Source organism: Neobacillus sp. NPDC093182 (assembly GCF_044754045.1).
In genome coordinates this window covers 57463-172805 of sequence record NZ_JBIVOI010000013.1, presented here as the reverse complement: position 1 = coordinate 172805, position 115343 = coordinate 57463, and the positions used below count along the sequence as shown (strand labels likewise).

Here is a 115343-nt window from a genome sequence, read left to right as displayed (position 1 = left end):
AATCCTCAATCCTTTGAATCCAGTCCTCCCCTTTTCCAAAACGAGTTTCTGTATTTTTCACTGTAAATGTAACCACCGGCAAAACTTCTGCACCAGCTTGAACTAATTTTTCAATTTCTGGGAATACAGCGTCATACGTACAATGAGATCCCGTTAACCCAAAGCCTATTTTTTTCCCTTTTAAACTCATTTTATTTTCCCCTTTCGCTCGCTTAAATCATCTTGAAGCAATTGGGCCAGAACATTCGCTAGTATTTGACCAGCTGTTTTTGGCGCGACAATTCCAGGTAATCCTGGTGCAAGAAGTGCTTTTATACCTCTTTTTTCTGCATATCTAAAATCAGTTCCACCAGGTTTTGAGGCTAGATCAATAATCAGAGTATGAGCAGGCATTTTGGAAATAACAGAAGCACTTACAATTAGTAACGGTATTGTATTGATTAAAATATCTGTATCTTTAACCTCTTTTTCTAATTCATTTAAATGAAAAGGCGTTAAAGCCATCTCCGTAATTCTGGCTAGGTGTTCACTTTTCCTTGCTCCTACCTTCACTTTAGCTCCTAGGGCTTGGAAGGTTCTAGCTACACTCATCCCGACTCTTCCTAGACCTAACACCGTAATATTTGAACCATGAATCGTGAAATCGGTATGCTGGATGGCCATCATAATGGTTCCTTCTACTGTCGGAATAGAATTGTATATAGCCACATCATCCCTCTCAAAAAGCTGCACAAGTTGACGCTTTGCTTCTTTGGTTATCCCGTTTAAATAAGCATTACTAATTCCGGAGTAAATGGTACAATGATCAGGTGTTTTCATAAGCATTTCGGCTGTCAAAATTACCTTTTCATTCGAAAAGATCGTTTCGACGTGGCCTTCTAAATTTGTACCGGGTACCGGTAAGATTAAGGCATCCATATTTGAAAAATCGACTTCATCCAACTTTTCCTTCACAGCGCCTGTGAACGCATGGTCAAGCTGCTCGAAACCAATTAATGATAATCTGGCATCTAACTCGGTTAACTTCCGGATAATTTCCAGCTGTCTTGCATCTCCACCGATCACGGCTATCTGCATCCCTGTCAGCATGAAATCATTCACCTTCTTTTCAAAAAATCCAAGCAGGAAGTCTTTTTACTCTTATCACTTCAACATCTTATGTAAGAGTGAATGAATCTGTGAGTTCTCCATTAACAGATAAATAAAAAAGCCCAAGCAAAATTTACTTTGCTTGGGCTTTGAGGCCGTTTCTCATATTTTCTGCTATTCTTCTTGAACATCAATAATGATCATATCGGAGCCTATCTTTTTTATATGCTTCCATGGGACTCTAATTTCTCCGCCTTGTTTTCTAAATCCAAACCATTTTAATGATGATGGAATCAACAATGCTTGGATTTGTCCAGTGTTTTCATTGATTTCAAGGTCTGTTTGGCCAAGAACTCCCAAACGCTCTGCCTTTTTGACATCCACAATTTCCTTTCCGCTTAATTCACTTAACCTCATATCAATGAACTCCTTTCTAAACACTCTTTACTATATGTTTATCGATGGAAGTCCAAATTTAGAATAAGAAAAACGGAAGTGGCTTGTACAGGGGCTGGAGCTAGACACTAAAAAGAAGGCTGTGTTAAATTTGACTGTCGCTTTCCGCTCCACTAAGGAAATCTTCGTTCAATAATCACCGCAGTGACAGGCTGTCTTTGCCTGTCACGAGGCACTATCCCCGCCTGATTGTTACGATAATTTGGGGAGCCTTGGGTTATCGGCACTATCCCCGACTGATTGTTACGATAATTGGGGGAGCCTTGGGTTATCGGCACTATCCCAGTCGGATTGTTACGATAATTGGGGGAGCCCTGGGTTATCGGCACTATCCCGGTCTGATTGTTACGATAATTGGGGAAGCCTTGGGTTATCGGCACTATCCCGGTCTGATTGTTACGATAATTTGGGGAGCCTTGGGTTATCGGCACTATCCCCGACTGATTGTTACGATAATTGGAGGAGCCTTGGGTTATCGGCATTATCCCCGCCTGATTGTTACGATAATTGGGGGAGCTTTGGGTTATCGGCACTAGCCCGACTGATTGTTACGATAATTGGGGGAGCCTTGGGTTATCGGCACTATCCCCGCATGATTGTTACGATAATTGGGGGAGCCCTGGTTTATCGGCACTATCCCGGTCTGATTGTTACGATAATTGGGGGAGCCTTGGGTTATCGGCACTATCCCCGACTGATTGTTACCATAATTTGGGGAGCCCTGGGTTATCGGCACTATCCCCGCATGATTGTTACGATAATTTGGGGAGCCCCGGTTTATCGGCACTATCCCGGTCTGATTGTTACGATAATTTGGGGAGCCCTGGTTTATCGGCACTATCCCCGCATGATTGTTACGATAATTTGGGGAGCCCTGGGTTATCGGCACTATCCCGGTCTGATTGTTACGATAATTGGGGGAGCCTTGGGTTATCGGCACTATCCCCGACTGATTGTTACGATAATTGGGGGAGCCTTGGGTTATCGGCACTATCCCCGACTGATTGTTACGATAATTTGGGGAGCCCTGGGTTATCGGCACTATCCGTGGTCGGGTGATTGTTACGATAATTGGGGGAGCCTTGGGTTATCGGCACTATCCCGGTCTGATTGTTACCGTAATTTTGGGACCTTGGATTTTCGAGGAGTCTTCGTGCCTTCCGCTCCAAGCAACAGGGTGTAAAATCAACAATTTCCTTTAACACAGCCAAAAAGAAAAACAGTTCTGGTGGGAACTGTTTTTTCTTTTACCGTAAACCTTTCGGTAATTCGCCGTCTGGACTGATCAAGGAAACGGAGTAGTTGTTTGTAAAAACAGATGTCGCCATTCCATCAACACTTTGCTTTGTTACTTGGTCAATTTGCTCAATAATTTCATCCAGTGAACGATGGCGCTTCAATAATAGCTCATTTTTGCCGTTTCGGCTCATCCTGCTATTTGTACTTTCTAAGCTTAACATTAAACTTCCTTTTAATTGCTCTTTACTATTAATTAATTCTTTTTCAGTAATACCATCTTGTTTTAATTTATCCAGCGTTTCTTGAATGGTTTCAAATAATACATCAAGCTGCTTTGCACCAGTTCCGCCATAGACGGTTACAACTCCGTTATCCTGGTAAGCCGAATGGTAAGAGAATACAGAATATGCTAACCCTCGCTGTTCACGAACTTCTTGGAACAATCTGCTGCTCATACTGCCGCCTAGAATATTGTTTAAAATAATTAAGCTGTAAACATCTTCATGACCTATCTTTAAACCTTCGAAACCAATACAAAGATGGGCTTGTTCTGTTTCTTTCTTGCGTGACAATCGATTGGAATGGAACGTAGGAATGTTTTCAGTGATGGCACTTTTCCCGCCTTCATATGACCCAAAATACTTTTCCACTTCCTTAATAAAACTCTCAGAAACATTTCCAGCTATGGAAATTACAACATTTTCTGGTGTGTAATGATTGTGAATATATTCTTTAAGTGTATCACCCGTGAACGTTTTTAGCGTTTCTTCTGTACCTAATATAGGGTATCCAAGAGGGTGGTCGCCATAAATAGCCCTGCTAAGTAAATCATGGACAATGTCATCTGGAGTATCATCATACATTTTAATTTCTTCAAGAACGACATTTCTTTCTTTATTTAATTCTTCTTCAACAAAGGTTGAATTGAAGAACATATCAGCTAACACATCTAAAGCGAATTGGGCATGAGTATCTAGAACTTTTGCGTAGTAACAAGTGTACTCCTTTGAGGTGAAGGCATTTACCTGCCCTCCAATGCTATCAAAGGACTCAGCTATTTCTTTCGCAGATCTTGTTGTAGTTCCTTTAAAAAACATATGCTCTAAAAAGTGCGAGATTCCATTTGTTTGGGGATTTTCATTTCTTGAGCCAGTGCCAATCCATACTCCAATTGCTACAGATCTCACTGTTGGAATATTTTCTAATACAATTCTTACTCCATTTTTGCAAGAATATTTGTTAATCATCAAAATCCTCCTATCGATAGAAAAGCGGAAACTGTGCTATTTTCCTTTATTATCTGGATTCTTCGGTTAATTTATTTCATAATTCTTTCTTCACTCATTAAATCGCTTACAGTGCTAATTTTTAAATCCTTTTCTTCAATGAGTGTGATTAAGCGATCTAATGATTTTGCCGTAGATTCTGTTGGATGCATGAGGACCATTGAGCCATTATCAATTTTAGAAATAACACGATTGATTAGTTGATCAGGTGATGGTTTTTGCCAATCTATCGTATCTACTGTCCACATGACCGTCTTCATCTTGAATTCGGCTGCTATTTTAACGGTTTCTTCCCGGTAACTGCCGCTGGGAGGTGCAAACCAACTGATTTTATGACCTGTAGCAGCTTCAATTACTTCATTTGTTTTCACCAATTGCTCTCTGGTCTGAGCAGCAGTAATTCTTCTCATGTCAGGATGTGTATAGGAATGATTTCCAACTTCATGACCTGCACTTACAATCATTTTTGCCAAGTCAGGATTATTTTTTACCCATCTTCCCTCGAGGAAAAAGCTTGCTTTGACTTGGTGTTTCTTAAGTGCTGCAAGCATTTCAGGCAAGTATTCATTTCCCCAAGCTACATTTATAAGGAAGCTGACCATTGGTTTGTCGGGATGCCCGCGATAAATGGGAGATGGGGACAAATCCTCTAGATGGACCGATGGTTTCGTTTGTTTATATACTAATTTTTTTTCATCAAAAGTGCCGCTTTTCTTCATATTCTTATATGAAGCTTCAATATCGACAGTTAACCCATTATAGCCTGGGATTGCTTTCCACACTTCATCAATTTTAGCATTGGAAGGCGGTATTTCATATGTAGAAGCATTTTTTACAATACTTTGATATAGCGGATTTTCTTGTTTTCCTACGGTAACCACGTTTCCTTTAAGTGACGCTACATATGTATTTACAAGAGGATTGTTAACAGAAAACCACGCTATAATTAATATGCAAGCGATCAAACTTAACTTCTTCATTTACCTTCCCCCTTCATACAGAATATATGAATCTGAGGGACAAGGTAGAACTAAAAGCGGAAGCGCCTTGATCAGGGGCGACCGGCATAAGACGAGCCGGCATGAAGGTTGCTTTTTAACCTTCTTGACGGATTGGCTTATGACCCGAGCCCCTAGGCGCTGGAGCTAGATAGAACTTAAAGCAGAAGCGCCTAGGGGCTATAACATTTAGCATGGAAAAAGTCAGGGTTCCCCCTGACCTTCTATTTAAACCTAGTGAAGCAGTCTTATTGTTTTTCCGCTGCTTTCTCAGCCTTCTCACGTTGTTCCTTTAATATCGCCTTACGTGATAAGTTTACACGTCCTTGTTTATCGATTTCAGTAACTTTAACTAAAATTTCATCACCGATTGCAATTACGTCTTCGACCTTCCCAACTCTTTCCTCAGCCAATTCAGAAATATGGACAAGTCCGTCTTTACCGGCAAAGATTTCAACAAAAGCACCGAACTTTTCAATTCGTTTAACCTTACCAAGGTACATTTGACCAACTTCAACCTCGCGTACGATGTCTTCAATAATTTTCTTTGCCTTTTGATTCATTGCTTGGTCAGTTGAGGCAATAAATACTGTTCCATCTTGTTCGATATCAATCTTAACACCAGTTTCTTCAATGATTTTATTGATTTGCTTACCACTTGGTCCAATAACGTCACGAATTTTATCTGGATTAATTTTCATTGTTAAGATTTTTGGTGCAAATTTTGAAAGCTCACTTCGCGGCTCAGAAATCGTTGCCAGCATAGAATCAAGAATATGCATTCTTCCCTTTTTAGCCTGCTGAAGTGCTTCTTCAAGGATTTCACGAGAAAGTCCTTTAATTTTAATATCCATTTGCAGTGCAGTTACACCCTTAGAGGTTCCTGCAACCTTGAAATCCATATCACCTAAGTGGTCTTCCATACCTTGAATATCAGATAAAACCGTATAGTGCTCACCAGATTTTACTAGTCCCATCGCAATCCCAGCAACCGGGGCTTTAATAGGAACACCAGCATCCATCATCGCAAGTGTACTTGCACAGATACTCGCTTGAGAAGTAGACCCATTTGATTCAAGAACTTCAGAAACAAGGCGAATCGTATATGGAAAATCCTTTTCAGAAGGTACAATTGGTTCTAAAGCCCGTTCACCAAGTGCACCATGTCCGATTTCACGACGGCCAGGTCCACGGATTGGTCCAGTTTCCCCAACACTAAATTGAGGGAAATTGTAATGATGCATAAAACGCTTTTCTTCTTCAATTCCTAAACCATCTAGAATTTGCACATCACCCATTGCTCCTAATGTACAAATACTTAATGCTTGAGTTTGTCCACGAGTAAACAATCCTGATCCATGTGTTCTTGGTAAAATACCTATCTGTGAAGATAGTGGACGTATTTCATCAATTTTCCGGCCATCTGGACGAATCTTTTCAACCGTTATTAAACGACGAACTTCACCTTTTACAATTTTATCTAAGATTTGTTTTACTTGTTTCATGTCATCGTCTGTTGCCTCGTTCTCCTCGAACTTAGCGATAACACGATTCTTTACTTCTTTAATCGCATCCTCACGGGCATGCTTTTCTTGAACCTGAATAGCTGTGACCATATCTGCTTCGCACATGTCTCTTACTTCAGCTTCTAAATCTTTATCAAGTTCATAAAGAATAATTTCTCTTTTTGCCTTGCCAGCTTCAGCCATTATCTTTTCTTGGAATTCAATAAGGCGTTTAATCTCTTCATGTCCAAACATGATGGCTTCAAGCATTACTTCCTCTGAAACTTCATCAGCACCAGCTTCAACCATGTTAATCGCATCTTTAGTCCCTGCAACAGTTAAATGAATGTCGCTCTTTTCAGCTTGTTCAACTGTTGGATTAATCACAAACTCTCCACCGACTCTGCCAACAATAACACCAGCAATTGGTCCCTCAAATGGAATGTCTGATGTACATAGAGCTAATGATGACCCAAACATTGCTGCCATTTCTGATGAGCAATCTTGATCCACACTCATAACAATGCTGATTACTTGCACATCATTACGGAAACCTTCTGCAAAAAGTGGACGAATAGGACGATCAATTAATCGGCTGGCTAAAATTGCCTTCTCACTAGGACGACCTTCACGTTTAATAAATCCGCCAGGTATTTTACCTACCGCATATAATCGCTCTTCATAGTTACATGTTAACGGAAAAAAGTCTAAGTTTTTAGGTTCTTTTGAAGCTGTAGCAGTACTTAGAACTGCAGTATCTCCATAACGGACCATTACGGCTCCATTTGCCTGTTTGGCGAGCTGGCCGATTTCGACGGTTAATTTACGTCCAGCCCAATCCATGGAATATTCATGTTTCGTTTGTTCCATATTGTTACCCCTCTCTATCCAAATCACTTTAGAGGATAATGCGAAATAATATCGCTCTAATCGTCTAATATAAAAAAAGCGTTTATAGCTTATGTTATCAATACAAATATACTTATAGTATGCTCAAAATTTTGCGTCTTAAAATATGTATATAATATATTTATCTTGCACTATGGGATATCTTTTTTTAACCTAACAAAAAAGCGGGAAAAATCCCGCTTCTTTTGATTATCGACGAAGTCCTAGCTTATTGATTAGTTCACGGTAACGTTGAACATCTTTATTACGCAGGTACGTTAAAAGATTACGACGCTTACCAACCATTTTCAACAGACCGCGACGTGAGTGGTGGTCCTTCTTATGAGTACGTAAGTGCTCATTCAAATTGTTGATTGATTCAGTAAGGACAGCGATTTGAACCTCTGCAGATCCAGTATCGGCTTCATGAGTTTTGTACTCATTGATAAGTTCGTTTTTACGTTCTTGAGTGATTGCCATCCTATTCACCTCCTAAATATACTATCCCCTGTTACTGAGCAAGCGTCGGTGACTCGACTTGCCAAGCAAAGGTTATTTTTAATACGTTAATAAGAATACAACGTTTTACGACAAATTGCAAGTTCTATCGATAGAAAAGCTATTTATTAAAGTATTTTATCGCATTCTGTTTGTCTTTTTCAATTTGGGCTACTAGTTCTTCGATTCCGGAGAATTTTTGTTCTTTTCTTAGGTATTGGTGCCATTCGATGTTTACTTCCTCACCATATATATCTTTTTGGAAGTTAAAGATATGGACTTCGACTGAGACCTTTAAAGCGTCATTATTGAATGTCGGTTTGTAGCCGACATTGCATACACCCTCATACCAGTCTTCACCGATTTTGATTTTTACCGCATACACACCCAGCGGGGGTAAAATATATTCATCCTTTGTATCCACATTTGCAGTTGGAAATCCAATTGTCCTGCCTCTTTTATCTCCATGGACGACTGTGCCGGCTGTTATATAGAATCTTCCGAGTAATTCTGGCAGTTCGGTGGTTCTTCCGTTTCTTATATATTGACGGATTCGCGTTGAACTTACTTTTTCATCCCCACTGGTGAATTTATCAACGATGGTAAACGTGAATTTCTCTCTTGAATGAAAGGGTAAAATTTCCATAGTTCCTTTCCCCAAACGGCCATATGAGAAATCAAATCCGGCAACCACATGTTTGACATTTAGGTCAATAACATACTGATCGATAAATTCTTGGGGAAGAAGGTTTGCAAATGCTGCCGTGAAATGAACGATAAAAAGATAATCGATGCCTAGTTCCTCAATTAGATTAATTTTATCGGCTAAGGGTGTGATATATTGAACATGCTTTTCATTCTTGCCTAAAACGACCGATGGATGAGGATCAAAGGTCATTACTGCGGACCGGAGTCCTTTTTGATTGGCTTGTTTTTTAGCTTCAAGAATAACCTTTTGGTGACCAAGATGAACTCCGTCAAAATAACCAAGTGCCATCGATAATGGAGGTATTTCAGATTTATCTATATTTAATGGAAACCCTAGCTTTATTACTTCCAATGAAACTCACCTTTTCTTGACCGTAACCTTTTTAACCTTGATCATTACGCAAAACTTTAACCGGTTTTAAAAGCCCTGGTTTGTTCGGGTGTACCGAGTAAATGGCAAGAGCTTTTCCTTCTTCCGTTTCAGCGCTAATAGGTCCGTTACTATTTTTTAAATGTTCTGGTATGGGTAAAAGTGCGCCATTTTTCACTTTCTCTGCTACTTTATCATTAATTATGTATTTCGGCAAATGAGAAAGTGCCATTTCTAAAGGCCGTAAACATGATGAAATAGTCCCCATCTCCATCAACTTTTCTATTTGCTCAAACGTCAGACAATCATCTATCGTAAATGCAGCTGATTGGATCCTGATTAAATTTGACATATGTGCTGGGTAACCGAGACTTTCGCCAATCATAACCGCTAAAGTCCTGATATAGGTACCTTTACTACAGCTAACTCTAAAACGAAAGGATATGGTTTCTCCTGAAAACTCTTCACGATCATCAAGCAGCTCTATCGAATAAATATTGACCTTTCTAGTTGGCCGTTCTACTTCAATCCCTTTACGGGCATACTCATATAAACGAGTGCCCCCTACCTTTACAGCAGAATACATCGGAGGAGTTTGTTCTATTTCACCTGTTAACGATTCAAGGACCTGCAGAATTTCTTTCCTGCTGATGGTACCTTCGATTTTCTTTTCCTCCACTTTTTCTCCAGAAGCATCCTCTGTTGTTGTGGAAAAGCCAATCGTTACTTCGCCCTCATAACTTTTTCCTGCATCCGTTATGTATTCTGCAACTTTAGTTGCCCTACCTATACAAATAGGAAGAACTCCGGTTACGTCAGGATCTAGTGTACCTGTATGACCTACTTTTTTCGTTTTTAATATTTTCCTCAGTCTAAACACACAATCATGCGACGTTAGCCCTGCGGGTTTATATAAAGGTAAAATTCCCTCCATCGCGGGTCACTCCGTTTCTATTTTGTTTCGAAAAAAAAGGATAGACTATTGTCTATCCATTTATTCTTCTTCATTTTTTTCCATGCTTCTTTCTTCATGGTGCAATTGATGAATGAGAGAATTAATACGATTTCCGTAATCCATCGATTCATCCCATTCAAAAAGGATCTCAGGTGTTTTGCGTAAGCGGATACGATGTCCAATTTCAGTTCGGATAAATCCTTTCGCCTTTGCAAGACCTTTAAGAGTGTTTTCCTTTTGCTCTTCATCGCCCAAAACAGAAATATATACTTTTGCTTGTTGTAGATCTCCTGTTACTTGAACATCTGTAACCGTCACGAAGCCGATCCGGGGATCTTTAATTTTACGGCCGATGATGTCACTTAGTTCTTTCTTCATTTGTTCTCCAACACGATTTGCTCTGTGGCTCATCACTTCACCTCTTAACTTAAAGCCATTCTATATCGGTGATTGTTCTTTCTATTTCAGGAAAAGAATCAATTAATTTAAGTGCATTTTGCAGTTCCCGTTCAGTCATTACCTTGTTGGATGTTACCGCAGCGATGGCTATTTTAGTCCGCTGCCACACATCCTGATAACCAACTTCTGAAACCGATACATTAAATTTTTGTTTTAACCTGGTAAGAATTCGCTGCAAAACCGCACGTTTTTCTTTTAATGAATGTGCATCGTATATGATACATTCACAAACAGCTATACCTACAATCATTTACGCTCTATTTCTTCCATTACGTATGCTTCAATAATATCTCCTTCTTTAACATCATTGAAGTTTTTAATGGTAATACCACATTCATAACCTTGTGAAACCTCTTTTGCATCATCTTTAAATCGTTTTAATGCATCGATATTTCCTTCAAAGATGACAACACCATTACGAATTAAACGAATTCCGCTATCACGAGTAATTTTCCCGTCTGTTACATAAGAACCAGCAATCGTTCCAACCTTAGATACTTTAAAGGTTTGGCGAATTTCTGCCTGACCAATGACTTTTTCTTTAAATTCAGGGTCGAGCATACCTTTCATAGCTGCTTCAATTTCTTCAATTACTTTATAAATAATACTGTGTAGACGAACATCTACCTTTTCTTGTTCAGCTGCGCGCTTCGCATTGACATCAGGGCGAACGTTAAAGCCAATCACTATCGCATTAGAAGCTGAGGCAAGTGTAATATCCGATTCATTGATGGCACCTGCACCACTATGAATAATTCTGATATTTACACCTTCAACGTCAATTTTTTGCAGGGATGCTGCAACGGCTTCAGCCGAACCTTGAACATCAGCTTTGAGGATGATATTTAAATCCTTCATCTCGCCTTGCTTTAACTGTTCAAATAAATTATCTAGGCTGACAATCGATTTTTCGCCACGTTGAGCTGCAAGTGCTTGTTGCGCACGTGCTTCACCAACTTGACGAGCTGTTTTCTCATCGTCAAATACGACAAAACGGTCACCAGCTTGTGGAACATCACTTAAACCTGTGATTTCAACAGGTGTAGACGGTCCTGCTTCTTTCACACGGCGTCCTAGGTCATTTACCATTGCACGAACACGACCATATGTGTTTCCTACAACAATAGGATCACCGATCTTCAGTGTACCGTTCTGAACGAGCAACGTAGCAACTGACCCGCGGCCTTTATCTAATTGTGCTTCAATTACTGTTCCAACTGCTTTACGATTAGGGTTTGCTTTCCATTCTTCCACTTCACTAACAAGAAGAATCATTTCCAACAGATTATCGATTCCTTCTCCTGTTTTCGCGGAAAGTGGAACAAAGATTGTATCTCCGCCCCAAGCTTCAGAAACTAATCCATGCTCGGTAAGTTCCTGCATAACACGATCGGCGTTAGCAGCCTCTTTATCCATTTTATTAACAGCAACGATAATTGGAACTTCTGCAGCCTTTGCATGGTTAATGGCTTCAACGGTTTGCGGCATAACACCGTCATCAGCAGCTACTACAAGGATTGTGATATCTGTGATCTTCGCACCACGAGCACGCATCGTTGTAAAAGCAGCGTGTCCCGGTGTATCAAGGAATGTTATCTTCTTTCCATTTTCAACAACTTGGTAAGCACCAATATGCTGGGTAATTCCACCTGCTTCACCTTCAGTTACCTTTGTGTTACGAATGGAATCAAGCAAAGTTGTTTTACCATGGTCAACGTGACCCATAATCGTTACAACGGATGGTCTTTCCACTAGGTCTTCTGGTGTGTCTTCAGTGAAATAAACTTCAAGATCTGTTGTATCAATCTTAACTTCTTCTTCGACCTCAACCCCGTATTCACTGGCAATTAATTCAATCGCATCTTTATCTAAAACCTGATTAATTGTTGCCATAACTCCTAGTAAAAAGAGCTTCTTGATGATTTCGGAAGGTTCACGGTAGATTTTTTTAGCAAGTTCGCCAACAGTCAGAGATTCACTAAAAGTAATTTTAGCTGGAAGCTCTTTTACTTTCTTTACCTGAGGCTGTGCTTGCTGAACCGGTGTATGGTTCTTTTTCCGGTTGTTATTATTATTGCGATTTTGATTATTATTATTAAAAGGTTTTTTATTACCTTTTCCAGCACTGAAAACTTTATTTTCCTTAGATTGGAATTGTTGATTATGCTTTTTACTTTCGACCGTTTTTGGTGGTGATACCACTTTTACCTTGCTAGGAGTTGTGGTCTTTGAGTCGTCATCCTCAAAAGCTTTTGGGCTTGTTTTAATTTGCACTTGTGGTTTAACTCCCTGCTGCTGTGGTCTTTGATTCTGGCGATTTTGCTGTTGCGGTCTAGCTTGCTTTTGTTGAGGTTTACTCTCGTTTTTATTAAAGGTTGCGTCTAGCTTTACAACTGCTGCGTCCTCAATTGTTGCCATATGATTGGAAACCTCTATATTCATTTCTTTTAATTTGGTAATTACATCTTTACTTGAAATATTGTGTTTTTTTGCATACTCATAAACACGTATTTTACTCATATTTTCACCCCCGCTAAAATTAATCGAGCAACGTCATCAATTTCTTTGCAAATCCATCATCCAGTACAGCTACAACAACGCGGGCTTCTTTGCCAATCGCTTGGCCCAGAAGGTGGCGATCTTCCACTAGTTTATATGGAACTTCGTATGACTTACATTTATCTGTAATTTTCTTCGTCGTATTTGCAGATGCATCTGCCGATAAAAGTACGAGCTTTGCTTTTCCGCTTCGTATCTCCTTAACAGAAAGCTCCTCACCCGATATGATTTTCCGTGCTCGATTTGCTAAGCCAAGTAACGACATCCATTGATTTGTATTCATATGGACTGACTGTTATCCTTTTCTATCAATTCCAAAAGTTCCTCGTATAAGGTTTCACTTATCGAAACTTCTAAATGATTAGATAGGATGTTTTTTTTCTTGGCTAGTAGGACCGCTTCCTTGTCCTTTGAAAGATATGCACCTCTACCCGACTTTTTCCCTGTTAAGTCGATAGATACATCTCCTTCTTTTGAGCGAACGATGCGAACGAGTTCTTTTTTCGGCTTCATTTCACCGGTTGCGACACACTTCCGCATAGGAACTTTTTTACGATTGTTCACGATCATTCACCTCACTTCTTATTCCTTTTCTTCTTCATTGGTAAAGTCTACATCTACTTGATCATCAAAAAGTCGAATCATTTCTTCACGTGGGTAGATTCCTAGTTCACGTGCTTCTGTTTCTGATTTGATATCTATTTTCCAGCCTGTTAACTTTGCAGCCAGACGGGCATTTTGTCCACGCTTTCCAATTGCCAGTGAAAGCTGATAATCTGGTACCACTACTGTGGTTGCCTTTTCAGATTCATTCACCATGACATCTAATACTTTAGATGGGCTTAAAGAATTTGCAACAAAGACGACAGGATCGTCGGACCATTTAACAATATCGATTTTTTCACCCTTTAATTCATTGACAACGGCTTGAACCCTTGTACCTTTTGGACCTACGCAAGAACCAACGGGGTCCACTTCATTGTTATCCGAATGAACAGAAATTTTTGAACGGTCGCCTGCTTCACGAGCAACAGATTTTATCTCAACTGTACCATCATATATTTCTGGCACTTCAATCTCGAACAATCTTTTAAGCAATCCAGGATGGGTACGAGATACGAAAATTTGTGGACCTTTCGTTGTTTTCTCAACCTTCGTTATAAAAACTTTGATCCGGTCATGCGGCTTATACCGCTCATTTGGCATTTGTTCATTAACAGGAAGCAAAGCTTCGATTTTTCCAAGACTCACGTAAATAAACTTTGAATCAAGTCGTTGAACAATTCCAGTCATGATATCTTCTTCACGATCAATAAACTCGGAATAAATGATCCCTCTTTCAGCTTCCCTAACTCTTTGTGTAACAACTTGTTTGGCTGTTTGAGCTGCAATCCTTCCGAAGTCCTTTGGTGTTACTTCCATTTCAACTACATCTTCAACCGTATAATTAGGGTTAATGTTTCTGGCATCTGCTAATGATATTTCAAGACGAGGGTCAAAAACTTCATCCACTACTTCTTTTCTGGCAAAAACACGCATTGAGCCTGTTCCCAGATTCAAGTCAATTCGAACATTTTGGGCTTGATTGAAATTGCGTCGATATGCCGAGATCAGTGCGGCTTCAATCGCATCGATTAATACATCTCTAGAAATGCCCTTTTCTCTTTCTAGTATTGTAAGAGCATCTAATAATTCGCTGCTCATTTGATCATATCCCCCTATCTTTCATATATATCTTTTATTAAGAAAAAATAACTGCCAGCCTTGCACTAGCCACTTTCTCAAAAGGAATCTCGATGACTTTTTTACGGGTTTTGATTTTGATTTCAACTTTTACTGTCTGCCCATCATAATCAAGTAACTTTCCTTCGAATCCTTTTTCACCGTCGATGGGCTCGTATGTTTTAATAAACACATTTTTACCGATTGCTTTTTCGAAGTCCTTCGCCTTTTTCAGCGGTCTTTCTGCACCAGGAGAGGAAACCTCAAGAAAATAATTTTGGGTTATCGGGTCAAGCTCATCGAGTTTTTCACTAAGCCGTTCACTGACAATGCCACAGTCCTCAATATCAACACCGTTTTCTTTATCAATATATACGCGGAGAAACCAGTTTTTCCCTTCTTTGACAAACTCAATTTCCACCAATTCTAATTCTAATTCTTGCAAAATTGGCTGCGTTAGCTCTTCTACTACTTCCGTTACTTTGCTCATGTTTAACCTCCTTTACCGACATTTTCACCCATATTATACGTATTTCACGGAAAGTTTTATCAATAACTCTGTAAAATTATCCAATACAAAAACGAAAGAGCGGGTTTCCCCACTCTTTAACACGAGAGTATTTCTTAGTATTTCCAATAAAACTATACCATAACCAAATTTTATATGCAAACCGAAACGCATGATACAAGGGTTTTGGGGAAAGCGGAAGCGCCTTGTCCAGGGGCGACAGGCATAAGACGAGCGCTGACAGAAGGCGTGCTTCTTGCCTTCCGAAGCGATTGGCTTATGACCCGAGCCCCTAGGCTGCTTGCGCTAGACATACTATTTAGAATAGGGAAAGCTGATTTTGATCTGGTAATGCGCCTAAGCAGCCTTGCTTATCTAAATATTCTAGAATAGTTTTTGACACTTTACCACGCTGCTGTAAGTCCTCTTTAGAAAGAAACTCTCCATCTTGTCTCGCCTTGACAATATTATAAGCGGCATTAGTACCAAGCCCTGGTATTGAATTAAATGGAGGAATTAACGAGTTTCCTTCAATGATAAACTCAGACGCGTCGGATTTATATAGATCATAGTTTTGGAAAGTAAAGCCTCTTTCTGTCATTTCAAGTGCAAGTTCGAGTACTGTCAGCAAGTTTTTTTCCTTGTTTGACGCTTCAAGTCCCTTTGCATTAATTTCTTCGATTTTCGCACGGATCGATTCAGAACCGCGTGACATTGCTTCAATATCAAAGTCTTCTGCACGAACGGTAAAATAGGCTGCATAGTATAAGAGCGGAAGATGGACCTTGAAATAGGCAATTCTAACTGCCATTAAAACATAAGCAGCTGCGTGCGCCTTAGGGAACATATATTTAATCTTTTTACAAGAATCAATATACCATTCCGGTACCTCATTACGACGCATTTCTGCTTCCATTTCTTCCGTGAGCCCTTTCCCCTTACGGACCGACTCCATGATTTTAAAGGCAAACGATGGTTCTAATCCCTGATAAATAAGATAGACCATGATATCATCACGACAGCCAATAACTTCACTAAGATTACAGATGTTGTTATGAATTAATTCTTGTGCATTTCCCAGCCATACATCTGTTCCATGTGACAGACCGGAAATTTGGACAAGTTCCGAAAAAGTTGTTGGTTTTGTATCTTCTAGCATTTGACGGACAAAACGTGTACCGAATTCAGGAATCCCAAGGGTACCGGTTTTACACATAATTTGCTGTTCCGTTACACCTAAAGATTCAGTTCCACTAAAAATTTTCATTACTTCTGGATCATCAGTTGGAATCGTTTTTGGGTCCATACCACTAAGGTCTTGCAGCATTCTTATTACGGTTGGATCGTCGTGTCCAAGTATATCAAGCTTTAAGACGTTATCGTGAATGGAATGGAAATCAAAATGAGTTGTCTTCCATTCTGAATTTCGATCATCCGCAGGAAACTGGATTGGTGTAAAGTCATAGACATCCATGTAATCAGGAATAACGATAATACCGCCTGGATGCTGACCAGTTGTCCTTTTTACACCTGTACAGCCGGAAGCAAGTCTTTCTACTTCGGCCCCGCGTAATTGTAAGTTATTATCCTGCTGATACGCCTTTACATAACCGAAAGCTGTTTTATCTGCTACCGTACCAATTGTACCCGCACGAAATACATTGTCCTCTCCAAAAAGAACCTTCGTGTAGTTATGAGCGCGAGGCTGATACTCTCCAGAGAAGTTCAAATCGATATCGGGAACCTTGTCTCCTTTAAAGCCTAGGAAGGTTTCAAACGGAATGTCATGTCCGTCTTTACGGTATTTACCGCCACATTGCGGGCAATCCTTATCCGGTAAATCAAAGCCTGAACCAACAGAACCATCATTGAAGAATTCTGAATGCTTACAGTTTGGACATACGTAATGAGGCGGCAATGGATTCACTTCGGTAATTTCCGTCATCGTTGCTACTAAAGATGAACCTACCGATCCACGTGACCCAACAAGATATCCATCATCCAAGGATTTTTTCACTAGCTTATGAGAAATCAAGTAGATTACGGCGAAACCATGGCCAATAATACTCTTCAATTCTTTTTCAAGGCGTGCTTCCACGATTTCTGGAAGCGGCTCTCCGTAAATCTTCTTTGCCATCGAATAACTCATTTCGCGCATTTCTTCATCTGCGCCTTCAATTCGCGGTGTGTATAAGTCGTCTTTAATTGGCTTAATAGCATCAATCATATCCGCTATTTTGTTTGTGTTAGTTATAACAATCTCTTTAGCCTTTTCTCCCCCAAGGAAAGAAAACGCAGCAAGCATTTCATTGGTTGTCCTGAAATGGACATCAGGCAGTTTGTGACGATTTAGCGGGTTTGCTCCACCTTGTGAGTTCACCAATATCTTACGGTAAATTTTATCATTCTCATTTAAATAATGTACATTACCAGTTGCAACGACCGGAATGCCTAATTTATCGCCAAGCTTTACAATATTACCAATGATATCTTCAAGTGCCTTTTCATCACGAACAAGTTCCATTTCAATCAATGGAGCATTGACTTCCTTCGGCATAACCTCAAGGTAGTCATAGAATTGTGCGGCCGCTTCCACTTCATCAGGAGATTTTTGCATCATACCTTCAAAAACTTCCCCTTTATTACAGCCGGAACCAACAAGAATTCCTTCTCTGTATTTTTGAAGTACGGACCGTGGCAGTCTCGGAACTCTATAAAAATATTCAATATGCGAAATCGATACGAGTTTAAATAAGTTCTTTAAACCCACTTCTGTTTGCGCAAGCAGCGTACAATGATAAGGACGTGCCCGTTGATAGGCATTTCCTTTCCCCATGTTATCGTTAAATTGGTCATGGTACTCAATTCCTTTTTCTGACGCATCCTTCAGCATTTTTAAAAGTAAATATCCAGTTGCTTCAGCGTCATAAATCGCTCTATGGTGCTGTGTTAATTCGATATCAAATTTTTTGGCTAAGGTATTTAAACGATGATTTTTCATTTCTGGATAAAGGAATCTACCTAGCTCTAGAGTATCAATAACAGGATTTTTTGCCTTTTCAAGGCCTATATTTTTATACCCAACATTAAGGAAACCCATATCGAAAGAAGCATTATGAGCAACAAGGACTCCGTCTTCTGCCCACTCATGAAATCTTTGGATTACTTCTCCGACTTCGGGAGCATTTTGCACCATATCATCGGTAATTCCCGTTAAGTTAATGGTCGTTGCCGATAATCGATGGTGTGGATTCGCGAATGACTCAAAGCGGTCAATAATTTCGCCATTGCGAATTTTTACTGCAGCTAATTCAATTATCGTATCGTAAACAGCTGACAGCCCAGTTGTTTCAACGTCAAAAACAATAAATGTATCTTCTGCTAATAAACGATGGGCGTCATTATAGGCAATCGGCACACCATCATCCACCAGATTTACTTCTACACCATAAAGGATTTTAATATCGTTTTTCTTTCCTGCACCATAAGCCTCCGGGAAGGATTGGGCAACAGCATGATCCGTAACAGCAATTGCCTTATGACCCCACTTCTTAGCTTGAGCAATAAGCACCCCTACAGGAGTCACTGCATCCATTGAGCTCATAGGAGTATGAAGATGGAGCTCTACACGTTTTTGATCTTCAGGTGCTGTATCTTTACGGCCCTCTGGCTTGATTTCGTTTATGTCATTTCCAATCATGACTAAATCACGTACAAAGGTGTCATTTTGTATGCTGCCTCGTACTCTAACCCACATACCTTTTTTGACGAGCTGGTAAAGAGCTGCGTCTTCTTTATCCCGCGAAAACATTTTAACCATAAGCGAGCTTGTGTAATCGGTAATCTTAAAGGTTAGCAGCGTACGGCCGCTTCGCAATTCTCTTGTCTCCGCATCAAATATATACCCTTCGACTGTAACTCTTCTTTCTTCATCGACAATATCAATCATGTTTCGCAGGTCTGAATCATCTTTGATTGTAAGACCAATTGAAAGCGGCCCCTCAGAAACTGACCCTCCTGCATCCTTCTCTGCTTCTTTCTTTTGTAAATCAGCTAAGGCCATGAGTCCGCGTTCTTGATCCTCTTTCTGTTTTGCTAATAAAAATTGTTGATATTCGTCATTTTTTTCTTCACTCTTGATGTCGGTTTCAAGTGTTAAACTCGGAAATCCGTATGATTGATATGAAGTGGTAATCATTGAACCATATTTCTTTTTTAAGGCCATGCCTTCTGTGTCATTGCGTACTGAAATCGTTAACTTATTACCACTAACGACCGGTACTTGTTCATTTAATAATTTTAGCATCGGCGGCGAGATACCATCGATTTGTTGAATACTATGATTCCAATACTCTAGAAGTAATTCTGGCTGAAAGCTTTGATCTTCTACTTTTAAATCATAGGTAATATTTGCTATATTTGAGAATTTTCTTTCTAGTTGAGTCGTAAAACGAAGATACAAACTATAAGGAAGAATTTTTTCTAGTAAAAATTGAAAATGCCATTTTCTTGCCTTTTTTTCAACAATAAATCTCTCAATTTGTGCATTTTGAAATTGTGCTACAACAGCGTCCTCGATTAATTCTAGTTGCTGGAGCAAGAGTAAGAATCGCTCTTTTTTGCCAGAGGCATTTTCGCTCATCATTCCCTCTCCCATCTATATATTGTCTAGCTTCAGCGCCTAGCCCCTCGAGGTCATAAGCCAATCACTTCGGGAAGGCAAAGAACGCCTTCCGTCAGTGCTTGTCTTATGCTTGTCGGGGCTGAACAAGGCGCTTTCGCTTTTCGTTAAATCTCTCTATTTATTCTTTTATCAAAATGTAATTATATCATATGATACAAAATCATTCGGCTTATTTCGACAGAAAAATAAAACCAAATTAGTAAATAAAAAAAAGGTTCACTAGGGAACCTTTTTTCAATCTTATAAGAAAAATCTCTGGATATCATTCCATGTTACAACGAGCATCAGGAGCATTAGAAGTGCAAATCCAATAAAGTGGACCATGCCTTCCTTGTGGCGGTCAATCGGCTTTCCTCTTACCGCTTCTACAGCAAAAAACATTAGCCTTCCGCCGTCAAGTGCAGGAATAGGCAAGAGGTTCATAATCCCCAGGTTAATGCTCAAAATAGCCGCCCACTTCATGACGTAATAAATACCTGATTGAACAACTGTATCCGTTGAGGCATATATTCCAACCGGTCCTGAAAGCATGTCGATGGAGAACTGACCTGTAACTAACTGACCCAACATGACAAAAATCTGCTTTGTCCAAAAGTATGTCTCAGTAAAACCAGACGTAATCGCTTTTAATGGTGATTTCTCAATAGGGCTATATACACCAATGAGACCAATTGTTTCACCCTCAACGGTTTGCTCCTTTGGAGTAACGGTGATTTCCTGATCTTTTCCATCACGAGTAATTGAAAAATCAAGTTCCTCATTTGGATTTTCCCTGATAATTTCAACAACATCAGACCAGCTTGAAATTTCAGCGCCGTTAATACTGTTGACAATGTCTCCTTGCAGGAGACCTGCAGCATTTGCAGCACCATCAGACGTGATTTCCCCTAATTTTGGTTCGTTTGTTGGAACACCTTGTAAGAACGCAATGATTATAAACAAAAAGAAAGCGAGGACAAAATTCATCATTGGGCCAGCAAAAATTGCCATTGTTCTTTGTGGCAGCGTTTTGGATGCAAATTGACGATCATATGGAGCTAATTGTGTTTCTATCCCATTTTCAATCGTAACTGCAGTCGGACTTACAGGGAAAGTTTGCAAACTTTCTTCTTCATCCTCTGGATAGCCCTTAATGAATAGCTTGTGTTCAATATCTGCATATTCCACTTCAACAATTCGGCAATCAGGATACTTTTCTTTATTGTTTAATATGATTTTAGTAACGGTATTATCTTTGTCAAATAAAAGCCCGATTCTGTATCCTGGTTTTATTTCGACAACTTCTGGATCTTCACCTGCCATGCGGACAAAACCACCTATTGGCAGTAACCTAATGGTATATGTTGTTTCCCCTTTTTTATGTGAGAAAACCTTAGGACCAAATCCAATTGCAAATTCGCGGCATAAAATACCTGCTCGTTTTGCAAAGATCAAATGCCCTAATTCATGGAAGAAGACTAGAGCTCCAAAGATAACAATAAAGGCAATAACTGTACTCAAACTAAAAAACCACCTTTTTTATAGAAGTGAATATACATATTGTCTTGTTTCTTTGTCCACCTCATGAATAATGGATAAGTCAGGATTTAAGATTACATCATGCTTGCTTAAAGCCTTCTCGATCATGTCCTCAATTTGTAAGAAAGTAATCTTTTCATCTAAAAAAGCAGCTACTGCCACTTCATTTGCTGCATTCAAAACGGTTGGAAGTGTTCCTCCCACTTTTCCTGCCTCATAAGCGAATTGCATACAGCGAAAACGATTTACATCCATTTCTTTAAAATGCAATGTACCTATTTGCGCTAAATTTAATCGTTGGGATGCAGTCAGCGGTAAACGGTCAGGGTATGAAAGCGCATATTGAATAGGGACCCGCATGTCTGGTGTTCCTAACTGTGCGATTATGCTGCTATCATGAAATTCTACCATCGAATGAATAATGCTTTCTTTGTGAAGGAGGATATCAATTTTTTCATATGGCATATTGTACAGCCAATGTGCTTCAATCACTTCAAGCCCTTTATTCATCATTGTAGCTGAATCTATCGTTATTTTTGCTCCCATTGACCAATTTGGGTGATTTAAAGCTTCTTTTACCGTGACACCTTCCAGTTCGTTTCGTGTACGATCTCGGAAACTGCCACCAGATGCAGTCAAAATCAATCTTTCTATGGTCTTTTCCTTTTCACCCTGCAGGCATTGAAAAATAGCCGAATGTTCACTATCTACTGGAAGTAGTGCTACTCCATTTCTTTCGGCAGCCTCCATGACAAGATGTCCAGCAGTTACCAATGTCTCTTTATTAGCAATTGCAATTGTTTTTCCACTTTCAATCGCTTGTAAGGTTGGATTTAAGCCAACACTTCCGATCACGGCATTTACAAGGATATCAGCCGAAGGAAAGACAGCCACTTCTACCAGACCCTCATCACCAAAGGTAAATTTAGTTTTGGGAAATTCTGATTTTAATGTATTACAATCATGGTACTCTTGTACAGAAACAAGCTCTGGTTGAAATTCAGTAATCATTTTTCTTGCTAATTCTAGATTTTTTCCGACAGAGATTGCCACTAATTTAAATTCTGATGGGTGTTCACGCAGAATATCTAAAGTTTGGGTCCCAATTGAGCCAGTAGCACCCAAAATACTAATTTTTTTCAACTATGATTCAACTCCTGAATTCTACCATAAGTGGAAAAAGTGTAATAATGGCAGAACGAATAAAAGACTATCAAAACGGTCAAGGATTCCACCATGTCCTGGCAGTATATTTCCCGAATCCTTTACGCCAAAGTGACGTTTAAACGCAGATTGGACTAAATCCCCAATTTGTCCAAAGATTGAAAGGACTGCGGTTATAGCTAATAAGGCAACTAGGTTTGCGTTGATATCCGTTAATAGGGAAAATAGGACAGCGACAATTAATGCACAAACAACTCCACCAACAGAACCTTCTACCGTTTTGTTCGGACTAATTTCAGGCCAAAGCTTGTTTTTGCCTGTAGCTTTCCCTACGAAATAGGCACCTGAATCCGTTGCCCAAATCATAAATAAAGAGTAAAAAATATAAACTAGACCAGCATCGCGCGTTTCAATAAAGAAATAAAAACCAATTCCTACATAAATGGCTGACAATATTGAAAATCCAACATCTTCAAAGGTAAATCGATTTTTTGTTATCACCGTATATGCCAATAACAAAAGGATAAAAGCAATACCTAGTTCTGTTTTTGTATAATAAAAAGTATTTAATATATCACCATACTGCTCTGGATAAAGAATAACCCAGAGAAATAAAAGTGTTAACAGTCCATGAACAGAAAAAATACTAAGGTTTTTCATTCTTAATAATTCATACAAACCTACTGTAGCGAGGAAGTACGTTAATAATACAAAAGGAAGTCCACCGTAAAAAACAATAGGCAGAAATAAAGCCGCTGCTACGACTCCTGTAATAATTCTTTGCTTCATCTAAGATTTCAACACCTTTATAGGACTTGAGAGAGATTCTTAAATACCGCCAAACCGTCGTTGACGATTCTGAAATGCTTCAATTGCTTCGATTAGATGTTTCTCTCTAAAATCTGGCCATAAAACATCCGTAAACCAAAACTCCGTATAGGCTAATTGCCAAAGCATAAAATTACTTAGCCGAATTTCTCCACTAGTCCGGATCAGTAAATCCGGGTCTTTGTGGCCTGAAGTCATCAGATAGGAGGAGAAAACCTCTTCGTTTAAATCGCTCTCTTTTAGTATTCCACTTTTATAATCATTTAAGACTTTTTTGGTCGCATCAATAATTTCGGATCTGCTTCCATAATTAAGCGCGAAGTTTAATACCAGACCATCATTGTCTTTTGTATCTTCTATTGCTTTTTCAATTGCATGTAATGTATGTACCGGAAGCTGGTCTTTATAGCCCATCATCGCTACTTGAACATTTTCTTCAATTAATTCAGGCAGGAAGGTTCCTAAAAATTCCTCCGGAAGCTTCATTAAATAGTCGACTTCATTTTTTGGCCGCTTCCAATTTTCTGTTGAAAAAGCATATAACGTCAGCGTTTTTATTCCAAGGGTGTTTGCTAACTTCGTTATTTTACGCACGACCTTCATACCTTCATGATGGCCGGCAATTCGCGGCAATGCTCTCTTCTTTGCCCAACGCCCATTGCCATCCATAATAATCGCTACATGTTCCGGTACCGGCAAATTTTTAACCTTTTCTATATTTTCTCGGAGTGTGGAAGAGTTATTATTTTGATTCTTCCAAAGCCTAATTTTATTAAACATAACATTGCTCCTCCAAATTAAGATAATCATTTCCTCCGATAATAGATCATGCCCACAGAGCCTGTGTTGATATATATGAAGAATGCTGATTTTCGCATGCTTTTATCATACCAAAAAAGTAAAAATATATCTTCCTCTAATTAATTTATGTATTAGGACAAGAAATAAGAATGACGTTTACTTTCCAATCTAAAATATTTTAAAGTGAAAATAGTGAAAAAACCCCCTGAAAAGAGGGTTCTTCAAAATAATTAAACTTCCAAGATTTCTTTTTCTTTGTCTTTTGTTATTTGATCAATCTTATTGATATGCTCATCTGTTAGTTTTTGAATATCATCAGAATAACCGCGAAGTGCATCTTCGGTTATTTCTCCGTTTTTCTCCAGCTTTTTCAAATCATCGTTACCGTCACGGCGGATATTACGGATAGCTACTTTAGCCTCTTCTGATTCTTTCTTAACCAATTTCACAAGCTCTTTGCGGCGCTCTTCTGTTAATTGAGGAATAGCAAGGCGAATCACCTGACCATCATTTGACGGGTTCAAACCTAAGTCGGATTTAAGAATGGCTTTTTCAATATCACCTAAAATAGACTTATCATAAGGTTGAATGACAAGAAGTCTAGCTTCTGGTGTTGAGATTCCAGCCATTTGATTCACTGGCGTTGGTGCTCCATAATAGTCAATTGTAATTCTATCTAATAAAGAAGCACTCGCTCTCCCTGCACGAATACTTGCAAGCTCACGAGTGTAAGCTTGTATTGCTTTTGACATTCTATCTTTTATTGTTGAAATCACTTGTTTTGGCATTATTTTTTCCCCCTAACAATCGTTCCAATTTTTTCACCCATAACAGCACGTTTAATATTACCCTGTTCCATAATAGAGAAAACAATAAGTGGAATATCATTATCCATACATAATGAAGAAGCCGTTGAATCCATAACAGCCAATCCTTCTTTAATTACATCTAAGAAAGAGAGGTCATCATATTTTGTTGCATTCGGGTCAATACGCGGATCAGCAGAATATACTCCATCTACATTATTCTTTGCCATTAATATCACTTCTGCATCGATTTCAGCAGCTCGGAGTGCAGCAGTTGTATCGGTTGAGAAATAAGGATTTCCCGTACCAGCAGCAAAAATAACTACGCGCTTTTTTTCTAAATGTCTCATTGCACGACGTCTAATATATGGTTCTGCTACTTGACGCATTTCAATGGAGGTTTGAACGCGAGATTCAATCCCCAGGTGTTCTAAACTATCTTGAAGTGCTAATGAGTTCATGACCGTAGCAAGCATACCCATGTAATCAGCAGTTGCCCTGTCCATTCCCATCTCACTGCCTATTTTACCACGCCAAATATTACCGCCGCCAACAACAACGGCCACCTCAACACCAAGTTCAGCTATTTCCTTTACTTGACCAGCGATTGATTTAATAACGGATGGTTTAATACCGAAGCTTGATTCTCCAGCAAGTGCTTCCCCGCTTAGTTTTAGAACGACACGTTTGTACTTAGGACCGCTCATATGAACCTCCTTATTATGTATATTAATTATTAAAAAAAACTTTAAAAATAGGGAACACAATGTGTTCCCTATTCAAAACATATTTTGCGTACCATGCTTTCAAAACATTACTTTTTATTAATTTGGTTCATAACTTCTTCAGCGAAGTTGTCTTCACGCTTTTCGATACCTTCGCCTACTTCGTAACGAACGAATTCACGAACAGTTGCGCCTTTTGATTCAACAAACTGGCGAACTTTTTGGTCTGGGTTTTTAACGAAAGTTTGGTCAAGAAGACATACATCTTCGAAATACTTTCCAAGACGGCCTTCAACCATTTTTGCTACGATATTTTCTGGCTTTCCTTCGTTAAGTGCTTGTGTAGTTAACACTTGACGCTCACGTTCAACTTCTTCTTGAGAAACTTGGTCACGAGAAACATATAAAGGTCTTAGAGCAGCAATGTGCATTGAAACATCTTTCGCTGCATCCGCATCAGTAGTACCTTCAAGAACTGTTAATACACTAATACGTCCACCCATGTGAAGGTAAGCACCAAAAGAATCATTGTCAGTTTTTGATACTACTGTAAAGCGGCGAAGTGATAATTTTTCACCAATTTTAGCAATAGCTGCATTGATATAGTCTGCAACAGTCACACCATTGATAGTTTGAGCAGAAGCTTCTTCAACTGTTGCTGGCTTGTTAGCAAGCAAGTGAGCAGCTAATTCTTTTACAAGGGTTTGGAATGCTTCGTTCTTTGCAACGAAATCTGTTTCAGAGTTTACTTCTAAAATAACAGCATTGTTTCCTTCAGCAACAACATATGTTAAACCTTCTGCAGCAATGCGGTCGCCTTTTTTCGCAGCTGAAGCAATCCCTTTTTCACGTAAGAAGTCGATTGCTTTTTCCATATCACCATTTGTTTCTGTTAATGCTTTTTTACAATCCATCATGCCTGCGCCTGTTTTTTCGCGTAGTTCTTTTACCATTTGAGCAGTAACTGCCATTTTAAATTCCTCCTTAAACTATGTACTATAATACTATCTTAGCCATTCCAACTTAAGATAAACATTTCTTAAAAAAAGGTGATAAAGGGTCTCCCTCTTATCACCTTTGAATAAGTCGATATCTTACGCTTCTTGTGCTACTTCTTCACCTTGTTTAGCTTCAAGAATCGCATCCGCCATTTTACCAGTTAATAGTTTAACAGCGCGGATTGCATCATCGTTAGCTGGAATTACAACATCGATTTCATCCGGATCACAGTTAGTATCAACAATACCTACGATAGGAATGTTTAACTTTTTAGCTTCTGCTACTGCGATACGCTCTTTACGAGGATCGATAATGAAAAGTGCATCTGGAAGCTGTTTCATATCTTTAATTCCGCCTAAGAATTTTTCAAGGCGTTCTTGTTCTTTCTTTAATTGAACTACTTCTTTTTTAGGTAATACTTCGAAAGTACCGTCTTCTGACATTCTTTCAATATCTTTTAAGCGACCAATACGCTTTTGGATTGTTTCAAAGTTTGTTAAAGTACCACCCAACCAACGTTGGTTAACAAAGTACATACCTGAACGAGCTGCTTCTTCTTTAACAGAATCTTGAGCTTGTTTCTTAGTACCAACAAAAAGGATCGTTCCGCCGTTAGCAGCAAGATCTTTCACCCAGTTATAAGCTTCTTCAACTTTCTTAACTGTTTTTTGTAGGTCGATGATGTAGATACCGTTACGCTCTGTGAAGATATATTTCTTCATCTTAGGGTTCCAACGGCGAGTTTGGTGTCCGAAGTGTACACCAGCTTCAAGCAATTGCTTCATTGAAATTACTGACATGTTATTTTCCTCCTATGGTTTCGTTTTCCTCCGCTAGTCTCATTTTTAAACAGCAACTGTAACATTTACAGCACCGGCTGTTTAAATCAACAAGCGTGTGTAATAACACCGTTAAATAATATAGCATATGTCCAAATAACAATCAAGTTTTACTTTCAAAAAGGCTGTGATAAATTTGCCTGTTGATTTCCGCTCCACTAAGGAAAGCTTCTTCGAATAATCTCCGCAGGGACAGGCGGTCTCTGCCTGTCACGAGGCACTTCGCTTTCCGCGGGCGGTCCGGGGAGCCTCCCGCAGGAGTCTTCATGCCTTCCGCTCCAATCAACAAGGTGCATAATCAACAATTAGCTTTAACACAGCCTACAAAAAAATCCCCAGTTGGACTGGGGACTGCTGACATTGTCTAGCTCCAGCGCCTAGCCCCTCGAGGTCAGAAGCCAATCGCTTCGGAAGGCAAAAACCGCCTTCTGTCAGCGCTCGTCTTCTGCTTGTCGGGGCTGGGAAAAAATGAACTGCTTTTTTCCTTGAACCAGGCGCTTCCGCTTTTCGTCTTAGTTAGATCTTAGTTTATCAAGTTCTACTAGGAATTTGTCGTTTAGAACTTTGATATACGTTCCTTTCATACCTAAAGAACGAGATTCGATTACTCCAGCACTTTCAAGCTTTCTTAAAGCGTTAACGATAACGGAACGTGTAATACCAACACGATCTGCAATTTTTGAAGCTACTAGTAAGCCTTCATGGCCATTTAACTCTTCAAAAATATGTTCGATAGCTTCAAGTTCACTATATGATAATGAACTGATCGCCATTTGAACAACTGCCTTGCTTCTCGCTTCTTCTTCAATTTCTTCAGACTTTTCACGCAAAATTTCCATACCGACAACCGTTGCACCGTACTCAGCAAGAATAAGGTCATCATCATGGAACTTTTCTTGCAATCTTGCAAGAATTAATGTTCCAAGACGTTCACCGCCGCCAATAATTGGGACAATTGTTGTTAACCCCTCACGGAATAGATCTCTATTCTCAACTGGGAATGCGGTGTATTGGCTTTCCACATCAAGGTTTGAAGATGTCTCTTGAATATTAAAAAGACCATTTATATATTCTTCAGGAAATTGACGATCCTCTAACATCTTTTTCATACGGTCATTTTCGATTTGCTGATTAATAGCAAAGCCTAGTAGCTTACCACGGCGGCTGACAACGAAAATATTTGCTTCAATTACTTCACTTAGGGTCTCTGACATTTCCTTAAAGTTAACTGGTTTTCCTGCTGCTTTTTGTAATAATACATTAATTTTTCTCGTTTTTGTAAGTAAATCCATCTGTTTCTTCCTCCTAATTAACTGGAACCATTATTAAGTTTTATTGTTATATCATTACAAGATAAATTGGCTTAAATCTTTGTTTTTCGATATCGCTCCAAGTTTATCATCTACATATTGTGGAGTAATCGTAATCTTCTCCATTAAAATATCAGGTGCCTCAAACGACAAGTCTTCTAGTAGTTTTTCTAAAATGGTATGAAGTCTTCTAGCCCCAATATTATCTGTATTTTGATTCACTTCAAAAGCAACTTCAGCTATTCTACGAATAGCATCGTCAGAAAATTCAATTTGTATACCTTCTGTTTCTAATAATGCTTGATATTGTTTAATTAAAGCATTATCAGGTTCAATTAAAATCCTAAAGAAATCATCAACGGTTAACTTCGTTAATTCAACTCGAATCGGTAACCGCCCCTGTAATTCCGGGATTAAATCTGATGGTTTTGACATATGAAAAGCACCAGCAGCAATAAATAAAATATAATCGGTTCTAATTGATCCATATTTCGTAACAATTGTTGAACCTTCAACGATTGGTAAAATATCTCGCTGTACACCTTCACGAGACACATCTGCAGAAGAACCGCCTGAATTTCTGCTCGCTATTTTATCGATTTCATCGATAAAGATGATACCTGTTTGTTCAGCACGGTAAACTGCTTCCGTAGTGACCTCATCCATATCAATCAATCTTGCAGCTTCTTCATTCGTTAATACTTTCCTCGCCTCACGGACTGTTAATTTTCTTTTCTTCCGTTTTTTCGGCATAAAGCTGCTTAGTGCGTCTTGCATATTCATACCCATTTGTTCCATCCCAGATCCTTGAAGCATATCAAACATGGATGGTGTTTGTTCTTCAACTTCTACTGTCACGATTTCTTCTTCTAATTGACCAAGTGCTAGTTTTTCCCTAACAATTTTACGTTTTTCCGTTACTGAGTAATCCTCTTGATGGGTATCCTGCTCAGGAGTGGTATTGCCGCCGCCAAATAACATTTCAAGCGGGTTTTTATAATTTTGCGCTTTTTTTGCTGATGGTACTAGTAAGTCAACCAGCCTGGCATTTGCATTTTCCTCAGCACGTTCCTTCACAGCTAACATTCTGTCCTCTTTAACCAAACGGACAGATGTTTCAACAAGATCCCGGACCATAGATTCAACATCTCGTCCAACATAGCCGACTTCTGTAAATTTCGTAGCTTCTACTTTAACGAATGGCGCACCAACCAGCTTTGCAATTCTGCGGGCAATTTCTGTTTTACCAACACCCGTTGGACCTATCATTAAAATATTTTTAGGAATAATTTCTTCGCGGAGTTGTTCATTTAACAACCCACGTCTATATCGATTTCTCAGCGCAACCGCGACTGCTTTTTTTGCGTCCTTCTGACCTATTATATATTGATCAAGTCTCTCAACAATTTGACGCGGTGTTAGGTTATCTGTTTTAGCCATTGTAGGTTCCCTCCCGTTAGAGCTCTTCCACGATAATGTTGTGGTTTGTATATACACAAATTTCAGCCGCTATTTCTAAAGAAGCCTTTGCAATTTCTTTTGCAGTAAGATGGTCACCTGCATATTTCTTTAGAGAACGTCCAGCTGCAAGCGCATAATTCCCACCTGAACCGATTGCTAGAATTCCATCATCAGGCTCAATTACTTCTCCTGTTCCTGATACAAGGAGTAAATCTTCTTTATTCATGACGATTAACATTGCTTCTAGCTTTCTAAGTACCTTATCACTTCTCCACTGTTTAGCAAGTTCAACAGCAGCTCGTTGGAGGTTGCCATTATATTCTTCTAATTTGCCTTCAAACATTTCAAAAAGAGTGAAAGCATCAGCTACAGAACCGGCAAAACCAGCTAATACTCTTCCATTAAATATCTTTCTCACCTTTTTTGCTGTGTGCTTCATCACTACTGCATTACCAAAGGTGACTTGACCATCACCCGACATAGAACATTGACCGTTATGATGGATTGCAAATATCGTCGTGGCATGAAATTCGTTCATCATTTCTCCTCCTCTTGCATTTTAAACTAGCAAATCTATGTAACAAGAGATTGTCTTAAGCAGACAAGTGCATTACACTAGAATAGTATGAAAACTTTATTCATTTATTCCCTTTTATGTATGGGCATATACGTTTCAATTGATTCCATTCAATCCTCACTTGTTCACCCATGAACAAAAGGAAATTACGCTGAGCATATTGGGGTTGTCCAATTGTATATTGTGATTAAGTTTGCTCCAATTGTAAATGGCTGCTACCTAACGTTAATAAAACAGTCACATTTATTAATATGTCAACCTCACAAAGGCTACTAAAGCGTAACACACTTCTTAATCCCTTGCAATAAATTTTACAAAACTTTCACAAAGTTCTGAATTGTTTCTAACGCTCTGTTTGCATGCTGCATATTTCGTTCCTGTTTTCCCTTGATTTTTTCAGGTAAATCTGGAAATAGTCCAAAATTAGCATTCATCGGCTGGAAATTCTTTGCATTAGCTGTAGTAATATATCGTGCCATGCTTCCAATTGCTGTTTCTACAGGAAACTCTACAGGTTCATTTCCCAAAGCTAATCTAGCCGCATTTATTCCAGCAGCTAGTCCACTTGCAGCCGATTCTACATATCCTTCTACACCTGTCATCTGCCCTGCAAAAAACAGATTTTCACGTTCCCTAAATTGATAGGAAGCTTTAAGTACCTTTGGTGAATTGATAAAAGTATTACGGTGCATAACCCCGTAACGAACAATTTCTGCATTTTCAAGCCCTGGAATTAACTGAATTACCTCTTTTTGCGGACCCCATTTTAAATGAGTTTGGAAACCTACAATATTATAAAGGGTTCCTGCGGCATCGTCTTGACGTAATTGTACAACAGCATAAGGTCTTTTCCCTGTTTTTGGATCTTCTAAACCAACTGGCTTTAGCGGCCCAAATAACATGGTTTTCTTTCCTCTTTGTGCCATAACTTCGATTGGCATACAGCCTTCAAAAAAGATTTCCTTTTCAAATTCTTTTAAAGGAACTGTTTCTGCTGCAACCAGCGCTTCATAAAAGGTGTTGAACTCTTCTTCCGTCATTGGACAGTTTAGATAGGCAGCTTCACCTTTATCATATCGTGATTTTAAATAAACCTTATCCATATTAATGCTGTCTTTTTCAAGGATTGGTGCTGCGGCATCATAAAAATAAAGGTAATCCTCACCGGTTAATGATTTTAGTTGTGCTGATAATTCCGGACTCGTTAATGGACCTGTTGCTATTATCGTTATTCCCTCAGGAATTTCTGTTACTTCTTCATTGATTACCGTAACATTTTCATGATTTCTTACCATTTCTGTTACTTTAGCTGCAAACTCATGACGATCTACTGCCAAGGCACCTCCTGCAGGGACAGAGCATGCATCCGCAGCAGCAATGATAACGGAATCAAGCAATCTCATTTCTTCCTTTAAAACACCGACTGCATTTGTTAAGGTATTTGCCCTTAAGGAATTACTGCAAACCAGCTCCGCGAACTTATCGGTATGGTGAGCAGGTGTTTGTTTAACTGGTCTCATTTCATAAAGGCGGACTTTAACACCACGTTTAGCAATCTGCCACGCGGCTTCACTTCCAGCCAAACCAGCACCAATTACATTTATTGTTACATCGTTCATGTGTTTACCTCCTGATTTTCAAAGCTTGAGCACCATGAATCAAGCTTTACTTCTTTACTATGATTACTTTTCCCTCTTTTTAGTCCATCTTGCATTGTACTATACGAATCAAAAACAAAAAAGTTTTATGTTTCGAATAAAAAGCGGAAGCGCCTTGACCAGGGGCGACAGGCATAAGACGAGCCGGCATGAAGGTTGCGCTCTTTAACCTTCTTGACTGATCGGCTTATGACCCCGAGCCCCTATGCGCTGGAGCTAGATTAGAAAAGATGAAAAGAGTGAGCCTATGCTCACCCTTAACTTTGTGGTTCTTCCTTGTAATCACACTTTGTACATTGAACTTGAACACCTTTTTTCAATTTCTTTTCTACAAGTGGACCTTCACATTTAGGACAAGGTCTTGGTAATGGTTTATCCCAAGAGATAAAATCACATTCTGGAAACCGATCACAGCCGTAAAAAATCCTTTTTTTCTTGCTTTTACGCTCAATGATATTACCTTGTTTACAGTTTGGACAGGTAACTCCGATTTCTTTAACGATGGCTTTCGTATTTCGGCAATCAGGGAAATTACTGCACGCCATAAATTTACCGTATCTGCCCATTTTAAACACCATTGGATTTGAGCATAACTCACAATCCTCACCAGCCGGTTCATCTTTAATCTCGACAGACTGCATTTCCTTTTCGGCTATTTCCAAATGTTTTTCAAATTGCTGATAAAAACCATCAATGATTTCAACCCATCGTACTTTACCATCCTCAACATTGTCTAAATCCTGCTCCATTTTGGCGGTAAAGTCAACATTGATAATATCCGGGAAGAATTCTAGAATTAATTCATCTACAATTTCACCTAACTCAGTAGGTACAAATCTTTTATTATCAAGTGCGACATACCCTCGCTTTTGGATTGTATCTAAGGTTGGTGCATAGGTAGATGGACGTCCAATACCTAGTTCCTCAAGGGTTTTAACCAATCTAGCCTCTGTGTACCTAGGCGGCGGCTGCGTAAAATGTTGTTTTGGTTCAATATCCTTCTTAAAAACAACATCGCCTTCTTGTAAGTTTGGTAGCATTTTGTCCCGTTCCTCAACTTGATCATCTGAGCCTTCCACATATAGCTTCATAAATCCTGGAAACTTGATTTTTGAACCATTAGCACGGAAAAGGACATTACCATTTTGTAAGTCGACACTCATGGTATCCATTACAGCCTGAGCCATTTGACTGGCTAAAAATCGCTCCCAAATTAACTTATACAAACGAAATTGGTCTCTAGATAAAAATTGCTTTAAACTGTTTGGATCTCGCAGGGTGCTTGTCGGGCGAATGGCTTCGTGAGCATCTTGTGCATTCGATTGTTTTTTCTCTTTTCTTTGTTCTTCTTTTAAGTATTCCTCGCCATATTCATTGCGAATATAATCTGCGGCCTCTTTTTGGGCACTTTCAGATATCCTGGTTGAGTCTGTTCTCATATAGGTGATAAGACCAACTGTTCCAGCTGAGCCAAGTTCAATTCCCTCGTATAACTGCTGTGCCAGCATCATTGTTTTCTTAGCACGAAAATTAAGTTTCCTTGCCGCTTCCTGCTGGAGCGAAGAGGTGATAAATGGAGGTGAAGGATTTCGTTTACGCTCTTTTTTAGTTACCGAAACCACTTTGAATTTATCGCCTTCCATTTGTTTTAAAATTTCTTCTACATCCTGTTCTGATTTCAGTTCTGTCTTTTCCTTGTTAGCAAGGGAGAAATAAAGAGCACTAAAATGATCTTTCCCCTTAACCAACTCTCCTTCAATCGTCCAATACTCTTCAGGAATAAATGCTTTTATTTCCTTCTCTCGTTCGATGATTAAGCGGACTGCAGTAGATTGAACTCGTCCTGCACTTAACCCTTTTTTGACTTTTTTCCAAAGAAGCGGGCTTATGTTATAACCAACAAGACGATCTAAAATCCTTCTTGCTTGCTGGGCATCCACTAAATCCATATTGATCGGGCGTGGGTGCTTGAAAGACTCTTTAATTGCTTCCTTTGTTATCTCATTGAATACAACGCGGCAGTCCGAATTAATATCTACATCCAAGCTATGTGCCAAGTGCCATGCAATAGCTTCTCCTTCACGATCCGGGTCAGCCGCGAGAAAAACTTTCTTTGCTTTTTTAGCTGCTGTCTTTAATTCCTTTAATACCGGGCCTTTACCGCGAATCGTAATGTATTTGGGTTCATAACTGTTTTCAACATTTACACCCATTTGACTTCTAGGCAAATCACGTACGTGCCCCATGGATGCTTTTACTTTATATTTATTTCCTAAATAGCGTTCAATTGTTTTCGCTTTTGCAGGTGACTCTACAATTACAAGAAACTCTGACATGCAAATAATCCTCCTCAAGGGGATATAAGAAATGTGAAAGCAATCTGAAAATGACCAGACCTGCTTACAATTTGAGAAGTTTTCCTAAATTCCAAATTTCTCAATTCGGACCTGTGAAAATACTTTACAAAAATGACTTATCCCTAAATTTATCCTTTTATATAATTATTCCTAAGAAAAGTGGATAGTGTATCTTCATGAATACCTCTTATTTTTAATCAAATAACTATTGATGTCAATGATATCGAAACCGTTTACAACTAGTTAATGATAATAATACGCCAAAATATTCCTATTTACACATTCTTTTTTTCGAATATCTGTTGGAAAATGTATAACATATTAGAAATAATTTCAAGCTTTTTTAGCATCATTCTCCAAGAATAGGGAAAAAACCTGCAAAAAACAAATAATTCATAAAATATAGTTTTAGACAATAAATGTTATATCCGAAGTTCTTCTAAAATATCCTTGCTGCTCATTACTAGCTTTGCACCTTGCTTGATAAGGTCATTTGTACCTAGTGAATTTTGATTAAATATACTTCCTGGCAGTGAAAAAACCTCACGTCCTTCATTTACGGCATAGTTAGCTGTAATGAGAGATCCGCTTTTTCGTTTTGCTTCTATTATAAATGTCCCATTTGATAACCCACTGATGATTCGATTGCGTGCTGGAAAATGCCACCGCAGTGGTTTCGTATCTGGCGGATACTCGGAAATGACCAGCTGTGAATTCATCATTTCATTTGCTAATCCAGCATTCTCCTTTGGATAGATATGATACAACCCTCCTGCAATAACTGCAATGGTTTTGCCTCCATATTTCATTGCATACTCATGTGCAAGTGTATCTATACCACTCGCTAATCCACTGACAATGACCACTCCCTTTTCCACTAATGGAGGGAACATTAAACAGATAGCATTCTTGCCATACGGAGTTGCTTGCCGCGAACCCACCACCGCCAGCTTGGGCTGTATCTCAAGCAAAGAAAGATCGCCTTTTACAAATAATACCCATGGCGGCTGATATATTTCTTTTAACAAACTGGGATAATTTTGATCAAAAATCGTTATAACCTTAATGCCGTTCTTTTCATATTGCTCAATTTGTTGGGAAATATTTTCAAATTTAATGGATGTAAAGGAAGGTATGTTTTTTGTGATGGTGTTGGTTGAAGAAGGGAATAAATTATATTGGCAGAATCGTGATTCATTATGTATATTCGATTGAAGGGTTGGGTCTTTTTTCATAATTTGCAAAACTGTATTCCAGGACATTCCTGAATGGTGGAGCAAAGCTATAAGTCGTTCTCTGAAATCATCCATCTATAATCCTCCATTATTAAAAGATTAAGCTGTTTTAAATTTGTCTGTTGATTTGCGCTACAGGCACTTCGCGCACCTTAGGGCGGTCCGGGGAGCCTCCTCGGCGCTGAAGCGCCTGTGGGGTCTCCCCTGCCCCGTCCTCCCGCAGGAGTCTTCGTGCCTTCCGCGCAAATCAACAGAGTGCAAACAATCTGCCTCTAACTTTAACACACAGTAAAAGAATAAATAAGAAATAGTCCCTCTGCAAAAAGGGACTATTTCTACTATTTTAGTGTGTTTTACACTTATCGTATATGCCTTGTTCTTTTAAAACTTCAATTAACGTTTCACCCATAACAGATGGTGTGTCCGCCACTTTAATTCCGCATTCGTTCATAACACGGATTTTTTCATCAGCGGTTCCTTTACCACCTGAAATAATCGCACCAGCATGGCCCATGCGCTTTCCTGGAGGAGCAGTACGCCCGCCGATAAATCCAACAACTGGTTTAGTCATATTTGCTTTAACCCATTCTGCTGCTTCTTCTTCAGCAGTACCGCCGATTTCACCTATCATGATAACAGCGTATGTTTCTGGATCTTCATTAAATGCTTTTAAAACATCGATGAAGTTTGTACCATTCACAGGGTCTCCGCCAATTCCAACAGCAGTAGTTTGACCAATTCCTGCTTGTGTTAACTGGTGAACAGCTTCATAAGTTAGTGTTCCAGAACGAGAAACAACCCCAACATGACCTTTTGTATGAATGTAACCAGGCATAATCCCAATTTTACATTCATCAGCTGTAATAACACCTGGGCAGTTTGGACCAACTAAGCGGGTCTTCTTGCCTTCCATATAACGCTTTACTTTCACCATATCCAATACTGGAATATGTTCAGTAATACAAATAGCAAGTTCTAACTCCGCGTCAACCGCTTCGATAATGGCGTCAGCTGCAAATGGAGCTGGAACATAAATAACAGATGCAGTAGCCCCTGTAGCAGCAACAGCTTCACTCACTGTATTAAATACCGGTACACCTTCAACTTCCATGCCGCCTTTACCAGGAGTGGTTCCAGCAACAATTTGTGTTCCGTATTCTAACATTTGTTTTGTATGAAAAAGGGCGGTTGAACCTGTAATCCCTTGAACAATTACCTTCGTATCTTTATTAATAAAAACGCTCACGTTAATTCCCCTTTCTTTCGATCCTATTTCACAAGTGAAACGATTTTTTGTGCTCCGTCAGCCATTGATTCTGCAGGAGTGATGGCTAAACCAGACTCAGCAAGAATTTTCTTACCTAAATCAACGTTTGTTCCCTCAAGTCTAACAACAAGAGGTACGCTTAGTTGAACCTGCTTAGCAGCCTCGACTACACCCTCAGCAATGACATCACATTTCATGATTCCGCCAAAGATATTTACAAAAATACCTTTTACGTTTGGATCAGAAAGGATAATTTTGAATGCTTCTGTAACCTTCTCAGCTGTAGCGCCGCCCCCAACATCAAGGAAGTTCGCTGGGTCTCCGCCATAATGCTTAACAATATCCATTGTTGCCATAGCAAGTCCGGCACCATTTACCATACAGCCGATATTTCCATCTAAAGAAATATAGCTTAAATCATATTTAGAAGCTTCGATTTCCTTTGGATCTTCTTCCTCAAGATCACGGTAAGCAAGCACGTCTTTTTGACGATATAAAGCATTTGAATCAAAGTTTAACTTTGCATCCAACGCCATTACTTTTCCATCACCTGTTACAACCAATGGGTTGATTTCAGCAATCGAGCAATCCTTTTCGATGTAAGCACTGTATAAGCCCATCATAAATTTAACAGCTTGGTTAACAAGCTCTTTTGGAATGTTGATATTGAATGCGATTCGGCGGGCTTGATAAGGCATTAAGCCAAGAACCGGATCAATTTCCTCTTTGAAGATTTTCTCCGGAGTTTTTTCAGCCACCTCTTCAATTTCTGTTCCGCCTTCTTCAGAAGCCATAAGTACAACTCTTGAAGTAGCACGATCTAACACAAGGCCAACGTAGTATTCTTTTTTGATGTCGCAGCCTTCTTCAATTAATAGACGCTTAACTTCTTTACCTTCAGGACCTGTTTGGTGTGTAACCAATGTTTTCCCTAGGATTTCACTAGCGTATGTACGTACTTCATCAAGGTTTTTAGCAACTTTAACCCCGCCGGCTTTACCCCGGCCGCCAGCATGGATTTGCGCCTTTACTACACACACTTGTGTGCCTAATTCTTTTGCAGCTTCAACAGCTTCTTCAACTGTGAATGCCACTTTACCATTAGGAACACTTACCCCGTATTTTCTGAGGATTTCTTTCCCCTGATACTCATGGATATTCATTTCCCATCCTCCTATCAAACTCTTCAAAAAATTGACTCCGTTTTCATTTTATAGAATGACTGAAACCTTGTCCACAGTTATGCACAAAAAAATTATATTCCTCATAATATTATGAATTGTTAAACCTTGTAATTAAAGCGCTTTCATAAATAATCAACCCAAATAATGACAACTAAATATTTTCTAACAATAACAAAACAAGCCAGTTCTGCTTGTTTTGTTATTCATTCAACAGCCATTCTTTTACTGGTGCAAAGCTCTTTCGATGGTATGGTGTAATGCCATGCATTTGTATAGCCTGTATATGTTCCCTTGTGCCATACCCCATATTTTGCTGAAAACCATATTCAGGGTATTGCGCTGCTAATTCAGTCATCAGCCGGTCTCTTGCAACTTTTGCTACGATGGAAGCTGCAGCGATAGAGACACTCTTTGCATCTCCCTTAATGATAGACTCTACTACAAAAGGTGTTTCCAGCTTCATCGCATCAATCAGCAAAACGTCTGGATTGGGGTCTAAAGAAGCAATTGCAGCCATCATCGCCTTTTTGGTGGCTTCATAGATATTAATGCTATCAATTTCTCCAGCATCAATTTCCGCTACACTAACTGCTAATGCTTCTCTTTTGATGATTTCATCATATTCCATGCGCTTTTTTTCTGAAATCTTTTTTGAATCATCAATACCCGGCAAGAAAAAATCATCAGGCAAAATTACTGCTGCGGCCACTACCGGTCCAGCAAGCGGCCCCCTGCCAACTTCATCTACACCAGCTATATATTTATAGCCTTGCGCCCGCCATTTGTTTTCGTAAAGGTTCATTTCATTAAACTTTTCTTGCAGCTGTTTTTCCTGTTCCATTCTCTTTTGCCATCTATGTATTAATAGTTGAACCCCTTTACGTTCATCCTTCTGAATTCTTTTAAAAAAAGGGTCACTCTCAGCCGATATGTTATTCAGCTGTTGTTCTATTTCTGCTATTGTTACTAGTTTCATTTTCTTCACCCGATGTAAATCATACCTTTCCCTGCGATTATTTACAATGACCAAAAATAAACAAAAAAACCCTCCATGTGCGAGAGTTTCTTTGATGTTTACTTATTTTCAGTTTTTTCGGCTATATCTCTTGGTCTTTCAAATGTCAGTGGTCCAAATTTCTCAGACCTAATTTCCCTTATCACTAGTTCGGATACCTTATCATAATCCACGATTCCGCCTGCTCCGAGACAGCCTCTAAGCTCTCCAATTTGGTCAAACATTTCGACCACATTTTCGGGGACAGAATCCAGCTTATAACGTTCCTTAAGTCTCTCTGGATAATTCTCTTCCAAAAACTTAAGTGAAAAAACAACAAGGTCCTGCAAATTTAGCAGAGTGTCTTTTATAGCACCCGTCACAGCCAGCTTCTTACCAACCTGTTGGTCTTCAAACTTCGGCCATAGAATTCCCGGAGTATCTAATAACTCTAGCTCTTTGCCAACTTTAATCCACTGCTGAGCTTTTGTTACTCCTGGCATATTCCCTGTCTTTGCGATATTTTTCTTTGCGAGCCGATTAATTAATGTTGATTTTCCGGCATTAGGAATTCCAACAATCATAGCACGGATAGCTCTTGGGTTCACTACACCCTTTGCTCTTAAACGATCAAACTTTTCCTTTAAGATTTCATGGGATGCCTTTACAATATCCTTCATACCCTCTCCAGCTTGAGAATTAATGGCTATTGCTTTTATTCCTCTTGCTGCAAAATAGGCAATCCATTGTTTCGTAATTGCTTTATCTGCCAGATCCGCTTTATTTAAGAGGACTAGTCTGGGTTTATGCTGAATAATTTCATCAATCATCGGATTGCGGGATGAATAAGGTATTCTTGCATCCACTAATTCATAGATAATATCTACTAGTTTTAGTTTTTCCGTGACCTCTCTTCGAGCTTTTGCCATATGGCCTGGAAACCATTGGATTGTCAAAGCAGTCACCTCCTACGTCTATTTCACGATGTGTGCATCTTTTAATGGCCAGTATACAATACTTGTCTTCCCAATTATTTTGTCCAATGGGATGGTTCCAATATGCCTGCTGTCTTTGCTAAAACGACGATTGTCACCCATTACGAACAATTCACCTTCTGGCACTGTTTGGGTGCCTACAGGTGTTTCTTCCAGTGTAAAAGGATCCGTTAGCGGTCCTTCTACCTTTTTCTTGTATTCATCCAAATATGGTTCTTCATATGCCTTACCATTTACGTATAAGGTATCATCCTTATATTCGATACGATCTCCTGGAAGTCCAATTACTCTTTTAATGTAATCTTTCTGTTCAGGCGCGTGGAAGACGATAATATCAAAACGTTTTGGCTCACCTATATTATAGCTTAGCTTATTAACTATCATACGGTCTTGGTGCTGCAGAGTGGGCATCATCGACAGCCCGTCTACTACAATTGGTGCAAAAAGAAAGTAACGAATGACAGCTGCCAGTGCAACAGCAATTAATAATGCCTTCGTCCATTCCCAAAGTTCATTTTTCTTTTTTATCATGTCTTTTTCCCCGCCAATCACAAAAAAAATGTCTGCTATTATCTTATTTTACAAAAAAATTGTATATTAAACACGTTGGGGCCACACTTTTAATCAAACTTTAATATAAATATTCTTACACGGATACAATATGATATGTACGAAAAAAGAGCTTGCAAAGCAAGCTCTTTCTTTTATTATCGAATTTCTTTAATACGAGCTTTTTTACCACGCAGCTTACGTAAGTAGTATAGCTTAGCACGGCGAACTTTACCGCGGCGCAATACTTCAAGCTTCGCAATTTTAGGTGTGTGTACAGGGAAAGTACGCTCAACGCCTACTCCGTAAGAAACCTTACGAACTGTGAAAGTTTCGCTAATTCCACCACCACGACGCTTAATCACTACACCTTCGAATAACTGAATACGCTCGCGAGTACCCTCGACAACTTTAACGTGTACACGTACAGTATCACCAGGACGGAACGCAGGCAGATCAGAACGAAGTTGTTCTTTTGTGATTTCTTCAATCAATTTTTGCATCGTTTTCAACTCCTTCCAACAGACGCTCATGCACATCTACTATCCTTTTCCATTGCAGCGGAACATCTTTATAAGACTCTACTGAATAAGCTATTCAGCTCAAGTCACAAGAAGTATCATAACATAAAAGACAACTCTATGCAATAACTACTCGTATTCTTTTTTTATTTCATTTAGCCATTTTTCCTGGTCTTTGGTTAGTTCTATTTTTTCTAATAAGTCAGGTCTTCTAAGGAATGTTCGTCGTAAAGCTTCTTTGTTCCGCCACTCTTCGATTAATTTATGATTACCTTGCAGGAGGACCTCTGGAACCTTCATTCCGCGAAAATCAGATGGCCTTGTATAGTGAGGGTGCTCTAGGAGCCCCGTACTAAATGAATCTTTCATATGTGATTCTTGATTTCCTAAGACCTCTGGTAATAAACGAACAACACTATCTATCACTACCATCGCTCCAAGCTCTCCGCCGGTTAATACATAATCACCAATTGATATTTCGTCTGTTACAACATGTTCCCTAATTCTTTCATCATAGCCCTCATAATGGCCGCATACGAAAATAAGATGTTCTTCTTTCGCTAATTCTTCTGCTGTTTTTTGGTCATAACGTTTTCCTTGAGGACAAAGTAGTATCACTCTAGTTTTATTACTTTCGGCCTGTTCCTTTAATGCTGAAACCGCATCGAATAACGGCTGCGGCTTTAAGACCATTCCCGCTCCTCCCCCATAGGGATAGTCGTCAACAGTCTGATGCTTATTATCAGCATAGTCCCGGAAATTGACAACATTGTATTGTACAGCAGATTTTTCAGCCGCCTTATGTAAAATGGAATGCCCCAATACACCTGTAAACATTTCAGGAAATAACGTTAGTACGTCTATCTTCATCATGACAGCAGACCTTCCATTGGTTCGATTAAGATAACCTTTTCTTTAACATCCACTTTTTTCACAACATCTTCAATATAAGGGATCAATATTTCCTTGCCGGCAGGAGATTTAATTACCCATACATCATTTGCGCCGGGGGATAGAATCTCGGTTACTTTACCGATTTCCTCACCGCTGGTTGTAGCCACGAGGCACCCAATAATCTCATGGTAATAATATTCATCTTTATCAAGATTACCCAGCTGTGTTTCTGGAACCTTAAGGATTCCATCCCTAAACTTTTCAACCTCGTTGATATTTTCAAACCCTTCAAATGTAAGAAGATTAAAATTTTTGTGGGTACGATGGGTTTTGACTGTTAATTCAATCGGCTTATTTGATCCTGGCATAAATAAATACAATGTATTCCCCACTTTGTATCGCTGCTCCGGGAAATCCGTTTTAGAAATAACCCTGACCTCACCTCTAATTCCGTGTGTATTGACGATTTTGCCAACATTAAACCATTTTTCCATTCTACTTGTCACCTCTATCTTATTTCCTCAATAATACCGTTTTTTATTATGATTGTACGCTGCCCTGTTACTTCATCCCAATTGTCGCCAATATTTACTTCAACTAGGGCTTGCACTTCTTTTTCTTTTAATTCACTGCCTAATGGTAGCATATGTAGTTGTTCGATTTGAAACTCATAAAGCTTTTCTTTATCATGGCGTTTTTTCAGTTCTTTTTCAAAATGAGTTTTAAGCGTGCTTGCTTGATATTTTTTCGTCTTTTCTAATTTTTTCAACTCAAATTGAAGTTGCTCATATTCTTTTTGCATCTGCAGCTTGCCTGCAAAATATTTTTCAAGCAGCTTTTGTTTGCTTTGTTCCGTTAAGATTTGCTTTACGATAACAGTTTGAATAAGTTGCATAATTGCTTCCTCCTTCAGCTTCTGTTTTCATTTGTCCAGCTTCAGCGCCTAGGGGCTCGGGTCATAAGCCCCTGGGCAAGGCGCTTCCGCTTTTCATGATAGCAAAAAAGGGAGGAATTTTATTCCTCCCTTTCTCTAGATGCAAAAAGCTATTCACCAATTTCTAGAAAAATTTTCTTTTGTTGTGAAGATCCTGCTGCATATACAACAGTCCTAATGGCCTTTGCAACACGCCCTTGCTTGCCAATTACCTTTCCCATGTCCGTCTTATTGACAGTAAGGTAATAAGTGATTCGCTGATCCTCTTCGTTGACATTCACACGAACGTCTTCTGGAAAATCAACAAGGGGCTTAACAATACTTTCAATTAATTGCTTCATAGCAATTACTTGCTTAACTTAGCATTATGGAATTTTTCCATGATGCCTTGGTTTGAGAAAAGGTTACGAACTGTATCAGATGGTTTCGCACCATCTTGTAACCACTTAAGAGCTAATTCTTCGTTGATTTGAATTGCAGCTGGCTGAGCTACTGGATTGTAAGTTCCGATAACTTCAATGTAACGTCCGTCACGAGGAGAACGAGAATCTGCTGCTACGATACGATAGAAAGGAGTCTTTTTAGCTCCCATACGCTTTAAACGAATTTTTACTGCCATTTTAAATAAGCACCTCCGAATAGTTTCACACAAGATAGTATATTATCAACTTTTAAATCATTTGTAAAGTGTTTTTTCTTTACAGTATTATTTCCAATTTCAGACAGATATAAACAACCTAAAAAGGTTTGAACGGAAATTTAAATCCGCCTTTTTTCTTGCCTTTTTGCTGCATTCCTGTCATTTGCTTCATCATCTTTTTCATATCTTCAAACTGCTTTAATAAACGGTTTACTTCCGGAACAGTTCTGCCGCTTCCTTTGGCAATCCTTCTTTTGCGGTTTGAATTTAAAATTTCTGGATGAGTCTTTTCTTCTGTGGTCATGGATCGAATGATGGCTTCCACGTGTGCAATTTGCTTCTCTTCGATTTGAATATTATTCAGACCTTTAATTTTGTTTGCACCAGGCATCATCTTTAATAATTCATCAAGTGGTCCTAAATTACGGACTTGTCCGAGCTGCTCCAAAAAGTCATCAAGCGTAAAAGATGCCGTCCGCATTTTCTGTTCAAGCTCTTTTGCCTTTGCTTCATCGACATTTGCCTGTGCCTTTTCAATAAGGGTAAGCACGTCACCCATGCCAAGAATCCTAGAAGCCATCCGTTCAGGATGAAACGGCTCAATCGCATCCATTTTCTCCCCAAGACCGACAAACTTAATAGGTGTTTGTGTTACAGCACGAATGGACAGCGCAGCTCCACCGCGTGTGTCACCGTCAAGCTTCGTTAAGACAACCCCAGTCAAACCAAGCTGTTCATTAAAGCTTTGCGCCACATTAACAGCGTCTTGACCTGTCATTGCATCAACAACGAGAAAGATTTCATCTGGTTTGGTAAGCTCTTTAATGTCCTTCAGCTCACCCATTAGGTTTTCATCGACATGTAATCGACCAGCTGTATCGATTAAAACATAGTCATGATGTTCTTCTTTCGCCTGCGCAATGGCTTGTTTGGCAATTTCCACTGGGCTTACTTGATCACCGAGGGAGAATACAGGCATATCTAATTGTTTTCCAAGGGTTTGAAGCTGCTTAATGGCAGCAGGACGATAAATATCAGCTGCTACCAGCATCGGCTTACGGTTATACTTCTTACGAAGCAGGTTGGCAAGCTTACCTGTCGTAGTCGTTTTACCAGCACCCTGTAATCCAACCATCATAATCACAGTAGGAGGACGATTAGAAGCAGCAATTTTGCTTTGCTCGCCGCCCATTAATTCTGTCAATTCTTCATTAACAATTTTAATAATCTGCTGCCCAGGGGTTAAGCTTTTTAGGACTTCTTGTCCTACTGCACGTTCGCTGACTTTTTTAACAAAATCTTTAACGACCTTAAAATTAACGTCAGCCTCGAGTAGTGCCAGACGGACTTCACGCATCATTTCTTTTACATCCGCTTCCGTTACCTTGCCTTTTCCACGGATTTTTTGAATCGTATTCTGCAGTCGGTCGGCTAATCCTTCAAATGCCATTCATGCCGCCTCCTAATCTAATTTCTCAAGCTCGGCAACCACTTCCAGCATTGCCTGCTTTGATGGGTGTTCTTCATTTAGCAATTCTTTTAGATGCTTTAACAGCTTGCTGCGCTCTTGAAATTTCTGAAATAGTAATAGCTTTTCTTCATACTCCTCAAGCATAGCTTCCGTACGTTTGATATTATCATATACAGCCTGACGGCTTACATCGTACTCTTCAGCGATTTCTCCAAGTGAGTAATCATCTAAATAATAGAGAGACATATAGCTTTGCTGCTTTGGTGTTAACAACGAATAATAGAAATCATAAAGATAATTAATCCGCGTTGTTTTTTCAAGCATGCATATCCCCCCTTGTTAAGTGAAAAGCCTTTACAAATTGTAGTTTACACAGTCATTCCAAGTCTGTCAAGAAAATATCTTTACATCAATTTACAGCATTATCCACTTGATCAGCGAATAACCCATAAACATATTGCTCTGCGTTAAATTCCTGAAGATCGTCCATTTTTTCACCAAGACCGACGTATTTTACTGGAATTTTCAATTCATTCCGAATCGCCAAAACAATACCGCCTTTTGCTGTACCGTCTAATTTGGAAAGAACGATCCCGCTTACATTCGTTACCTCTTTAAACGTCTTTGCCTGAATAAGTGCGTTTTGACCTGTAGTTGCATCTAGAACAAGCAGGACTTCATGCGGTGCACCAGGTACCTCTCGCTCGATTACCCGTTTTACCTTCTCAAGCTCTTTCATTAAATTGACTTTATTTTGTAAGCGTCCGGCAGTATCGCAAATCAAAATGTCTACTTTCCGGGATTTAGCAGCCTTAATCGCATCGTACATAACAGCTGCTGGGTCAGAGCCTTCTGCCTGTTTAATCACGTCTACTCCGACTCTTTCTCCCCACACTTCTAACTGTTCAATCGCACCAGCACGGAAAGTGTCACCTGCTGCTAATAAAACAGATTTCCCTTCACTTTTAAACTTATGACCAAGTTTCCCGATGGTGGTTGTTTTTCCCACGCCGTTAACACCGACAAATAAAATAACTGTAAGCCCATCCTCTTGAATATTCAACTTAGAAGATTGTTCCTCACCCGCATTATAAATATCGACTAACTTCTCGGAAATAACACTTTGAACTTCCTGTGGATCCTGGATATTTCGACGTTTAACTTCCATCTTCAACTCTTCGATTAGCTTCATAACCGTATCAAAGCCTACATCTGCCTGTATTAAGATTTCTTCTAATTCTTCAAAGAAATCTTCGTCTACTTTGCGGTATCTCGCTACAAGATCATTTACCTTACCAGAAAAGTTATTTCTCGTCTTTGAGAGGCCGTCTTTAAATTTTTCCGTTACCGACTCTGTTTGTTTCGTGATTTTCTCTTTTAATTTTTTAAAAAAACTCATTCTTCTTCACTTCCTATGATTAAGTTTCAACAAGCTCCTTTGTATCCTCGAGCCGGACAGAAACGAGCTTTGAGACACCAGATTCCTGCATGGTTACACCGTATAAAACATCCGCTTCTTCCATCGTGCCTTTTCTGTGAGTGATAACAATAAACTGTGTTTCAGAACTAAATCTCTTCAAATATTGACTAAAACGAAAAACGTTTGCCTCATCTAATGCTGCTTCTACCTCATCCAAGATACAAAACGGCACAGGACGAACTTTTAAAATAGAAAATAGCAGTGCAATCGCTGTTAATGCTCTTTCACCCCCTGATAATAACCCAAGGTTTTGCAGCTTCTTACCTGGAGGCTGCGCAACAATTTCTACACCTGTATTTAATAAATCCTCTGGATGAGTAAGTCTTAAATCTGCTCTTCCGCCTCCAAACAACGCTCGGAACACAGGCTCAAATTGCTCACGAATTCCATAAAACGTCTGTTCAAAACGTTTTTTCATTTCCGTATCCATTTCGTCAATGACCTGATAGAGCGTATCCTTCGCCTCTTGGAGGTCGTTCTTTTGCTCATTTAAAAATTCATATCGTTCCGAAACTCTCTCGTATTCTTCAATGGCTCCAATATTAACACTGCCAAGTTCCTCAATCGCCAGCTTAATCAGCTTCACCTTTTTCCTAGCTTCTTCTACTGGCAAACTTAGTGGATACTGCTCTTTGGCTCCCTCAAAAGAAAGTAAATATTCTTCTCTAAGATGTGCAAGTTTTGTTTCAAGTTCCACATCTAAGCGGTTAATTTTTACTTCTTCATCCTTTAAAACTTCCACCATTCCTTTATGAAGTCTCTTTATTTCTTTCGCTTCGATTTCGGCATCTTCAAGTGCAGCATGCATTTGGAGCCGTTCCTGCCTTCTAGAAGAAATAAGTGAAATGGTTTCTTCCTTGTCTTGCTGTTTGCGTTTTGCAGCAGCCTCTAACTGTTCTTCGCCGGAAGTGCTTCCCGCCATTTCCGATGTCAGCAGCATAAGGTCCTCTTTATAAAGCGTAAATTTCTCTTGACTCACGTTTAATTCTTCAACAATCATAGCCAAACGTTCTTTTGCATTTACAAATTGCTCATTTTTGGCAGCAAATTCTACTTTTAAATCGGTTATTTCCTTGGTCAGTGTTTCTTTTGATGAGATATCATGCGTTTTTTGTTCTGTAAGTTTAGCAATTTGAACATCAAGGGCAGCTATCTTATCTTTAAAGCTGGCAATTGCTTCATTGAGTTCAGCTTTTCGATTTGTTATCGTTTTCTGTTCCTCTATCAATTGGCCTTTTTCAATGTCATAGATTTTCAACCTGTCATTAATATTCTTCGCATCGAATTCAGCTTCACGGAGATCACCTTTTAATGTTTGCTCCTGTTGTCTAAATTCTTCACCAAACCTTCGCATTGTTTCTAGCTCTAGTTCATGTGTTTTAACATCCTCTTTTAATGACTTTACATGACTTTCTAAACTTGAAGTTTTTTCACTCATGATGATAAGTTTTTCTTTCAACTCTTCAAGCTCGCCTTTTCTTGTCAATAGAGAACTTGTCTTTTGCTTTTGGGCCCCGCCTGTCATCGAACCGCCTGGATTCACGATATCTCCATCTAACGTAACCATTCGACAACGATACTGGAGGATTTTAGCCAGTTCGTTAGCACCCTTTAAATCTTTCGTAATGACAACATTACCAAGAAGGTTACCAATCACCTCAGAGTATTTAGGATCAAAGCTTACTAGATCTACTGCACTCCCTACCAATGAAGGATGGTTTTGAATTGATGAAAGTTGTGAGGAAGACAACAATCTGCCTTTAATAACGCTTAAAGGTAAAAAGGTAGCTCGTCCGTAAGAATTCTGTTTCAAGAATTGAATAGCCATACGGGCATTTTGTTCCGAATCTACGACTATGTGCTGCAATGCCCCGCCTAACGCTGTTTCCAGTGCTGTCTCGTACTCCTTTGGAACCGTTACTAGCTCGGCAACAGCTCCTTCAATACCATGAAGCTTTTTTCCTCTTGCCTTCAATACTTCTTTTACGCCTTGGAAAAACCCAGAATAGTCCTCTTCCATTTCCTCGAGCATTTCTTTTCTCGATTTCGCCTGTTGAAGAATTTGATAAGCCTGGTATAAAGTCTTTTCTTGCTTTTGATAGTTATTTTGCACATTCTCAAGCTTACGCTGTTTCTCCCTGAAACTTGTAACCTGATTGGAAAGCTTTGTTTGTACCTCTTCTAATGCAGTTTGAACTTGTAACCTCTTCTTTTGAGCTTTTTGTCTTTCCTCAAGGAATTTAACATTTTCAGAGTCAAGACGCGCGCTCTTTGTTTCCTGCAGTTCTAGCTGCTGATCGATAAACTTAAGCTCATTTTTCGCACCAGCCTGATCATTTAACAGTTCAATATATTCACTTTTTAAGGTTTCAATTTTCTCTTCAATATTTTCAGTAAATAACGCCAATTTCCCCTGTTTGTCTTTTAACTGAGTTTGCAGGTAATTTACCTGTTCAGTCAGTTTATCCACTAAATCTGCTTGAATCTCTTTGTTACGTTGTAATTGTGAGATTTTATCTGTCAGTTCAGCAATACCCTTTTCGAGCTGTGCTCTATTTTGAGAGGCATTTTTCTTGCGTTCTTTTAGTACCTCTTTCCTGCCTTCTAACTTTTCTAGTTCCTCACTTGCATGGAGGAGAACATTTTGCAAATCAGTAATCGACTCATCGAGCGCAGCAATGTGGTCCCTTGTTTCTTCTATTTTAGCTTCCTTTACCTGCAGCTGCGCCGAAAGCTTAATTTCTTCCTGCTGATGTTCTGCTAGCTGCTCTGATAGATGAGTCCACTTTTGGTGTAACTCTTCGATATCGTAAACCGTTAAGGCTACTTCGATTTTTTCAAGTTCTTCCTTTTTCTCTAAATAATCTTTTGCCATGGACGCCTGAATCTTTAACGGTTCAACTTGTCCCTCTAGTTCATAGAGAATATCATTCACCCGATTTAAATTATCCTGTGTTTCTACTAATTTAGCTTCTGCTTTTTTCTTACGATTTTTATATTTTAAAACGCCCGCTGCTTCTTCAAAGATAGTTCTTCGGTCTTCTGCCTTACTATTGAGAATTTCTTCCACTTTCCCTTGACTGATAATGGAGAATGCTTCTCTGCCAAGACCAGAGTCCATAAACAAATCAACAATATCTTTAAGTCTGCAGGGCTGTTTATTAATTAAATATTCACTTTCTCCTGCACGGGTGACTATCCTCGTTACACTCACTTCATTGTAATCAATCGCTAATCCTTCGTCCTGATTATCCAGCGTTAAGGTCACTTCCGCATAATTTAACGGCTTTCTTGAATCGCTTCCCGCAAAGATGATATCTTCCATTTTAGAGCCTCTAAGTGATTTAGCAGACTGCTCACCTAAAACCCAGCGGATAGCATCTGTTATATTACTTTTCCCACTTCCGTTTGGACCAACTACAGCAGTGACTCCTTGTACAAAATCCACCCCAATACGATCTGCAAAAGATTTAAAGCCAATGATGTCCAACCGTTTTAAAAACATATCTTTTTCCTCCCTAGAGCTTGGCCGGAATCTTTCCTTAGCATTCTATGGTTGTTTATCTACGATGTTTTAGCCTTTAAGACCTCCAATGCCATTTGGGCGGCATGCTGTTCAGCTTCTTTTTTCGATTTACCTGTACCGATACCTAATTCTTCACCATTTAATGAGACTCTTGAAACAAATTCTTTACTATGAGCAGGTCCCTTTTCGATTAATACCTTATACTCGATTAAACCTGTCCCATCTCTTTGAATTAGTTCTTGAAGCTGGCTCTTGAAATCCATCACATGAGAAAAAGCACCCTCATTAATTTTAGGAAAAACCACTTTAGCTAGAAATTCGTTTACTACCTCAAGTCCTTTATCCAAATAAAGTGCACCAATGAATGCTTCAAATACATCCGCTAACAGTGCTGGGCGCTCCCTGCCCCCTGTCATTTCTTCACCCTTACCTAACAAAATCAACTTGCCAAAGCTCAGTTCGTTTGCCAAGGTTACAAGAGAAGGCTCACACACGATAGCAGCACGGAGCTTTGTCAGCTCTCCCTCACTCATCATTGGATATTTTAGGAAAAGGAATTTTGAAACCGTAAGTTCTAACACAGCATCCCCTAAAAATTCAAGCCTTTCATTATCTTCATAAGGCTTTCTGCGATGCTCATTCACATAGGATGAATGAGTAAAAGCTTGTTTTAATAGTTTTTCATTTTCAAAATGAATACCGATCTGGTCCTGAAAATCCTTAAATTGATTTTCTTTTGCGCGATTGTTCATTTCTTTTTCCTTACCTTTTCTGCGCATTAAAGTCTCCACCTTGCATATTTTTTACAAATACCTATCATTAGTTTAAGTAAACTTCAGTCAAAACGCAAAGAAACCTGGCAGTATTTTTTTAAGACTGCCAAGTCTAATAATACAGAAAGAAGCTCCGTTTGAAAACGGAGCTTTTGAAGAAATCCAACGAATTAATTCTTGCTATTTATGTAATTAACAGCATCACCAACTGTGCTGATTTTTTCAGCATCATCGTCAGAAATTTCCATATCAAATTCATCTTCTAATTCCATAACTAGTTCAACTACGTCAAGGGAATCAGCACCAAGATCATCTTTGAATGAAGCTTCAAGTTTAACTTGTGACTCATCTACGCCTAAACGGTCAACGATGATTTTTGTTACTCGCTCTAATACCTCTGCCATTCTAGTTCACCTCCCCTCAAGCTATTATAAAGTATATCAATAAAATAATACACAGATTGCACAAAAAAATTACATTACCATTCCGCCATTGATATGAAGAGTCTGCCCTGTGATGTAGGAAGCGTCATCGGAGGCCAAGAAAGCTGTCATTTTAGCAATATCCTTAGGCTCTCCTAAACGGGCCAGCGGAATCTGTTTTAACATCTCATCTTTTACCTCATCCGATAATTTATCTGTCATATCGGTTGTAATAAAGCCTGGAGCAATAGCGTTCACTGTAATATTACGGGATGCAAGCTCTTTTGCTGTTGTTTTTGTTAACCCAATAACACCTGATTTTGCTGCAACATAGTTTGCCTGACCTGGATTTCCACTTACTCCAACAACAGAGGTAATGTTAATAATACGGCCGACACGCTGTTTCATCATTTGGCGGGTTACAGCTTTTGTACAGAGAAAAACACCTTTGAGATTGATATTAATAACATCATCCCATTCGTCTTCCTTCATTCTCATTAATAAATTGTCCTTAGTTATACCCGCATTATTGACAAGTATATCCAATTTACCAAATCGTTCTACTGTTTCTTTAACCATGGCTGCAACTTCTTCACCATTGGATACGTCACATTTAATTGCAAATGCTTCTTTACCCATTGCTTTTATCTCATCTACTACTTCATTGGCTTTACCTTCACTGCCAGCATAATTCACTGCGACATTGGCTCCCTGTCTTGCAAGCTCAAGAGCAATTTCTCTGCCTATCCCTCTTGACGCGCCGGTTACTAAGGCAGCTTTGCCTTCTAGTGTCATAGATTTTCCTCCTTCAATGCCTCGATAACAGATTGACAGCTTTCCTCATCCGAGATCGAATACGTTTTAACACTACGGTTAACTTTTTTAATTAAACCTGAAAGTACCTTTCCAGGACCAATTTCAATAAATGTATCTACACCTGAATCAATCATCTTCACAACAGAATCTTCCCACAAAACAGGTGAATAAAGCTGTTCAATTAAATTTTCCTTTATTTCTTCTGCGGTCATCATCGGATTTGCTGAAACATTGGCAATAACAGGAATACGTGCATCCTTCATATCAAGTTCATCTAAAACCTGACGAAGCTCGCTCGCTGCAGGCTTCATTAATGAAGAATGGAATGGTCCGCTTACCTCCAAAGGAATTGCTCTTTTTGCACCCGCTTCTTTTGCTTTTACACTTGCAAGCTCGACACCTTTACGGGAGCCTGAGATGACAATTTGACCTGGACAATTCAAGTTTGCCAGAGAAACTGGGAAGCCAGATTCACAAACTTCAGCTGTTACTTTAGACAGAGGTTCACGGTCAAGCCCTAAAATAGCTGCCATTGAACCTTCACCGTTTGGTACAGCCCCCTCCATAAACTCCCCTCTTTTTCTTACAGCATAGACACCATCTTCAAAGGTTAATGCGCCAGCTGCAACAAGGGCTGTATACTCACCAAGACTATGTCCAGCCACAAAATCAGGCTTAATGGCTGCTTTTTGAAATCTTTCTAGAACGGCCAAACTCGTTGTTAATAAAGCTGGCTGTGTATTTACAGTTTTTGTCAACTCTTCTTGAGGTCCCTCAAATATAAGCTTACTTAATTCAGTTGAAAGTCTTTCGTCAGCTTTTTTAAAATATTGCATTACCTCAGGATACTGCTCAGCAAGCTGCTGCCCCATGCCAACTGTTTGTGAGCCCTGACCAGGAAATACAAATGCAATCTTACCCATTTCCGCACCCCTTTTTACACTTCTATTTTAGATGTCTTCTCATCTTCAATGGACTTTTTGATGAGCCCAACTACATTCTTTTCGACCATTTCCCTCGTTTGACGAATTGCACTAAAAATAGCTTGTCCGTTAGAGGAACCATGTGCTTTGATTACAGGCGCCTTTAATCCAAATAGGCCGGCACCGCCATACTCTGAATAGTCCAATGTGTTCTTTAAGACTTTGAATTCAGGCTTTAACACCGCTGCAGCAAGTTTACTTTTAAGACTGCTCATTAACGTCGTTTTTAGCATTTTAAACATGGATAGTGCCGTACCCTCAACGGTTTTCAACACCATGTTGCCAGTGAATCCATCCGTTACCACGACATCTGCTGCGCCATCAAGCAAATCCCTCGCCTCTACATTGCCTGCAAAATTAATGTTTGCATTTTTTAAGAGTTCGAATGCCTGTTTTGTTAGGTCAGTCCCTTTCTTTTCTTCTGTTCCGATATTAAGAAGACCTACCCGCGGATTAGCTATCCCTCTTACCTTTTCACTATAAATAGACCCCATGATCGCATATTGCAGCAAATGCTCAGGCTTAGCATCTACATTTGCCCCAACATCCAATAATAGGAAACCCTCTCCGCCAATGGTTGGTAAAGTAGGTGTAAGTGCTGGACGGTCTATGCCCTCAATCCTGCCAACTACAAATAGACCTGCAGCCATTAATGCTCCTGTATTTCCTGCTGATATGCATGCATCTGCGTTTCCATCTGCTACTTGCTGTGCAGCAAGTACCATCGAGGCCGTTTTCTTACGACGAACAGCCCTAACAGGTTCGTCTGTACCAAGGATTACCTCGGATGTATGTAAAATGGTTATTCGTTCTTGGTTCGTTAAGTATTCTTTAATTTTGGTTTCATCCCCGACTAGGGTTATATGTATATCTGAAAATGCTTCTACAGCTTTCATTGCACCGATTACGATTTCTTTAGGAGCATGGTCGCCACCCATTGCATCGATCGCTATCTTCATCTTTTCTCATCCTTTAATGATTTTTCTGAACGGTACATTTCGAATTCGCCTTTAAAAACAAGTTCGTTATTGACATAACTAGTTACTTCAACAATCGTCCTGCCAAGGCCATCGTCTATTTTTAAAACTTTTGCTTTGGCAATCACTCGTTCACCTTGTTTGACAGAACGCTTAAATTGAATATTTGCCTTTGCTGTTAACGCCAATTCATCATTTATTACCGCTACTGCTAGTGAATTTGCCTGGGCGAAAACATGGTGCCCCCGAGCAATCTTGTTCCGAATAAAAACATGCTCTTCTCTAACATCAAATATGGAAATCGCACTTTGATCGAGTTCAATATCAATTATTTCACCAATAACTTCTTCAAGTGGTAAAGACCGGACCTCATCTTCAAATTTTTTCTCGGCAACATACTTTATCCTTTCCCGTAGTTCAGGAATTGATAATTCCAGACGGTCAAGGCGGATGGTTTGCACACTAACTTGAAATTTTTCTGCGAGGTCTTCATCCGTTATAAAAGGATTTTCCTTAATGGTTTCCTTTAGCATTTGTTGTCGTTCTTTTTTTGTTCTTCTCATATCATACACCGTCCGAGCTATTATGACTAGGTACTAATAGTAGTATAAAATTAGAAAAAGCAGATTGCAAGAATAAGTTTTTATTCTTGCAATCTGCTTCAAGCGGTTTTATAGATTAATCCAGTTTTTCTCCTTCTAATACGCCTGTGTTTTCTAGCCGGTTTCTTAGGTATTGGTATTCTTTTGCGGTCCAGAAGGTTTTTGATTGGATCATTAGTGATGCGTCGTTTCTTGCGGTTTCGAGTGTACGGTAATCATGAACCATGTCTGCAAGCTTAAATTCTGGGACCCCACTTTGTTTTCTTCCAAAGAAGTCTCCGGGTCCCCGTAATTCTAGATCCTTTTCACTTAAAACGAAACCGTCGTTTGTTTCGGTCATTATGCGCATTCTCTCCTGACCTACTTCTGACTTTGGATCTGCTAATAAAATACAATAAGATTGGTCACTGCCTCTGCCTACCCGGCCGCGAAGCTGATGGAGCTGGGATAGTCCAAATCTTTCTGCATCATAAATGACCATCATTGTGGCATTCGGAACATTCACTCCTACTTCTACAACTGTGGTTGAAACTAACACCTGTACCTCATTGGCACTAAATTCTTTCATAATCGCATCTTTTTCTTCTGAGCTTAACCGCCCATGCATAAGTCCGACCTTATACCGATTTTGAAAGTGGTGGGATAGAGTAGTATGAACGTCAATTGCATTCTGAACATCGAGCTTGTCTGATTCTTCAATCAACGGGCAAATTACATAGGCCTGATGACCCTTTACCAATTCCTTTTCTATAAAGGAAAGGACTCGTCCCAGCATTTCCGGTTTTGCCCAGTAAGTTTCTATCGCTTTTCTGCCAGCCGGCATTTCATCGATGATTGATACATCCATTTCACCAAAAACGGTTATAGCAAGCGTTCTTGGTATCGGTGTAGCAGTCATAAACAGGACATCTGGATTTTCTCCTTTTTCCCGTAAAACCCTTCTTTGTTCAACCCCAAAGCGGTGCTGTTCGTCCGTTATGACAAATCCTAGTTTTTTGAAGGTTACCTCATCCTGAATAAGTGCATGTGTCCCTATTAATATATTTACTTTCCCCTCTGATACATCTTGAAGAATCTCTCTTCTTCTTTTCCCTTTAACTGAACTTGTTAATAATTCACACCTAACACCAAAGGGTTCTAATAAACTATTAAGCGACTCCGCGTGCTGTTCTGCTAGAATTTCCGTTGGTACCATTAATGCCCCTTGATAGCCAGCCGTAACACTAGCATATAATCCTATCGCTGCAACCACCGTTTTCCCAGAACCAACATCTCCTTGCAGCAGGCGGTTCATTCTCAAAGGGGATTTTAGGTCGTTAAGAATTTCCGATACAACACGACTCTGTGCATTGGTCAAAGGGAAAGGCAATGATTGAATAAATTGTTCTACCTTCGGTTCTAGATAATTTTGCTCAATTCCAGGTGAATGCTCTCGTTCAAATTTCCGTAATGCCTGCATTTTTAACTGAAATAACAGAAATTCCTCATAAACTAAGCGGCGGCGAGCCTGTTTTACGTCCTCCTGATTAACTGGAAAATGCATCGCCTTTAGAGCGGCATTGCGGTCTAATAAGCGATACTTTTTCACAAGAGATAACGGTAAACTTTCCTCGATATATTGACCAAATTGTTGAAATGCAATCGAAATAAATTTACGCATTCCCTTCGTCGTGATTTTACCTTTTAGAGAGTATACTGGCTCAAAATCTTTTGTTTTTGCATTTTGCCCAGCCTGCATTTCATTAGCAGTAATCGTTTGCCGATGGGCGTCCCATTTACCTGTGACCGTAATGGTTTCATTCATGACGATTTTTGACTTTAAATAAGGCTGGTTAAAAAACACAACCTTAATTAAATATTGTCCGACGAACATTCTAATCATCAGCTTGGATTTCTTTCGGGCATAATATGTAAGAGAAGGCTCACTATGAACCTTCCCTTCTACAGTAATTTTCTCATCATGCTTTACCGCTGAAAGCTCACGCAGCCGATAATCTTCATAACGGTATGGAAAATACTCTAATAAATCTAAGACTGTATAGATTTTCATTTCTGCTAAACTTTCAGCCGTCTCTTCCCCAATTCCCTTTAATAATGTAACTGGCTGTTTTAGATATTGATTCACTTTATACGCGCGGAATACCGAAGATCTTAGCTTCGAGTTCACGACCTGTCGGAGTTGCCGCCAACCCTCCCTGTGCTGTTTCTTTTAATGCGGTCGGCATTGATTGTCCTATTTTATACATGGCATCAATGACTTCATCACATGGTATTCTGCTTGTTATACCTGCTAAAGCCATATCTGCAGCCACCATTGCATTGGCTGCACCCATTGCATTTCTTTTTACACATGGTACCTCGACTAGACCGGCCACAGGATCACAGACAAGACCCAGCATATTTTTTAATGTGATGGCCATTGCTTCTGCACATTGCTCTGGTGTGCCGCCTGCCATTTCAACGATCGCCGCTGCAGCCATTCCTGAAGCAGAACCAACCTCTGCTTGACACCCGCCTGCTGCACCTGAAATCGAAGCATTGTTCGCAACAACAAAACCAAAAGCTCCTGCTGTAAAAAGAAATGCCACCATTTCCTCTCTAGTCGGGTTTAGTTTTTCTTTCACTGCGAATAATGTACCAGGCACAACTCCAGCAGAACCAGCAGTCGGCGTAGCACAAATTGTTCCCATCGCTGCATTTACTTCATTCGTCGCAACAGCTTTACTCACTGCATCAAGAACGGTTTTACCAGACAAAAAATTGCCTTTTTCAATATACTTTTGCATAAGAACCGCATCCCCGCCGGTTAATCCGGAGTGTGATTTTACCCCTTGAATACCACGTTCAACCGCTTCCTCCATGACCCTTAAATTTCTGTCCATAAAAGCAAGTACTTCTTCCCGGCTGCGTCCGGTGACATTCATTTCTTGCTCAATCATAATCTCTGAGATTTTTTTATTCTTGCTAATTGCAAGCTCTACCAACTCAGCAACATTTCGAAACATTGTCTTCCCCCTCGTTGTTGTTTTATATCTAGCTAATCGACAATCTTGGTAACCTTCAGTATATTAGGAAGTTGTTCTAGTTCTTGAAGTATTTTATCTTCGATGTTTTGGTCAACTTCAATGGTCATAAGAGCAAGCTTCCCTACTTCTTTTCTGGAAACTTCCATATGACCAATATTGATTTCGTATTTTGCCAAGACATTCGAAACACTCGCAATGGCACCAAAACGATCATTATGAACCACTAAAATGGCCGGATGGTTTCCTGATAATTTCAATTCAAAACCATTTAACTCGGTGATTTCAATTTTCCCGCCGCCAATCGAGATTCCGACCAGCTCTAATTCACCTTTATCATCGCCAATGATCACTCTAGCTGTGTTTGGATGATCAGTAATGGCTTCTTCTTCTATAAATCGAAGTTTAATGCCCCGTTCTTTCGCTATATCCATTGCATTTATTATTCTCACGTCATCCGTATCAAAATCTAATAAACCACCAATGATGGCAACATCCGTACCATGCCCTTTATACGTTTTAGCAAACGAACCGTATAAAGAAATATTTGCCCATTTTGGTTCCCTGCCAAATAAACTCCTTGCAACTCTTCCAATTCTGGCAGCGCCAGCAGTATGTGAGCTGGATGGCCCAATCATAACGGGTCCAATTATGTCAAACACGCTTCTATATTTCATCCGTCTTCTCCCCCTAGGACAAATAAATCTCTTTTGGTTATCCATTTATATTTATAACACAGAAAATAGAAAAAAGAAGGGTTTCCCCTTCTAATTTTATCACTTATTCAATTGCAAAGATAAATGAATATAATGGTTGTTTTCCATTATGAAGTTCAACTTCTACGTCTTCGAAATTCTCTTCTACAAACGCTGTTAGTGCATTTACCTCATCTTCGGTTACGTCTTCACCGTAAATGATGGTTAAAATTTCCGAATCAGCATCTACCATCGCAGTCAGCAAATCTTCCGCAACTTTTCCTTTATCTTTGTTTTTCACAACAATTTTGCCTTCAGCAATTCCCATGAAATCATCTTTTTCAATTTCTAACCCGTCGATTTGAGTATCGCGAACTGCAAAAGTAATTTGACCCGTCTTCACATGCTGCATAGCATCTGTCATAGCAGTTTCATTTGCCTTTACATCTCCTGCTGGATTAAATGCTAACAGTGCAGATAAACCTTGAGGGACTGTTTTAGACGGAATCACATAAATTTCTTCATCAGATACATCCGCCGCTTGCTGCGCAGCCATAATAATATTTTTATTATTCGGGAGAATAAAAACCTTTTTCGCATTCACTTCTTTAACAGCTTTAACAATATCCTCTGTACTCGGATTCATCGTTTGGCCGCCTTCAATTACAGCATGTGCCCCGATACTTTTGAATAATTCGGCAACCCCAGACCCCATTGACACAGTAACAATCCCATACTCCTGCTGTTCTTTAGGAACTTGAGGTTTATCGGAAACTAACGGTGTGTGCGTCTCTCCAACAATATTGGAATGCTGCTGCCTCATGTTTTCAATTTTAATATTGATTAAGCTTCCGTACCTCTGTCCGTAGCTTAGGCAATCACCAGGCTGTTCAGAATGAATATGTACCTTTACAACCTCGTCATCCGCAATTACTAATAAGGAATCACCTAGCTTACTAAGGTCATTCCGGTAAACCTGTTCATCGAATGGATGCTTTACCAGTTTAGCATCTTCAAACTTCACCATAAATTCTGTACAATAGCCAAATACAATATCTTCTGTATTTATATGACCTTGAACACTTTTATGGTGTTCCGCACTAACCATTTCGTCCATAGAAGGATAGGCTTCAGGAGAATCCGGCAGCTTCTCGCCTTTCAGTTCAGCAAGAAATCCTTCATAAACATAAACCAGCCCTTGTCCACCGCTATCAACAACTCCAACTTCTTTTAGAACCGGCAACAGATCTGGTGTACGCTTAAGCGATGCCTTCGCTTCCTTTAAAACTTCTTCCATAATTTCAATGATATCATTCGATTTTTGGGAAGCCTGCATACCTCTTTTTGCAGAATCCTTTGCAACCGTTAATATCGTGCCCTCTACTGGCTTCATTACCGCTTTATAGGCAGTTTCGACACCAGATTCTAACGCTGCTGCAAATTCTTTTCCAGAGATGGCTGCTTTGGTTTCAATTGCTTTTGAAAATCCACGAAATAATTGGGAAAGGATAACCCCGGAGTTGCCCCTGGCACCCATAAGCAAGCCCTTTGACAGCGCGACTCCTACTTTACCAATATGTTCCTGAACGTTATTTTTTACTTCCTTTGCCCCTGAGGTCATTGATAAATTCATATTCGTTCCAGTATCACCATCGGGCACAGGAAAAACGTTTAATGCATCGACCATTTTTGCGTTGGCACCTAAATGATTCGCACCTTGAATCACCATTTCTGCAAAACGTTTTCCATCTAAAGCTGTAATAGACACAAACTTTCCTCCTCTACTTGCGGTTCGTTACACCACTTACGGGTTCGTCACACGAACTCCCTGAACGTAAATATTTACCGAGTCAACGGCAAGTCCAACGGTCTTATCAAGTGTGTATTTCACCTTTGATTGCACGTTATGAGCAACCTCGGAAATCTTTGTTCCATAGCTGACAATTATATACATATCAATATGTACTTCTTCATTCTCTTGGCGAACAATAACTCCACGAGTAAAATTTTCTTTTCTTAAAATTTCTGTAAGACCGTCTTTTATTTGGCTCTTTGATGCCATACCGACAATTCCATAACAATCGATAGCGGCACCTCCAGCGATGGTGGCGATTACCTCATTTGAAATATCAATTTGTCCGAACTTAGTTTTTAATTCAATGGACATGAATCGTTCCCCCTTTTGGAAATTGCTCCTTGACTAAAGCCATTTTACTATAGTGAAGAAAAATTTGAAAGCGATACTTTCTTCTTATAGTATTTACAAACAATAATGATGCATGTCAAGGTATTTTTCTTGAAACGTTTATGAATCACTCTTGCATTCAAACTGGTTGTATGATAAATTATTAAAGTATCTTTAGACAATAACGTAAATGCTGTATAAAGCTTTGGGTATTAAGGAGGGAATCATTATGCCACGTAAATGTGTTGTAACTGGAAAGAAAACTACAACTGGTAACGCACGTTCTCACGCTATGAACGCTAACAAGCGTACATGGGGTGCTAACCTACAAAAAGTACGTATTCTTGTTGATGGAAAGCCTAAGCGTGTTTGGGTTTCTACAAGAGCGTTAAGATCTGGTAAAGTAGAACGCGTTTAATATGTCAGGGCATCCTTTATGAGGGTGCCCTTTCTTACTATCTTTCCCATATTTCCTCAAAATAAAAAAGCACCCATAAAATAGGTGCTTAAACACATTCTCTATTCATTCTTTTTAAATGCACCAATCATCGCTCGGACAAGTCCACCTAAAAACTTTGGCAGTTTAATTGTATAAAACTTCATTATGTCCCTCCTCACCATCTCACACATCTAACTTCTCTCGTACGCCCTTACTATTTTATTCAAACGGACGAAATCAGTACCTCTAAATTAGCTATTAATCATTACTTCTTATCACTAATAATATGCCTTCCGAAAATGAAAAAGTACCATAATCACTAATAAGTTCATTACTAATACATAGTGTAGAGCCGATGGAAATATGACGGTTTTTTAACGGATATTTAAAGCGCTCAAGAGTGAGACCTTTTACTTCAAGAGTCAGAGGAACAAAAGAAATATACTTTTTATCTGCCCTCTCTTCAATTTTATAACTTCCTGGTCCTTTTAATGATAAAATATTTTGATTATCAATAAGTACAATGTTTACATGGTTTTCTTCAAATACCGGTTTGACCAATAAGTGTACATTCGCCAGGAGATGGTCTAATCTCCCGCCAGTGGCTCCAAAAATTTGAATTAAAACAGGCTCTTGTTTTATAGCCCAATTCAAAGCCAGCTCCATATCTGTTTCATTTTTTTCGGGCTTGTACCTCTTCATTTCCTTTACATGACCTTCAATTACCTGCAATTCTTCTTTGGAAACAGAATCAAAGTCTCCAAAAGCAATCGCTGGTGTAATATTCTTATTAATAAGGGTATATACCCCACGATCGACTCCGACCCATATGTCATTTTTACTAGAATATTCATGTAAATTGGGAAGAAGTTCTTCAGGACCTCCTGCCAAAATATTTATATTCATCGGTATCCCCCTTTTTTGCTACGCAAAAAGCCAGCATTTCAGCCGGCTTTTTACTTTTTTATCCTCTTATTAACGAGATGGCTGCTGCGTAGTCCTCTTGATCATAAATAGCAGATCCAGCCACAAGAACATTCGCTCCTGCCTCTACACATAGTTTTGCCGTTTCTGAATTTACTCCGCCATCTATTTCAATTTCAATTTCTTTTCCAATTGAGTCTGCCATTTCCTTTACTTTTCTAATTTTAGGCAGGACTTCCGGTATGAATTTTTGACCGCCGAACCCTGGATTAACGGACATTAACAACACCATATCGATATCTTTTAAAATATGCTCAATGGTGTTAACAGGAGTTGCTGGATTCAACACCACTCCCGCTTTAATTCCAAATGACTTAATATGATGAATCGTCCGATGAAGATGTCTGCATGCTTCAACATGAACGGTAATGTAATCTGCTCCTGCTTTAGCAAAGGCTTCAATATATTGATCAGGGTTATCAATCATTAGATGTACATCCAGCGGAAGCTTTGTAACGGGACGAATTGCCTCCACAATTAATGGTCCTATCGTAATGTTTGGAACAAAATGACCGTCCATTACATCAACATGGATATAGTCAGCTCCAGCCCTTTCAACAGCAGTTATTTCTTCACCTAATTTGGCGAAATCAGCAGAAAGGATGGAAGGTGCAATTTTCAGCATTTTAATACCTCGGCTTTCTTTCTTTTATTTCTTGAAGGAAATCAACATAATGTTGATAGCGGTATTGAGTAATGGTTTTGGATTCAACTGCTGCTTTCACTGCACATTTAGGCTCACTAATATGTAAACAGGCTCGAAATTTACAATTTTCACTTTCCCTTGCCATTTCCGGAAAGCAATACGTTAACTCCTCAGCTTCGATATCGGTGAATTCTAAAGAACTAAATCCCGGGGTATCTGCAATTAGGCCATTACCAATACTAATTAATTCCACATGCCGGGTAGTGTGCTTTCCTCTGCCTAAATGTGAGGAAATATCGTTGGTTTTTAGTTCAAGATCAGGTCGTAACACATTTAAAAGTGAGGATTTTCCGACACCTGATTGACCGGCAAAAACTGATATTTTATCTTCGACATGTGGAGTTAATCCTTCAATACCCACTTCTGTTTCGGATGAAGTCAGTAATACTTCATAACCCATGTTTCTATAATGATCAGCATATTCATTAATGGCCTGCTTTTCTTTGTCATTTGTTAAATCCATCTTCGTAATGCAAATCAGAGGTTTAATATGATTATATTCCACAAGGACAAGAAAACGGTCTAATAGAACGGTACTAAATTCAGGCTCTACAGCGGAAAAGACGAGAATGGCCTGGTCGACATTTGCAATAGGCGGTCGAACCAGTACATTCTTCCTTTCCTTAACTTCCATAATATAACCATCACGTTCATTCTCGGCCTGAAAAATGACTTCATCACCGACAAGTGGTGTAATCTTGTTTTTTCGAAAAACACCTCTTCCCCGGCATTGAATCATTACTCCATCATGCAGTACGTAATAAAAACCACTTAATGCTTTTACAATTTTCCCTTCAGGCATAGCCACACTCCTTGCCATTTCTTTAGCATTCCATGATAATAAACCATTAAGGTTCTGGATATTCTACAGTTTCATCGTATATTACCCTGTCATCTCTATACACTTTATATCCAGCTTCACCATCGAAAGGAACCAAAAGATTTATCGTTGTTTTGGCATTTCCCGTAATTTTAAAGGTATTTGCTGGAGTGGTCATCGTGCGGTCCACGTCTTGAATATAAATGAGAACGGTTTGCTCTTGATTTGGTTCCGTCCCTGTATACGGTATGGTTATTTCAACCGGAACCATTTGAGGTGGTTTTTCTTCTTTTCCCTTTGAAATAACGACGGAAACTTTGTCACCCTTTTTCATCTCAGTTCCTGGAGCTGGTGACTGCGAAACAATATTTCCTGCAGGAACTGTTTCATCATACCTTTCCTCTGAAGCATCAAGAGTTAAACCTACAGAATCTATATAATCCTGTGCACCTTTTAAATTAGACTGTATTAAATCTTCCAGAATTATTTTCTCGGGTCCTTTACTAACCTCAAATTCTAAGACCGTTTCTTCCGCAACAACTTCCTCGCCGCTTTCGGGTTTTTGACTAAGAATGGTACCAGGTTCACTTTCATCGTATACTTCCGTTACTTTTATATCCTTAAAGTTCTGGTTATCCAATAATCTAGCCACATCTTCATAGTTCCAATTGATATAATCTGCTAATTCAAATTTTTGCTTTCCAGTACTAAAGTATACCGCAATTCCAGCATTTTCTTTAACAGTACTACCCTCTTCAGGATTCGTTTTTATTACCTTACCTTCTTCAATTTCTTCATGAGTACTCTCAATTTCTTCCGCAACCTGAAGACCAGCAGCTTCTATTTTTGCAATTGCCTCATCTAATTCCATCCCACTAACATCAGGGATGGTAATATCTTTAGGTGCCATTAATTTAGGTAATACGGTAACAGTAAATAACCCTACTAATGCTAATAAAATAAAAGTAGAAATTAATATAATAGGCCACTTTTTACGCTTTTTCTGTTCTTTACCATTATTTGCTGCAACAACATTTCCATTGTTTTTATCCTGACTATGTACCAATGTCTGATCAAGATTTTGAAATGGACGTTCGTTCGTAATCACTGGAATTGCCTTCGTTGCTTCATCGTCAATAGGAATAACAAATTTTGCTTCATCCAGTCTCTCAGAGTCGAGAGCCGTTCTTAAGTCGTCCTCCATTTCATCTACACTGTTATACCGATGAAAGGAATCTTTAGCAGTCGCCTTTAACACGATATTTTCAACACTTTGTGGAACGTTCGGATTCCACCTTCTTACGGAAGGAGTTTCTGATTGCAAATGTTTTAATGCAATCGAGACTGCAGATTCACCTGAAAAAGGAAGTCTGCCGGTTAATAATTCAAACATGACAATTCCAAGGGAATAAATATCTGATTTCCTATTTGCCATGCCTCCACGTGCTTGTTCGGGTGACAAATAGTGTACCGAACCCAAGACAGAATTAGTTTGAGTAATACTTGTTGCACTTAGAGCCATCGCAATGCCAAAATCAGTTATTTTCACATTTCCAAAACGATCAACAAGAATATTTTGAGGCTTGATATCCCTGTGGATAATGTGATTTTGATGGGCATGAGAAATAGCAGATGTCAATTGTTTCATAATATCAATGGTTTCTTCAACTTGTAACGGTGAATTCTGTTGTATGTATTGTTTAAGTGTTTGCCCTTCAACATATTCCATTACAATAAAATAAAGATCATCCTCTTCTCCAACATCATAAATACTTACGATACTCGGGTGAGCTAAGCTTGTCGCTGATTGTGCTTCTCTGCGAAACCTGCGAATAAATTCCTCATCATTGGCAAAATCAAGACGAAGCATTTTCACGGCTACATCACGGTCAAGAATCATGTCGTGGGCTAAGTAGACATTCGCCATCCCGCCGCCGCCAATCATTTCTAATACCTTATATCGACCGCTTAATCGTTTTCCAATTAACATTATAAATCACCCTCGCCGGAATCAGAAAACTCTACAATTGCCAGTGAAATGTTGTCCTCGCCGCCACGCTCATTTGCGATCGAGATTAAAGTATTCGCTTTTTTCTCAAAGTCATCATCGTTCTTTAGAATATCAGCCATTTCTCCTTCACTAACTTTGTTCGAGAGTCCGTCAGAGCATAATAAAAGGCTGTCTCCTTCTTCAAAGGTTATCGTTTTAATATCTATATTAACATTCAGTTCCGTTCCGAGAGCCCGCATGATAACGTTCTTTCTAGGATGATGTTCAGCATCCTCCTTAGATATTTGCCCTGTGCGAACTAATTCATTGACTAGTGTATGATCTTCCGTCAATTGCTGAAATCCCGATTCGTTTAATATATAACAGCGACTGTCTCCAACATGAGCAATTGTAGCAAATAGATTTGTCGTAATAACAGCTTCAATTGTTGTACCCATTCCATCACATTCCTCATGGCTGTTTGAATGGTCAAACAACAATCTATTCACTTGAATTATTCTTGTTTTTAACCACTCTTCCGCTTGTTCTGCAGTTTGAATCCCTTCGGATTCCTCCCACATCTCTTTTAAAGTGGTTAATGTCATGTTGCTTGCAACGTCGCCGGCACGGTGACCGCCCATACCATCAGCTACAATGGCAAGGCGCTGCCCGTCTCGATTTAAAAATACACCAACACTATCTTCGTTATTCTTTCGAATTCTCCCTACATCCGTCTTATACACAGCCTTCAACGCTGTCACCTCGTCTCTTCTTTTCGCTCCTTTGCACGAAGTTGTCCACATGCTGCGTCAATGTCGTGACCTTGCTCCCGGCGAATGGTTACATTAATACCGCGGTTTTTGAGTGTTTTTTCAAATGCAAAGATTTTGTCCTTCGGGGTACGTACATAGTCCCTCTCTGGAACATAATTAACAGGAATAAGATTAACATGGCATTTTAGTCCTTTTAATAAGGCTGCCAATTCTTCGGCATGTTCAACAGAATCATTAACACCGCCGAAAAGGCCGTATTCAAAACTAATTCGGCGCCCCGTCTTATCGATATAATACCTTACAGATTTCATTAAGTCATCTAGTTTATATGCTCTATTGATTGGCATTAACCGGGACCTTAATTCTGTGTTAGGTGCGTGTAGGGAAATAGCAAAATTAATCTGCATATTTTCATCTGCAAATTGATAAATCTTCGGAACAATACCACTAGTTGATACTGTTATATGACGTGCACCAATCATCAATCCTTTATCATTATTAATGATTTTAAGAAATGACATCATATTATCATAATTATCGAAGGGTTCACCAATTCCCATAATAACTACTGAGCTGACACGCTCGTCTGTTTCGTCAAGAGCTTGCTGCACCGTTACAACCTGCGCAACAATTTCACCAGCTTCTAAATGACGCTTAAGCCCGCCAAGTGTCGAAGCACAGAAAGTACACCCGATCCGGCAGCCAACTTGCGTTGTTACGCACACCGAATTCCCATAATCATGGCGCATTAAGACTGTTTCAATTGAGTATCCATCGTGCAATTCAAACAGGAATTTAATAGTACCGTCAGAAGAAGATTGCTTTATAACTGTTTTTAATGTGGTAATTTGAAAATTGTCAGAAAGCTTGTCACGTAAACTTTTTGATAAATTATTCATATCTTCAAACGAAGATATTCTTTTTTTGTATAGCCAGTCATAAATTTGCTCTGCCCGGAAAGGCTTTTCACCATTATTAGTCAGCCATTCCTTGAGCTCATGAAGCTGCAGGGAATAAATAGAAGTTTTTTTTATGTCCAATGTTGTATTGTTCTCAGTTGTATTTAGTTGTTCCAACTATTACACCTTCTTTCTTAAGCATGCGATAAAGAAACCGTCGGAGCCAATATCCTGGGGCAGGATTTGTAAAAAACCATCTGCTGCCAGGGGTTGGATTGCCTCAGGCATTCGTTCTTTTAATGAAGCATCTATCTCAAATTCAGGATGCTCTTGTAAAAATTTCAAGACAGTCCCTTCATTTTCTTCCTTATCTACTGTACACGTACTGTAGACAAGAATTCCACCTTTTTTCACTAAAGGTGAGACAGAGTTTAATAAATTTTGTTGAATGGTACTTAATTGATACAGATCTTGTTCTTTTTTGGTATATTTCATGTCAGGTTTCCTTCTCATAACACCCAGCCCTGAGCATGGGGCATCTAGAAGGATTCTATCAAAATATTCCTCTTGAAACTGTTCTCCTGCCTTGCGTGAATCCATTGCAATTGTCCTTATATTGCCCAAACCTAAACGTTTAGCATTTTCATTAATTAATTTTACTTTATGTTCATGTAAATCCAGCGAGATTACTCCGCCAGTTAATTTCATTGTTTCTGCAATATGAGTAGTTTTTCCGCCAGGAGCGGCACAGGCATCCAAAATCAATTCGTTTTCATTGGGAGCGAGTGCATAGGCAGCCAGCATTGAACTTTCGTCCTGTATGGTAATCATGCCTTTTTTAAATGCCCTTGAAAAAGCTAAATTCCCTCTCAATGCTCTAATAGCTTCAGGAATAACAGGACTTTTTTCCACTAGAAAGCCTTCCTCATCTAGATCCTCAATGACTTCGAGGATGGTCGTCTTTGTTAGATTTACCCTCGCTGTTTGCAGTGGTGCCGTTAAGTTGACCTCACACATTTCTTTCGTTCTTTCATAACCAAATTGGTCAACCCACCTCTTAACGAGCCATTCTGGGTGGCTCGTTTCGATTGATAGCTTTTCAATTGGATCACTAACTTCATCCAACGATGGAAGTCCCTCACGCTGAATACTTCTCAGCACACCATTTACCATTCCGGCAATCCCTTTGTGGCCTCGCTTTTTAGCAATTTCGACTGCTTCAAATATGGCGGCTCTATCGGGAATTTTATCAAGGTAGACCATTTGATAGAGGGTTATCCTTAATAGCTGCCGCACCCAATTTTCCAACTTTTTGCTATTTTTTAAAAAGGGCTTTAGAAAGTAGTCGAGCGCCATCCTTCTTTGTAATGTTCCATATGTTAACTCCGTCAGTAGACCGATATCAATAGAGGGAATTTTGTTTTTTTCAATGGTACTATTCAGCAGCAAGTTACTGTAAGATTGATTCTTTTCAATGTTCTCAAGTAATTCCACCGCTGCTTCACGTACATTTTTCTTTTTATTCGTCATTTTATTCTCCTAGTCTGCTGCCCACTAAGATTTTCGATCCTGCACCTCTGTAAAACTCTTCACAAGTCATTTTTGTTTTTCCAGAGGGCTGCAGCTCTTTAATCTTAATAGCTGTGTCATTACCGGTTGCTACCGTGATACCATCAGCGTCGTTTTTTATGACAGTCCCTGGCTCCTCACTTTTTGTACCTGTGACCTTTTCTGAACGCCAGATTTTTAATGTTTGACCATCAAGCGTTGTAAAAGCAACTGGCCAGGGGTTTAAGCCGCGGATATGATTATAAATCTCTTCGCCCGTTTTGGACCAATCAATTTTTTCCTGCTCGCGTTTAATATTAGAAGCAAACGTTGCTTTCTCATTATCCTGAGGAACAGCCGTTAATTTTCCTTCGAGTAATTTTAGCAAAGTTTCAGATAATAACTCTGCACCAGCCTTGCTCAGCTTAGTATGAAGGGTGCCCACATTATCTTCTTCGGTAATCTCTACTTCTACTTGAGTTAATATGTCACCTGCGTCCAGCTTTTCAACCATATACATAATGGTAATCCCTGTTTTCTTTTTGCCTTGGATGAGGGCATAATGAATGGGTGCTCCGCCGCGCAATTCCGGAAGAAGCGAGGCATGGACGTTAATACAGCCATGTGCTGGTGCTTCTAATATTTCTTTCGGCAATATCTGTCCAAAAGCCGCTGTAATAATCAAATCGGGATTCAAAGAAATAATTTTTTCCATTTCCTCTTTTTGGCGAATTTTTTCAGGTTGATAGACAGGGATTCCATGTTTCAATGCTTCAACTTTGACAGGCGGCGGTGTTAGTACTTTTTTTCTGCCAACTGGCCGATCCGGCTGGGTAACCACACCTATAACCTCATATCCGTCATCTATAATTCTTCGCAACACGGGTACTGAAAAGTCTGGGGTACCCATAAAAACGATTCTCGTCATTCAATTTCTACTCCTTTTAACTCATCTTCTTCGAGATATCGGCTTACTTTAGATGTGAATAATACCCCGTCTAAATGATCAATTTCATGTTGTATCGCCCTTGCGAGAAATTCTTCCGCTTCAAGGGTGAATTTTCTTCCTTTTCGGTCGAATGCCTCGATTTTCACATAATTGGGTCTGGTAACTTCTCCAAAAAGGTCTGGGAAGCTTAAACACCCTTCTGGACCCGTTTGCTCTCCTGATGTATTGGTAATACGAGGATTAATCATCTCAATCGTTCCTGATTCATCATCAATATCAACGATGGCAATTCGTTCATCTATCCCAATTTGCGGGGCAGCAAGGCCGACACCGTCATATTCAATCATGGTGTCATACATATCATCAAGTAATTTAGCAAGCTTTCTGTCGAATTTAACAACAGTCCGGCATTTTTTTTCAAGTACCTCAGCAGGGTACGTAACAATCTTTCGTATGGCCAAAGGTGTTCCTCCATCTAAATCGTAGTTGTCCGATTTTTTTATCTTTATTATTAATTACTATACATTTTCACCCAAATTACTCTATCATAACCTTCTATATCACCAATATTTGGCTATCGTTACATTAAAATAAATGGGTTTACATCGATTGATACAAGTAAGCCGCTTTTTGGGTCGCCTTGATACTGGTCGAGTATGGCTTTTAGTGTTTTATTAAGCTCCGGTTCCCGCTTATATTTTATTAAGCAATGATAGCGGTAACGATTATTAATCCGCGGGATTGGTGAGGCAGCCGGCCCTAGAACCACTGCATGATTGGATAACCGGGAGCGGACAAAAGCGGCGATTTTTTCCGTTGCCGATACGACAGTTATTAACTCTTCATGACTAATCGTAATTAAGGCCAAATAGTAAAATGGCGGGTAATGATGAGCTTTTCTCATCATCATTTCCCTGTGGTAAAAGCGATCATAATCCTGTGTTCCGGCGAGCTCTACACTATAGTGCTCTGGAGTATAGGTTTGGATGATGACTTCCCCGGGTAACTCATGGCGCCCCGCCCTGCCGCTAACTTGTGTTAATAGCTGAAAGGTTTTTTCAGAGGAGCGAAAATCTGGTAAATGGAGCATCGTATCCGCTGAGAGAACGCCGACAAGGGTAATATTAGGAAAGTCCAGTCCTTTTGCAATCATTTGCGTTCCTAAAAGAATATCTGCTTTGCCTTCATGGAATTCCTTTAACAGCCGCTCATGGGCTCCCTTTTGTCCCGTTGTATCAACATCCATACGAATTACCTTTGCTTCAGGAAGAATTTTCCCTAGTTCTTCTTCAACCTTTTGTGTCCCCGTACCAAAATAGCGAATGTAATCACTTGAACACTCAGGGCACTGACTGGGTACATGGCTCTCAAATCCACAATAATGGCATTTCATCTGGTCCTTAACTCTGTGATAGGTCAAGGAGATATCACAATTCGGACAATTCATCACATACCCGCAATCCCTGCACATAACAAATGATGAGTGACCACGTTTGTTGAGAAATAATACAGACTGCTCTTTTCTTTCAATTCTCTCTTTCAGCAATTCAAACAACTTTCTCGAAAACATGGAGCGATTCCCTGCTCTAAGTTCTTCACGCATATCAATAATTTCTACAGCTGGAAGTGCTCTCTTATTCATTCTGCTTGGCAGACATAATAGTGTGTAAACCCCTTTTTGTGCTCTTGCAAAAGACTCAAGTGCTGGAGTTGCACTCCCAAGCACAACCGGGCAGTTATTTTTTTGGGCTCGTTCAATGGCCACATCCCGCGCATGATAGCGCGGCATTTCTTCCTGCTTATAGCTAGTTTCATGTTCCTCATCAATAATGATGATTCCCAGGTTCTCAAAAGGTGCAAAGATGGCTGACCTTGCACCCACAACCACTTTAACCTCTTGACGTTGAATCTTCCGCCATTCATCATATTTTTCTCCAGCAGAGAGCCCGCTGTGCAATACCGCTACTAAATTTCCAAAACGGCCCTTAAAGCGATTTACCATTTGCGGAGTCAAAGCGATTTCTGGTACAAGTACAATCGCTTCTCTGCCTTTTTCAATGACATCCTGAATGGTTTGTAAGTAAATTTCAGTTTTCCCGCTGCCAGTTACGCCATAGAGTAAAAACACCTCATGGAGTTTATTTTCAATACTGCCTAAAATGGGAACCATCGCTCGCTGCTGGTCCTCTGTTAAGAGCAGAGGCTCGGTGCGTGTAAAGGTGCGATTTTCATAAGGATCACGATAAACTTCCATATCCTGTTCAGCAAGAAATCCCTTTTCAACTAGTGCTTTTACTGTTGATGCGGAAATATTTAAATATGATAACAACTGTCTCAATTCCACCGGGTCACTGTGTTCAACAAAATACCTTAAAACTACCTTTTGTTTTTCAGCTTTTTGAGGCAGGCTATTACTCGCAGCTTCCAAATCTCCTGAGGAAAGCAATGGAATAACATATTTTAATTTCTTTTTCTTTAGTCTTTCTTTCACTACATATATAACTTCTAACAGCCCTTTAGCAGCTTCTCTTTGGAGGATGGGAACTAGACCAGTCTCTAAGGCTTCATCCCAATGAATCGCTTCTTCATTTTTAAATACCTCTTGAAGCTGCGCAGGTAATTGATTTAGTTTTACTCCTGTGGAAAGCTTTACCTTCTTCTCATATTTAGCTTTTAATGCAGCCGGAAGCATTGCCTGAAAGGCATAAATCTTAAAGCACAACGTATTTTCCGTCAGCCAATTACCGAGATCAAGTAATTCCTGATTTAGAACAGGTTCTAAATCCATCGGTTCGATAATTTCACGGAGTTTCTTAAATTCTGATTCTGCTTTTATCTCGGTAACAAAACCTTGAATTTTCCTTGGACCAAAGGGGACAATTACCCTCATTCCGGGCTGGATAGTCTCTTGCCATTGGGCTGGAATTAAGTAATCAAACGCCCTATCCGTTTGTTTTGCGGGCACATCAACAATAACACTAGCAACTTTCATTTGGTTCCAAACCCTTTGGGGATACAACTATTTCTTCGATAATTTTATGTGCAGCCTCAAGCTTTGACATTAAAGGTAACTCAATCTTGGTTCCATCACGCTTAAAAAGCGTCACGATGTTTGTATCCCCGCCAAAACCTGCACCTTCTGCCTTAACATTATTGGCTACAATCATATCTGCATTTTTAACCTTTAGTTTTTTTACCGCGTATTCTTCAACATTTTCAGTCTCTGCTGCAAATCCAATTAGAATCTGGTTTCTCTTTTTTGTTCCCAGCTCATATAAAATATCCTTCGTTCTTTCAAGTTCAATCACCTTGTCCCCAGGCTGCTTTTTCATTTTATGATCATAAGAAACTTTAGGAGTGTAATCAGCAACTGCTGCTGTTTTTATAATAATATCCGCATCATCAAACTTGTTCATGACTGCATGATACATTTCATCTGCACTCTCAATCTTAACTATCTCTACACCAGCCGGAGGAGATAAATGGACCGGTCCAGAAACTAATATTACTTTTGCGCCCTCTTTCTGAGCTGCTTCAGCAAGAGCGTATCCCATTTTTCCTGTAGAATGGTTCGTAATAAAACGGACGGGGTCAATCTTTTCCCTTGTTGGACCAGCAGTAATTAAAACGGTTTTCCCTTTTAACTTCAAAGAGTTTTTATTAAAAAAATGCTGTTTGATTAATTCAACAATTTTCTCAGGTTCCTCTAAACGACCCTTGCCTACATAGCCACAAGCTAAATAGCCCTCACTTGGTTCAATAAATTGATAACCGTAGATGGCCAATATGGATATGTTCTTTTTCACTGCTGGATGGTCATACATATGTACATTCATCGCCGGGGCAATCCAAACTGGAGCCGTTGCGGCAAGTAAGGTGGTGGTAATCATATTATCCGCAATGCCATTTGCCAGTTTACCTATCGTATTGGCTGTTGCAGGGGCCACAAGTATTAAATCTGCCCAATCAGCTAAATCGATGTGCGCGATCACATTCGGATTTTTTTCTTCAAAGGTATCGGTATACACATCATTTCGAGATAACGCCTGAAAAGTTAAAGGGGAAACAAATTTTGCAGCAGAGTCACTAAGGATTACTTTTACCTTAGCACCAGCTTGGACAAGTTTGCTTGTTAAAGCTGCTGCCTTATATACCGCAATGCCACCTGACACACACAATAAAATCTTTTTATCCAACATCAACGTATCCCCCGCTTCTATTCCACAAGTATCTATTCTTTTATTATGCTAGAAACACTTTATTTTTTCATCTTTTTCAACTGCATTTCTACAAAAAACGCCTTTTTTTTCGATTTGCGATGTAAACTGGTCTGTTGATTTCCACTCCAGGCACTTCGCTTTCCGCGGGAGGGTCCGGGAGCCTGTCTAGCTACAGCGCCTAGACCCTCGAGTCGCTTCGGTCCTGACGATGAAGTCAAAAAGCGACATCAACGCCAGGCCCTCCAGCGCTTGTCGGGTCTGGACAAGGCGCTTCCGCTTTTCCTTCTCCTCGGCGCTATGCGCCTGTGGGGTCTCCCGAAGACCTTTTCATCCCGCAGGAGTCTACGTGCCTTCCGCTCCAATCAACAGAGTGCAATAATCAATAAGGAGCTTTAATATTTAATTGCGATAAAAAATAAAAAGGCTGACATTGTTCTGTGTCAGACCTTCTTGTTATTACTTGCCTATATTACTATCCTTACCGTAAATAGCACCTGTTTCTGATTTCTTGGGAATTCTATATGTCAGCTCACCGCTATAGATTTCCTCTAATGCTTTTCCCACATGTTTATAGGAAACATATTTAGGTAATCTTTCATCACGTGTTTGCTGCATTGAACGAGCACGTTTTGCCGCAACAGAAACCAACGAGTATTTTGAGTCAATTTTATTAAGTAATGAGTCGATCGAAGGATATAACATTTATTCAACCTCCAGTAATTTTTTATATCGATGTTCTACACGTTCCCGGCGGCAATGTTCTGCGACAACAATTGCTTTTACCCGTTCACATGCCAATTCTACCTGATCATTTTCTACAACATAATCGTATAATTCCATCATTTCAATTTCTTCACGCGCTGATAACATCCGATTGTTAATCAACTCTTCTGTTTCGGTACCTCTGGTAACAATCCGATTCTTTAACTCGGAAAGACTTGGAGGCATTAAGAAAATAAATAAACCTTCTGGAAATTTTTCTCTAACCTGTCGTGCACCCTTTACCTCGATTTCTAAAAAAACATCTTTCCCGGCATCCAAGGTTTCGCGCACATAATCTACAGGTGTGCCATAATAATTGCCAACGAATTCAGCATACTCTAACAGTTTACCCTGCTCAATTAATTCTTCGAATTCCTGACGTGACTTAAAAAAATAATCGACCCCATTTACTTCCCCAGGTCGAGGCGCACGGGTTGTTGCGGATATTGAGTATTCAAAAGCCGTGTCCGGATGGGAAAATATTTCTTTTCTAACTGTTCCTTTTCCGACACCAGAGGGACCAGAAAATACGATAAGTAATCCTTTTTCCTGCATTTTCTATAATCCTACCCTTCATCAATAATTTCATCACGGTCTGCCAGTCGATGGGCAACCGTTTCAGGCTGTACAGCTGATAAAATGACATGGTCACTGTCCATGACAATGACCGCACGTGTACGTCTTCCATATGTAGCATCAATCAATGAACCCCGATCACGGGCATCCTGGATTATCCTCTTAATCGGAGCAGATTCAGGGCTTACTATTGAAATTATCCGATTGGCAGATACGATATTTCCAAATCCAATATTAATCAATTTAATCGACATGATTATCATCCAATCATCAATAATATATTTTGGTCGAGCCAGCCATTTTCTAAACACTGTTATTCAATATTTTGAACTTGTTCCTTCAGTTTCTCAAGCAAACTTTTTATTTCAACTACTTTTTTAGTAATAGATGAATCATTTGCTTTTGACCCAATTGTATTTGCTTCCCTATTCATTTCCTGCACAAGAAAATCAAGTTTTCTTCCAATAGGCTCCGTTTCGTTTAATGTTTGCTTAAATTGCTGGACGTGGCTATTTAACCTTGTTAATTCCTCGTTAATATCAATTTTATCAGCAAAGATGGCCACTTCGGTTAATACACGACTTTCATCAATTTGTCCTTGTACTAATTCCTCAATTCTTTTCATTAAACGTTCTTTATAGGCTGAGACAACTAGAGGAGCGTATTCTCTTAGTTTATCAATATTTGTATCTAATTGTAATAAAGAAGTTAGCAAATCTTTTCGCAGCTCTTCTCCTTCAGTAACTCGCATTTGCTTACATAGTAAAACTGCTTCTTCTGTTGCTCTTAGTACTAAATTTTCCAATTCTTCGTTGCCGGCATCATTTTCTTCAATATGTAAAAATTCGTTACGTGTCAATAAATCCTGAAGTAAAACTTTTCCTTCAATATTGAATTTATCACGTGCTTCTTTAATAAACAGGTAGTACTCTTCGAGCAGCTTCCAATCAACATGAATTTTCCGAGTAACTGCACCTTCCCCTTCTATCATTATATAAACTTCAGCCCTGCCGCGTCGGAGATGCTGATTCAATTTTTTCTTAATCTTATCTTCTACCTTTAACAGCTGCCTCGGCATCCGAACATTTATTTCACTAAAACGATGGTTGACTGTTTTTACTTCCACATTTACAGAATAAGAGGCAGAGGAAATTCTGCTTCTCCCAAAGCCCGTCATACTTATAACCATCAAGGACACTCCAATCTTCTGAGCGGTTAACCTGCTATGTAAAGTATATAGTTTTTTTGCGAAAACTAACAAAAGGTAATAGAGTCATCTCTACTACCTTTTGGATTATAACACACTTTATTTTGTTTTTCTTAACAAAAATGTTCCTGCTAGTAAAAAAGTTGGTATTGATGAGAGACCGATAATCAAAAGCCAGTCTTTTGCTAAGATTGGTAAGGTGTGAAAAATTGGCTGGAATGGCGGGTAGTAAATTACTGCAATCATTAATGCGAGGGATGATACAACCGCCCAAACAAGGTATTGGTTCCCAAATGGATTTCTAGATAAAACGGATTTTTCACTTCTACAATCAAATACATGAATGAGCTGCGCCAGCACGAGTGTTGCAAATGCAATCGTTTGTGCATATTGCAGGTTTTCCGGATTCTGTTTATAGACAATCATAAAGGCTAATAGGGTAACGATTCCAATAAGAAAACCCCTGGAGACTACTTTCCAGCCTAATCCTCGAGAAAATACACCTTCATTTGGACTACGCGGTTTACGTTTCATTACATCCTCTTCAGGACGGTCCAATCCTAATGCCATTGCTGGCAGTCCATCCGTTACCAAATTAACCCAAAGGATTTGAATCGGAACGAGTGGCAATGGAAGTGCCAGTATCATCGCAAACAACATGACCAAAATTTCACCTACATTTGAAGCCAGTAAGTATCGGACAAATTTCCTTATATTTTCATAGATATTTCTGCCTTCTTCTATTGCCGATTTGATTGTTGCAAAATTATCATCCAATAATACAAGTGATGAGGCTTCTTTCGCCACGTCTGTTCCTGTAATCCCCATGGCCACACCGATATCCGCAGCTTTAATCGCTGGTGCGTCATTTACACCATCACCTGTCATGGCAACAATATGACCTCTATTTTGTAAAGCCTTAACAATTTTTAATTTATGCTCTGGTGAAACGCGGGCAAATACAGAAACATCATCTACTACTTCCTCAAGCTCCTCAACGGACATGTTTGATAAAGCATTCCCATCAAGAACCATACTCTTTTTCGTTAAGATACCGAGCTGTGCGGCAATCGCTTTAGCGGTTATCACATGATCACCAGTAATCATTACTGTTTTAATTCCTGCTTCTTTACATTCTTTCACCGCGTCTTTAACCTCTGGTCTAGGCGGGTCAATCATTCCTTGAACTCCAATAAAGGTTAATTTACTTTCTGCTTCATTTTCACTTAGGATAATTGTATTGGCTGGAATAGGTTTAAAGGCAATCGCAATCGTCCTAAGAGCTTGTGAAGCAAGGTGATTGATAGCGTCTTGGACTTGGTTCTGAACACTCTGTCCAAGATATTGTGTCTTGCCATCCCAAAGGATGGATTCACTCTTACCAATAATTACATCCGGAGCCCCTTTTGTTACGATAAAATTCCTGCCTTGCTTGTCTTTTACATGCATACTCATCATTTTTCTCGCAGAGTCAAACGGGAATTCCTTTACGATGGTAAATTCATCCAATAAATTTGTACGATCCAATCCCGCTTTCATAGCACTAACAAGCAGCGCACCCTCTGTCGGATCCCCGTCAAGAATATAATCCTCATCTTTGATTTTTAATTCCGAATGATTGCAAATCATCCCAAAGATGAGCATTTGCTGCAAGGCTTTTTCATCTTTTGGCTGGACACGGGTATTATTACGGTAAAAGTCTCCACGAGGCTGATAGCCCACACCGTCGACTGTCCAAGTGGTCCCACCGCTCCATAAATGGGTAACGGTCATTTTGTTTTGCGTCATTGTTCCCGTTTTATCAGAACAAATAACCGACGCACAGCCAAGCGTTTCGACTGCCGGCAGCTTTCTGACTATCGCATTTTTCTTAATCATTTTTTGAACTCCAAGAGACAATGCAACCGTTACAATTGCCGGTAAACCCTCAGGAATGGCCGCTACTGCAAGGGATACACCCGCTAAGAACATCGTATAAAGCTCATGTCCCTGTAACACTCCAATTCCAACCACTAGAACAGTTAAAACTAGTGCTACTGTTATCAAAATTTTACCAAGCTGCTCTAAGCGGCGCTGTAATGGAGTTTCTTGTGATTCTGCGTTTTGAAGTAAATCGGCAATCTGCCCCATCGCTGTTTTCATCCCTGTAGCGATAACGACTCCTGCACCACTTCCCCTAGTGATCATCGTGCCCATGAAGGCGATGTTTTCCATATCACCAATCCCGGGGTTGATGGTTTTTAATACATCTGTATGTTTTGATACCGGCACTGACTCTCCAGTAAGTGCGGACTCTTCGATTTCTAAACTTCTGGACTCAATAATCCTTACATCTGCCCCAATTCTATCTCCACTCGAAAACTTAATGACGTCCCCTACAACGATTTCTTTAGAAGGTATTTTTATCCACTGGCCGTCCCGTAACACGGAAACCTGTGGAGCAGATAATTCCTTTAGAGCCTGAAGCGATCTCTCAGCTCGTCTTTCTTGAAAAAATCCAAGAAATCCATTAATAATCACAATTGCAATAATCGCTACCGCGTCAATATATTCACCGAGCAATCCTGATAAAAGCGTGGCTGCGAGCAGCACTAAGACCATAAAATCTTTAAACTGACTAAAAAATAAGAGCAAAGCAGATTGCTTTTCCCCCTCCTGCAATTCATTAAGCCCATGTTGAGCTATTCGTTTCTTTACTGCTTCTGGTGATAACCCAGAAGAAAAGTCGGTATCTAAGACCTTTTCTACTTGATTTATCTCCATCTCATGGAATTTCATCCGACCATCTCACTTCCCCCTAGTTTTTCTTAGACATTACTCTAAAGAAAGCTTATTCAGCCTCGTCCCAAAAAATGCTATGATAATTCAGACGGGTTATGATAACTGCATGAACAAGATAAAATGAGACATACTCTAACCTTGTAAGCTATACTAAAGGGAAGAAATAGTTTGAAGTAAAGGATGTTTTCCATGTCATTTGATGGTTTATTTACAAAAGCAATGGTCGATGAACTCTCGCGCACTCTAAAGGGCGGAAGAATAAACAAAGTACATCAGCCTTATAAAAATGAAGTAATTCTAACAATCCGTGCAAATGGAGTGAACCAAAAATTATTATTCTCTGCTCACCCCAGCTACGCGCGTGTACAGATCACCAATGAAGCATATGAAAATCCCAGCGAACCGCCAATGTTCTGTATGCTGCTTAGAAAGCATATTGAGGGCTATATATTAGAGGATGTATACCAGGTAGAAAATGATCGGATGATTATTTTTGAAATCAGAGGCAGGAATGAAATCGGTGATGTCAGCTACAAACAGTTAATCATCGAAATAATGGGGAGACACAGTAATATAGTACTGGTTGATAAAACGAGGAATATCATTCTCGACAGCGTTAAGCACGTTTCGTTTGCGGTAAACAGTCACAGAGCGATATTGCCAGGGCAGATATATATTTACCCGCCAGAACAAAACAAGCAAAACCCTTTTATGGCTGGTACTGAAGATATATTGAGAAAGATTGATTTTAATAGCGGGAAGCTTGATCGGCAAATTGTTGAACATTTTGCTGGAACTTCACCACTATTCGCGAAAGAAGTTATTTTCCAAAGCGGCATTGCCAACCGAGCAACAGTACCGGCTGCGTTTGTTCAATTGATACAAAGAATCAAGAGTGGAGAGCTCGTCCCTTCTATTATGTCAACAGATAATAAGGAAGTGTTTTACCTCTTTCCACTAGAACATATTAAAGGGGAAGTGAAAAGCTTTTCCACCTTAAGTGAAATGCTTGACCGCTTTTATTTTGGAAAGGCGGAACGAGACAGGGTTAAGCAGCAAGGAAATGATATTGAGCGGTTAATCATCAATGAAAAAGAAAAGAATGAGAAAAAAATTGAAAAGTTAGAGAGCACATTAAGAGAGGCTGAAAAAGCAGACCAGCTTCAACGTTTCGGGGAATTGTTAACAGCCAATCTTTATGTTGCAAAAAAAGGGATGAAAGAAATTGAGGTAATGGATTATTACGATGAAATGGGCGGTACAGTTGCCATACCCTTGGATCCACGGAAGACGCCATCAGAAAATGCCCAAAAGTATTTTTCTAAATACCAGAAGGCCAAAAACTCTGTTTCCATCGTGATCGAACAAATTGAAAAAGCTCGTGAGGAAGTCCTTTATTTTGAAAATTTACTGCAGCAGGTGCAGTCAGCTTCCCCTAAGGACATTCAGGAAATTCGCGAGGAACTGGTGGAAGGGGGATATATCCGCGACCGCCAAAGACGAAATGCGAAAAAGATATCCAATGCTAAACCTATTTTAGACCATTACCTTTCTTCTGATGGCACTGAGTTGATTGTTGGTAAAAACAATAAGCAAAATGATTATTTAACCAATAAACTGGCAGCAAGAGATGATATCTGGCTTCATACAAAGGACATTCCTGGATCACATGTTGTCATTCGCAGCAAAGAACCATCTGAAGAAACGATTTATGAAGCCGCGAACTTGGCTGCTTATTATAGTAAAGCTCGAAACTCCAGCTCTGTACCCGTCGATTTCACAAAAGTACGGCATGTAAAAAAACCTAGCGGTGCGAAGCCCGGTTTTGTTATCTATGATAATCAACAGACAGTGTATGTAACACCAGAAGAGGAGCTTGTTCTTAAACTTAAGAAAAGATAAAAAAGTCCCGGATTTCCGGGGCTTTTTCCATTATTCAAATCTTTTGCTCCATTCTGATGGAGCTTTACTCCAAGAAAGTAAACTCTCTTGATCGTTTTTGCTTATATAGCCCTTTTCAATAGCGACTTCAACTAGGTTCGTGAAATCTGTAAGTGATTCACTTTTAATATCTTCTTGTGCGAATGCTTCCTTCCCTTTATCAAGCCCATATGTAAAAATGGACACAACTCCAAGTACTTCACAGCCAGCCTCTCTTAATGCTTGAACCGCTGTTATTACACTGCCGCCAGTAGAAATTAAATCCTCAACGACGACGACCTTTTGACCCTTTTCCACATTACCTTCAATTTGATTCCCTTTGCCATGTCCTTTTGCACTCGAACGTACATAACACATTGGTAAATTTAATAACTCACTAACCCATGCAGCATGTGGAATACCAGCTGTTGCTGTACCAGCAATTACATCTGCGGAAGGATATTTATCTAGAATAATGGATTGCAGCCCTTTTGCAATCTCTCTTCTTACCTCCGGATACGAAAGTGTCAGCCGGTTGTCGCAATAGATAGGCGAGCGTAATCCAGAAGTCCAAGTAAATGGTTCATTTGGCTTTAATGCAACTGCATTGATGGTCAATAATTTTTCTGCTATTAACTTTTTCATACTTGTATACTCCTCCATGCTTCCATCCATTTTTCAAAGCTTTTCACTGGATCATTTGATCTTGTAATCGAACGCCCTACGACGATTGAGGAAACACCTGCATTTCTTGCAAATTCAGGGGTGGCGATTCGTTTTTGGTCTCCAGTACTGTCTTCCTCCATACGTATGCCTGGTGTAACGGTGTAAAATTTATTACCCAATTTTTCACGAATCGATAATGCTTCCCATGCAGAGCAAACGACTCCATTTAAACCAGCTTCTTTTGCGAGTGAGGCATAATGGAGAACAGAGGTTTCAAGTGGAACTGAAATCAGCTGTTCTTTATTCATTTGGTCTTCGGATGTACTTGTGAGCTGGGTAACTGCAATACATGCTGGACGCTTTCTTCCAGCTGCGGTCCCTTCATCTAATCCTTCTAAAGCGGCACGCATCATCTCTTTACCGCCTGCAGCGTGTACGTTTACAAGGTCGCATTCGAGCCTTGCAAGACCCTTCATCGCACTTTTTACAGTATTCGGAATGTCATGAAGCTTTAAATCTAGAAAAATACGATGACCATTACCTTTTAAATAATGAACAATTTCAGGACCTTCCTGATAAAACAGCTCCATTCCAACCTTTACAAACAGCTGCTTCCCATTAAATGGCTGTAAAAATTGCTCTACCTCTTTACGATTCGCAAAATCAAGCGCGATGATAAGCGAGTTGTCCATGCTCCTGCCAGCTCCTTCCCCTGCATTCACTGATGTGTTCATAGCCTAATTGGTCCAATAACGATGGTAATTCATCAATAATGGCTGGACACACAAACGGGTCCACAAAGTTGGCTGTACCAACGGCAACGGCACTTGCGCCGGCATAGAAGAATTCAATTACATCTTCAGCAGACTCAATACCGCCCATCCCGATAATTGGAATATTTACTGCCTGACTCACTTCATAAATCATCCGTAGTGCGACCGGTTTAATCGCTGGTCCTGATAGACCGCCAGTACGATTGGCTAAGATTGGCTTACCTGTCTTTAGATCCAGCCTCATTCCTACAAGCGTGTTGATCATCGTTAAACCATCCGCTCCACCATCTTCTACCGCTTTGGCCATTTCCACAATATTGGTTACGTTCGGTGACAGCTTGACGTAGACCGGAACTTCGGAAACTTCTTTTACTTTCCTGGTTAACTGCTTGGCAACCTCCGGAATCGTACCAAAAGCGATTCCCCCCGTCTTTACATTCGGGCAGGAAATATTCAATTCTAATGCATGAACATTGGAAGCTTTAGAGATTTCAGCTGCAACCTCGATGTAGTCTTCTTCCAGTGAACCTGCAACGTTGGCAATAATCGGAACATCATACTGCGATAACCACGGAAGTTCATTGCTTATTACTTTATCTAACCCAGGATTTTGCAGACCGATTGCGTTGAGCATTCCTGATGATGTTTCTGCAACTCTCGGAGTTGGATTTCCGAATCGAGGTTCCACCGTCGTGGCTTTAATCATAATCGCTCCAAGTTTACTTAAGTCATAGAATTGGCTATATTCTCTTCCAAATCCAAAGCATCCTGAAGCAGGCATGATTGGGTTCTTTAAGTTTAAGCCAGGTAACTGTATGTTCAGTCTGCTCATATTAATACCTCCCCGGCACGGAAAACTGGGCCATCACTGCAAACTTTTTTATAGGATACATCTTCTGCCTCATTGCTTGTTTTGCATACACACGCAAAGCATGCTCCTACCCCGCAGCCCATTCTTTCTTCTAACGATAGAAACACTTTCTTATGAGAATACTGTTTTTCAATAGCTTTCAGCATAGGTGTTGGGCCACAAGTATATAAACAATCAAAATCTAACTCTTTGATAATATCCGTAACAAAACCTTTTTTCCCGTAAGAACCGTCCACTGTTGTAATATAAGTGTTCCCGTTTTCTAAAAACTCTTTTTCATAAAATACAGCAGATTCTGTCTGGAAACCAAGGACATGGATCACCTTTACTCCTTTTGCAGTCAGCTGCTTAGAAAGTTCATATAACGGTGGAACACCAATCCCGCCGCCAACAAGTAATGCAGTTTCCCCTGCATTGACTTCATTGACAGGAAAACCATTGCCTAAGGGACCGAGAATATCCAGCAGCATTCCCGGGCCTTTTTCAGCAAGCAGTGTAGTCCCTTTTCCTTCTTTGCGATAAATCATCGTAAATTGAGCGTTAAGCTTATCAACAGAAGAGATACTAATCGGTCTTCTCAGCAGCGGATCTAGTGCTTTCGCAACCCGAATATGCACAAACTGTCCAGGTGCGTTAATCTCATTCACGAAATCTGCTTCAACACTTAGTTGAAAAATATCTTTTGCAATTTCTTTTTGGGAGATGATTTTGCATAATTCCTTTTTTATCAAGCAAAAACAACCTCCTTTTCCTCTACTGCCATGGCTTCTGCTGAAAAATTCATTGATTCGATCACTTTAAGTATGGCGTCTGCTGTATCTAATGAAGTTAAGCATGGAACTCCATTTTCAACGGCTTCACGACGGATTCTAAAGCCATCACGTTCAGGCTGCTTTCCTTTTGTTAGTGTGTTGACAATGAATTGGGCCTCGCCATTATGAATAACGTCCAGCAGCGTTTTGCCTTCTGAGCCAATTTTTCCAATGACCTTAACCGGCAGACCAGCTGACTGAAGAACCGCAGCTGTACCACCTGTCGCCATTAAGCGGTAGCCGTTTGCAGCAAAGCGTTTAGCAAGCTTTAATGATTCTTGTTTATCTTTATCCGCGACTGTAAACAATACCGTACCGAATTTTTGAATGTTCATACCTGAGGCAACTAAGCCTTTATAAAGAGCTTTTTCAAGGGTACTATCTTTTCCCATTACTTCACCGGTTGATTTCATTTCCGGTCCAAGCGTGATATCAACACTTCTTAATTTTGCAAAGGAGAAAACTGGAACTTTTACATAAACACCATTCTTTTCAGGGACGATCCCAGGTGTGTAGCCTTGTTCCACAATGGAAACTCCTAAGATTGCTTTTGTCGCAATTTTAGCCATTGGAACATTTGTGATTTTGCTTAAGAATGGAACCGTACGGCTTGAACGCGGATTGACTTCAAGGACATATACTTGATCCTTTGAAATTACATACTGAATATTCAACAGTCCAACAATGTTTAGACCTTTCGCCATTTTTTCTGTGTATTCAACGAGTGTTTGTTTGATACTTTCTGAAAGTGTCTGCGGCGGGTAAACCGCAATCGAATCCCCAGAATGGACCCCAGCACGTTCAATATGCTCCATAATTCCTGGTATCAACACATTTTCACCGTCACAGATCGCGTCTACTTCTATTTCTTTTCCTGTTAAGTAGCGGTCAATTAAAACTGGATGTTCAGGATTTATTTTAACCGCATTTTCCATATAATGAAGAAGTTCTTCTTGGCGATAGACAATCTCCATTGCTCTGCCGCCGAGTACATACGAAGGGCGCACAAGGACTGGGTAGCCAATTTCATTAGCAATTTCAACTGCCTCTGAAACGGATAATGCAGTTTTTCCAAGCGGCATTGGAATATCGAGCTGTACGAGAGCTTGTTCGAATTTATCCCTGTTCTCTGCACGATCCAAATCCTCTAGGCTTGTTCCGAGAATTTTCACCCCATTTTCCTCTAATTTAGCAGCAAGATTAATCGCTGTCTGCCCGCCAAATTGTACGACTACACCCAGCGGTTTTTCCAAATCAATAATACTCATTACATCCTCAATCGTTAGTGGTTCAAAGTAAAGCTTATCCGAGATACTGAAATCAGTCGAAACCGTTTCTGGATTATTATTAATAATAATCGCTTCATAACCAGCTTCTTTTATCGCTTGAACAGAATGAACCGTTGCGTAATCAAACTCAATCCCCTGTCCGATACGGATTGGACCAGAACCAAGAACAATAACACTTTGTCTGTCGGTGACAATTGATTCATTTTCCTCTTCGTAGGTTCCATAGTAGTAAGGTGTTTCTGACTCAAATTCAGCTGCACACGTATCTACCATTTTATATACTGGAATCATACCCAGATCTTTACGAAGATTGTATATATCCTGTTCCTTTTGATTCCAAAGCTGGGCTATCGTTTTATCAGAGAAGCCTTTTTGCTTCGCTTCCTTAAGGATATTCATATCCATTTGGTTCGAAGCAAGTTTTGTTTCTAAATCGATAATTCCCTGGAACTTATTTAAGAAAAACAAGTCAATCTGGCTCCATTGATGGATGGTTTCTACCGTGATCCCTCGCTTAAGTGCTTCAGCGATGTAAAAGAGTCTCTCATCTCCGGCTTTGCAAATTCGTTTTTCTAATAATTCATCACTGATTTCTTCTGCTCCATTTAATTCGAAATGATATACACCAGCTTCTAACGAGCGGATTGCTTTTAATAAAGATTCCTCAAATGTACGTCCAATCGCCATTACTTCGCCAGTAGCTTTCATTTGGGTTCCAAGTGAACGGTTGCCTGATTCAAATTTATCAAATGGCCATCTCGGAATTTTTGTAACGATATAGTCTAGAGCCGGTTCAAAACTTGCATATGTTTTTCCTGTTACAGGATTAAGCATTTCATCCAGCGTTAAGCCTACTGCAATTTTTGCTGCAAGTTTCGCAATTGGATAACCAGTTGCTTTTGAAGCAAGTGCCGAAGAACGGCTTACCCTTGGATTTACTTCGATAATATAGTAGTTAAAGCTATATGGGTCTAGTGCCAGCTGAACATTACAGCCTCCTTCTATTCCTAGTGCACGAATAATTTTAAGAGAAACATTTCTTAATAGCTGATATTCTCTGTCGCTTAATGTTTGACTCGGTGCCACAACAATCGAATCGCCTGTGTGTACGCCCACAGGATCAATGTTTTCCATATTACATACGACGATGGCATTGTCATTTCCATCACGCATTACTTCGTATTCAATTTCTTTATAACCGGCAATGCTTTTCTCAAGTAAACATTGACTTACAGGACTGTGCTTTAAACCACTCGTAACGATTTCATCCAGCTCTTGTGAATTATGGCAAATTCCGCCTCCAGTACCGCCGAGTGTATAAGCAGGACGAACAATGACAGGAAATCCGATTTTTTCAACAAATGCATGTGCTTCCGCTAATTCATGGATGATTTCACTATCAGGAACAGGTTCCCCAAGTTCATTCATTAGCGTGCGGAATAAATCACGGTCCTCAGCTTGTTTAATCGCGGATAACTTTGTTCCTAAAATCTCCACTTCACACTCTTCTAAGACTCCTGATTTTGATAACTCAACAGCTAGATTCAGACCAGTTTGACCGCCAAGAGTTGCCAAAAGTGCGTCTGGACGTTCTTTGCGAATAATTCTGCTTACAAATTCCTCCGTTAACGGTTCAATATAAACAGCGTCCGCAATCTCTGTATCTGTCATAATTGTCGCAGGATTAGAGTTTACAAGTATAACACGATAACCTTCTTCTTTAAGTGCAATACAAGCCTGGGTGCCTGCGTAATCAAATTCTGCTGCCTGGCCGATGACAATTGGTCCTGAACCAATCACTAAAATGGAGTTTATATCAGTACGTTTTGGCATGTTGTGGAAACCTCCTGTTTTTCAGCTTCAATCATCGCAAGAAACTGATCGAATAAATGGTTTGCGTCTTCAGGTCCAGGTGACGCTTCTGGGTGGTATTGAACAGTAAATGCAGGATAATCTAGATGCTTTAAGCCTTCAACTGTTCCATCATTTAGGGCGATATGGGTAACTGCCAGCCTTGTATTCTGTAAGGATTTTTCTTCAACCGTAAAACCATGGTTTTGTGCAGTAATCGCGATTTTCCCTGTTGTTAAATCTTTAACAGGATGGTTAGAACCTCGATGTCCGAATTTCATTTTTACTGTATTGGCACCACATGCTAATGCAAATAATTGGTGTCCAAGGCATATTCCAAATATCGGTACTAAGCCCAGTAACTGTTTAATCATATGAATCGCTTCTGGGACATCCTTTGGATCCCCAGGTCCATTGGAAAGCATAATTCCATCTGGCCGTAATTGCAGGATTTCATCCGCCGTTGTATGGTAAGGCACCACAACCACATCACAATTACGTTTATTTAATTCTCGTAAAATACCATGCTTCATCCCGAAATCAACAAGCACAATTCTTTTTCCTCTGCCCGGACTTGGGTAAGAATTTTTTGTAGAGACTCTTCTCACTTGGTCGATCGGCAGTTTTGTCTGTCTTAGTTTACTAATTACTTCACTTGGATCACTTTCAATCGAGCAAATCGCTCCTTTTAATGTTCCATATTGACGAATAATTCTTGTTAATTTACGTGTATCAATCCCTGCAATTCCAGGGATATTTTTCATTTTAAAATACTCATCCATCGTAAATTCACTTCTCCAATTGGAAGGGAATTCCGCTGCTTCTTTTACAATAAAGCCTTTCACCGCAGGGTTAATGGTTTCAAAATCGTCTCGGTTGATTCCATAGTTTCCAATCAGCGGGTACGTCAGCATAACAATTTGCCCGCAATAAGATGGGTCTGAAAGTATTTCTTGATAGCCTGTCATTCCTGTATTAAAGACGACTTCTCCGATTGTATCCATATGACTTCCAAAACCATCGCCGATAAAAATCGTTCCATCTTCTAAAATAAGCTGTGCTTTCATACTGTTACACGTCCTTTTTCCCAAACTACTTGCCCATTAAAAATCGTCATTTCTGGCCACCCCTTACAATTCCAGCCGCTAAATGGAGTGTTTTTCCCTTTAGAGAGAAATTCTTGTGGATCAATCTCTCTTTCTTCATCAAGATTCAATAATACGATGTCTGCAGGAGCGCCTGCTTCAATCGTTCCAAATGGAAGAGAGAATGTTTCAGCAGGTTTTCTTGTCATAAAACCAATTAACTGTTCAAGACTCATAATGTTCTTTAAGACAAAATGTGTATAAAGAAGAGGAAACGCAGTTTCTAACCCGACAATCCCAAAAGGAGCAAGCTCAATTCCTTCATTTTTTTCTTCTCTTGTATGTGGTGCATGATCGGTTGCAATAAAATCGATTGTTCCGTCCAATAGTCCTTCAAGTAACGCCTCTCTGTCAGCTTGATCGCGAAGTGGCGGGTTCATTTTAAAATTTGGGTCAAGATTATCTGGGATATCATCTTGAGTTAATAATAAATGGTGCGGCGTGACTTCCGCAGTGACTTTAATCCCTTCTCTTTTTGCATCCCTAATCACACGAACAGATTCTTTTGTGCTGACATGGCAAACGTGATAATGGCACCCTGCAGCTTCTGCAAGCAGAACATCCCTTGCAATCTGGACAGACTCACAAACGGATGGAATTCCGTTTAATCCATTCCTTTTGGAAAAAGTACCTTCATGGACACAGCCTTTATTTATTAATGTGTCTTCTTCACAATGGGCAACAATCGCCATGTTAACTGCGGCTGCCTTTTGCATTGCCTTTAACATCATATCTGCTGATTGTACCCCGACACCATCATCTGTAAATGCGAATGCTCCAGCATCTTTTAACCCCTCAAAATCCGTTAAATCCCTTCCAAGCTGTCTGACCGTGATCGAAGCATATGGTAAAACACGGACACTTGCTGTTTCTTGAATTCTGTTTTGTACCCATTCCATTTGTTCCACTGAATCGGGGACAGGTCTTGTATTCGGCATTGCAGCAAGTGTTGTATAACCACCTCTAGCTGCTGCACGAGTACCAGTTGCAATCGTTTCTTTCTTCTCGCCTCCTGGCTCACGGAGATGGACGTGTAAATCGATAAACCCTGGAGAAACCAGCATTCCTTCCGCATTAATTTTTCGATCTGCTGCTGCCTCTATTTCTTTAGCAATCTTTACAATTTTCCCATCTTCTATTAAAATATCGGTCTTTGACTTATCGCCGTTAAATGCTATGCAGCTGGCGTTCTGAATAAGTAGTTTCATTTCCATACACTCCTTTTAAACTTTCTAGTGACCTCTTTAAAACAGCCATTCTTACAAATACACCATTTTCCATTTGCTTGAAGATTCTTGAACGTTTGCATTCTACTAAGCTATCAGATATCTCAACATTTCGATTTACTGGTGCCGGGTGCATAATGATACCGTGAGGCTTCATCATCTTCTCTCTTTCTAATGTAAGCCCAAATTGTCTATGGTAATCCGCTGCTGTGTAGCTTCCCTTCTTTTGGTGCCGTTCATGCTGAACGCGCAGGAGCATGACCACATCAGCTTCCACAATTGCCTCATCGATTGGTCTAAATCTTGCAGCACTTAGACTATGATGGTCAAACCATTCAATTGGTCCTGAGAAAATAACATCAGCACCTAATCTAGTCAGGGTATCGGCATTGGAACGTGCGACTCGGCTGTGCCTTATGTCACCAATGATGGCTATTTTCAAGCCGGTAAAAGTGCCAAACTCCTGATAGATGGTTAAGAGGTCTAAAAGAGATTGGGTAGGATGATGACCACAGCCATCTCCTCCATTAATTATCGGGATATTTATTTTTCCAACGAGTTCATCAAAGTAACGATCTTGCCCATGGCGAATGACAACCGTATTAACGCCAATTGATTCCAATGTTTTTACCGTATCGTACAGCGTTTCTCCCTTTTGAACACTAGAAGTTTGGACTTCAAATGGAATGACCTTTAAACCTAACCTTCTCTCTGCTACTTCAAAACTCGATTTTGTCCTTGTACTTGCCTCGAAAAATAAGTTAGCAGTAAACATTTGTCCTTCTGGACTCCAGTTCATTCCATCAGCAAATTGCTGCGCCTCTGTTAAAATTTGATAGATCTCTTCAACTTTAAGCTCGTTTGTGGTTAGCAAGTGATTTAACATGCTATTCCCCCATCTCTTTTTTTTGTAAAAAAAGCCCCCGACCGTAATAGATCAGGGTGCAATAAATCTTACCAAGTTCATGAATGTGCTGTCACATTGCCATGACTTAGTATTACACCCTTATAGCCTCTCTGGACTACTTTTAAAAGGTTAATTATCCTTATGCAGTTTTGTGTTTATCTTTTTCTACAGTTTGTTCAAACATATCTTCATTAACTGGTTCTTTTCCAGGCAGGATTAGGTGTAAAAGAACACCGGCAATTGCCGCAAATGCCATACCTTGAATCTGGAAAGATTCTGATACTTTTATAAAAGCACCGCCAATTCCAATGACTAGAATGACTGATGATATCACCAAGTTTCGATTGTTGCCAAAATCAATTTTACTGTCAACGAGCATACGTAAACCGGATGAAGCTATGATTCCAAAGAGCAGTATGGAGACGCCGCCCATAACAGGAGTTGGGATTGTACTAATTAATGCGGTGATTTTTCCGATAAATCCAAAGATCGTTGCGAGAACGGCTGCACCTGCTATAACATACACACTGTAAACCCGAGTGATTGCAAGGACTCCGATATTCTCACCATAAGTGGTTTTCGGAGGTCCGCCAATCAATGCAGAAATAATTGTTGCTGTTCCATCCCCCAAAATAGAGCGGTGTAAACCTGGTTCTTTAATGTAGTCACGTCCAACTACTTTACTTAGTACAAGCTGGTGTCCGATGTGTTCAGAAAGTGTTACGATAGCGACTGGCACCATTAGAAGTGCTAGGTCCCATGTTACTTTTACTTCGTAACTTACAAAAGGAATAATGAATTCAGGCATTTCAAACCAATTTGCTTCCAATACCGGCTTGAAGTCCACAATGCCGATTGCAAAGGAGTACAGGTACCCTACCACTATACCTGCCAGAATCGGGATAATGCTCAGTATGCCGCGCATGTAAATGGTACAGATAATAGTTGCTGCTAAGGTTACTAAAGCGGCGGAGAAATGAATCAAGCTATATTCTCCTGCAGGATTATTCATTGCCATATTAACAGCAGTACCAGCGAGCGCTAATCCGATAACGATGATCACTGGACCGACTACAATCGGTGGAAGTAAATTCATAATCCAGCGATGTCCTGCCTTACTAATGACTAAAGCGACAATTCCGTATACAAGACCTGCAAGGAAGGAACCAATCATCGCTCCCCCTGGGCCGCCTGCTGCTTTTGCAGCAATGACTGGAGCAATAAATGCAAACGAAGAACCGAGGTATGCAGGTACCTGCCATTTTGTAATCATGAGGAAAGCGAGTGTTCCTAAACCACTTGATATTAATGCAATTGCTGGACTTAACCCAACAAGATACGGAACAAGAATCGTTGCTCCAAACATAGCGAATAAATGTTGTAAGCTTAAAGTAAGCCATTGGGCAGGATTTGGTATCTGATTTACGTCTAGGATGGGTTTGTTGTTCATTTTTTCTCCTCCACGATCTTTCCTATTATTATGTCTGTGTTTTCTAATAAAAAAACCCTCTTTGTCCATGAGTGTACAAAGAGGGTATGGAAATGCCATTTCAGCTTTAATGATGGCATTTTCCCCTTTGTCAGCCTCACAGGACTGCAATTAAAAGGGCTGCTATTTACTTTTCAAAGATACTTACTTGGTCAACCTTATCGACATCTTGCAATTCAACAACTACCTTTTCGCTGCTAGAAGTTGGGATGTTTTTACCCACATAATCTGCTCGAATTGGCAGCTCGCGGTGACCGCGGTCAACCAGCACAGCCAGTTGTATCGTTGAGGGACGGCCAAGGTCCATGATTGCGTCAAGTCCTGCTCTAACGGTTCTGCCGGTATATAAAACGTCGTCAACGAGGATTACTTTTTTATCTTTTAATTCAACCGGAATATCTGACCCCTTCACGAGAGGTTCCTGATCATCGGTTTTCTTGGTTAAATCATCACGGTAAAGGGTGATGTCCAATTCACCTACAGGTATCGGTTTTCCTTCAATTTCTTCGATTTTTGCAGCAAGTCTTTCTGCAATGAATATTCCCCTGGTACGGATACCTACAAGCACACAATTTTCAATCCCTTTATTTTTTTCAATGATTTGGTGGGCAATTCTTGTTAATGCTCTTCCAATTGCTTGTGCGTCTAATACTACTGCTTTTTGATTCACTCATCTCACCCGCCTGATATAATAAAAAAACCTCTCACGCTTTGAGGTGAGAGGTACAAGAGTTTGTTAGTATGGGCATAGGTATCCCAACCAATTTATCCGTTCCTTCTCAGCCTCACTGGACTGATTTAAAGGCATATTCAACTGTTGTTATCGTACTTTAATTCGACAAATATGTCAACGGTTATTTCGCAATTGCTCTATTAACTCCTCAAATTCTTTCGGCAGCGGCGCTTCGAATTCTAGGTATTCGTTGGTTCTAGGGTGGTTAAATCCAAGGATTCCTGCATGCAATGCCTGTCCATTAATATCCAATGTTTTCTTTGGACCATACTTTGGGTCACCTGCAAGCGGATAACCAATGTATTTCATATGAACACGAATTTGGTGTGTCCGGCCTGTCTCCAGTTGACACTCCACAAACGTAAAATCCTTAAACCGCTCAATCACATGGAAATGAGTAACAGCATTCTTCCCATTATCGACCACGGTCATACTTTGGCGATCTTTTGTATCTCTTCCAAGCGGCGCATCGATCGTTCCAAAATCGTGGGGAATTACTCCATGAACGATGGCTCTATACTTCCGGGTAACGGTTTTTTCCACTAATTGGTTTACAAGCTTTTCATGTGCCATGTCATTTTTTGCCACCATTAATAGACCAGAAGTGTCTTTATCAATACGATGAACGATACCGGGTCTTAAAACACCATTTATTCCTGATAGATCCTTACAATGAGCCATTAATCCATTAACAAGTGTTCCTGTTAAATGTCCAGGTGCTGGATGAACCACCATCCCGCTTGGTTTATTAACCACTAAAACATCTTTATCTTCGAAATAAATATCTAAATCCATTTCTTCCGGAATTACATCTAGTAATTCTGGATCGGGGATCGTAATCTCGATTTCATCATTCATACTGCATTTGTAATTCGTTTTAATTTTTTGTCCATTTACTAGGACGTTTCCTTCTTTAATCCATTGCTGAACCTGAGTTCTTGACCATTCTTCATCTAAAGTTGAAATAACTTTATCAATTCGGTCTCCCTTTTGTTGTTCAAGAATGGTGTGTACCATTTTCTCCATATGATTTCTCCTTTGTTTCACGCTCATCACGCAGCATTTGAATCATTAATAATACCACGCCAATGACTAAAGCTGAATCCGCAATATTAAAAACTGGGAAGTTATAATTGAAAATATACGTATGAATAAAATCAACAACTTCTTTACGAAATAAGCGGTCGATAAAATTACCGATTGCGCCTCCCAGCATAAATGCTAAGGAAACACCTAACAGCCACTTACCTTTTGCTTCTTTTTGAATGTAATAAATGATCGCAATTATTACTATAGCGGTAATCACATAGAAGAACCACATTTGTCCTTGTAATATCCCCCATGCTGCCCCCCGATTTCGGTGAGAAGTAATATACAAAAAATCCTCAATGATTGGGATACTTTCACCAAGATACATTTTTGTGACAATCATCCATTTTGTCACTTGGTCCAATAAAATAATAAAAATTGCGATTAAATAATAAAACACTAAGGAATACCTCCATCTCACACGTTGACTTTACTCCTTAGCATTTTAGCATAATCTTCATCTAAACGACAATGTAACGCTAGAAAACCGTGGAATTAATTGGTTTCCGATAAAAATGCTCCAAAATCTCTGAATCCCTAGAGGTCTTAATCGTCGGCATAATTTTCAAAAGATATTCGGGTATCGGTTCCCCTGAAGTTTCACATTGTCCAAAATTACCTTCTTCTAACTTTTGAATCGCCGTTGTAATATCCGCTAATTCCTCCTCTAACACCGTGAAAATCCATTCATTTTTCTGCCTATTTCTCAATGATCTTACTATTTCTAATTGTGTTTTACGGAGTTCCCAAAACAGCTCTTCCTGCATTGCATTCATAGTTGTAACCTCCGTTAAGTCATTTCTTATATTATCTCCCTATAAATTGGTCTGACCCGGGAAAACATTTGACATCCACAACAACAATTAACGGAAAAGGTTAAAAAATGAAAAAATCCCATGAATTAATCACGGGATTTTTCTCTTATGCTAAGTGAGTATAGTTTCCTTTTACTACCTCTGCACAACGCGGGCATAGTGTAGGATGCTCTGGATCTTTACCAACTTCAGGAGTCACAACCCAGCAGCGTTCACACGTTTCACCTTCGGCTTTGGTAACAACAATGGCAGCTGTATCCAATTTAATAGCATTTTCAGGTGCTTGATCATAGCTTCCTGCAACTTCAAAACCAGAGATGATAAATAATTGCTGCACATTCTCTTGGATAGAGTCTAATAAAGATTTCGTATTTTCATTCACATATAAAGAAACCTTTGCAGTTAATGATTTACCAATAACCTTTTGATTTCTAGCTTCTTCTAGCGCTTTTAATACATCATCGCGAAGCTTCATAAATGAAGTCCATTTTTCTTCCAAAGCTTTTGCATTATCAAGCTCCTGATATACAGGCATATCCGTTAGTTGTACGCTTTCCTCTGTAACTGCTGGAATGAACTTCCAAACTTCGTCTGCCGTATGAGGAAGAATTGGAGTAACTAACTTTGTTAATGCAACTAATGAATCGTAAAGAACCGTTTGGATTGCACGTCGCTCATGGTTGTTAACGGACTCAATATACAGAACATCCTTAGCAAAATCAAGATAGAATGCACTTAAATCAAGGGTACAGAAATTATTTACTGCATGGTAAATTCCTGCGAACTCGTAATTTTCATAAGCATTTATAGAATACTTGATCAGCTTATTTAATTTTACTAGCATAAATTGATCAACTTCACGAAGGTTTTCATATGAAACCCGATCCGCTGCTGGATTAAAGTCCGCCAAGTTACCAAGCAAGAAACGGAAGGTGTTTCGGATTTTTCGATATACTTCTGCAACCTGCTTCAAAATAGCATCGGATACACGAACATCCGCCTGATAATCAACAGAAGCAACCCAAAGCCTTAGAATATCTGCTCCTAATTGTTTCATTACCTTTTCAGGTATAACAACATTTCCTAATGATTTACTCATTTTTCTGCCTTCACCGTCCAGGGCAAATCCATGGCTAAGTACACCTTTATAAGGTGCTTTCCCTGTTACTGCAACAGCAGTGGAAAGTGAAGAGTTAAACCAGCCGCGATATTGATCGGAACCTTCAAGATATAAATCTGCTGGACGTACTAAGTCTTCTCTTTCTAAAAGAACAGCTTGGTGAGATGAACCTGAATCGAACCAAACATCCATGATATCTGTTTCTTTCGTGAACAATCCATTAGGGCTTCCTGGATGTGAAAAGCCTTCCGGCAGAAGGTCTTTCGCTTCGCGCTCAAACCAAATATTTGAACCGAATTCACGGAACAATCCTGAAACATGTTTAATTGTTTCATCAGTAATGATTTCTTCTCCATTTCCAGCATAAAACACTGGAATTGGAACTCCCCACACTCGCTGGCGAGAGATACACCAATCGCCGCGGTCACGGACCATATTAAATAGTCGTGTTTCACCCCATGCTGGTACCCACTTTGTTTCTTTAACTGCTTCAAGCAGGTCGTCTCGGAAGTCTTTTATCGATGCGAACCATTGCGCTGTAGCTCTAAAGATTACAGGCTTTTTAGTTCTCCAATCATGCGGGTAAGAGTGAGTAATAAACGAAAGCTTTAAGAGAGCCCCTGCTTCTTCTAATGCTTGAGCAATAGGCTTATTTGCCGTATCGTAAAATAATCCTTCGAAACCTGGTGCTTCACTCGTCATTACACCTTTATCATCCACCGGGCAAAGTACTTCAAGTCCATACCTTTGACCAACATGGAAGTCATCCTCCCCGTGTCCTGGAGCTGTATGAACGCAGCCTGTTCCAGCATCTGTCGTGACATGTTCACCTAGCATTACTAAGGAGTCTCGGCCATATAATGGATGTGCTGCAAGAATATTTTCTAGTTCCTTTCCTTTTACCTTTTGAACAACAGACACATCTTCCCAGCCTATTTCCTTCGTTACTGCTTCTAAAAGAGCTTCGGCAACTAAGTATTTGTTTCCATTCGTTTGAACGACTACATAGGTTAGGTCTGGATGAACTGAAATTCCTAAGTTAGCAGGAATCGTCCAAGGTGTAGTGGTCCAGATGACAATTTGGACGTCCGTATCAAGAACACCTTTTCCATCTTTTACTTTAAAGCCGACATAAATTGAAGGCGACTTTTTATCTTGATATTCGATTTCAGCTTCAGCAAGAGCTGATTCACTTGACGGGGACCAATATACAGGCTTAAGACCTTTATAAATATAGCCTTTCTTCGCCATTTCTCCAAAAACTTTAATCTGCTGTGCCTCATATTCAGGCTTTAGTGTGATATATGGGTTTTCCCAATCACCACGAACACCGATGCGTTTAAATTGTTCACGCTGATTGCCTACTTGTTCAAGGGCATACTTTGTACAAAGCTGACGGAATTCAGCTACCGTCATCTCTTTACGCTTTACTCCCTTATTTGTTAGGGCCTGCTCGATTGGCAAACCATGTGTATCCCAGCCTGGAACATAGGGTGCATTAAAGCCACTCATCGATTTAAAGCGGACAATCATGTCTTTTAATACTTTGTTTAGGGCGTGACCCATATGAATGTCGCCGTTTGCATATGGAGGTCCATCATGGAGTACAAACATTGGACGTCCTGCAGTACGCTCCTGAACCTTTTTGTAAATATTCATTTCTTCCCACTTTGCCTGTATTTCAGGTTCTCTTTGTGGAAGATTGCCACGCATTGGAAATTCAGTTTTTGGCATTAATAACGTATCTTTATATTCCATTTTCTTATTCCTCCTGTAATACTCATCATAAACAGAATTGACAATAGACAAATAAAAAAACCCTCTCATCCCAAAAAAGGGACGAGAAGGTTTTATTCCCGCGGTACCACCCTGATAGATAATACATAGAAGTACTATCCTCTTTAAGATTCGTAACGTGAATAACCCGCCATAACTTATTCTTCTTTATATAAGAATTTCAGTCTGGGACTCAAGGGTGATCTTCCAATTTCTCACTTTTCCCAGGCTTCCACCCTCCCTGGCTCGCTATCAAAAGGTTGTTGAAAAATTGTACTGTCCCTCTCATTGTCATTACCATTCTTTATTTACCTGTTAAAAAATTATATGCGAAATAATACCAGTTCGTCAAGCTAAGGAATCTTCTTCCTCGTGGATTTTTAATTCTGTTGCATCCACTTCATATTCTAATAAATGATCCCAGTCATCTGTATTAAGCATGTCCAGCTGAGCTTCGATCAACATTTTAAAACGTGTACGGAATACTTTTGATTGCTTCTTTAAGTCCTCGATCTCAAGAGCTATTTTTCTAGCTTTAGAAAGTGACTCATTTACAATACGGTCTGCATTCTTTTCTGCTTCCTTTATGATGAGCTTTGCTTCCTTTTGTGCATTTCGTTTTACATCTTCGCCAGCCTCTTGGGCGATAACGATGGACTTGTTTAATGTTTCTTCAATATTTACAAAGTGACCTAGGCGGTCCTTCATTTCATTTAATCGTTCTTCTAATTCTTTTTTTTCACGAAGGACTAATTCATAATCCTTAATGACTTGGTCTAAAAATTCGTTTACCTCGTCTTCATCGTAACCACGAAAACCTTTATTAAATTCTTTATTGTGAATATCTAACGGCGTTAACGGCATGATGCCACCTCCAAGAATCTATCTTCTGTATGTATCTAGTGTATAAGCAAATATTCGACAATGTTTTCGAAATTCCTGCTAAAAAATAAAATTATTTTTGCTTTCCGACTACAATTCGCCATTTATCTTTTTTTGTTCTTCCTTCGATGGACAAAATTTTTGCTCTCCCATGGCCTCTAACTGACAGTAAATCACCTTCCGCACATTCAAATGAAACATTTTCTATTGATGTCCAGTTTACTTTTACTAATCCTTGGTTAATAAAAAGCTGTGATTTTTGCCTTGAGATATTATGAATACCAGAAATAATGGTATCGAGCCTTAAGGAGGAAACAGTGGTCGCCTGCTCTATCCATAACTCATCCGTCGTTATGGCTTCATCCAGAGCCAGCTCTTTTATTCGAATAGAAGCCTTGCCAATCGATTCTAAATTATTTTTAATATAATCACTGATTTCTGTGGCAGCGAAAAACTGCACACGTCCATCTTTCATTAAGATGTCGCCAAATTTCCCACGTTTTAAACCGATAGACATGAGTGAACCTAAAACCTGGGGGTGCTCAATCGAAACAAATTTTATAGGGTAGTCGATTTCAAATAGATTAATTTGAAAATCATCTTCAGTTGGTATCAGATAGTCCGGCATGATGAATGCTCTGTTTCTTTCACTAGCAGCAATCCCGCCAAAAAACTGATACTTTACATTTCCATTCTCACCTATTAAGACCTTTAAAATATGCTGCTCTCTTGGATCGAGAAAATCGGTAAGCTTTGCTGTATAGCTCGAATCAACATAATCTTTCCAATGTAAGACTTGATCAATAAATTCCCGTTCCTCCGGGCGAAAATGCTGATAAATATTCATGTTTAACTCCTCAGACCGGATAGGTTAAATTAAGAAATTAAGTTTTGTAATACTCTTAAGCCATGCGGAGCAAAAGATAAAACAAAGAAAGCCGCTAAAGGTGAAAGATCCATCATGCCAAAAGGCGGAATGATTTTTCTAAAAGGTTCTAGAAATGGCTCACATAATTTACCAAGAATTGTTCCAATCTGAGAGTCTCTCATATTTGGGAACCAAGATAAAAGAATATAGATGATCAACATCCATTTATATATTCCAAGTAATTGGACCAAAACATTAAAAATAATATCCATTTCTTTTTACCACCTCGTGTCTTGAAATTCTTGTTCCTTCACTAATTCAGAAATATTGCCAGAAATCTCGACATTATCAGGAGTACATAAAAAGATACTGGATCCTATTTTTTGAATGTCTCCACCTAATGCATAAACGGCTCCACTCAAAAAGTCGACGATTTGTCTTCCTTCCTCATGGCCAATGCGCTGAAGATTCACGACAACTGCACGGCGGTTTTTTAAATGGTCGGTGATATCCTGGGCTTCTGCATATACTCTTGGTTCTACTAAAATTACTTTAGAAGCCTTTTGGACACTCTGCAAACTAACAACATTTTGAGGTTTCATAGACTGTTTTTGAGGCTTTATGGGTTCAACCTTTTCATCGTCATCCTGATTATTATCATCGTAGTCCTCATCTAAAAAGAAAAATGTTTTTAATTTCGATTTAATCGTCATTTTATTCCTCCTCACCAGCCACACCGACAAGTGCAGTTCCAATTCTGATCATCGTTGCTCCCTCTTCAATCGCGATTTCAAAATCATTTGACATCCCCATAGAAAGCTCAGTACAAGGGGCATAATCAAAATTACAATCTTTTATTTGGTCACGAAGCTCCTTTAGCTTTCGAAAACAGGTTCGAAGCTGTTCTTCATCGTCCGTCAGCGGGGCCATTGTCATTAAACCTTCAATGCTAATATTTTCATACGCGCGAAGGTCTTTTATAAAATCCACTACATCCTCAGGGGTTAAACCATGCTTTGATTCTTCCTGTGAAACATTAACTTGGACTAGGCATTTCATTTTTTTCACTGCACGTTTATTAATTTCCTCTGCTAATGAAATGCGATCTAAAGAGTGAATATATTCTACCTTATCGATTATATTTTTAACTTTGCGCGTCTGCAGGGTTCCGATAAAATGCCAATTGGGCTTGTCCCCTAAAACTTCCCACTTTTTTAAAAGCCCCTCATCACGGTTTTCTCCTAGATTTATTATACCAGCTTCCAAGGCTTCATTCGCTCTATCAATACTGACATATTTGGTAACGGCAATCAGTTTCACTTCATCAGGACTCCGATTTACCTTATGGCATGCATTGCTTATTCGCTGACTGATATGTATGAGATTTTCTGCAACCTTCATTCGGAGGTCTCCTTCCATCCAATATAACTTAACATCCTTCCCGTTTTACCTTGGTCACGGCGATGAGAAAAAAATTCTGATTGGTCACAACTAGAGCATAGTTTAGTCATTTGAATATTTTTTTCTGGGACACCGGCCTTAAGAAGAATTATTTTATTTAGTTCTCGCAAGTCTAATGTATATTGACCTTCTTTTATTGTATTATATGGTTTTTTTTCGACATCTTCTAGAGTATTTTCTACAAAGTTAATTACATAATCATTAACAATATAACATTTTTCACAAATAGATGGACCAATTACTGCAAAAATTTGATTGGGAGGTATTCCTTCTTCTCCCCATTTCTCTACCATCTTCCGCGCAATCTCATTTACTGTTCCCTTCCAGCCCGCATGTGCTGCACCAATCATCCTGTGGTTAGGGGAAATAAAAAAAAGAGGGACACAATCCGCATAACAAAGAGTTAATAAAATTCCCTCTTCATTCGTATAAAATCCATCGGTCCCTTTAATTGCACTGTCATAAGAATCTGAACCTTTACCAAGGTCAGCCTTGGTAATTTTTCTAATTACGGTATCATGGGTCTGCTCAGCACCTACCCAGGATTTCAACGGAAATTGAATAAGGTCAGCCAGCTGATTCCTGTTAGAACAAACAGCCTCAAGCTGATCCCCAACATGAAAACCCATATTGAAATCTTTATAAACCCCCGTACTGCTGCCACCTTTTTTTGTTGTTATTCCAGCTGCAAGCCCCGGATACTGTTCCATCCAATTATTAATTGAAAAATATGATTGATGATTATATGCAAAGGGTTCCATACTTAACCTCATTTGTTTTTATCTAGTTTACCATGAATACTTTAAATGGTCACCGTAGATCATGCATAGATCTATACTTCCATTTCTTCTGCAGGCCTCTCTTCGATCGCTTTGAATCGTACCAGTATTACATCTTGACCTATTTTAATAATGTTTTTCCACGGAATAACGATATCTTCTTCCCTTCCAAAAAAACCCAAAACTTTGCCGCTGCCGGTAACGATAACCGCTTCAATTTTCCCTGTGGTAAGATTAATTTCGATATCACCAATATTCCCCAACTTTTTGCCATCTGCTACATTCACCACATCTTTAATCTGAAATTCTGATATTTTCACCATAACTCTCACTCCCGCCATTTTATCCTATTGAAAATATATGATTTGTTTCCTCAATATATCTGTAAATAACAGAAAAAAAAGCCGCCCATATTGGACAGCTTAACTTTGAATATTTTTATTCATTTGTTTGATGGCAGCTTTTTCTAAACGCGAAACCTGTGCTTGTGAAATCCCAATTTCATCTGCGACTTCCATTTGCGTTTTACCCTGGAAGAATCGTTTTCTTAAAATTAACTTTTCCCGCTCATTTAAGCGGCGCATACCTTCTTTTAAAGCAATTTCTTCTATCCAATGAATATCTTTACTTCGTTCGTCGCTTAATTGGTCCACCACATAGATAGGGTCCCCGCCATCGTTATAGATTGGCTCAAACAAAGATACAGGGTCTTGGATAGCATCTAGTGCAAATACAATTTCTTCATGTGGGACTTCTAAAACTTTTGCAATCTCCTCAGCAGTTGGTTCCCGTGAAGTTTCACTCATTAATCGTTCCCTTACTTGTAATGCCTTATAAGCGATATCTCTTAAGGACCTTGAAACGCGAATAGGATTGTTATCGCGGAGGTACCTGCGTATTTCGCCAATAATCATTGGTACGGCATAAGTGGAAAACTTTACGTTTTGACTTAAATCAAAGTTATCAATCGATTTCATAAGCCCAATACAGCCAACCTGAAACAGATCATCAACAAACTCGCCCCGGTTGTTAAACCGCTGTATTACACTTAAAACGAGTCGTAAATTTCCGTTGACGAGTTTTTCTCGTGCTGTAATATCGCCCTCTTGCATTTGCTTGAAGAGTAATCTCATTTCTTCATTTTTTAATACAGGAAGTTTTGATGTATCTACGCCACAAATTTCAACTTTATTTCGAGTCAATCCCTTTTCCCTCCTCATAGGAGTTGCTGTACAAAAAACAGTATCTCCTTGAGCAGGAAAAATATGCACATGTGCATCTGATGGATTTACAGCGGGATGTCGAAAAATGCGATAGAAACTATATTTTTATTGGTCTTTCAGTTAGAAAAATTTTCTTTTTTTTACACCATTTTATTAAATTCTTTTCGTAATCGTTTTATGATTCTTTTTTCTAGTCTCGAGATATATGATTGTGAGATACCAAGCATATCTGCTACATCCTTCTGTGTTTTTTCTTCTCCATTGGTAAGTCCGAAGCGCAGCTCCATAATTTGCTTTTCCCTGTCCGACAATTGGTGTAACGCTTTAGTTAATAATTTTCTATCTACATTTGCTTCTAAATCCTTCGTAATAATATCATCATCTGTTCCTAAAACATCGGATAATAATAATTCATTACCGTCCCAATCGATGTTTAATGGTTCATCAAAGGAAACTTCAGATCTGATTTTATTGTTTCTCCGCAAGTACATAAGGATTTCATTTTCAATACATCTGGACGCATATGTAGCCAGCTTAATTTTCTTCTCAGGATTAAAGGTATTCACCGCTTTAATTAAACCAATTGTTCCTATACTAATTAAATCCTCGATATTAATTCCGGTATTTTCAAATTTCCTTGCGATATAGACAACAAGCCTCAGATTTCGTTCGATTAAAATCGATCTAGCTGCCTTATCACCACCTGGAAGCTTATTTAACAGCAGCTCTTCTTCATCCTTGCTTAAAGGAGGCGGTAAGGCTTCGCTGCCGCCAATATAATAAACTTCATCACTTTTAATTCCTAATTTGATCAGTATCTTATACCAGTAGTAGGATAAGCGAAGTCTCCATTTTTTCACGCAAGTTCCTCCTTCTAAAATATGTTTTTCTGAGTATAGTATTATTAACTTACTTTCACCGAATCACTCTGCTGCTTAGGTCCGGTGAGCATTTTTGGATGAACGATGCATTGAAAGGCATCATCAGCAGATAATTGCTGCATAGTAAACGATACGAGACCCTTTTCGCATAAGTAACTTTCTCCTTTTGTATGAATAATAATTGAGTCTGGCTTTACAGCAGCGATGAGCTGGTGCTCTTGTCCTACCACCCGGCAAGGGACAATCCTTATCTTATTTTGCCAATCATCCGGAACTTCTTGATTTCCTAGAATCAGAGATTCTGGATCAGCTGCCATTTTTATTATTGGTTCGGCCATGCCTTCTAGCATATTCTTAATGGAAACAAACATAACAGGAAGTTTTGATAATGGATCATAAAGCTGATTTCCACTGTCAACTAGACCCTTAAAAGTAAAAGTTTCGTTATTTATTTTTAAGGTGACAGTAACAATCTGATCAAATTGGATCTTGGTCATTTCCATGCTCTCGATATTCCGTCTGGAGAAATGCCAAGCAATAGGAAAACCTAGCAAAACAAAAAGCCAGCTAATTGGATCACCAAAACCAGTCACACTTGCAATCATTACTTTTGTTGACATCTCAGAATCAAATTGGACAAAATAATGGGCTCCAATTAATGCCCCTCCAATGAGAAATGTTGTTACATAAAGAGTCATTAAAGCCTTAATGAAAAAGGATAATCGTTTATACCCAAATACAACTAAAACCATGACCACCGAAAATAATAGCTTTGAAATCGGATGATTAGAATAGGTATGTAATGGTGTAAACGACAATACTATGATTAGTGAACCAATAAAACCGCCTGCTATTATCCTCCATATTCGAATTTGTCTTTTTAAAAAAATGGCTGATAGATACAGGAGAAGGCTATCAAATAACAGATTAAGGGCCCAAATAACATCTAAATATACAGACAACCAGCTTCCCCCTTTGAATGTCAAAAGCAATTACTAGCTTTATGGATTATACATAAGGGTGTATTACCAATCTTTTCTATTATTCTGTTTAGGAAAAAGTATAACCTACTTTACGGGCTAAAGTGTGTCACTTTCTGTAATGAAAAAACAGAAATTTTCACTATTAACAACGTATTTTGTCTAATTTCATTTTTCCAAAGGCTGTGTTAAATTTGGCCTGTTGATTTGTGCTCCAGGCGGTTCGGGAAGCCTCCTCGACGCTAAAGCGTCTGCGGGGTCTCCCCTGTCCCGTCCTCCTGCAGGAGTCTCGCGCCTTCCGCACAAATCAACAGGGACACTAAAACAATTTAACCCTTCACACAGCCAAACAAAAAAGGCATAGTCCTATTGGACCATGCCTTTTGTTTGTTTATCTTCTACGGTTTCTGTTGCGTAGGAATGTTGGTATATCTAGTGTTTCCTCTTGGGAAACGTTGTTGTTGCTGCTGCGGATTGTTTCTTGTGGTGCTTCTTCACGCTTTTGTTCCCGCTTTACTGCACTTAACTGTGGTTTTGCTTGTCCAAATGTTGGACGAGTAGCGGCCTTTGGCTGAATCACTTCTTCATTAAAGCCAGTAGCAATAACGGTAACAATAATTTCATCCTTGTGGTTCTCATTGATTACAGATCCAAAAATCATATTTACTTCTTGGTCTGATGCTGTTGCCACAATATCAGCAGCTTCTTGAACTTCATATAAACTCAAGTTACTGCCGCCTGTAATATTCATTAGAACTCCTTGTGCACCATCAATAGATGTTTCTAACAATGGAGAACTTATCGCTTTTTTAGCAGCTTCAGTTGCACGATTTTCACCGGTTGCCATACCGATCCCCATCAACGCGGAACCTTTGTTTGACATAATCGTCTTCACATCTGCAAAGTCCAAGTTAATAAGACCTGGAACTGCGATTAAGTCTGAAATACCTTGAACCCCTTGACGAAGCACATTATCTGCTTCACGGAAAGCTTCAAGCATTGGAGTACTTTTATCTACGATTTCAAGAAGGCGGTCATTCGGGATCACAATCAATGTATCCACTGCCTCTTTCATTGCACCAATACCACCTGCAGCTTGGTTTGAACGTTTTTTACCTTCAAATGTAAATGGACGAGTTACAACCCCAACTGTTAAGGCTCCTAAATCACGGGCAATTTGTGCAATAACAGGAGCAGCTCCTGTACCTGTTCCGCCGCCCATACCTGCAGTAACAAAGACCATATCCGCACCACGTAATGCGTCTTCTAATTGTTCTTTACTTTCTTCTGCCGCTTTCTTGCCTACTTCAGGATTAGCCCCTGCACCAAGACCTCTTGTTAATTTAGAGCCAATTTGCATTTTCACCTCTGCTTTTGATAGGTTTAATGCTTGTGCATCGGTATTAACCGCGATAAATTCTACTCCTTGAACACCATGTTCAATCATTCGATTTACTGCGTTGTTTCCACCGCCGCCAACCCCAATTACTTTTATTGTAGCAAGAGAATCTAAATTTGTATCAAACTCTAACATGACAAATCCTCCTAATTCGTCGATAATCCTTTTCGTATTTGTCTATTCGAAAAAGAGACCAAGGAATTTTTTTACTTTTGATGACATCTTATCTTCCGGATGTTTTTCTGGTTTTGCTTTTGGCTGTTGTTGTTGTTTTTGAACTTTCTTCTCGATTGGTTCAGTAACAGGTGCTGAAGCGACGAATGTTCCACCTGGTAATCTAGCATTCTTGTAAGCATATTTGATTAAACCAACCGCAGTTGTATACTGAGGCTCTCTTACTCCAATATAGTTGGGAACGGCTTTGCGAACTGGACTTTGGAAAATCGTTTGAGCTAGTTCTAATATGCCTTGCATATTTGCAGTACCACCTGTAAATACAAACCCTCCAGGTAAATCATTAATACCTAATCGTTTTAGTTCATGAGCAATCAATTCAAAAATTTCTTCCATTCGAGCTTCTATTATTTCAGAAACATATAATTGATTAAATTGTTGATGTTGATCGCTTCCGATGATTGGAACACTAAAGAACTCATCTTCAGAGGCATCATCGTAAAAAGCATGTCCATATTTTACTTTAATTTTTTCGGCATCCTCGGTTGAAGTGTGTAATACCTTAGAAAGGTCATTTGTAATGAGGTCTCCGCCTACTGGTATTACACTTGTTGCTGCCAAGAATCCTTCTTCAAAATATGCAATCGTTGTTGAACCGCCACCTAGGTCGATTAAAGCAACACCGAGGTTTTTCTCGTCCTTTGAAAGTGCATACTCTCCAGCTGCCAGCGGCTGCAGGATGATATCAGTAATTTCTAATCCGGCACGTTCGACACATCGCAATGTATTGGTAATGATAGCGTTGGACCCTGTAATGAGAGTTCCTTCAACTTCCAAACGGACACCGATCATCCCACAAGGGTTATTAATTTCATCCTTACCATCAAGGATAAATTGTTTACGGATAACCCCAATAATTTCTCTATCCTGAGAGATAGATACAACTTGTGCCTCGTCTATAACACGTCTCACATCTTCATTCGTGATTTCACGATTTTGACTGGAAACTCCTACAATTCCACGACATGGTTCAAGAGCAACTTGATTGCCAGAAATCCCAACAATCACTTGTCTTATTTCCATTCCTATCATTCTTTCAGCTTCTTCAATTGCACGTTTAATAGAATGAACGGTATCATTGATGTCAATGATAGATCCCTTACGCAGTCCCTCAGACTTTACGTTTCCAACACCAATTATATTTATCGAGTCGTTGACAATTTCACCAATGATTACTTTTACACTGGATGTACCGATGTCAAGACTTACATATATTTCATTGCTGTTCATTCTTTGGCACCTCCTTAGCATTCCTTCAGTCGAACAACAACTATTTTTCATAAGATATAATATAAAAGTACAACCTATATCTTATAAAATTATTCGTCACAACTAAATAATTCCCTTTAAAAAAATCAATTTTTTTCTAATTTTTCTTTGTTTGTTGACCATTTTGTCAATAATATTCGCCTAATTACTGCAATATTTTGAAATAAGCGGACACCAAAGGCAAAAACAGCTGCTAAATACAAGTCTACACCAAGATGAACGCCTAGAAAAGCTAAACTTGCTGCAAGTAAAATATTGAAAAAGAATCCAGAAACGAATACTTTTTCATCATAAATATTTTGCAGGTGCGCCCGTATACCGCCGAATAATGTATCTAGAGCTGCCAAAACCGCAATCGATAAATAATTTGAATACTCTTCAGGAATCGTAATATCTGTTAATAGTCCAAGAAGGATTCCGACGATTAATCCTAATAACGGAAGCCACATTATGTATTCCCTCCTTCATTCGCCTTCATTGACTCTAAATATCGAATCCGGATCGGATTATCATATGCAGGAATGGTAATTCCAGGATTTGGCTCCGAAATAGTCAATTTAAGGTTTTCGATGAAGAATTCCTCCACAGCCTTCGATACTTTCATTTGATTGTATAACTTTTCAGCGGTTTCAATATTATCAACGCCTACTTTAATTTCAATCGGTAAGCTTGACAAAGCGTGACCATCAATTTTTGTTTCATTGTTAATATCCCTGATGACTGTTGTATTAATGATCCGCTGACCATCAACAGATACATATTTAGCATCATACATATTCAATTCATTTAATAATCTTTTTAAAAGTTCAGGTGACACAGCCTTTGATATCTCTGTCCCAATTTGAATTTCCTCAATGATTGGTTCAATGGTCAATAGTAATCCAGGGGCAGTTACTTTAGTCATTCCTGCCTCATTCTTCAATTCTTGAATAGTATCACGCAGTGCCTGTTCCTTACTCTGCTTTTGCTTCGATTCATAGGCAAGTAATTTTTCTTCAATTGATCGAATTTCAGTTAATAACTCAGATTGCAATTCTTTCTCTTGGAGTATTGCCTCACGGAGCTGCCATAAATCACGAGTATCACGTTCTACTGGTTTTTTTATGGTTTGAAATTGGATGGCAATCATAAAACCGATAACTACAGATATAGCAATAAAACTAAAATTTTTTTTAAGCTTGTCCACTTTTTTCACCTTACCTTTTATTTTAATCTTCACGTGGACATATTCGAATACCTTATGACTGTCCTAAAATTGGATTTAGGATGATTTCGCTCTTTTCTTCTAAAGTAAAAACAATATTATCGTTAACGAGTTGATCTTTCACACCACCGGTAAGGTTTAAGGCAGAAGTTAATACCTCAGGGTCACCAATTGCAGTAATCACAAATGGCGCTGGATGTTGAATGCCATCAACCGTAATAACGGGTCCGTTACAAATAATATAGGAATGGCTTGTTAATCTCTGACCATTAATCGCAATCGCTGCTGCACCAGAGATGTAAAGCTCATTAATAACTTTAAATACATGGTGTTCATGTACTAAATAGTTATTAATATTTTCTTCTTGCGGATCGTACGCACCATCTGAAAGCTGGACGCTTACTCCTTGCCCCTTAACTTTAACCTTGCCTAAGAACATCCGGTATTTTTCTGCTTCTTCAGCAAGAGTTGAGTATACTTCCGCTTCTTTTGAAAGGTCTTTTTCGTTCTCTAGAACCTTATCTTGTTTTTGGTTTAATTCCTTTTGTAATTTACGATTTAGTTCCTCTAATTCAATTAGTTGATTTCTAAGGTCAATCGTTTTTTCCCATTGTTCACTTGTTAAATTTGTTTCCTGTTTATTTAATTCTTTTTGGGTAAAATGATAGGAAAATGCAATCATAAACCCAAGAACAAGGCATACTAGGGATAAAACAACATGCTTACCCTTCACCTTTATCATTTTCAATTTCCGATTCCTCCGATTCGTCCGCTTCCAATTCATATGCCTTAAAATAGGAACCTACCTCTAAATCGATAATACCCTTAATGCTCGGATCTAATTGGCTTATGATCGAAGGATAATGTATCATTTTTTCAGAAAAGCTTCGTAGTGTCGCACTTACTTCAAAACCATCATTCATAAATAATGAAATATGATACTGGTCTGTTTTTTTCGGAGTATAGTGTATTTCTGAGATAGCATTCAGAACCTCTACCGGCAGTTCATCAAGTGCAGTGACCATTTCTTTAAGGATTGCACCCTCTTTAAATTTAAAAAGGATTGGTGCATTAATAGGTAATTCAGTAACTTCCCTATCCTTAAGGATCTTTCCGTTTTCCATTACTGGGAAATAGGAGCCATCGGACTCTAAATAGGCAATTTTATTACGTTCTTCTATCTCTATCATGACAGTATTGGGCCACTTTATAGTCACCTTTGCTTGTTTAATAACATTCATTTTTTGGAGAGTTAATGATATAGTATCTTTCTTTACACTCCAAATGTTAGTATTTTTAGATATCTCAGTTATTTTAATGATTTCATCTGTTGACAGCAATTCATTTCCTTTAATCGTTATCTTTTTTACATGACTTAATGGTGACTGTGCATATGCGACAACGGCAATCATAGTAAAGAACAAGAATAGAAGAATGATAAGCCTTCTGTTAGCTTTACGCCGTCTTTGCTCTTTAAGCTTTGGAATTCGATCCTCAAGAGCGACAATCTTACCTTTATCCATACACTTCCCTCCATTAAGAATAACGCTTAGCATGTCCAAAAAGAAAACCTATTAAATACTACCCGCTTTTCCTGCCTAAAAAGCGAAAACAACGGCACGAAAAGTCATGCCGTCATTCATTTTCTCAGTTTTTTTCCATATTTATATAATGAGTAATTATATCACAAAATTTGTAATTGGTACGACTATTTCTTTTTACACACGCCCAATAATCTCTACCTCAGTTTCCATTTTAATTCCATATAAATTTAGGATTGTATCTTTTATATATTGAATTAAATCTAGAACATCCTTAGCGGTTGCATTACCAGCATTCACAATAAAGTTCCCGTGCATTTCTGATATTTTTGCACCGCCCATTTGGTACCCTTTTAATCCCGCGTCTTCTATAAGTTTTCCTGCATAATTTGGCAGTGGGTTACGGAAAATACTCCCCGCACATGGGAAATTCCATGGCTGCGTTTCTTTACGGTAATCTTTGTTTTTTTGCATTTGTGAAACAATCGTAGTCCTATCACCTTTTGTTAGTTGGAATTCTGCTTCTAAAACAATACCTGGCCGCTTCTTTTGAAGGACTGAGGTCCTGTAAGTGAACTCCATCTCCTCGTTCGTTATCCATTCCATGGATCCGTCTTCAAACAATATATGTGCCTTGGTTAAAATCTTACTAATATCTGAACCATGTGCTCCTGCATTCATATATACTGCTCCGCCGACAGACCCAGGGATGCCGCTGGCAAATTCAAGTCCTGATAATCCCTTTTTTGATATCAAGGTAGATAAGCTTACTAAAGAATGACCGCCGCCTACTGTTATCACAGAATCATTTATGGTTAGATGGTCTAAACCTGAGCCTAATTTAATTACTACACCCTCAATCCCTTTATCAGAGACCAATAAATTCGAACCTCTGCCAATTGCCCTCCATGGAATTTGCCGCTCCTTTAAAAAGGTCATTACTTTTTGGATATTTTCCAAAGAAGAAGGCTCAATAAAAATGTCAGCAGGACCTCCAATCTTCATGGTCGTATGCTGGGATAACCGTTCATTTCTCTTCACTTTGCCAATATTTAAATCTTGAATTTCTGTAAATAATCCGTCCATTCCTATCACCCTATCTTTCAAAACAAACGTATAGTTTTAGTTTATGCTAAAAATGAGTTTGGGCTACTTTTGTTTTTCTTGTACTAGCTGTTTCATAAGTTTATAAAGTCTCTCAGCAGAGTCAGGTACCCCTAATTTTTTTGCTTTCATTTTCATTGATTTTAAATATTCATGATCTAACAAAATTTTGTCTATTTGTTGAACGAGACTTTTGTTATTTAAGTCTTTTTCGAGGAGCAATTCTGCTGCACCGTGATCACTGAGTGATCGAGCATTTTTTTCTTGATGGTTATTTGTCACATATGGACTTGGGACAAGAATACTTGGAATTCCTAATGAAGTGATCTCAGCAAGCGTTGTTGCGCCGGCTCTTGAGACAACTAAGTCAATACCAGATAAAACCTCTGGCATGTTATGAATAAAGGGCTTTATGACCACATTTTTCGGATTCCCCACAAGCTCAACTTCGTTTTGCACATCTTTAAAATGCACATCACCTGTAACATATAGTACCTGATACGGCTTTTCACCAAATTCAGATAGCGCCTTAACAACCGCATCATTTATCGGTCTTGCACCACGGCTGCCTCCAAAAATGAGTACTGCCGGCAAAGTTGTACTCAATCCCGCCGATAATCTTCCTCTGATCCCATCTTTACCATTAACTTCTGACGCTCGAGGATTCCCCGTAAATACCACTTTATCCTTCGGAAAGTATTCTTTTGCCTCTTCGAAACAAATGGCAACTTTATTTACGTATCTGCTTAAAAATTTGTTTGTTAGCCCTGGTACACTATTCTGCTCATGGACGATTGTTGGGATTTTTAATTTTGCGGCTGCATACACGACGGGACCACAAACATAACCACCCGTACCAATAACAATATCAGGTTTAAATTCTTTTAACATTTTTTTACTGTCCCTGGCACCTTTTAAAAATCTTAAAACGGTTTTGATATTATCCAAGGATAATTTTCTTTTGAACCCAGTAATATGGATCGATTTAAAAGGTATCTTCTCCCGAAGAACAATTGTACTTTCCAAACCGTTCTTTGTCCCTATGTATAAAAACTCAGCACTTTTGTTTTCTTTTTGTATTTCCCTTATGAGAGCAAGAGCTGGATAAATATGTCCTCCAGTCCCTCCGCCGCTTACTACTATTTTCATATGTCCACCCCAAATAAAAAAATGCTTTAAGCTAATTTCTTATCCTATCTTACTATAAAATTAACAGAAGTTAAGGATTGAAAAAAGAATGTTATCTAATTGTAAACTAAGACAGAAATAAATAAAAAGAACCCTGCCTAAAAAACAGGGTAAGTTAGTATCGAGAATAACGGCTAATATTTAAAAGAACTCCTATTGCCATCAACATCAATGTTAGAGAAGAACCACCATAACTTAAGAACGGCAGAGTGATTCCAGTAACAGGCATTAAACCGGTGACAACACCGATGTTAATCATTACTTGAATCGCGACCATTGATATAATACCAACCGCCAAAAAGCTGCCATATAAATCCGGTGCACCAAGGGCAATACGTATTCCCCTCCATAACAACAATGCGAATAAAAGAATGATAAAGGAACCTCCAATAAAGCCTAATTCTTCAGACAAAATCGCAAATATAAAATCCGTTTGCGGTTCAGGTAAGTAAAAGAACTTCTGTCTGCTTTCACCGAGACCCAGACCAAATAGTCCACCAGGACCAATCGCATAAAGCGATTGAATAATTTGAAATCCACTGCCTAACGGGTCCTGCCAAGGATCTAAAAACGAAGTGATCCTTTTCATCCTATATGGAGCTGACGCAACCAAACCAACAAATCCTGCTAAACCTACTAAACCTAATAAAGCAAAATGCCCTACCCGAGCTCCTGCAATAAAGATCATGACCACACATGTTCCAATCATTACGGTTCCTGTGCCTAAATCTGGCTGGAGCATAATAAGAGCAAAGGCTACAAAAGCAAGACCTAATGAAGGAACCAGCCCTTGTCGAAAAGAGGTTATCAATTTCTGCCTCTCAGAGAGAAACTTAGCTAAAAAGGCGATCATTGCGAGCTTCATAAACTCTGATGGCTGGATGGAAAAGGCACCTACACCAATCCAGCTCCGCGATCCGTTCCTAACATTTCCAACTCCTGGGATGAGTACCAGAATGAGTAACACAAAGCAGGTTATTAATATGACCTTTGACCACTCTCTCCATGTCCAGTAATTGATATTCATAATAAAAAACATGGCGGCAATCCCAACCCCGGCAAAAAGTGTTTGTCTTTTCGCAAAGAAGAAGGAGTCGTCAAATTTATATTCGGCCCATATTGCACTCGCACTATAAACCATAATAAGTCCTACTGCTAATAGCGTAAATGTAACAATTAATAATATGAAATCAGGAGTTGTTCTTTTTGTCGGCACACCTAACACCTCGAGTAGCAAGTTTTAGGGCATTGAAAGTTGTCCAGCTCCAGCGACTAGGAGCTTCCGCTTTTCGTTGGACAAGCTGCCCTTACTTAAGCTTATGCACCGCTTCGATAAAAATGTCTCCCCTGACTTCAAAACTTTTATATTGATCCCAGCTTGCACATGCAGGAGATAACAAAATAACGTCGCCTGGTTCTGATAAATCAAAAGCAACCGGCACGGCCTTTTCAACATTATCGACAGTGTTAATTTGTTTTATTCCTGCTTCCATCCCCACCCGCTTAATTTTCGGTGAGGTTTGACCGAAGGTAATCAACGCTTTTACATTTTCTAAATATGGAATTAATTCATCAAATTCATTTCCACGATCAAGACCGCCTGCCAACAAGATGATTGGATTTTTAAATGCTTGTAAAGCAGGTATAGTAGCAAGTATATTTGTTGCTTTTGAGTCGTTATAAAACTTTCTCTCAGCAATTTCTGTAACGTACTGAAGACGGTGCTTAACACCAGTAAACGTTCTAAGTACTTCCTGAATAGCTTCATTACTAACACCGGTTAACTTAGCTGCTGCCATGGCAGATAAGATATTTTCTAGATTATGAACACCCGGCAGGGCAATATCATCCACCAGCATAACTTTTTCTCCATTAAAACAAATCCATCCCTCACTAATATAAGCACCCTCATTAAGTTCAAGCTTCGTTGAAAAAGGAATGCCGGCAGCTTGGGAATGTTCAGCGATTTCCCGCACTTCCTGCTGATCTGCATTAAAAATAAAGTAATCTTCAGCAGTTTGGTTTTTTGTAATATTCGCTTTTGCTTTAATATATTCAGCT

The 115343-nt window shown here is 39.4% G+C and carries 112 protein-coding genes and 1 other annotated feature (2 of these 113 only partly in view); of the genes, 4 read left to right on the top strand and 108 right to left on the bottom strand.

All coding sequences use genetic code 11. The features are described 5' to 3' along the window. The 3 genes from dpaB to ACIQAA_RS22550 form a co-directional block, all read right to left on the bottom strand. Nucleotides 1-190, bottom strand: the start of a protein-coding gene (gene dpaB, locus ACIQAA_RS22560) for a dipicolinate synthase subunit B (RefSeq protein ID WP_402623941.1). Its footprint begins 410 nt before the window's first position; only the first 190 of its 600 coding nucleotides appear in the window; its start codon is at nucleotides 188-190; its stop codon lies beyond the left edge, outside the window. Next, entirely contained in the window at nucleotides 187-1089 is a 903-nt protein-coding gene (gene dpaA / locus ACIQAA_RS22555; RefSeq protein ID WP_402623938.1) for a dipicolinic acid synthetase subunit A, read from the bottom strand. Before dpaA ends, dpaB begins: the two co-directional genes overlap by 4 nt. Nucleotides 1090-1263: 174 nt before the next feature. Next, nucleotides 1264-1506 (bottom strand): YlmC/YmxH family sporulation protein, encoded by a 243-nt coding sequence (locus ACIQAA_RS22550; protein ID WP_402623936.1) that lies wholly within the window; start codon nucleotides 1504-1506, stop codon nucleotides 1264-1266. A gap of 197 nt (nucleotides 1507-1703) precedes the next feature. Between ACIQAA_RS22550 and ACIQAA_RS22545 the strand changes: the two genes are divergently transcribed. Both ACIQAA_RS22545 and ACIQAA_RS22540 read left to right on the top strand, forming a co-directional pair. Then, nucleotides 1704-2081: a hypothetical protein gene (locus tag ACIQAA_RS22545; protein ID WP_402623933.1), complete on the top strand. Its 378-nt coding sequence runs from the start codon at nucleotides 1704-1706 to the stop codon at nucleotides 2079-2081. A 32-nt stretch (nucleotides 2082-2113) separates the two neighbouring features. Further along, nucleotides 2114-2728, top strand: a complete 615-nt coding sequence (locus ACIQAA_RS22540; protein WP_402623931.1) for a hypothetical protein — start codon at nucleotides 2114-2116, stop codon at nucleotides 2726-2728. 64 nt (nucleotides 2729-2792) lie between these two features. Here the strand turns inward: ACIQAA_RS22540 and ACIQAA_RS22535 are convergent, their stop codons facing one another. The 54 genes from ACIQAA_RS22535 to ACIQAA_RS22270 all read right to left on the bottom strand — a co-directional run bounded on the left by ACIQAA_RS22535 (nucleotide 2793) and on the right by ACIQAA_RS22270 (nucleotide 61115). Next, entirely contained in the window at nucleotides 2793-4031 is a 1239-nt protein-coding gene (locus ACIQAA_RS22535) for a M16 family metallopeptidase (RefSeq protein WP_402623928.1), read from the bottom strand. A gap of 71 nt (nucleotides 4032-4102) precedes the next feature. Next, nucleotides 4103-5050, bottom strand: coding sequence for a polysaccharide deacetylase family protein (locus tag ACIQAA_RS22530; RefSeq protein WP_402623925.1), 948 nt, complete (start codon nucleotides 5048-5050; stop codon nucleotides 4103-4105). Between the two features lie 266 nt (nucleotides 5051-5316). Then, entirely contained in the window at nucleotides 5317-7443 is a 2127-nt protein-coding gene (gene pnp / locus ACIQAA_RS22525; RefSeq protein WP_402623923.1) for a polyribonucleotide nucleotidyltransferase, read from the bottom strand. A 228-nt stretch (nucleotides 7444-7671) separates the two neighbouring features. Further along, nucleotides 7672-7941 carry a 30S ribosomal protein S15 gene (rpsO, locus tag ACIQAA_RS22520; protein ID WP_307196383.1) on the bottom strand — a complete coding sequence of 90 codons (270 nt, stop codon included), beginning with the start codon at nucleotides 7939-7941 and terminating at the stop codon, nucleotides 7672-7674. A 139-nt stretch (nucleotides 7942-8080) separates the two neighbouring features. After that, complete coding sequence (gene ribF, locus ACIQAA_RS22515) at nucleotides 8081-9019, bottom strand: bifunctional riboflavin kinase/FAD synthetase (RefSeq protein WP_402623920.1); 939 nt, start codon at nucleotides 9017-9019, stop codon at nucleotides 8081-8083. A gap of 31 nt (nucleotides 9020-9050) precedes the next feature. Next, nucleotides 9051-9971: a tRNA pseudouridine(55) synthase TruB gene (gene truB, locus ACIQAA_RS22510; protein WP_402623917.1), complete on the bottom strand. Its 921-nt coding sequence runs from the start codon at nucleotides 9969-9971 to the stop codon at nucleotides 9051-9053. 60 nt (nucleotides 9972-10031) lie between these two features. Then, nucleotides 10032-10403: a 30S ribosome-binding factor RbfA gene (gene rbfA, locus ACIQAA_RS22505; RefSeq protein WP_179161206.1), complete on the bottom strand. Its 372-nt coding sequence runs from the start codon at nucleotides 10401-10403 to the stop codon at nucleotides 10032-10034. Between the two features lie 16 nt (nucleotides 10404-10419). After that, nucleotides 10420-10701, bottom strand: a complete 282-nt coding sequence (locus tag ACIQAA_RS22500; RefSeq protein ID WP_402623914.1) for a DUF503 domain-containing protein — start codon at nucleotides 10699-10701, stop codon at nucleotides 10420-10422. Then, complete coding sequence (infB, locus tag ACIQAA_RS22495; RefSeq protein WP_402623911.1) at nucleotides 10698-12971, bottom strand: translation initiation factor IF-2; 2274 nt, start codon at nucleotides 12969-12971, stop codon at nucleotides 10698-10700. The genes ACIQAA_RS22500 and infB overlap by 4 nt, the downstream gene beginning before the upstream one ends. A 19-nt stretch (nucleotides 12972-12990) precedes the next feature. Continuing rightward, the gene (locus ACIQAA_RS22490; protein ID WP_307196387.1) at nucleotides 12991-13293 is read right to left on the bottom strand and encodes a YlxQ family RNA-binding protein; all 303 of its coding nucleotides are present in this window, start codon (nucleotides 13291-13293) and stop codon (nucleotides 12991-12993) included. Continuing rightward, nucleotides 13290-13574 (bottom strand): RNase P modulator RnpM, encoded by a 285-nt coding sequence (gene rnpM / locus ACIQAA_RS22485; RefSeq protein ID WP_402623908.1) that lies wholly within the window; start codon nucleotides 13572-13574, stop codon nucleotides 13290-13292. Before rnpM ends, ACIQAA_RS22490 begins: the two co-directional genes overlap by 4 nt. A gap of 18 nt (nucleotides 13575-13592) precedes the next feature. After that, nucleotides 13593-14714 (bottom strand): transcription termination factor NusA, encoded by a 1122-nt coding sequence (nusA, locus tag ACIQAA_RS22480; protein ID WP_402623905.1) that lies wholly within the window; start codon nucleotides 14712-14714, stop codon nucleotides 13593-13595. 37 nt (nucleotides 14715-14751) lie between these two features. Next, nucleotides 14752-15222 carry a ribosome maturation factor RimP gene (rimP, locus tag ACIQAA_RS22475; RefSeq protein ID WP_283864486.1) on the bottom strand — a complete coding sequence of 157 codons (471 nt, stop codon included), beginning with the start codon at nucleotides 15220-15222 and terminating at the stop codon, nucleotides 14752-14754. 337 nt (nucleotides 15223-15559) lie between these two features. Continuing rightward, nucleotides 15560-19882 (bottom strand): PolC-type DNA polymerase III, encoded by a 4323-nt coding sequence (locus ACIQAA_RS22470; protein WP_402623902.1) that lies wholly within the window; start codon nucleotides 19880-19882, stop codon nucleotides 15560-15562. 282 nt (nucleotides 19883-20164) lie between these two features. After that, nucleotides 20165-21424, bottom strand: coding sequence for an RIP metalloprotease RseP (gene rseP / locus ACIQAA_RS22465; protein WP_402623899.1), 1260 nt, complete (start codon nucleotides 21422-21424; stop codon nucleotides 20165-20167). Nucleotides 21425-21442: 18 nt separating this feature from the next. Continuing rightward, the gene (dxr, locus tag ACIQAA_RS22460; protein ID WP_402623896.1) at nucleotides 21443-22585 is read right to left on the bottom strand and encodes a 1-deoxy-D-xylulose-5-phosphate reductoisomerase; all 1143 of its coding nucleotides are present in this window, start codon (nucleotides 22583-22585) and stop codon (nucleotides 21443-21445) included. Nucleotides 22586-22606: 21 nt separating this feature from the next. Continuing rightward, nucleotides 22607-23395: a phosphatidate cytidylyltransferase gene (locus ACIQAA_RS22455; protein ID WP_402623894.1), complete on the bottom strand. Its 789-nt coding sequence runs from the start codon at nucleotides 23393-23395 to the stop codon at nucleotides 22607-22609. A gap of 39 nt (nucleotides 23396-23434) precedes the next feature. Beyond that, nucleotides 23435-24214: an undecaprenyl pyrophosphate synthase gene (locus tag ACIQAA_RS22450; protein WP_402623892.1), complete on the bottom strand. Its 780-nt coding sequence runs from the start codon at nucleotides 24212-24214 to the stop codon at nucleotides 23435-23437. 251 nt (nucleotides 24215-24465) lie between these two features. Beyond that, entirely contained in the window at nucleotides 24466-25023 is a 558-nt protein-coding gene (gene frr / locus ACIQAA_RS22445) for a ribosome recycling factor (protein WP_402623890.1), read from the bottom strand. Beyond that, on the bottom strand, nucleotides 25023-25748 hold the full coding sequence (pyrH, locus tag ACIQAA_RS22440) for a UMP kinase (protein ID WP_402623887.1): 726 nt from the start codon (nucleotides 25746-25748) through the stop codon (nucleotides 25023-25025). The genes frr and pyrH overlap by 1 nt, the downstream gene beginning before the upstream one ends. A gap of 107 nt (nucleotides 25749-25855) precedes the next feature. Continuing rightward, the gene (tsf, locus tag ACIQAA_RS22435; RefSeq protein WP_402623884.1) at nucleotides 25856-26737 is read right to left on the bottom strand and encodes a translation elongation factor Ts; all 882 of its coding nucleotides are present in this window, start codon (nucleotides 26735-26737) and stop codon (nucleotides 25856-25858) included. 123 nt (nucleotides 26738-26860) lie between these two features. Then, nucleotides 26861-27565 carry a 30S ribosomal protein S2 gene (gene rpsB, locus ACIQAA_RS22430; protein WP_034677043.1) on the bottom strand — a complete coding sequence of 235 codons (705 nt, stop codon included), beginning with the start codon at nucleotides 27563-27565 and terminating at the stop codon, nucleotides 26861-26863. A 551-nt stretch (nucleotides 27566-28116) separates the two neighbouring features. Beyond that, the gene (codY, locus tag ACIQAA_RS22425) at nucleotides 28117-28896 is read right to left on the bottom strand and encodes a GTP-sensing pleiotropic transcriptional regulator CodY (protein WP_095247662.1); all 780 of its coding nucleotides are present in this window, start codon (nucleotides 28894-28896) and stop codon (nucleotides 28117-28119) included. Between the two features lie 54 nt (nucleotides 28897-28950). Beyond that, on the bottom strand, nucleotides 28951-30354 hold the full coding sequence (gene hslU, locus ACIQAA_RS22420; protein WP_402623879.1) for an ATP-dependent protease ATPase subunit HslU: 1404 nt from the start codon (nucleotides 30352-30354) through the stop codon (nucleotides 28951-28953). A 16-nt stretch (nucleotides 30355-30370) separates the two neighbouring features. Beyond that, nucleotides 30371-30913 (bottom strand): ATP-dependent protease subunit HslV, encoded by a 543-nt coding sequence (hslV, locus tag ACIQAA_RS22415; protein ID WP_034675689.1) that lies wholly within the window; start codon nucleotides 30911-30913, stop codon nucleotides 30371-30373. 350 nt (nucleotides 30914-31263) lie between these two features. After that, entirely contained in the window at nucleotides 31264-32571 is a 1308-nt protein-coding gene (gene trmFO, locus ACIQAA_RS22410; protein WP_402623876.1) for an FADH(2)-oxidizing methylenetetrahydrofolate--tRNA-(uracil(54)-C(5))-methyltransferase TrmFO, read from the bottom strand. Between the two features lie 296 nt (nucleotides 32572-32867). After that, nucleotides 32868-34946 (bottom strand): type I DNA topoisomerase, encoded by a 2079-nt coding sequence (gene topA, locus ACIQAA_RS22405; protein WP_402623874.1) that lies wholly within the window; start codon nucleotides 34944-34946, stop codon nucleotides 32868-32870. A 443-nt stretch (nucleotides 34947-35389) separates the two neighbouring features. Then, nucleotides 35390-36277, bottom strand: coding sequence for a DNA-processing protein DprA (dprA, locus tag ACIQAA_RS22400; protein ID WP_402623871.1), 888 nt, complete (start codon nucleotides 36275-36277; stop codon nucleotides 35390-35392). A 268-nt stretch (nucleotides 36278-36545) separates the two neighbouring features. Next, on the bottom strand, nucleotides 36546-37448 hold the full coding sequence (gene sucD / locus ACIQAA_RS22395) for a succinate--CoA ligase subunit alpha (RefSeq protein WP_307196403.1): 903 nt from the start codon (nucleotides 37446-37448) through the stop codon (nucleotides 36546-36548). 23 nt (nucleotides 37449-37471) lie between these two features. After that, nucleotides 37472-38632: an ADP-forming succinate--CoA ligase subunit beta gene (gene sucC / locus ACIQAA_RS22390; RefSeq protein WP_402623867.1), complete on the bottom strand. Its 1161-nt coding sequence runs from the start codon at nucleotides 38630-38632 to the stop codon at nucleotides 37472-37474. Between the two features lie 220 nt (nucleotides 38633-38852). Then, nucleotides 38853-39629 (bottom strand): ribonuclease HII, encoded by a 777-nt coding sequence (locus ACIQAA_RS22385; protein WP_402623864.1) that lies wholly within the window; start codon nucleotides 39627-39629, stop codon nucleotides 38853-38855. 98 nt (nucleotides 39630-39727) lie between these two features. Then, nucleotides 39728-40603, bottom strand: a complete 876-nt coding sequence (gene ylqF / locus ACIQAA_RS22380) for a ribosome biogenesis GTPase YlqF (protein ID WP_402623863.1) — start codon at nucleotides 40601-40603, stop codon at nucleotides 39728-39730. Nucleotides 40604-40621: 18 nt separating this feature from the next. Continuing rightward, a complete protein-coding gene (gene lepB / locus ACIQAA_RS22375; RefSeq protein WP_402623860.1) occupies nucleotides 40622-41173 on the bottom strand; it encodes a signal peptidase I in 552 nt (183 codons plus the stop codon). A 176-nt stretch (nucleotides 41174-41349) separates the two neighbouring features. After that, nucleotides 41350-41694: a 50S ribosomal protein L19 gene (rplS, locus tag ACIQAA_RS22370; RefSeq protein ID WP_034675704.1), complete on the bottom strand. Its 345-nt coding sequence runs from the start codon at nucleotides 41692-41694 to the stop codon at nucleotides 41350-41352. 147 nt (nucleotides 41695-41841) lie between these two features. Beyond that, nucleotides 41842-42582: a tRNA (guanosine(37)-N1)-methyltransferase TrmD gene (trmD, locus tag ACIQAA_RS22365; RefSeq protein WP_402624029.1), complete on the bottom strand. Its 741-nt coding sequence runs from the start codon at nucleotides 42580-42582 to the stop codon at nucleotides 41842-41844. Then, nucleotides 42582-43100: a ribosome maturation factor RimM gene (gene rimM / locus ACIQAA_RS22360; protein ID WP_402623857.1), complete on the bottom strand. Its 519-nt coding sequence runs from the start codon at nucleotides 43098-43100 to the stop codon at nucleotides 42582-42584. The genes trmD and rimM overlap by 1 nt, the downstream gene beginning before the upstream one ends. Before the next feature lie 14 nt (nucleotides 43101-43114). Then, nucleotides 43115-43501 (bottom strand): YlqD family protein, encoded by a 387-nt coding sequence (locus ACIQAA_RS22355; protein ID WP_402623854.1) that lies wholly within the window; start codon nucleotides 43499-43501, stop codon nucleotides 43115-43117. A 149-nt stretch (nucleotides 43502-43650) separates the two neighbouring features. Beyond that, nucleotides 43651-43881 (bottom strand): KH domain-containing protein, encoded by a 231-nt coding sequence (locus tag ACIQAA_RS22350; protein ID WP_307196410.1) that lies wholly within the window; start codon nucleotides 43879-43881, stop codon nucleotides 43651-43653. 5 nt (nucleotides 43882-43886) lie between these two features. Next, on the bottom strand, nucleotides 43887-44159 hold the full coding sequence (rpsP, locus tag ACIQAA_RS22345; RefSeq protein ID WP_034675715.1) for a 30S ribosomal protein S16: 273 nt from the start codon (nucleotides 44157-44159) through the stop codon (nucleotides 43887-43889). A gap of 118 nt (nucleotides 44160-44277) precedes the next feature. After that, entirely contained in the window at nucleotides 44278-45630 is a 1353-nt protein-coding gene (gene ffh, locus ACIQAA_RS22340) for a signal recognition particle protein (protein WP_402623851.1), read from the bottom strand. 12 nt (nucleotides 45631-45642) lie between these two features. Then, nucleotides 45643-45975, bottom strand: a complete 333-nt coding sequence (locus ACIQAA_RS22335; RefSeq protein WP_402623848.1) for a putative DNA-binding protein — start codon at nucleotides 45973-45975, stop codon at nucleotides 45643-45645. An 85-nt stretch (nucleotides 45976-46060) separates the two neighbouring features. Further along, entirely contained in the window at nucleotides 46061-47050 is a 990-nt protein-coding gene (gene ftsY / locus ACIQAA_RS22330) for a signal recognition particle-docking protein FtsY (protein ID WP_402623845.1), read from the bottom strand. Between the two features lie 19 nt (nucleotides 47051-47069). Next, on the bottom strand, nucleotides 47070-50636 hold the full coding sequence (gene smc / locus ACIQAA_RS22325; RefSeq protein ID WP_402623842.1) for a chromosome segregation protein SMC: 3567 nt from the start codon (nucleotides 50634-50636) through the stop codon (nucleotides 47070-47072). 59 nt (nucleotides 50637-50695) lie between these two features. Next, nucleotides 50696-51436: a ribonuclease III gene (gene rnc / locus ACIQAA_RS22320; protein ID WP_402623840.1), complete on the bottom strand. Its 741-nt coding sequence runs from the start codon at nucleotides 51434-51436 to the stop codon at nucleotides 50696-50698. Between the two features lie 164 nt (nucleotides 51437-51600). After that, nucleotides 51601-51834, bottom strand: coding sequence for an acyl carrier protein (acpP, locus tag ACIQAA_RS22315; RefSeq protein ID WP_307196417.1), 234 nt, complete (start codon nucleotides 51832-51834; stop codon nucleotides 51601-51603). A 69-nt stretch (nucleotides 51835-51903) separates the two neighbouring features. After that, nucleotides 51904-52647 (bottom strand): 3-oxoacyl-[acyl-carrier-protein] reductase, encoded by a 744-nt coding sequence (fabG, locus tag ACIQAA_RS22310; RefSeq protein ID WP_402623838.1) that lies wholly within the window; start codon nucleotides 52645-52647, stop codon nucleotides 51904-51906. Next, nucleotides 52644-53591: an ACP S-malonyltransferase gene (gene fabD / locus ACIQAA_RS22305; protein ID WP_402623835.1), complete on the bottom strand. Its 948-nt coding sequence runs from the start codon at nucleotides 53589-53591 to the stop codon at nucleotides 52644-52646. Before fabD ends, fabG begins: the two co-directional genes overlap by 4 nt. Nucleotides 53592-53605: 14 nt before the next feature. Further along, nucleotides 53606-54610, bottom strand: a complete 1005-nt coding sequence (gene plsX, locus ACIQAA_RS22300) for a phosphate acyltransferase PlsX (protein WP_402623833.1) — start codon at nucleotides 54608-54610, stop codon at nucleotides 53606-53608. Next, nucleotides 54607-55191, bottom strand: coding sequence for a transcription factor FapR (gene fapR, locus ACIQAA_RS22295; RefSeq protein ID WP_063251642.1), 585 nt, complete (start codon nucleotides 55189-55191; stop codon nucleotides 54607-54609). Before fapR ends, plsX begins: the two co-directional genes overlap by 4 nt. A gap of 115 nt (nucleotides 55192-55306) precedes the next feature. After that, entirely contained in the window at nucleotides 55307-57355 is a 2049-nt protein-coding gene (recG, locus tag ACIQAA_RS22290; protein ID WP_402623830.1) for an ATP-dependent DNA helicase RecG, read from the bottom strand. Between the two features lies 1 nt (nucleotide 57356). Then, a complete protein-coding gene (gene sdaAA / locus ACIQAA_RS22285) occupies nucleotides 57357-58235 on the bottom strand; it encodes an L-serine ammonia-lyase, iron-sulfur-dependent, subunit alpha (RefSeq protein ID WP_402623827.1) in 879 nt (292 codons plus the stop codon). Between the two features lie 32 nt (nucleotides 58236-58267). Then, a complete protein-coding gene (sdaAB, locus tag ACIQAA_RS22280; protein ID WP_402623824.1) occupies nucleotides 58268-58930 on the bottom strand; it encodes an L-serine ammonia-lyase, iron-sulfur-dependent subunit beta in 663 nt (220 codons plus the stop codon). Nucleotides 58931-59033: 103 nt separating this feature from the next. Continuing rightward, on the bottom strand, nucleotides 59034-60716 hold the full coding sequence (locus tag ACIQAA_RS22275; protein ID WP_402623821.1) for a DAK2 domain-containing protein: 1683 nt from the start codon (nucleotides 60714-60716) through the stop codon (nucleotides 59034-59036). A gap of 36 nt (nucleotides 60717-60752) precedes the next feature. Then, the gene (locus ACIQAA_RS22270) at nucleotides 60753-61115 is read right to left on the bottom strand and encodes an Asp23/Gls24 family envelope stress response protein (protein ID WP_045515300.1); all 363 of its coding nucleotides are present in this window, start codon (nucleotides 61113-61115) and stop codon (nucleotides 60753-60755) included. A 247-nt stretch (nucleotides 61116-61362) separates the two neighbouring features. Between ACIQAA_RS22270 and rpmB the strand changes: the two genes are divergently transcribed. Next, entirely contained in the window at nucleotides 61363-61551 is a 189-nt protein-coding gene (gene rpmB, locus ACIQAA_RS22265; RefSeq protein ID WP_289340368.1) for a 50S ribosomal protein L28, read from the top strand. 101 nt (nucleotides 61552-61652) lie between these two features. On the opposite strand, the gene spoVM is transcribed toward rpmB, so the two are convergent. From spoVM to ACIQAA_RS22180, 17 genes are all read right to left on the bottom strand, one after another. Then, nucleotides 61653-61736, bottom strand: coding sequence for a stage V sporulation protein SpoVM (spoVM, locus tag ACIQAA_RS22260; protein WP_035445740.1), 84 nt, complete (start codon nucleotides 61734-61736; stop codon nucleotides 61653-61655). Between the two features lie 94 nt (nucleotides 61737-61830). Then, nucleotides 61831-62478, bottom strand: a complete 648-nt coding sequence (locus ACIQAA_RS22255; protein ID WP_402623818.1) for a thiamine diphosphokinase — start codon at nucleotides 62476-62478, stop codon at nucleotides 61831-61833. A gap of 58 nt (nucleotides 62479-62536) precedes the next feature. Then, complete coding sequence (gene rpe / locus ACIQAA_RS22250; RefSeq protein WP_307303334.1) at nucleotides 62537-63181, bottom strand: ribulose-phosphate 3-epimerase; 645 nt, start codon at nucleotides 63179-63181, stop codon at nucleotides 62537-62539. A 1-nt stretch (nucleotide 63182) separates the two neighbouring features. Next, nucleotides 63183-64064: a ribosome small subunit-dependent GTPase A gene (gene rsgA, locus ACIQAA_RS22245; RefSeq protein WP_402623815.1), complete on the bottom strand. Its 882-nt coding sequence runs from the start codon at nucleotides 64062-64064 to the stop codon at nucleotides 63183-63185. 46 nt (nucleotides 64065-64110) lie between these two features. Then, nucleotides 64111-66072, bottom strand: a complete 1962-nt coding sequence (gene pknB, locus ACIQAA_RS22240) for a Stk1 family PASTA domain-containing Ser/Thr kinase (RefSeq protein ID WP_402623813.1) — start codon at nucleotides 66070-66072, stop codon at nucleotides 64111-64113. Continuing rightward, the gene (locus ACIQAA_RS22235; protein ID WP_402624026.1) at nucleotides 66072-66824 is read right to left on the bottom strand and encodes a Stp1/IreP family PP2C-type Ser/Thr phosphatase; all 753 of its coding nucleotides are present in this window, start codon (nucleotides 66822-66824) and stop codon (nucleotides 66072-66074) included. Before ACIQAA_RS22235 ends, pknB begins: the two co-directional genes overlap by 1 nt. Nucleotides 66825-66829: 5 nt before the next feature. Then, nucleotides 66830-67921, bottom strand: a complete 1092-nt coding sequence (gene rlmN / locus ACIQAA_RS22230; protein ID WP_402623812.1) for a dual-specificity RNA methyltransferase RlmN — start codon at nucleotides 67919-67921, stop codon at nucleotides 66830-66832. Nucleotides 67922-67924: 3 nt separating this feature from the next. Continuing rightward, the gene (gene rsmB, locus ACIQAA_RS22225; protein ID WP_402623809.1) at nucleotides 67925-69274 is read right to left on the bottom strand and encodes a 16S rRNA (cytosine(967)-C(5))-methyltransferase RsmB; all 1350 of its coding nucleotides are present in this window, start codon (nucleotides 69272-69274) and stop codon (nucleotides 67925-67927) included. 1 nt (nucleotide 69275) lies between these two features. After that, entirely contained in the window at nucleotides 69276-70220 is a 945-nt protein-coding gene (gene fmt / locus ACIQAA_RS22220; protein WP_402623807.1) for a methionyl-tRNA formyltransferase, read from the bottom strand. Continuing rightward, the gene (def, locus tag ACIQAA_RS22215; protein WP_402623804.1) at nucleotides 70217-70702 is read right to left on the bottom strand and encodes a peptide deformylase; all 486 of its coding nucleotides are present in this window, start codon (nucleotides 70700-70702) and stop codon (nucleotides 70217-70219) included. Before def ends, fmt begins: the two co-directional genes overlap by 4 nt. Nucleotides 70703-70821: 119 nt before the next feature. Next, on the bottom strand, nucleotides 70822-73233 hold the full coding sequence (priA, locus tag ACIQAA_RS22210; RefSeq protein WP_402623801.1) for a primosomal protein N': 2412 nt from the start codon (nucleotides 73231-73233) through the stop codon (nucleotides 70822-70824). Then, nucleotides 73220-74443: a bifunctional phosphopantothenoylcysteine decarboxylase/phosphopantothenate--cysteine ligase CoaBC gene (gene coaBC / locus ACIQAA_RS22205; protein ID WP_402623798.1), complete on the bottom strand. Its 1224-nt coding sequence runs from the start codon at nucleotides 74441-74443 to the stop codon at nucleotides 73220-73222. Before coaBC ends, priA begins: the two co-directional genes overlap by 14 nt. 474 nt (nucleotides 74444-74917) lie before the next feature. Continuing rightward, nucleotides 74918-75163: a DNA-directed RNA polymerase subunit omega gene (gene rpoZ / locus ACIQAA_RS22200; RefSeq protein WP_179597255.1), complete on the bottom strand. Its 246-nt coding sequence runs from the start codon at nucleotides 75161-75163 to the stop codon at nucleotides 74918-74920. Then, nucleotides 75164-75778 carry a guanylate kinase gene (gmk, locus tag ACIQAA_RS22195; protein WP_402623796.1) on the bottom strand — a complete coding sequence of 205 codons (615 nt, stop codon included), beginning with the start codon at nucleotides 75776-75778 and terminating at the stop codon, nucleotides 75164-75166. Nucleotides 75779-75789: 11 nt separating this feature from the next. Continuing rightward, on the bottom strand, nucleotides 75790-76053 hold the full coding sequence (gene remA, locus ACIQAA_RS22190) for an extracellular matrix/biofilm regulator RemA (RefSeq protein WP_095247706.1): 264 nt from the start codon (nucleotides 76051-76053) through the stop codon (nucleotides 75790-75792). A 59-nt stretch (nucleotides 76054-76112) separates the two neighbouring features. After that, on the bottom strand, nucleotides 76113-76988 hold the full coding sequence (locus ACIQAA_RS22185) for a YicC/YloC family endoribonuclease (RefSeq protein WP_402623793.1): 876 nt from the start codon (nucleotides 76986-76988) through the stop codon (nucleotides 76113-76115). A 117-nt stretch (nucleotides 76989-77105) separates the two neighbouring features. Beyond that, complete coding sequence (locus tag ACIQAA_RS22180) at nucleotides 77106-79784, bottom strand: calcium-translocating P-type ATPase, SERCA-type (protein ID WP_402623790.1); 2679 nt, start codon at nucleotides 79782-79784, stop codon at nucleotides 77106-77108. A 192-nt stretch (nucleotides 79785-79976) separates the two neighbouring features. Between ACIQAA_RS22180 and ACIQAA_RS22175 the strand changes: the two genes are divergently transcribed. Next, nucleotides 79977-81689, top strand: coding sequence for an Rqc2 family fibronectin-binding protein (locus tag ACIQAA_RS22175; RefSeq protein WP_402623787.1), 1713 nt, complete (start codon nucleotides 79977-79979; stop codon nucleotides 81687-81689). Between the two features lie 30 nt (nucleotides 81690-81719). On the opposite strand, the gene pyrE is transcribed toward ACIQAA_RS22175, so the two are convergent. The 34 genes from pyrE to murD all read right to left on the bottom strand — a co-directional run. Next, nucleotides 81720-82352: an orotate phosphoribosyltransferase gene (pyrE, locus tag ACIQAA_RS22170; RefSeq protein ID WP_402623785.1), complete on the bottom strand. Its 633-nt coding sequence runs from the start codon at nucleotides 82350-82352 to the stop codon at nucleotides 81720-81722. Continuing rightward, nucleotides 82349-83065 (bottom strand): orotidine-5'-phosphate decarboxylase, encoded by a 717-nt coding sequence (pyrF, locus tag ACIQAA_RS22165; protein WP_402623782.1) that lies wholly within the window; start codon nucleotides 83063-83065, stop codon nucleotides 82349-82351. Before pyrF ends, pyrE begins: the two co-directional genes overlap by 4 nt. Then, entirely contained in the window at nucleotides 83037-83978 is a 942-nt protein-coding gene (locus tag ACIQAA_RS22160; protein WP_402623779.1) for a dihydroorotate dehydrogenase, read from the bottom strand. Before ACIQAA_RS22160 ends, pyrF begins: the two co-directional genes overlap by 29 nt. Beyond that, nucleotides 83975-84748 carry a dihydroorotate dehydrogenase electron transfer subunit gene (locus ACIQAA_RS22155; protein WP_402623776.1) on the bottom strand — a complete coding sequence of 258 codons (774 nt, stop codon included), beginning with the start codon at nucleotides 84746-84748 and terminating at the stop codon, nucleotides 83975-83977. The genes ACIQAA_RS22160 and ACIQAA_RS22155 overlap by 4 nt, the downstream gene beginning before the upstream one ends. After that, nucleotides 84745-87951: a carbamoyl-phosphate synthase large subunit gene (carB, locus tag ACIQAA_RS22150; protein WP_402623774.1), complete on the bottom strand. Its 3207-nt coding sequence runs from the start codon at nucleotides 87949-87951 to the stop codon at nucleotides 84745-84747. Before carB ends, ACIQAA_RS22155 begins: the two co-directional genes overlap by 4 nt. After that, nucleotides 87930-89036 carry a carbamoyl phosphate synthase small subunit gene (locus ACIQAA_RS22145; RefSeq protein WP_402623772.1) on the bottom strand — a complete coding sequence of 369 codons (1107 nt, stop codon included), beginning with the start codon at nucleotides 89034-89036 and terminating at the stop codon, nucleotides 87930-87932. The genes carB and ACIQAA_RS22145 overlap by 22 nt, the downstream gene beginning before the upstream one ends. Beyond that, complete coding sequence (locus ACIQAA_RS22140; protein ID WP_402623769.1) at nucleotides 89033-90322, bottom strand: dihydroorotase; 1290 nt, start codon at nucleotides 90320-90322, stop codon at nucleotides 89033-89035. The genes ACIQAA_RS22145 and ACIQAA_RS22140 overlap by 4 nt, the downstream gene beginning before the upstream one ends. Then, entirely contained in the window at nucleotides 90282-91226 is a 945-nt protein-coding gene (locus ACIQAA_RS22135) for an aspartate carbamoyltransferase catalytic subunit (protein WP_402623766.1), read from the bottom strand. Before ACIQAA_RS22135 ends, ACIQAA_RS22140 begins: the two co-directional genes overlap by 41 nt. A 160-nt stretch (nucleotides 91227-91386) precedes the next feature. Continuing rightward, nucleotides 91387-92697 carry a solute carrier family 23 protein gene (locus ACIQAA_RS22130; RefSeq protein ID WP_402623763.1) on the bottom strand — a complete coding sequence of 437 codons (1311 nt, stop codon included), beginning with the start codon at nucleotides 92695-92697 and terminating at the stop codon, nucleotides 91387-91389. Between the two features lie 166 nt (nucleotides 92698-92863). After that, nucleotides 92864-93406 carry a bifunctional pyr operon transcriptional regulator/uracil phosphoribosyltransferase PyrR gene (gene pyrR / locus ACIQAA_RS22125; protein WP_402623760.1) on the bottom strand — a complete coding sequence of 181 codons (543 nt, stop codon included), beginning with the start codon at nucleotides 93404-93406 and terminating at the stop codon, nucleotides 92864-92866. Between the two features lie 177 nt (nucleotides 93407-93583). Next, nucleotides 93584-94495 carry an RluA family pseudouridine synthase gene (locus ACIQAA_RS22120; protein WP_402623757.1) on the bottom strand — a complete coding sequence of 304 codons (912 nt, stop codon included), beginning with the start codon at nucleotides 94493-94495 and terminating at the stop codon, nucleotides 93584-93586. After that, nucleotides 94467-94958: a signal peptidase II gene (lspA, locus tag ACIQAA_RS22115; protein WP_402623754.1), complete on the bottom strand. Its 492-nt coding sequence runs from the start codon at nucleotides 94956-94958 to the stop codon at nucleotides 94467-94469. Before lspA ends, ACIQAA_RS22120 begins: the two co-directional genes overlap by 29 nt. Nucleotides 94959-95037: 79 nt before the next feature. Continuing rightward, nucleotides 95038-95334 (bottom strand): hypothetical protein, encoded by a 297-nt coding sequence (locus tag ACIQAA_RS22110; protein ID WP_402623751.1) that lies wholly within the window; start codon nucleotides 95332-95334, stop codon nucleotides 95038-95040. Nucleotides 95335-95479: 145 nt separating this feature from the next. After that, entirely contained in the window at nucleotides 95480-98251 is a 2772-nt protein-coding gene (ileS, locus tag ACIQAA_RS22105) for an isoleucine--tRNA ligase (RefSeq protein ID WP_402623749.1), read from the bottom strand. A 74-nt stretch (nucleotides 98252-98325) separates the two neighbouring features. After that, nucleotides 98326-98567 (bottom strand) — a binding site (T-box leader). Between the two features lie 50 nt (nucleotides 98568-98617). Beyond that, a complete protein-coding gene (locus ACIQAA_RS22100) occupies nucleotides 98618-99133 on the bottom strand; it encodes a DivIVA domain-containing protein (RefSeq protein ID WP_307196454.1) in 516 nt (171 codons plus the stop codon). A gap of 91 nt (nucleotides 99134-99224) precedes the next feature. Then, the gene (locus tag ACIQAA_RS22095) at nucleotides 99225-99998 is read right to left on the bottom strand and encodes a YlmH family RNA-binding protein (protein WP_402623746.1); all 774 of its coding nucleotides are present in this window, start codon (nucleotides 99996-99998) and stop codon (nucleotides 99225-99227) included. Nucleotides 99999-100027: 29 nt separating this feature from the next. Then, nucleotides 100028-100291 carry a YggT family protein gene (locus ACIQAA_RS22090; protein ID WP_402623743.1) on the bottom strand — a complete coding sequence of 88 codons (264 nt, stop codon included), beginning with the start codon at nucleotides 100289-100291 and terminating at the stop codon, nucleotides 100028-100030. A gap of 6 nt (nucleotides 100292-100297) precedes the next feature. Then, complete coding sequence (locus tag ACIQAA_RS22085; RefSeq protein WP_402623740.1) at nucleotides 100298-100732, bottom strand: cell division protein SepF; 435 nt, start codon at nucleotides 100730-100732, stop codon at nucleotides 100298-100300. A gap of 1 nt (nucleotide 100733) precedes the next feature. Next, nucleotides 100734-101420, bottom strand: coding sequence for a YggS family pyridoxal phosphate-dependent enzyme (locus tag ACIQAA_RS22080; protein WP_402623739.1), 687 nt, complete (start codon nucleotides 101418-101420; stop codon nucleotides 100734-100736). Continuing rightward, nucleotides 101417-102241: a peptidoglycan editing factor PgeF gene (gene pgeF, locus ACIQAA_RS22075; protein ID WP_402623737.1), complete on the bottom strand. Its 825-nt coding sequence runs from the start codon at nucleotides 102239-102241 to the stop codon at nucleotides 101417-101419. Before pgeF ends, ACIQAA_RS22080 begins: the two co-directional genes overlap by 4 nt. Before the next feature lie 71 nt (nucleotides 102242-102312). After that, the gene (locus ACIQAA_RS22070) at nucleotides 102313-102582 is read right to left on the bottom strand and encodes a YlmC/YmxH family sporulation protein (RefSeq protein ID WP_307196460.1); all 270 of its coding nucleotides are present in this window, start codon (nucleotides 102580-102582) and stop codon (nucleotides 102313-102315) included. 99 nt (nucleotides 102583-102681) lie between these two features. Next, nucleotides 102682-103461, bottom strand: a complete 780-nt coding sequence (sigG, locus tag ACIQAA_RS22065) for an RNA polymerase sporulation sigma factor SigG (protein WP_179597306.1) — start codon at nucleotides 103459-103461, stop codon at nucleotides 102682-102684. Between the two features lie 161 nt (nucleotides 103462-103622). After that, entirely contained in the window at nucleotides 103623-104342 is a 720-nt protein-coding gene (gene sigE, locus ACIQAA_RS22060; protein WP_063251599.1) for an RNA polymerase sporulation sigma factor SigE, read from the bottom strand. A 44-nt stretch (nucleotides 104343-104386) separates the two neighbouring features. After that, complete coding sequence (gene spoIIGA, locus ACIQAA_RS22055) at nucleotides 104387-105325, bottom strand: sigma-E processing peptidase SpoIIGA (RefSeq protein WP_402623733.1); 939 nt, start codon at nucleotides 105323-105325, stop codon at nucleotides 104387-104389. A gap of 409 nt (nucleotides 105326-105734) precedes the next feature. Further along, nucleotides 105735-106877 (bottom strand): cell division protein FtsZ, encoded by a 1143-nt coding sequence (ftsZ, locus tag ACIQAA_RS22050; protein ID WP_402623731.1) that lies wholly within the window; start codon nucleotides 106875-106877, stop codon nucleotides 105735-105737. A gap of 42 nt (nucleotides 106878-106919) precedes the next feature. After that, nucleotides 106920-108206: a cell division protein FtsA gene (ftsA, locus tag ACIQAA_RS22045; RefSeq protein WP_307303396.1), complete on the bottom strand. Its 1287-nt coding sequence runs from the start codon at nucleotides 108204-108206 to the stop codon at nucleotides 106920-106922. Nucleotides 108207-108331: 125 nt separating this feature from the next. Beyond that, on the bottom strand, nucleotides 108332-108694 hold the full coding sequence (locus ACIQAA_RS22040; RefSeq protein WP_402623729.1) for a small basic family protein: 363 nt from the start codon (nucleotides 108692-108694) through the stop codon (nucleotides 108332-108334). Beyond that, on the bottom strand, nucleotides 108694-109431 hold the full coding sequence (locus ACIQAA_RS22035; protein ID WP_402623726.1) for a DUF881 domain-containing protein: 738 nt from the start codon (nucleotides 109429-109431) through the stop codon (nucleotides 108694-108696). The genes ACIQAA_RS22040 and ACIQAA_RS22035 overlap by 1 nt, the downstream gene beginning before the upstream one ends. A gap of 52 nt (nucleotides 109432-109483) precedes the next feature. Further along, nucleotides 109484-110191 (bottom strand): DUF881 domain-containing protein, encoded by a 708-nt coding sequence (locus ACIQAA_RS22030; RefSeq protein ID WP_402624023.1) that lies wholly within the window; start codon nucleotides 110189-110191, stop codon nucleotides 109484-109486. After that, nucleotides 110172-110972 (bottom strand): cell division protein FtsQ/DivIB, encoded by an 801-nt coding sequence (locus ACIQAA_RS22025; RefSeq protein ID WP_402623723.1) that lies wholly within the window; start codon nucleotides 110970-110972, stop codon nucleotides 110172-110174. The genes ACIQAA_RS22030 and ACIQAA_RS22025 overlap by 20 nt, the downstream gene beginning before the upstream one ends. Nucleotides 110973-111167: 195 nt before the next feature. Then, nucleotides 111168-112076: a UDP-N-acetylmuramate dehydrogenase gene (murB, locus tag ACIQAA_RS22020; RefSeq protein ID WP_402623721.1), complete on the bottom strand. Its 909-nt coding sequence runs from the start codon at nucleotides 112074-112076 to the stop codon at nucleotides 111168-111170. A 63-nt stretch (nucleotides 112077-112139) separates the two neighbouring features. Beyond that, a complete protein-coding gene (gene murG, locus ACIQAA_RS22015) occupies nucleotides 112140-113243 on the bottom strand; it encodes an undecaprenyldiphospho-muramoylpentapeptide beta-N-acetylglucosaminyltransferase (RefSeq protein ID WP_402623719.1) in 1104 nt (367 codons plus the stop codon). A 154-nt stretch (nucleotides 113244-113397) separates the two neighbouring features. After that, entirely contained in the window at nucleotides 113398-114498 is a 1101-nt protein-coding gene (spoVE, locus tag ACIQAA_RS22010; RefSeq protein WP_402623717.1) for a stage V sporulation protein E, read from the bottom strand. Nucleotides 114499-114589: 91 nt separating this feature from the next. Next, nucleotides 114590-115343 carry the 3' portion of a UDP-N-acetylmuramoyl-L-alanine--D-glutamate ligase gene (gene murD / locus ACIQAA_RS22005; RefSeq protein WP_402623715.1) on the bottom strand. It continues 599 nt past the right edge of the window, so 754 of the gene's 1353 nt are visible here — the last part of the coding sequence; its start codon lies off the right edge, out of view — the gene reads right to left on this strand; the stop codon is at nucleotides 114590-114592.

What these genes read in the sequence shown, in the direction of transcription:
- ACIQAA_RS22175 (WP_402623787.1), top strand. Translation starts at nt 79,977, where the DNA reads ATGTCATTTGATGGTTTATTTACAAAAGCAATGGTCGATGAACTCTCG.
- ACIQAA_RS22100 (WP_307196454.1), bottom strand. Translation starts at nt 99,133, where the DNA reads ATGCCGTTAACGCCGTTAGATATTCACAATAAAGAATTTAATAAAGGT.
- rsgA (WP_402623815.1), bottom strand. Translation starts at nt 64,064, where the DNA reads ATGCCTGAAGGGAAAATTGTAAAAGCATTAAGTGGTTTTTATTACGTA.
- plsX (WP_402623833.1), bottom strand. Translation starts at nt 54,610, where the DNA reads ATGAAGATAGCGATCGATGCAATGGGTGGCGACCATGCTCCTAAAGAA.
- ACIQAA_RS22110 (WP_402623751.1), bottom strand. Translation starts at nt 95,334, where the DNA reads ATGAATGCAATGCAGGAAGAGCTGTTTTGGGAACTCCGTAAAACACAA.
- ACIQAA_RS22550 (WP_402623936.1), bottom strand. Translation starts at nt 1,506, where the DNA reads ATGAGGTTAAGTGAATTAAGCGGAAAGGAAATTGTGGATGTCAAAAAG.
- gmk (WP_402623796.1), bottom strand. Translation starts at nt 75,778, where the DNA reads ATGCAGGAAAAAGGATTACTTATCGTATTTTCTGGTCCCTCTGGTGTC.
- pgeF (WP_402623737.1), bottom strand. Translation starts at nt 102,241, where the DNA reads ATGGAACCCTTTGCATATAATCATCAATCATATTTTTCAATTAATAAT.
- fabD (WP_402623835.1), bottom strand. Translation starts at nt 53,591, where the DNA reads ATGGGTAAGATTGCATTTGTATTTCCTGGTCAGGGCTCACAAACAGTT.
- rimP (WP_283864486.1), bottom strand. Translation starts at nt 15,222, where the DNA reads ATGAGCAAAGTAACGGAAGTAGTAGAAGAGCTAACGCAGCCAATTTTG.
- ACIQAA_RS22070 (WP_307196460.1), bottom strand. Translation starts at nt 102,582, where the DNA reads ATGGTGAAAATATCAGAATTTCAGATTAAAGATGTGGTGAATGTAGCA.
- dprA (WP_402623871.1), bottom strand. Translation starts at nt 36,277, where the DNA reads ATGGATGATTTCAGAGAACGACTTATAGCTTTGCTCCACCATTCAGGA.
- ACIQAA_RS22030 (WP_402624023.1), bottom strand. Translation starts at nt 110,191, where the DNA reads ATGATAAAGGTGAAGGGTAAGCATGTTGTTTTATCCCTAGTATGCCTT.
- frr (WP_402623890.1), bottom strand. Translation starts at nt 25,023, where the DNA reads ATGCCAAAACAAGTGATTTCAACAATAAAAGATAGAATGTCAAAAGCA.
- ACIQAA_RS22185 (WP_402623793.1), bottom strand. Translation starts at nt 76,988, where the DNA reads ATGGTTATAAGTATGACGGGCTTTGGGAGAAGCAGAATTTCCTCTGCC.
- topA (WP_402623874.1), bottom strand. Translation starts at nt 34,946, where the DNA reads ATGTCAGAGTTTCTTGTAATTGTAGAGTCACCTGCAAAAGCGAAAACA.
- lepB (WP_402623860.1), bottom strand. Translation starts at nt 41,173, where the DNA reads ATGATAAAAAAGAAAAATGAACTTTGGGAATGGACGAAGGCATTATTA.
- trmD (WP_402624029.1), bottom strand. Translation starts at nt 42,582, where the DNA reads ATGAAGATAGACGTACTAACGTTATTTCCTGAAATGTTTACAGGTGTA.
- murG (WP_402623719.1), bottom strand. Translation starts at nt 113,243, where the DNA reads ATGAAAATAGTAGTAAGCGGCGGAGGGACTGGAGGACATATTTATCCA.
- fabG (WP_402623838.1), bottom strand. Translation starts at nt 52,647, where the DNA reads ATGACACTAGAAGGCAAAGCTGCCTTAGTAACCGGCGCGTCAAGAGGG.
- fmt (WP_402623807.1), bottom strand. Translation starts at nt 70,220, where the DNA reads ATGACGAGAATCGTTTTTATGGGTACCCCAGACTTTTCAGTACCCGTG.
- murB (WP_402623721.1), bottom strand. Translation starts at nt 112,076, where the DNA reads ATGGACGGATTATTTACAGAAATTCAAGATTTAAATATTGGCAAAGTG.
- pyrH (WP_402623887.1), bottom strand. Translation starts at nt 25,748, where the DNA reads ATGAGCGGTCCTAAGTACAAACGTGTCGTTCTAAAACTAAGCGGGGAA.
- ACIQAA_RS22455 (WP_402623894.1), bottom strand. Translation starts at nt 23,395, where the DNA reads ATGAAGCAAAGAATTATTACAGGAGTCGTAGCAGCGGCTTTATTTCTG.
- fapR (WP_063251642.1), bottom strand. Translation starts at nt 55,191, where the DNA reads ATGAGAAGAACAAAAAAAGAACGACAACAAATGCTAAAGGAAACCATT.
- smc (WP_402623842.1), bottom strand. Translation starts at nt 50,636, where the DNA reads ATGTTTTTAAAACGGTTGGACATCATTGGCTTTAAATCTTTTGCAGAT.
- ACIQAA_RS22385 (WP_402623864.1), bottom strand. Translation starts at nt 39,629, where the DNA reads ATGAAACTAGTAACAATAGCAGAAATAGAACAACAGCTGAATAACATA.
- priA (WP_402623801.1), bottom strand. Translation starts at nt 73,233, where the DNA reads ATGAAAGTTGCTAGTGTTATTGTTGATGTGCCCGCAAAACAAACGGAT.
- carB (WP_402623774.1), bottom strand. Translation starts at nt 87,951, where the DNA reads ATGCCAAAACGTACTGATATAAACTCCATTTTAGTGATTGGTTCAGGA.
- rimM (WP_402623857.1), bottom strand. Translation starts at nt 43,100, where the DNA reads ATGGAAAAATGGTTTAATGTTGGCAAAATCGTCAATACACACGGAATT.
- ACIQAA_RS22040 (WP_402623729.1), bottom strand. Translation starts at nt 108,694, where the DNA reads ATGTGGCTTCCGTTATTAGGATTAATCGTCGGAATCCTTCTTGGACTA.
- ACIQAA_RS22090 (WP_402623743.1), bottom strand. Translation starts at nt 100,291, where the DNA reads ATGGATATTATTTTTAATGTTTTGGTCCAATTACTTGGAATATATAAA.
- remA (WP_095247706.1), bottom strand. Translation starts at nt 76,053, where the DNA reads ATGTCGATTAAATTGATTAATATTGGATTTGGAAATATCGTATCTGCC.
- ffh (WP_402623851.1), bottom strand. Translation starts at nt 45,630, where the DNA reads ATGGCATTTGAAGGATTAGCCGACCGACTGCAGAATACGATTCAAAAA.
- rpe (WP_307303334.1), bottom strand. Translation starts at nt 63,181, where the DNA reads ATGCTGAAAATTGCACCTTCCATCCTTTCTGCTGATTTCGCCAAATTA.
- infB (WP_402623911.1), bottom strand. Translation starts at nt 12,971, where the DNA reads ATGAGTAAAATACGTGTTTATGAGTATGCAAAAAAACACAATATTTCA.
- ACIQAA_RS22025 (WP_402623723.1), bottom strand. Translation starts at nt 110,972, where the DNA reads ATGGATAAAGGTAAGATTGTCGCTCTTGAGGATCGAATTCCAAAGCTT.
- rpsO (WP_307196383.1), bottom strand. Translation starts at nt 7,941, where the DNA reads ATGGCAATCACTCAAGAACGTAAAAACGAACTTATCAATGAGTACAAA.
- ftsZ (WP_402623731.1), bottom strand. Translation starts at nt 106,877, where the DNA reads ATGTTAGAGTTTGATACAAATTTAGATTCTCTTGCTACAATAAAAGTA.
- ACIQAA_RS22080 (WP_402623739.1), bottom strand. Translation starts at nt 101,420, where the DNA reads ATGAAGGTTGCAGAAAATCTCATACATATCAGTCAGCGAATAAGCAAT.
- spoVM (WP_035445740.1), bottom strand. Translation starts at nt 61,736, where the DNA reads ATGAAGTTTTATACAATTAAACTGCCAAAGTTTTTAGGTGGACTTGTC.
- ACIQAA_RS22120 (WP_402623757.1), bottom strand. Translation starts at nt 94,495, where the DNA reads ATGGAGAAAATGGTACACACCATTCTTGAACAACAAAAGGGAGACCGA.
- ACIQAA_RS22180 (WP_402623790.1), bottom strand. Translation starts at nt 79,784, where the DNA reads ATGAAATTCCATGAGATGGAGATAAATCAAGTAGAAAAGGTCTTAGAT.
- ACIQAA_RS22450 (WP_402623892.1), bottom strand. Translation starts at nt 24,214, where the DNA reads ATGTTTAATAAAATTAGGCTTTGGAAGAATCAAAATAATAACTCTTCC.
- sucC (WP_402623867.1), bottom strand. Translation starts at nt 38,632, where the DNA reads ATGAATATCCATGAGTATCAGGGGAAAGAAATCCTCAGAAAATACGGG.
- pknB (WP_402623813.1), bottom strand. Translation starts at nt 66,072, where the DNA reads ATGTTAATTGGAAAACGATTAAGCGGTCGATATAAGGTATTAGAAATG.
- rnc (WP_402623840.1), bottom strand. Translation starts at nt 51,436, where the DNA reads ATGCGCAGAAAAGGTAAGGAAAAAGAAATGAACAATCGCGCAAAAGAA.
- pnp (WP_402623923.1), bottom strand. Translation starts at nt 7,443, where the DNA reads ATGGAACAAACGAAACATGAATATTCCATGGATTGGGCTGGACGTAAA.
- ACIQAA_RS22335 (WP_402623848.1), bottom strand. Translation starts at nt 45,975, where the DNA reads ATGCTTGAAAAAACAACGCGGATTAATTATCTTTATGATTTCTATTAT.
- pyrE (WP_402623785.1), bottom strand. Translation starts at nt 82,352, where the DNA reads ATGAAAAAGTTAATAGCAGAAAAATTATTGACCATCAATGCAGTTGCA.
- ACIQAA_RS22355 (WP_402623854.1), bottom strand. Translation starts at nt 43,501, where the DNA reads ATGCAACTTATTCAAACTGTTATCGTAAAGCAAATCTTAACGGAACAA.
- ACIQAA_RS22145 (WP_402623772.1), bottom strand. Translation starts at nt 89,036, where the DNA reads ATGAAAGCACAGCTTATTTTAGAAGATGGAACGATTTTTATCGGCGAT.
- rpoZ (WP_179597255.1), bottom strand. Translation starts at nt 75,163, where the DNA reads ATGTTATATCCTTCGATCGACTCATTACTTAATAAAATTGACTCAAAA.
- ACIQAA_RS22160 (WP_402623779.1), bottom strand. Translation starts at nt 83,978, where the DNA reads ATGAGCAGACTGAACATACAGTTACCTGGCTTAAACTTAAAGAACCCA.
- ACIQAA_RS22270 (WP_045515300.1), bottom strand. Translation starts at nt 61,115, where the DNA reads ATGTCCATTGAATTAAAAACTAAGTTCGGACAAATTGATATTTCAAAT.
- rpsP (WP_034675715.1), bottom strand. Translation starts at nt 44,159, where the DNA reads ATGGCAGTAAAAATTCGTTTAAAGCGTATGGGAGCTAAAAAGACTCCT.
- ACIQAA_RS22490 (WP_307196387.1), bottom strand. Translation starts at nt 13,293, where the DNA reads ATGAATACAAATCAATGGATGTCGTTACTTGGCTTAGCAAATCGAGCA.
- ACIQAA_RS22530 (WP_402623925.1), bottom strand. Translation starts at nt 5,050, where the DNA reads ATGAAGAAGTTAAGTTTGATCGCTTGCATATTAATTATAGCGTGGTTT.
- rsmB (WP_402623809.1), bottom strand. Translation starts at nt 69,274, where the DNA reads ATGACGAATAAAAAGAAAAATGTACGTGAAGCAGCGGTGGAATTACTT.
- ileS (WP_402623749.1), bottom strand. Translation starts at nt 98,251, where the DNA reads ATGGAATATAAAGATACGTTATTAATGCCAAAAACTGAATTTCCAATG.
- sdaAB (WP_402623824.1), bottom strand. Translation starts at nt 58,930, where the DNA reads ATGAAATATAGAAGCGTGTTTGACATAATTGGACCCGTTATGATTGGG.
- sdaAA (WP_402623827.1), bottom strand. Translation starts at nt 58,235, where the DNA reads ATGTTTCGAAATGTTGCTGAGTTGGTAGAGCTTGCAATTAGCAAGAAT.
- rbfA (WP_179161206.1), bottom strand. Translation starts at nt 10,403, where the DNA reads ATGAGCCACAGAGCAAATCGTGTTGGAGAACAAATGAAGAAAGAACTA.
- hslU (WP_402623879.1), bottom strand. Translation starts at nt 30,354, where the DNA reads ATGGCTAAAACAGATAACCTAACACCGCGTCAAATTGTTGAGAGACTT.
- ACIQAA_RS22095 (WP_402623746.1), bottom strand. Translation starts at nt 99,998, where the DNA reads ATGAATATTTATCAGCATTTTCGCCCGGAGGAACGGGAATTTATTGAT.
- ACIQAA_RS22085 (WP_402623740.1), bottom strand. Translation starts at nt 100,732, where the DNA reads ATGACGATTAAATCGAAATTAAAAACATTTTTCTTTTTAGATGAGGAC.
- ftsA (WP_307303396.1), bottom strand. Translation starts at nt 108,206, where the DNA reads ATGAACAGCAATGAAATATATGTAAGTCTTGACATCGGTACATCCAGT.
- rpsB (WP_034677043.1), bottom strand. Translation starts at nt 27,565, where the DNA reads ATGTCAGTAATTTCAATGAAGCAATTGCTTGAAGCTGGTGTACACTTC.
- ACIQAA_RS22470 (WP_402623902.1), bottom strand. Translation starts at nt 19,882, where the DNA reads ATGAGCGAAAATGCCTCTGGCAAAAAAGAGCGATTCTTACTCTTGCTC.
- ACIQAA_RS22135 (WP_402623766.1), bottom strand. Translation starts at nt 91,226, where the DNA reads ATGTTAAATCACTTGCTAACCACAAACGAGCTTAAAGTTGAAGAGATC.
- ftsY (WP_402623845.1), bottom strand. Translation starts at nt 47,050, where the DNA reads ATGAGTTTTTTTAAAAAATTAAAAGAGAAAATCACGAAACAAACAGAG.
- hslV (WP_034675689.1), bottom strand. Translation starts at nt 30,913, where the DNA reads ATGAACGAATTTCATGCCACGACGATATTTGCAATCCATCATAACGGT.
- ACIQAA_RS22130 (WP_402623763.1), bottom strand. Translation starts at nt 92,697, where the DNA reads ATGAACAACAAACCCATCCTAGACGTAAATCAGATACCAAATCCTGCC.
- dpaA (WP_402623938.1), bottom strand. Translation starts at nt 1,089, where the DNA reads ATGCTGACAGGGATGCAGATAGCCGTGATCGGTGGAGATGCAAGACAG.
- trmFO (WP_402623876.1), bottom strand. Translation starts at nt 32,571, where the DNA reads ATGAACGATGTAACAATAAATGTAATTGGTGCTGGTTTGGCTGGAAGT.
- pyrF (WP_402623782.1), bottom strand. Translation starts at nt 83,065, where the DNA reads ATGGACAACTCGCTTATCATCGCGCTTGATTTTGCGAATCGTAAAGAG.
- codY (WP_095247662.1), bottom strand. Translation starts at nt 28,896, where the DNA reads ATGGATTTACTTACAAAAACGAGAAAAATTAATGTATTATTACAAAAA.
- acpP (WP_307196417.1), bottom strand. Translation starts at nt 51,834, where the DNA reads ATGGCAGAGGTATTAGAGCGAGTAACAAAAATCATCGTTGACCGTTTA.
- rplS (WP_034675704.1), bottom strand. Translation starts at nt 41,694, where the DNA reads ATGCAAAAATTGATTGAAGAAATCACAAAAGAACAACTTCGTTCTGAT.
- ACIQAA_RS22500 (WP_402623914.1), bottom strand. Translation starts at nt 10,701, where the DNA reads ATGATTGTAGGTATAGCTGTTTGTGAATGTATCATATACGATGCACAT.
- truB (WP_402623917.1), bottom strand. Translation starts at nt 9,971, where the DNA reads ATGGAGGGAATTTTACCTTTATATAAACCCGCAGGGCTAACGTCGCAT.
- ACIQAA_RS22140 (WP_402623769.1), bottom strand. Translation starts at nt 90,322, where the DNA reads ATGAAACTACTTATTCAGAACGCCAGCTGCATAGCATTTAACGGCGAT.
- ACIQAA_RS22535 (WP_402623928.1), bottom strand. Translation starts at nt 4,031, where the DNA reads ATGATTAACAAATATTCTTGCAAAAATGGAGTAAGAATTGTATTAGAA.
- tsf (WP_402623884.1), bottom strand. Translation starts at nt 26,737, where the DNA reads ATGGCAGTTACTGCTCAAATGGTAAAAGAACTACGCGAAAAAACAGGC.
- ACIQAA_RS22255 (WP_402623818.1), bottom strand. Translation starts at nt 62,478, where the DNA reads ATGAATATAAATATTTTGGCAGGAGGTCCTGAAGAACTTCTTCCCAAT.
- rpmB (WP_289340368.1), top strand. Translation starts at nt 61,363, where the DNA reads ATGCCACGTAAATGTGTTGTAACTGGAAAGAAAACTACAACTGGTAAC.
- ACIQAA_RS22350 (WP_307196410.1), bottom strand. Translation starts at nt 43,881, where the DNA reads ATGAAGCAATTAATTGAAAGTATTGTTAAGCCCCTTGTTGATTTTCCA.
- nusA (WP_402623905.1), bottom strand. Translation starts at nt 14,714, where the DNA reads ATGAGCAGCGAATTATTAGATGCTCTTACAATACTAGAAAGAGAAAAG.